111 protein-coding genes and 1 tRNA gene (2 of these 112 running past the window's edge) are annotated in these 115,343 nt (G+C 40.1%); 40 read left to right on the top strand and 72 right to left on the bottom strand.

Annotated features, from left to right (window positions below; all coding sequences use genetic code 11):
* The 8 genes from ATS72_RS15240 to ATS72_RS15205 form a co-directional block, all read right to left on the bottom strand.
* Positions 1 to 457 carry the 5' portion of a protein-L-isoaspartate(D-aspartate) O-methyltransferase gene (locus ATS72_RS15240; protein ID WP_058428485.1) on the bottom strand. It extends 182 nt beyond the left edge of the window, so 457 of the gene's 639 nt are visible here — the first part of the coding sequence; its start codon is at positions 455 to 457; its stop codon lies beyond the left edge, outside the window.
* Positions 447 to 1,211, bottom strand: a complete 765-nt coding sequence (gene surE / locus ATS72_RS15235; RefSeq protein WP_006791959.1) for a 5'/3'-nucleotidase SurE — start codon at positions 1,209 to 1,211, stop codon at positions 447 to 449. Before surE ends, ATS72_RS15240 begins: the two co-directional genes overlap by 11 nt.
* Positions 1,192 to 2,244, bottom strand: coding sequence for a tRNA pseudouridine(13) synthase TruD (gene truD / locus ATS72_RS15230; RefSeq protein WP_058428484.1), 1,053 nt, complete (start codon positions 2,242 to 2,244; stop codon positions 1,192 to 1,194). Before truD ends, surE begins: the two co-directional genes overlap by 20 nt.
* Positions 2,241 to 2,738 (bottom strand): 2-C-methyl-D-erythritol 2,4-cyclodiphosphate synthase, encoded by a 498-nt coding sequence (gene ispF, locus ATS72_RS15225; protein WP_058428483.1) that lies wholly within the window; start codon positions 2,736 to 2,738, stop codon positions 2,241 to 2,243. The genes truD and ispF overlap by 4 nt, the downstream gene beginning before the upstream one ends.
* Positions 2,735 to 3,436 (bottom strand): 2-C-methyl-D-erythritol 4-phosphate cytidylyltransferase, encoded by a 702-nt coding sequence (gene ispD, locus ATS72_RS15220; protein WP_058428482.1) that lies wholly within the window; start codon positions 3,434 to 3,436, stop codon positions 2,735 to 2,737. The genes ispF and ispD overlap by 4 nt, the downstream gene beginning before the upstream one ends.
* Positions 3,426 to 3,713: a cell division protein FtsB gene (gene ftsB / locus ATS72_RS15215; RefSeq protein WP_006791955.1), complete on the bottom strand. Its 288-nt coding sequence runs from the start codon at positions 3,711 to 3,713 to the stop codon at positions 3,426 to 3,428. The genes ispD and ftsB overlap by 11 nt, the downstream gene beginning before the upstream one ends.
* 40 nt (positions 3,714 to 3,753) lie before the next feature.
* Positions 3,754 to 4,386 (bottom strand): hypothetical protein, encoded by a 633-nt coding sequence (locus ATS72_RS15210; RefSeq protein ID WP_058428481.1) that lies wholly within the window; start codon positions 4,384 to 4,386, stop codon positions 3,754 to 3,756.
* Between the two features lie 74 nt (positions 4,387 to 4,460).
* Positions 4,461 to 4,940, bottom strand: coding sequence for a DUF2947 domain-containing protein (locus tag ATS72_RS15205; protein WP_058428480.1), 480 nt, complete (start codon positions 4,938 to 4,940; stop codon positions 4,461 to 4,463).
* Between the two features lie 60 nt (positions 4,941 to 5,000).
* Between ATS72_RS15205 and ATS72_RS15200 the strand changes: the two genes are divergently transcribed.
* Genes ATS72_RS15200 through ATS72_RS15190 form a run of 3 tightly spaced genes read left to right on the top strand, consistent with a single transcriptional unit; the run spans position 5,001 to position 7,315 of the window.
* On the top strand, positions 5,001 to 5,225 hold the full coding sequence (locus ATS72_RS15200; protein WP_006791952.1) for a DUF1653 domain-containing protein: 225 nt from the start codon (positions 5,001 to 5,003) through the stop codon (positions 5,223 to 5,225).
* A gap of 52 nt (positions 5,226 to 5,277) precedes the next feature.
* Complete coding sequence (locus ATS72_RS15195) at positions 5,278 to 6,126, top strand: AAA family ATPase (RefSeq protein ID WP_058428479.1); 849 nt, start codon at positions 5,278 to 5,280, stop codon at positions 6,124 to 6,126.
* Position 6,127: 1 nt separating this feature from the next.
* A complete protein-coding gene (locus tag ATS72_RS15190) occupies positions 6,128 to 7,315 on the top strand; it encodes a vWA domain-containing protein (protein ID WP_058428478.1) in 1,188 nt (395 codons plus the stop codon).
* 407 nt (positions 7,316 to 7,722) lie between these two features.
* On the opposite strand, the gene ATS72_RS15185 is transcribed toward ATS72_RS15190, so the two are convergent.
* The 5 genes from ATS72_RS15185 to tkt form a co-directional block, all read right to left on the bottom strand.
* Positions 7,723 to 7,923 (bottom strand): hypothetical protein, encoded by a 201-nt coding sequence (locus ATS72_RS15185; RefSeq protein ID WP_058428477.1) that lies wholly within the window; start codon positions 7,921 to 7,923, stop codon positions 7,723 to 7,725.
* Between the two features lie 518 nt (positions 7,924 to 8,441).
* Complete coding sequence (locus tag ATS72_RS15180; RefSeq protein ID WP_058428476.1) at positions 8,442 to 9,674, bottom strand: NRAMP family divalent metal transporter; 1,233 nt, start codon at positions 9,672 to 9,674, stop codon at positions 8,442 to 8,444.
* A gap of 142 nt (positions 9,675 to 9,816) precedes the next feature.
* Positions 9,817 to 10,173, bottom strand: a complete 357-nt coding sequence (hpf, locus tag ATS72_RS15175) for a ribosome hibernation-promoting factor, HPF/YfiA family (protein WP_006791946.1) — start codon at positions 10,171 to 10,173, stop codon at positions 9,817 to 9,819.
* 180 nt (positions 10,174 to 10,353) lie between these two features.
* Positions 10,354 to 10,668, bottom strand: coding sequence for a pyrimidine/purine nucleoside phosphorylase (ppnP, locus tag ATS72_RS15170; RefSeq protein ID WP_058428475.1), 315 nt, complete (start codon positions 10,666 to 10,668; stop codon positions 10,354 to 10,356).
* 347 nt (positions 10,669 to 11,015) lie between these two features.
* Positions 11,016 to 13,007 (bottom strand): transketolase, encoded by a 1,992-nt coding sequence (tkt, locus tag ATS72_RS15165; protein WP_058428474.1) that lies wholly within the window; start codon positions 13,005 to 13,007, stop codon positions 11,016 to 11,018.
* Between the two features lie 305 nt (positions 13,008 to 13,312).
* Between tkt and metK the strand changes: the two genes are divergently transcribed.
* The 5 genes from metK to serA all read left to right on the top strand — a co-directional run bounded on the left by metK (position 13,313) and on the right by serA (position 17,739).
* Positions 13,313 to 14,464, top strand: coding sequence for a methionine adenosyltransferase (gene metK / locus ATS72_RS15160; protein WP_006791943.1), 1,152 nt, complete (start codon positions 13,313 to 13,315; stop codon positions 14,462 to 14,464).
* 163 nt (positions 14,465 to 14,627) lie between these two features.
* Positions 14,628 to 15,176: a hypothetical protein gene (locus tag ATS72_RS15155; RefSeq protein ID WP_058428473.1), complete on the top strand. Its 549-nt coding sequence runs from the start codon at positions 14,628 to 14,630 to the stop codon at positions 15,174 to 15,176.
* A gap of 20 nt (positions 15,177 to 15,196) precedes the next feature.
* Positions 15,197 to 15,793, top strand: a complete 597-nt coding sequence (locus ATS72_RS15150; RefSeq protein WP_058428472.1) for a 5-formyltetrahydrofolate cyclo-ligase — start codon at positions 15,197 to 15,199, stop codon at positions 15,791 to 15,793.
* A 53-nt stretch (positions 15,794 to 15,846) separates the two neighbouring features.
* Positions 15,847 to 16,500 carry a ribose-5-phosphate isomerase RpiA gene (gene rpiA, locus ATS72_RS15145; protein ID WP_058428471.1) on the top strand — a complete coding sequence of 218 codons (654 nt, stop codon included), beginning with the start codon at positions 15,847 to 15,849 and terminating at the stop codon, positions 16,498 to 16,500.
* Between the two features lie 9 nt (positions 16,501 to 16,509).
* Positions 16,510 to 17,739, top strand: a complete 1,230-nt coding sequence (serA, locus tag ATS72_RS15140; RefSeq protein WP_006791939.1) for a phosphoglycerate dehydrogenase — start codon at positions 16,510 to 16,512, stop codon at positions 17,737 to 17,739.
* Positions 17,740 to 17,815: 76 nt separating this feature from the next.
* On the opposite strand, the gene ATS72_RS15135 is transcribed toward serA, so the two are convergent.
* On the bottom strand, positions 17,816 to 18,748 hold the full coding sequence (locus ATS72_RS15135; RefSeq protein ID WP_058428470.1) for a hypothetical protein: 933 nt from the start codon (positions 18,746 to 18,748) through the stop codon (positions 17,816 to 17,818).
* Between the two features lie 74 nt (positions 18,749 to 18,822).
* Positions 18,823 to 20,208, bottom strand: coding sequence for a DNA repair protein RadA (gene radA / locus ATS72_RS15130; RefSeq protein ID WP_058428469.1), 1,386 nt, complete (start codon positions 20,206 to 20,208; stop codon positions 18,823 to 18,825).
* Between the two features lie 359 nt (positions 20,209 to 20,567).
* On the opposite strand from radA, the gene ATS72_RS15125 reads away from it, so the two are divergent.
* On the top strand, positions 20,568 to 23,045 hold the full coding sequence (locus tag ATS72_RS15125) for a PilZ domain-containing protein (protein ID WP_058428468.1): 2,478 nt from the start codon (positions 20,568 to 20,570) through the stop codon (positions 23,043 to 23,045).
* Positions 23,046 to 23,070: 25 nt separating this feature from the next.
* Here ATS72_RS15125 and serB read toward each other — a convergent pair whose 3' ends face one another.
* Positions 23,071 to 24,090, bottom strand: coding sequence for a phosphoserine phosphatase SerB (gene serB, locus ATS72_RS15120; protein ID WP_010555822.1), 1,020 nt, complete (start codon positions 24,088 to 24,090; stop codon positions 23,071 to 23,073).
* A gap of 148 nt (positions 24,091 to 24,238) precedes the next feature.
* Here serB and ATS72_RS15115 point away from each other — a divergent pair, with 148 nt between their 5' ends.
* Positions 24,239 to 24,859: an AhpA/YtjB family protein gene (locus ATS72_RS15115; RefSeq protein WP_039036500.1), complete on the top strand. Its 621-nt coding sequence runs from the start codon at positions 24,239 to 24,241 to the stop codon at positions 24,857 to 24,859.
* On the opposite strand, the gene ATS72_RS15110 is transcribed toward ATS72_RS15115, so the two are convergent.
* From ATS72_RS15110 to prfC, 4 genes are all read right to left on the bottom strand, one after another.
* Positions 24,826 to 25,593 carry a TatD family hydrolase gene (locus ATS72_RS15110; RefSeq protein ID WP_058428467.1) on the bottom strand — a complete coding sequence of 256 codons (768 nt, stop codon included), beginning with the start codon at positions 25,591 to 25,593 and terminating at the stop codon, positions 24,826 to 24,828. The genes ATS72_RS15115 and ATS72_RS15110 overlap by 34 nt on opposite strands.
* Before the next feature lie 21 nt (positions 25,594 to 25,614).
* On the bottom strand, positions 25,615 to 26,253 hold the full coding sequence (gene pdxH / locus ATS72_RS15105; RefSeq protein ID WP_058428466.1) for a pyridoxamine 5'-phosphate oxidase: 639 nt from the start codon (positions 26,251 to 26,253) through the stop codon (positions 25,615 to 25,617).
* A 449-nt stretch (positions 26,254 to 26,702) separates the two neighbouring features.
* Positions 26,703 to 28,445: an arginine--tRNA ligase gene (argS, locus tag ATS72_RS15100; protein WP_058428465.1), complete on the bottom strand. Its 1,743-nt coding sequence runs from the start codon at positions 28,443 to 28,445 to the stop codon at positions 26,703 to 26,705.
* Between the two features lie 62 nt (positions 28,446 to 28,507).
* Complete coding sequence (prfC, locus tag ATS72_RS15095; RefSeq protein ID WP_058428464.1) at positions 28,508 to 30,097, bottom strand: peptide chain release factor 3; 1,590 nt, start codon at positions 30,095 to 30,097, stop codon at positions 28,508 to 28,510.
* A 424-nt stretch (positions 30,098 to 30,521) separates the two neighbouring features.
* Here prfC and ATS72_RS15090 point away from each other — a divergent pair, with 424 nt between their 5' ends.
* Positions 30,522 to 33,182 (top strand): hybrid sensor histidine kinase/response regulator, encoded by a 2,661-nt coding sequence (locus tag ATS72_RS15090; protein ID WP_058428463.1) that lies wholly within the window; start codon positions 30,522 to 30,524, stop codon positions 33,180 to 33,182.
* A gap of 28 nt (positions 33,183 to 33,210) precedes the next feature.
* Here ATS72_RS15090 and rimI read toward each other — a convergent pair whose 3' ends face one another.
* The 5 genes from rimI to guaB all read right to left on the bottom strand — a co-directional run bounded on the left by rimI (position 33,211) and on the right by guaB (position 37,422).
* Entirely contained in the window at positions 33,211 to 33,678 is a 468-nt protein-coding gene (gene rimI, locus ATS72_RS15085) for a ribosomal protein S18-alanine N-acetyltransferase (RefSeq protein WP_058428462.1), read from the bottom strand.
* Positions 33,665 to 33,982 (bottom strand): hypothetical protein, encoded by a 318-nt coding sequence (locus ATS72_RS15080; protein ID WP_008130376.1) that lies wholly within the window; start codon positions 33,980 to 33,982, stop codon positions 33,665 to 33,667. Before ATS72_RS15080 ends, rimI begins: the two co-directional genes overlap by 14 nt.
* Before the next feature lie 65 nt (positions 33,983 to 34,047).
* Positions 34,048 to 34,124, bottom strand: a tRNA-Trp gene (locus tag ATS72_RS15075).
* A gap of 154 nt (positions 34,125 to 34,278) precedes the next feature.
* The gene (gene guaA, locus ATS72_RS15070; protein WP_058428461.1) at positions 34,279 to 35,856 is read right to left on the bottom strand and encodes a glutamine-hydrolyzing GMP synthase; all 1,578 of its coding nucleotides are present in this window, start codon (positions 35,854 to 35,856) and stop codon (positions 34,279 to 34,281) included.
* A 96-nt stretch (positions 35,857 to 35,952) separates the two neighbouring features.
* The gene (gene guaB / locus ATS72_RS15065) at positions 35,953 to 37,422 is read right to left on the bottom strand and encodes an IMP dehydrogenase (protein WP_008130378.1); all 1,470 of its coding nucleotides are present in this window, start codon (positions 37,420 to 37,422) and stop codon (positions 35,953 to 35,955) included.
* A 147-nt stretch (positions 37,423 to 37,569) separates the two neighbouring features.
* Here guaB and xseA point away from each other — a divergent pair, with 147 nt between their 5' ends.
* Complete coding sequence (xseA, locus tag ATS72_RS15060; protein ID WP_058428460.1) at positions 37,570 to 38,901, top strand: exodeoxyribonuclease VII large subunit; 1,332 nt, start codon at positions 37,570 to 37,572, stop codon at positions 38,899 to 38,901.
* Here xseA and ATS72_RS15055 read toward each other — a convergent pair.
* The 3 genes from ATS72_RS15055 to ATS72_RS15045 all read right to left on the bottom strand — a co-directional run bounded on the left by ATS72_RS15055 (position 38,898) and on the right by ATS72_RS15045 (position 41,504).
* Positions 38,898 to 39,578, bottom strand: coding sequence for a hypothetical protein (locus ATS72_RS15055; RefSeq protein ID WP_058428459.1), 681 nt, complete (start codon positions 39,576 to 39,578; stop codon positions 38,898 to 38,900). The genes xseA and ATS72_RS15055 overlap by 4 nt on opposite strands.
* A 35-nt stretch (positions 39,579 to 39,613) precedes the next feature.
* Complete coding sequence (gene cysE, locus ATS72_RS15050; RefSeq protein WP_006791922.1) at positions 39,614 to 40,432, bottom strand: serine O-acetyltransferase; 819 nt, start codon at positions 40,430 to 40,432, stop codon at positions 39,614 to 39,616.
* 142 nt (positions 40,433 to 40,574) lie between these two features.
* The gene (locus ATS72_RS15045) at positions 40,575 to 41,504 is read right to left on the bottom strand and encodes a sensor domain-containing diguanylate cyclase (protein ID WP_058428458.1); all 930 of its coding nucleotides are present in this window, start codon (positions 41,502 to 41,504) and stop codon (positions 40,575 to 40,577) included.
* Positions 41,505 to 41,806: 302 nt separating this feature from the next.
* Here ATS72_RS15045 and ATS72_RS15040 point away from each other — a divergent pair, with 302 nt between their 5' ends.
* Entirely contained in the window at positions 41,807 to 42,214 is a 408-nt protein-coding gene (locus ATS72_RS15040; protein WP_058428457.1) for a hypothetical protein, read from the top strand.
* 1 nt (position 42,215) lies between these two features.
* Positions 42,216 to 42,536 carry a helix-turn-helix transcriptional regulator gene (locus tag ATS72_RS15035; RefSeq protein WP_010555809.1) on the top strand — a complete coding sequence of 107 codons (321 nt, stop codon included), beginning with the start codon at positions 42,216 to 42,218 and terminating at the stop codon, positions 42,534 to 42,536.
* A gap of 172 nt (positions 42,537 to 42,708) precedes the next feature.
* Here the strand turns inward: ATS72_RS15035 and ATS72_RS15030 are convergent, their stop codons facing one another.
* Positions 42,709 to 45,588, bottom strand: a complete 2,880-nt coding sequence (locus ATS72_RS15030) for a M16 family metallopeptidase (protein ID WP_058428456.1) — start codon at positions 45,586 to 45,588, stop codon at positions 42,709 to 42,711.
* A gap of 257 nt (positions 45,589 to 45,845) precedes the next feature.
* Here ATS72_RS15030 and ATS72_RS15025 point away from each other — a divergent pair, with 257 nt between their 5' ends.
* Complete coding sequence (locus tag ATS72_RS15025) at positions 45,846 to 46,802, top strand: methylenetetrahydrofolate reductase (RefSeq protein WP_006791916.1); 957 nt, start codon at positions 45,846 to 45,848, stop codon at positions 46,800 to 46,802.
* Between the two features lie 86 nt (positions 46,803 to 46,888).
* On the opposite strand, the gene ATS72_RS15020 is transcribed toward ATS72_RS15025, so the two are convergent.
* The 4 genes from ATS72_RS15020 to ATS72_RS15005 form a co-directional block, all read right to left on the bottom strand.
* On the bottom strand, positions 46,889 to 48,622 hold the full coding sequence (locus ATS72_RS15020; protein ID WP_058428455.1) for a response regulator: 1,734 nt from the start codon (positions 48,620 to 48,622) through the stop codon (positions 46,889 to 46,891).
* Between the two features lie 2 nt (positions 48,623 to 48,624).
* Positions 48,625 to 49,164: a heme NO-binding domain-containing protein gene (locus tag ATS72_RS15015; protein ID WP_058428454.1), complete on the bottom strand. Its 540-nt coding sequence runs from the start codon at positions 49,162 to 49,164 to the stop codon at positions 48,625 to 48,627.
* 241 nt (positions 49,165 to 49,405) lie between these two features.
* The gene (locus ATS72_RS15010; RefSeq protein ID WP_058429146.1) at positions 49,406 to 50,653 is read right to left on the bottom strand and encodes a DEAD/DEAH box helicase; all 1,248 of its coding nucleotides are present in this window, start codon (positions 50,651 to 50,653) and stop codon (positions 49,406 to 49,408) included.
* A gap of 93 nt (positions 50,654 to 50,746) precedes the next feature.
* Positions 50,747 to 51,448 (bottom strand): DUF3581 domain-containing protein, encoded by a 702-nt coding sequence (locus ATS72_RS15005; RefSeq protein ID WP_039036485.1) that lies wholly within the window; start codon positions 51,446 to 51,448, stop codon positions 50,747 to 50,749.
* A 171-nt stretch (positions 51,449 to 51,619) separates the two neighbouring features.
* Here ATS72_RS15005 and ATS72_RS15000 point away from each other — a divergent pair, with 171 nt between their 5' ends.
* Positions 51,620 to 52,018 (top strand): hypothetical protein, encoded by a 399-nt coding sequence (locus ATS72_RS15000; RefSeq protein WP_058428453.1) that lies wholly within the window; start codon positions 51,620 to 51,622, stop codon positions 52,016 to 52,018.
* Between the two features lie 96 nt (positions 52,019 to 52,114).
* On the opposite strand, the gene gltX is transcribed toward ATS72_RS15000, so the two are convergent.
* From gltX to proB, 5 genes are all read right to left on the bottom strand, one after another.
* Positions 52,115 to 53,599, bottom strand: a complete 1,485-nt coding sequence (gene gltX / locus ATS72_RS14995; protein WP_008130406.1) for a glutamate--tRNA ligase — start codon at positions 53,597 to 53,599, stop codon at positions 52,115 to 52,117.
* A 45-nt stretch (positions 53,600 to 53,644) separates the two neighbouring features.
* Positions 53,645 to 54,004, bottom strand: a complete 360-nt coding sequence (locus tag ATS72_RS14990) for a glutaredoxin family protein (protein ID WP_006791909.1) — start codon at positions 54,002 to 54,004, stop codon at positions 53,645 to 53,647.
* A gap of 72 nt (positions 54,005 to 54,076) precedes the next feature.
* Complete coding sequence (locus ATS72_RS18985) at positions 54,077 to 54,664, bottom strand: GGDEF domain-containing protein (protein ID WP_235591606.1); 588 nt, start codon at positions 54,662 to 54,664, stop codon at positions 54,077 to 54,079.
* A 47-nt stretch (positions 54,665 to 54,711) separates the two neighbouring features.
* Positions 54,712 to 55,035: a hypothetical protein gene (locus ATS72_RS18980; protein ID WP_235591605.1), complete on the bottom strand. Its 324-nt coding sequence runs from the start codon at positions 55,033 to 55,035 to the stop codon at positions 54,712 to 54,714.
* A gap of 102 nt (positions 55,036 to 55,137) precedes the next feature.
* Positions 55,138 to 56,241, bottom strand: coding sequence for a glutamate 5-kinase (gene proB / locus ATS72_RS14980; RefSeq protein ID WP_058428452.1), 1,104 nt, complete (start codon positions 56,239 to 56,241; stop codon positions 55,138 to 55,140).
* Positions 56,242 to 56,358: 117 nt separating this feature from the next.
* Between proB and ATS72_RS14975 the strand changes: the two genes are divergently transcribed.
* Positions 56,359 to 57,318, top strand: coding sequence for a DMT family transporter (locus tag ATS72_RS14975; RefSeq protein WP_008130411.1), 960 nt, complete (start codon positions 56,359 to 56,361; stop codon positions 57,316 to 57,318).
* Here the strand turns inward: ATS72_RS14975 and ATS72_RS14970 are convergent.
* Genes ATS72_RS14970 through pdsO form a run of 3 tightly spaced genes read right to left on the bottom strand, consistent with a single transcriptional unit; the run spans position 57,213 to position 60,557 of the window.
* Positions 57,213 to 57,806, bottom strand: coding sequence for a class GN sortase (locus ATS72_RS14970; RefSeq protein ID WP_058428451.1), 594 nt, complete (start codon positions 57,804 to 57,806; stop codon positions 57,213 to 57,215). The two genes, ATS72_RS14975 and ATS72_RS14970, sit on opposite strands and share 106 nt — an antisense overlap.
* The gene (locus ATS72_RS14965) at positions 57,803 to 59,797 is read right to left on the bottom strand and encodes a marine proteobacterial sortase target protein (protein WP_058428450.1); all 1,995 of its coding nucleotides are present in this window, start codon (positions 59,795 to 59,797) and stop codon (positions 57,803 to 57,805) included. Before ATS72_RS14965 ends, ATS72_RS14970 begins: the two co-directional genes overlap by 4 nt.
* 25 nt (positions 59,798 to 59,822) lie before the next feature.
* Positions 59,823 to 60,557: a sortase-associated OmpA-like protein PdsO gene (gene pdsO, locus ATS72_RS14960; RefSeq protein WP_058428449.1), complete on the bottom strand. Its 735-nt coding sequence runs from the start codon at positions 60,555 to 60,557 to the stop codon at positions 59,823 to 59,825.
* Between the two features lie 201 nt (positions 60,558 to 60,758).
* On the opposite strand from pdsO, the gene pdsR reads away from it, so the two are divergent.
* The gene (gene pdsR, locus ATS72_RS14955; protein WP_039036477.1) at positions 60,759 to 61,448 is read left to right on the top strand and encodes a proteobacterial dedicated sortase system response regulator; all 690 of its coding nucleotides are present in this window, start codon (positions 60,759 to 60,761) and stop codon (positions 61,446 to 61,448) included.
* The gene (pdsS, locus tag ATS72_RS14950; protein ID WP_058428448.1) at positions 61,448 to 63,583 is read left to right on the top strand and encodes a proteobacterial dedicated sortase system histidine kinase; all 2,136 of its coding nucleotides are present in this window, start codon (positions 61,448 to 61,450) and stop codon (positions 63,581 to 63,583) included. The genes pdsR and pdsS overlap by 1 nt, the downstream gene beginning before the upstream one ends.
* 188 nt (positions 63,584 to 63,771) lie before the next feature.
* On the opposite strand, the gene ATS72_RS14945 is transcribed toward pdsS, so the two are convergent.
* Complete coding sequence (locus ATS72_RS14945; RefSeq protein ID WP_058428447.1) at positions 63,772 to 64,110, bottom strand: hypothetical protein; 339 nt, start codon at positions 64,108 to 64,110, stop codon at positions 63,772 to 63,774.
* A 26-nt stretch (positions 64,111 to 64,136) separates the two neighbouring features.
* On the bottom strand, positions 64,137 to 64,544 hold the full coding sequence (locus ATS72_RS14940; protein WP_033025552.1) for a HEAT repeat domain-containing protein: 408 nt from the start codon (positions 64,542 to 64,544) through the stop codon (positions 64,137 to 64,139).
* A 389-nt stretch (positions 64,545 to 64,933) separates the two neighbouring features.
* Between ATS72_RS14940 and ATS72_RS14935 the strand changes: the two genes are divergently transcribed.
* Both ATS72_RS14935 and ATS72_RS14930 read left to right on the top strand, forming a co-directional pair.
* Positions 64,934 to 65,416 carry a hypothetical protein gene (locus tag ATS72_RS14935; protein ID WP_058428446.1) on the top strand — a complete coding sequence of 161 codons (483 nt, stop codon included), beginning with the start codon at positions 64,934 to 64,936 and terminating at the stop codon, positions 65,414 to 65,416.
* A complete protein-coding gene (locus tag ATS72_RS14930) occupies positions 65,409 to 65,612 on the top strand; it encodes a helix-turn-helix transcriptional regulator (RefSeq protein WP_008130424.1) in 204 nt (67 codons plus the stop codon). The genes ATS72_RS14935 and ATS72_RS14930 overlap by 8 nt, the downstream gene beginning before the upstream one ends.
* A gap of 392 nt (positions 65,613 to 66,004) precedes the next feature.
* Here ATS72_RS14930 and ATS72_RS14925 read toward each other — a convergent pair whose 3' ends face one another.
* From ATS72_RS14925 to ATS72_RS14900, 4 genes are all read right to left on the bottom strand, one after another.
* Positions 66,005 to 66,226, bottom strand: a complete 222-nt coding sequence (locus ATS72_RS14925) for a hypothetical protein (protein WP_058428445.1) — start codon at positions 66,224 to 66,226, stop codon at positions 66,005 to 66,007.
* A 130-nt stretch (positions 66,227 to 66,356) separates the two neighbouring features.
* Positions 66,357 to 66,794 carry a hypothetical protein gene (locus ATS72_RS14920; RefSeq protein WP_058428444.1) on the bottom strand — a complete coding sequence of 146 codons (438 nt, stop codon included), beginning with the start codon at positions 66,792 to 66,794 and terminating at the stop codon, positions 66,357 to 66,359.
* 1,011 nt (positions 66,795 to 67,805) lie between these two features.
* Positions 67,806 to 68,105: a hypothetical protein gene (locus tag ATS72_RS14905; RefSeq protein WP_058428441.1), complete on the bottom strand. Its 300-nt coding sequence runs from the start codon at positions 68,103 to 68,105 to the stop codon at positions 67,806 to 67,808.
* Positions 68,106 to 68,599: 494 nt separating this feature from the next.
* Complete coding sequence (locus tag ATS72_RS14900; RefSeq protein WP_058428440.1) at positions 68,600 to 69,853, bottom strand: multifunctional CCA addition/repair protein; 1,254 nt, start codon at positions 69,851 to 69,853, stop codon at positions 68,600 to 68,602.
* 124 nt (positions 69,854 to 69,977) lie between these two features.
* On the opposite strand from ATS72_RS14900, the gene ATS72_RS14895 reads away from it, so the two are divergent.
* Positions 69,978 to 70,205, top strand: a complete 228-nt coding sequence (locus tag ATS72_RS14895) for a hypothetical protein (protein WP_058428439.1) — start codon at positions 69,978 to 69,980, stop codon at positions 70,203 to 70,205.
* Between the two features lie 43 nt (positions 70,206 to 70,248).
* On the opposite strand, the gene ATS72_RS14890 is transcribed toward ATS72_RS14895, so the two are convergent.
* From ATS72_RS14890 to ATS72_RS14875, 4 genes are read right to left on the bottom strand one after another with little or no spacing between them, the layout of a single operon-like run.
* Positions 70,249 to 70,749, bottom strand: coding sequence for a DUF1543 domain-containing protein (locus ATS72_RS14890; RefSeq protein ID WP_058428438.1), 501 nt, complete (start codon positions 70,747 to 70,749; stop codon positions 70,249 to 70,251).
* An 18-nt stretch (positions 70,750 to 70,767) separates the two neighbouring features.
* Positions 70,768 to 72,117, bottom strand: coding sequence for a sigma 54-interacting transcriptional regulator (locus ATS72_RS14885; protein ID WP_058428437.1), 1,350 nt, complete (start codon positions 72,115 to 72,117; stop codon positions 70,768 to 70,770).
* A 2-nt stretch (positions 72,118 to 72,119) separates the two neighbouring features.
* Positions 72,120 to 72,635, bottom strand: a complete 516-nt coding sequence (locus tag ATS72_RS14880; protein WP_058428436.1) for a hypothetical protein — start codon at positions 72,633 to 72,635, stop codon at positions 72,120 to 72,122.
* A 2-nt stretch (positions 72,636 to 72,637) separates the two neighbouring features.
* Positions 72,638 to 74,095: a HAMP domain-containing sensor histidine kinase gene (locus ATS72_RS14875; protein ID WP_058428435.1), complete on the bottom strand. Its 1,458-nt coding sequence runs from the start codon at positions 74,093 to 74,095 to the stop codon at positions 72,638 to 72,640.
* A gap of 309 nt (positions 74,096 to 74,404) precedes the next feature.
* Here ATS72_RS14875 and ATS72_RS14870 point away from each other — a divergent pair, with 309 nt between their 5' ends.
* The 6 genes from ATS72_RS14870 to ATS72_RS14845 all read left to right on the top strand — a co-directional run bounded on the left by ATS72_RS14870 (position 74,405) and on the right by ATS72_RS14845 (position 78,188).
* Complete coding sequence (locus ATS72_RS14870; RefSeq protein WP_058428434.1) at positions 74,405 to 74,638, top strand: cag pathogenicity island protein Cag25; 234 nt, start codon at positions 74,405 to 74,407, stop codon at positions 74,636 to 74,638.
* 24 nt (positions 74,639 to 74,662) lie between these two features.
* Positions 74,663 to 74,890, top strand: coding sequence for a hypothetical protein (locus tag ATS72_RS14865; RefSeq protein WP_008130972.1), 228 nt, complete (start codon positions 74,663 to 74,665; stop codon positions 74,888 to 74,890).
* A gap of 180 nt (positions 74,891 to 75,070) precedes the next feature.
* The gene (locus ATS72_RS14860) at positions 75,071 to 75,307 is read left to right on the top strand and encodes an EF-hand domain-containing protein (protein ID WP_058428433.1); all 237 of its coding nucleotides are present in this window, start codon (positions 75,071 to 75,073) and stop codon (positions 75,305 to 75,307) included.
* An 8-nt stretch (positions 75,308 to 75,315) separates the two neighbouring features.
* Positions 75,316 to 75,552, top strand: coding sequence for a calcium-binding protein (locus ATS72_RS14855; protein WP_058428432.1), 237 nt, complete (start codon positions 75,316 to 75,318; stop codon positions 75,550 to 75,552).
* A gap of 167 nt (positions 75,553 to 75,719) precedes the next feature.
* Entirely contained in the window at positions 75,720 to 77,393 is a 1,674-nt protein-coding gene (locus ATS72_RS14850; RefSeq protein WP_058428431.1) for an amidohydrolase, read from the top strand.
* A 117-nt stretch (positions 77,394 to 77,510) separates the two neighbouring features.
* Entirely contained in the window at positions 77,511 to 78,188 is a 678-nt protein-coding gene (locus tag ATS72_RS14845; protein WP_010555777.1) for a FlgO family outer membrane protein, read from the top strand.
* 53 nt (positions 78,189 to 78,241) lie between these two features.
* On the opposite strand, the gene ATS72_RS14840 is transcribed toward ATS72_RS14845, so the two are convergent.
* Positions 78,242 to 78,493, bottom strand: coding sequence for a YgjV family protein (locus ATS72_RS14840; RefSeq protein WP_008130966.1), 252 nt, complete (start codon positions 78,491 to 78,493; stop codon positions 78,242 to 78,244).
* A 383-nt stretch (positions 78,494 to 78,876) separates the two neighbouring features.
* Between ATS72_RS14840 and ATS72_RS14835 the strand changes: the two genes are divergently transcribed.
* The gene (locus tag ATS72_RS14835) at positions 78,877 to 79,533 is read left to right on the top strand and encodes a Crp/Fnr family transcriptional regulator (protein ID WP_006791882.1); all 657 of its coding nucleotides are present in this window, start codon (positions 78,877 to 78,879) and stop codon (positions 79,531 to 79,533) included.
* 86 nt (positions 79,534 to 79,619) lie between these two features.
* Here the strand turns inward: ATS72_RS14835 and ATS72_RS14830 are convergent, their stop codons facing one another.
* Together ATS72_RS14830 and pepB are read right to left on the bottom strand one after the other, a co-directional pair.
* A complete protein-coding gene (locus ATS72_RS14830) occupies positions 79,620 to 80,186 on the bottom strand; it encodes a phosphoribosyltransferase (RefSeq protein ID WP_006791881.1) in 567 nt (188 codons plus the stop codon).
* Positions 80,187 to 80,368: 182 nt separating this feature from the next.
* Positions 80,369 to 81,664, bottom strand: coding sequence for an aminopeptidase PepB (gene pepB / locus ATS72_RS14825; RefSeq protein WP_058428430.1), 1,296 nt, complete (start codon positions 81,662 to 81,664; stop codon positions 80,369 to 80,371).
* A 115-nt stretch (positions 81,665 to 81,779) separates the two neighbouring features.
* On the opposite strand from pepB, the gene sfsA reads away from it, so the two are divergent.
* The 8 genes from sfsA to ATS72_RS14785 all read left to right on the top strand — a co-directional run bounded on the left by sfsA (position 81,780) and on the right by ATS72_RS14785 (position 88,215).
* The gene (gene sfsA, locus ATS72_RS14820) at positions 81,780 to 82,499 is read left to right on the top strand and encodes a DNA/RNA nuclease SfsA (RefSeq protein ID WP_058428429.1); all 720 of its coding nucleotides are present in this window, start codon (positions 81,780 to 81,782) and stop codon (positions 82,497 to 82,499) included.
* A gap of 307 nt (positions 82,500 to 82,806) precedes the next feature.
* Positions 82,807 to 83,250 carry an RNA polymerase-binding protein DksA gene (gene dksA, locus ATS72_RS14815; RefSeq protein ID WP_006791878.1) on the top strand — a complete coding sequence of 148 codons (444 nt, stop codon included), beginning with the start codon at positions 82,807 to 82,809 and terminating at the stop codon, positions 83,248 to 83,250.
* A gap of 18 nt (positions 83,251 to 83,268) precedes the next feature.
* Positions 83,269 to 84,171 carry a tRNA glutamyl-Q(34) synthetase GluQRS gene (gene gluQRS, locus ATS72_RS14810; RefSeq protein WP_006791877.1) on the top strand — a complete coding sequence of 301 codons (903 nt, stop codon included), beginning with the start codon at positions 83,269 to 83,271 and terminating at the stop codon, positions 84,169 to 84,171.
* 187 nt (positions 84,172 to 84,358) lie between these two features.
* Entirely contained in the window at positions 84,359 to 85,786 is a 1,428-nt protein-coding gene (gene pcnB / locus ATS72_RS14805) for a polynucleotide adenylyltransferase PcnB (RefSeq protein WP_006791876.1), read from the top strand.
* 4 nt (positions 85,787 to 85,790) lie between these two features.
* Complete coding sequence (gene folK, locus ATS72_RS14800; RefSeq protein WP_058428428.1) at positions 85,791 to 86,276, top strand: 2-amino-4-hydroxy-6-hydroxymethyldihydropteridine diphosphokinase; 486 nt, start codon at positions 85,791 to 85,793, stop codon at positions 86,274 to 86,276.
* A gap of 31 nt (positions 86,277 to 86,307) precedes the next feature.
* Complete coding sequence (panB, locus tag ATS72_RS14795; protein WP_058428427.1) at positions 86,308 to 87,102, top strand: 3-methyl-2-oxobutanoate hydroxymethyltransferase; 795 nt, start codon at positions 86,308 to 86,310, stop codon at positions 87,100 to 87,102.
* Complete coding sequence (gene panC / locus ATS72_RS14790) at positions 87,102 to 87,950, top strand: pantoate--beta-alanine ligase (protein ID WP_010555769.1); 849 nt, start codon at positions 87,102 to 87,104, stop codon at positions 87,948 to 87,950. The genes panB and panC overlap by 1 nt, the downstream gene beginning before the upstream one ends.
* A 28-nt stretch (positions 87,951 to 87,978) precedes the next feature.
* Positions 87,979 to 88,215 (top strand): hypothetical protein, encoded by a 237-nt coding sequence (locus ATS72_RS14785; protein WP_006791872.1) that lies wholly within the window; start codon positions 87,979 to 87,981, stop codon positions 88,213 to 88,215.
* Positions 88,216 to 88,285: 70 nt separating this feature from the next.
* Here the strand turns inward: ATS72_RS14785 and ATS72_RS14780 are convergent, their stop codons facing one another.
* From ATS72_RS14780 to ATS72_RS14720, 13 genes are all read right to left on the bottom strand, one after another.
* Positions 88,286 to 89,254 carry a PstS family phosphate ABC transporter substrate-binding protein gene (locus ATS72_RS14780; protein ID WP_006791871.1) on the bottom strand — a complete coding sequence of 323 codons (969 nt, stop codon included), beginning with the start codon at positions 89,252 to 89,254 and terminating at the stop codon, positions 88,286 to 88,288.
* Positions 89,255 to 89,344: 90 nt separating this feature from the next.
* Complete coding sequence (gene phoR / locus ATS72_RS14775; protein WP_058428426.1) at positions 89,345 to 90,676, bottom strand: phosphate regulon sensor histidine kinase PhoR; 1,332 nt, start codon at positions 90,674 to 90,676, stop codon at positions 89,345 to 89,347.
* Between the two features lie 60 nt (positions 90,677 to 90,736).
* Positions 90,737 to 91,426: a phosphate regulon transcriptional regulator PhoB gene (gene phoB, locus ATS72_RS14770; RefSeq protein ID WP_006791869.1), complete on the bottom strand. Its 690-nt coding sequence runs from the start codon at positions 91,424 to 91,426 to the stop codon at positions 90,737 to 90,739.
* A 587-nt stretch (positions 91,427 to 92,013) separates the two neighbouring features.
* Positions 92,014 to 93,078 (bottom strand): class II fructose-bisphosphate aldolase, encoded by a 1,065-nt coding sequence (gene fba, locus ATS72_RS14765; protein WP_006791868.1) that lies wholly within the window; start codon positions 93,076 to 93,078, stop codon positions 92,014 to 92,016.
* 200 nt (positions 93,079 to 93,278) lie between these two features.
* Complete coding sequence (locus tag ATS72_RS14760; RefSeq protein WP_006791867.1) at positions 93,279 to 94,454, bottom strand: phosphoglycerate kinase; 1,176 nt, start codon at positions 94,452 to 94,454, stop codon at positions 93,279 to 93,281.
* A 68-nt stretch (positions 94,455 to 94,522) separates the two neighbouring features.
* A complete protein-coding gene (epd, locus tag ATS72_RS14755; RefSeq protein WP_006791866.1) occupies positions 94,523 to 95,539 on the bottom strand; it encodes an erythrose-4-phosphate dehydrogenase in 1,017 nt (338 codons plus the stop codon).
* Between the two features lie 165 nt (positions 95,540 to 95,704).
* On the bottom strand, positions 95,705 to 95,965 hold the full coding sequence (locus ATS72_RS14750) for a hypothetical protein (protein ID WP_008128928.1): 261 nt from the start codon (positions 95,963 to 95,965) through the stop codon (positions 95,705 to 95,707).
* A 26-nt stretch (positions 95,966 to 95,991) separates the two neighbouring features.
* Entirely contained in the window at positions 95,992 to 96,717 is a 726-nt protein-coding gene (locus tag ATS72_RS14745; protein WP_058428425.1) for an SIMPL domain-containing protein, read from the bottom strand.
* A 143-nt stretch (positions 96,718 to 96,860) separates the two neighbouring features.
* On the bottom strand, positions 96,861 to 97,535 hold the full coding sequence (locus ATS72_RS14740) for a hypothetical protein (protein ID WP_010555764.1): 675 nt from the start codon (positions 97,533 to 97,535) through the stop codon (positions 96,861 to 96,863).
* 59 nt (positions 97,536 to 97,594) lie between these two features.
* A complete protein-coding gene (locus tag ATS72_RS14735; RefSeq protein WP_010555763.1) occupies positions 97,595 to 98,218 on the bottom strand; it encodes a 3'-5' exonuclease in 624 nt (207 codons plus the stop codon).
* Positions 98,219 to 98,225: 7 nt separating this feature from the next.
* A complete protein-coding gene (locus ATS72_RS14730; RefSeq protein ID WP_010555762.1) occupies positions 98,226 to 100,064 on the bottom strand; it encodes a DUF294 nucleotidyltransferase-like domain-containing protein in 1,839 nt (612 codons plus the stop codon).
* Between the two features lie 105 nt (positions 100,065 to 100,169).
* A complete protein-coding gene (locus ATS72_RS14725; RefSeq protein WP_058428424.1) occupies positions 100,170 to 101,894 on the bottom strand; it encodes a sodium:solute symporter family protein in 1,725 nt (574 codons plus the stop codon).
* Positions 101,895 to 101,904: 10 nt separating this feature from the next.
* A complete protein-coding gene (locus ATS72_RS14720; protein ID WP_004586074.1) occupies positions 101,905 to 102,168 on the bottom strand; it encodes a DUF4212 domain-containing protein in 264 nt (87 codons plus the stop codon).
* Positions 102,169 to 102,580: 412 nt separating this feature from the next.
* Here ATS72_RS14720 and ATS72_RS14715 point away from each other — a divergent pair, with 412 nt between their 5' ends.
* Positions 102,581 to 106,021: a PAS domain-containing hybrid sensor histidine kinase/response regulator gene (locus tag ATS72_RS14715; protein ID WP_058428423.1), complete on the top strand. Its 3,441-nt coding sequence runs from the start codon at positions 102,581 to 102,583 to the stop codon at positions 106,019 to 106,021.
* A 75-nt stretch (positions 106,022 to 106,096) separates the two neighbouring features.
* Here ATS72_RS14715 and ATS72_RS14710 read toward each other — a convergent pair whose 3' ends face one another.
* The 4 genes from ATS72_RS14710 to ATS72_RS14695 all read right to left on the bottom strand — a co-directional run bounded on the left by ATS72_RS14710 (position 106,097) and on the right by ATS72_RS14695 (position 111,953).
* The gene (locus tag ATS72_RS14710; RefSeq protein WP_058428422.1) at positions 106,097 to 108,763 is read right to left on the bottom strand and encodes a DUF2339 domain-containing protein; all 2,667 of its coding nucleotides are present in this window, start codon (positions 108,761 to 108,763) and stop codon (positions 106,097 to 106,099) included.
* Positions 108,764 to 108,880: 117 nt separating this feature from the next.
* Positions 108,881 to 110,242, bottom strand: a complete 1,362-nt coding sequence (locus ATS72_RS14705; RefSeq protein ID WP_058428421.1) for a hypothetical protein — start codon at positions 110,240 to 110,242, stop codon at positions 108,881 to 108,883.
* A gap of 147 nt (positions 110,243 to 110,389) precedes the next feature.
* Complete coding sequence (locus ATS72_RS14700) at positions 110,390 to 111,298, bottom strand: GGDEF domain-containing protein (RefSeq protein WP_058428420.1); 909 nt, start codon at positions 111,296 to 111,298, stop codon at positions 110,390 to 110,392.
* 70 nt (positions 111,299 to 111,368) lie between these two features.
* Positions 111,369 to 111,953 (bottom strand): YqaA family protein, encoded by a 585-nt coding sequence (locus ATS72_RS14695; protein WP_006791843.1) that lies wholly within the window; start codon positions 111,951 to 111,953, stop codon positions 111,369 to 111,371.
* A gap of 197 nt (positions 111,954 to 112,150) precedes the next feature.
* Here ATS72_RS14695 and ATS72_RS14690 point away from each other — a divergent pair, with 197 nt between their 5' ends.
* A complete protein-coding gene (locus tag ATS72_RS14690) occupies positions 112,151 to 113,386 on the top strand; it encodes a TMEM143 family protein (RefSeq protein ID WP_058428419.1) in 1,236 nt (411 codons plus the stop codon).
* A 5-nt stretch (positions 113,387 to 113,391) separates the two neighbouring features.
* Here ATS72_RS14690 and ATS72_RS14685 read toward each other — a convergent pair whose 3' ends face one another.
* Positions 113,392 to 114,219 carry a helix-turn-helix transcriptional regulator gene (locus tag ATS72_RS14685; protein ID WP_058428418.1) on the bottom strand — a complete coding sequence of 276 codons (828 nt, stop codon included), beginning with the start codon at positions 114,217 to 114,219 and terminating at the stop codon, positions 113,392 to 113,394.
* A 112-nt stretch (positions 114,220 to 114,331) separates the two neighbouring features.
* Here ATS72_RS14685 and ATS72_RS14680 point away from each other — a divergent pair, with 112 nt between their 5' ends.
* Positions 114,332 to 115,343, top strand: partial view of a beta-galactosidase gene (locus ATS72_RS14680; RefSeq protein ID WP_058428417.1) — the 5' end (the start) only. It continues 2,090 nt past the right edge of the window; 1,012 of the gene's 3,102 nt are visible here — the first part of the coding sequence; its start codon is at positions 114,332 to 114,334; the stop codon falls past the right edge of the window.

Here is a 115,343-nt window from a genome sequence, read left to right as displayed (position 1 = left end):
CGGTAACAATAATACCGTCAAATGGTGCTTGAGATTGCCAACCTTGCCAGCCATCTCCATGTTTCATTGTTACATTGTATAAATCAAGCTGCTGCAGACGCCGTTTAGCCTGCCATTGCAAAGCTTTGATCCGCTCAACAGAATAAACTTTAGTAAACGTTTTAGCCAATACCGCTGTTTGATAGCCAGAGCCCGTGCCAATTTCTAATACTTTATCGCGCACACCGGCCAACCTCAAAAGCTCCGTCATACGGGCTACAATATAAGGCTGCGAAATAGTTTGCCCTTGCCCAATAGGTAGCGCTGTATTTTCATAAGCTTTGTGCTGCAATACGTCGTCAATAAATAAATGACGAGGTATACCTGCAATGGCATCAAGTACGCCTTGATCCTCAACACCTTCACGTTTAAGTAAATCTGATAACGCTTTCGCACTTCGCGTGTAATTAGCGAGCACGATTTATCTCCAAATTAGATAACCAGTCCCCAACTGCCTTAATGCTATTGTGTGCGGTCATATCAACACTGAGTGGTGTCACCGATGCAAAGCCATTATTAATGGCGTAAAAGTCAGTTCCTTCACCTGCATCACTCTCTGTGCCAAGCGAGCCATACCAGTAAATACTTCGACCCCAAGGGTCTGTTTGCTTGGTCATAGTTTCAGCTTTATGCCGAGCGCCTAAACGCGTAACCTGCACACCTTTTAATTCACTTAGTGGAACATCTGGCACATTAACATTAATAATTTGGTCTTTTGGTAATGGGTGCGATGCAAGTTCTTTAATTATATTAACTGTTACCGCAGCCGCTGTTTCAAAGTGCTCGCCATTGTGTGAGCAAAGTGAGACTGCAATAGCAGGCAACCCCAAATGACGACCTTCGGTCGCTGCAGCAACAGTGCCTGAATAAAGCGTATCATCACCTAAATTGGCGCCATGATTAATGCCTGCCACAACTAAATCTGGTTTTTGGTCAACAAGCTGATTAACACCTAAATGAACGCAATCGGTTGGCGTACCATTAACTGACATAAACCCATTTTCAAGAGTTGTTGCACGCAATGGGTTCATTAATGTGAGTGAGTTACTTGCACCACTGCAATTGCGATCGGGTGCCACCAAAGTGACGTCTGCAATTTTTGTAAGCGCGTTATATAAGACCGCTATGCCTTTAGCATTAACGCCATCATCGTTACTTAACAGTATCTTCATTTATGCCATTATCCTTTTCTTTTCGCTCTTTTGGACTTGCATCTGTATAGTCCACCAGTTCACGTAGTAATGCGGTTGCAAAACATCCTTTAGGTAAACCAAAGCTTAGCTTAAGTGTAGTGTTATCAAGTGTTTCTACTGCCAAGTTATCAGGAATCAAACGCAACATTCTACGCTCGTTTTTAAGCCCTAATTCACCCAGGCCTTCACACCATGCCTGATAGGGTTTAAGCCATATTTTTTCTTGCTCAGTTAACCCTTTATCACTTTTGCCTGCCATTGGTGCCGACATTACAATATCGCCAGAGGCTAAACGTGCTATGTTTTCGTCGTTAATTGCATCTTCAAAAAATGCATTACTGCCGCTTAGCATAAATACTTCGCGGTGCATGGTTTTGGATAAGCCATGTTCTTTTACACGCAAGCTTACTATTTGGTTAAATACGTGCGAGCGCGCTGCAGAAATGATAATACCGCGAAGCTTTTTATCGCGAATACGTTCGCCGGCAAACATTTTTTCGGCCATAACCAAATTATGCCCATCGCGGCCAAAACGCTGCTCGCCAAAGTAATTTGGCACACCAGCACGCACAGCATTTATGCGGCATAATATATCAAGCGGCTCGGTAACATTACGAAGGGTAATGGTAAATTTGTTGCCCTTGTGGCAACCGGTGCGTAATTTACGCTCGTGGCGCTGTTGCGACACTATAAAAATGCTTTCGCTATTTAACTCTGTAAAATCTATATGCTTTTTAATGGGCACTTTTACACTAAACCATTGGCTACATACACCATGACGATCTTTCATGCCCGCGTAGCTTACATCGCGAGGCGATACACCGGCTTTTTGCGCGATAATTTTAGCCACGTATTGTGTGTTTTCGCCTTTTTTAACCACCTGCAAGCATACATGCTCACCGTTACCTGTAAACTCTATACCTAGATCTTCATCTACCATAAAGTCTTCTGCAGTGGTTTTAAAGTCAGCTTTTGAAAGCGGTGCGCCGTATAAATAATTTAAGTCGCTCATGCGTTTTTTGTACTCGCAAGCTCTTTACTCATAATAACCACGGCATGACTAGAAATACCTTCTTTACGTCCTTCAAAGCCCAATTTTTCAGTTGTCGTAGCCTTAACATTTATTTGGCTAAGATCGCAGTTTAAATCGCTGGCTAAATTTACGCGCATAGCCTGTATGTGCGGCAGCATTTTTGGTGCTTGTGCCACAATGGTGACATCGGCGTTTCCTAATACATAGCCTTGCTCTTTAGCTAACTTAACAACATGACGAAGCAAAATGCGGCTGTCTATATTTTCATATTCGCTCGCTGTATCAGGAAAGTGCTTGCCAATATCGCCCATAGCGAGCGCACCTAAAATAGCATCACATAATGCATGAATAGCTACATCGCCATCTGAGTGTGCTAAAAAGCCTTGTGGGTAATCAATTTTTTCACCACAAATAGTTAACGGGCCTTCGCCGCCAAATTTATGTACGTCAAAACCATGGCCAATTCGTATCATACTGCACTCTCGTTTTGTTGTTTATTTAATAAAAACCCTGCCAAAGCTAAATCTTCTGGCGTGGTTATTTTAATATTATCGCTACGACCCGCTATAAGTTTTACTGGTTTGTTTACCCACTCAATTGCACTGGCTTCGTCGGTAATAGGCACCCCACTTTGTAGCGCATTTTGCAGCGCATTTTTAAGGTCACTGTACTTAAAAAATTGAGGGGTAAGCGCTTGCCATAAATCATCCCTTGGTACGGTTTGCTTTGAGTGTGTACCGCCACGTTTAATGGTATCTTTTACTTTACTGGCTAAAATTCCGCCTTCATTTGCACTAAGGCACTCACTGATAAGGCGCTCTATGTCTGCTAGGTCAACCAGTGGGCGCGCTGCATCGTGCACTAATACCCAATCAGGAGGATTGGGTGCTAAAAATAACAAACTATTAAGTACTGAATCAGCACGTTCTTTGCCACCACTTGAACGAACAATGCGCGCATCGGTTAATGGTAGTTCATCAAAGTATGGGTCTGTATCGCTAAGGGCAACAACAATAGTTTGTAGTTGTGATAATTGAGATAATTTAGTTAGGGTGTGTTCTAAAATTGTTTTACCCGCTAACTGTATATATTGTTTAGGTGCATTGTGCTGCATTCTGCTGCCTACACCTGCTGCGGGTACAATCGCAACGATAGTTTGTTTATTTCTCATATTGGTTGCCCGGTAAAACACGAATAAATGTTTCGTCCGGCTTAATCATTCCTAATTCGTTTCGGGCACGTTCTTCAATGCCTTCAAGGCCAAGCTTTAAATCTTCTATGTCGGCTTTGAGCACTTTATTACGTTTTATCAACTTTTCGTTAGTGTCTTGGTGGGTTGCCACCGCCCCTTTTAAGCGCGAGTAATCTTGCACACCATTTTGACCAAACCATAACCTGTATTGAACAAACAGTGCTAAGCACAGTAAGCACACTTGAAAAACACGCATTTAACACTCCTTATTTAATAATTTAAAAGTTTTAACTTAACTAAGCTAATGGGCGTTTTATATTGCGCCAATTAATGTTACCTGCCAGTAGCATTTCACGTAATGATAATACACGTGGTGTGCAACGCTTTGAAAACTGCCACTGATGCCCACAGCACGCTGCAGCTAAATTCAACTTACTTGGCTTTAAAAGTTGTGCATATTGCTGCTCTAGGCCATTGCCTAAAAAATCAAACCACCCTAGCTCGTTGCAATGCAACTTGTTTTCAGACACCTGATCAATACTGTCTATCCTAAGGTGTAATTTGTCATACTGGTTTACTATCACCGGAACAATTAGTCCCACTTTGGCATGCGCTTGAAAAAAAAGTTCATTGGCTTGTTTATTTACATCGGGCGGCGTTGCTTTTTGTTTTTCGAGCCACGAGCCATTTTGTGCATCAAGCGTAAAAGGCGAATGCCCGTTTACTACAAGCGATGCAGCTCGTTCAATGTAATAAGGCAAACTTTTTAACTGCCTACGCAGCTTATCGGCATTAGGTTCGGCGACTAACCGCTGAACTTCTCGCTGATAAAATGCATTGCACAACTGCGCATAAAGCGCCTTTTGCGCATCAGTTTGCCAAATTTCAACTTGCTGCTGTTCACCAAGTGACTGATTTTTCGCGACCAATTGCTTTACTCAAAAACATTCAGATAACTGTTTTATAACATAGTACTGAATAGTTTTTAAGCACACATAATAAATTAAGCGCTTGGTTTTTCACCTAACTTAGCTTTACCCGACTCTAAAAATTGCACAACACTGTTGCGCTTTTTACCAACTAGTAAACTGCCATCGGCTAAAAACATAAAGTTTTGCCAATTACGTTTAAATACGTCAAACGTTGTTTCAATAACATTATCGCGCGCCATACAGAAATATACCGTGGTATTTGCTTCCCACCCTAAAAACTCTAAAATTTCTTGAGGTGGTAAATCATCGCCATTTTCCCAAGCTGCTTCCCAGTTAACTTCATCACTAAAGCTTTTATCTTGACCGCACCACATACTTTCATCAAAAAAGTCGGGGTGGTCAAACTCCCGGCTTACCATTGTGCTCCAAAGCACAGCAGCGCGCTCGTCGCTCATTGGTTTTATTTTAGCTGCGTCATCACTTGATACCGGAATGTCTTTATGGCGAAAAACCCACGCTTTTCTGTAATCATCTAACGAAATATAGTTCATAATATTGGCAAATTAGTTAGCATTAAAAGTGCAAACACAAATTATACAAGAGATTGAAGCATGACTACAGCACTAAAACTGGGTTTATACCAACACTACAAAGGCCCGCAGTACAAAGTTTTATATCAGGCAACACATAGCGAAACAGACGAACAATTGGTGATATACCAAGCCTTATATGGTGAGTTCGGTATTTGGGCACGACCACTTAGTATGTTTTTAGAAACCGTTGAAAAAGAGGGCAAAACTATACCTCGTTTTGCCTACCTTGGACCTGCAGATTAACTGTGGCATTATAACCCCATTCAATACTGCTCAGACCAGACAAGGGTACACCGTGCAATTTAATTCTACTGACAATTACATCGCAAGCAGCTCGCTAAAACAGGCTGTAAATGCTGCTATTATGCTTGAAAAACCATTACTTATTAAAGGTGAACCTGGTACAGGCAAAACTATGCTGGCCGAAGAGCTTGCGAAAAGTTTAGACACCGAGCTTATTCAGTGGCACATTAAATCGACCACCAAAGCACAGCAAGGTTTATACGAATACGATGCCGTATCGCGTTTGCGTGACAGCCAGCTAGGCGATGAGCGCGTGCATGATATTGGCAACTACATTGTTAAAGGTAAGCTGTGGCAAGCATTTACCTATGCCGAGCTTAACGGCAAACGCCCAGTTTTACTCATTGACGAAATAGACAAAGCCGACATTGAGTTTCCAAACGATTTGCTGCTCGAACTTGATAAAATGGAGTTTCACGTTTACGAAACAGGTGAGCGCATTATCGCAAAAGAGCGCCCTATTGTGATTATCACTTCAAATAACGAAAAAGAGCTGCCTGATGCCTTTTTACGCCGCTGTTTTTTTCATTATATTGACTTTCCAAGCAGCGAGGAAATGCAGCAAATTGTTGATGTACATTACCCTAACGTTAAACAAGATTTAGTACGCCAAGCATTAGAAGTATTTTTTAACTTACGTGAAGCCAACGGCCTTAAAAAGAAGCCCTCCACCAGCGAATTACTGGATTGGTTAAAACTTTTAATGGCAGAGGATATAGACGCTAAAACATTGCACGACAAAAGCCAAAAAGGCGGCTTAATGCCGATGTTTGGCGCACTGCTTAAAAATGAGCAAGACATAAGCCTCATCGAAAAACTCGCGTTTATGAGCCGCCGTTAATATGTTGATTGCGTTTTTCTTCAAATTACGTGAATACCGTTTACCGGTAAGCCTGCGCGAACTACTCGATTTAATTAACGCCTTAAAAAAAGGCGTTATATTTGCCGACGTAGACGCGTTTTACCATTTAGCGCGCACCATAATGGTAAAAGACGAAACCCATTTTGATAGGTTTGATAAAGCCTTTAGCGACTACTTTAGCGGTATTGCCGACTTAGACCTACTCGAGAGTTTAAAGCAGCAGCACAACTTACCTGAAGATTGGCTACGCAAAGAGTTTGAAAAAAACCTAAGCGATGAAGAAAAAGCCCAACTAAAAGCCATGGGTGGGCTCGACGAGCTTATGAAAACCCTGAAAGAGCGTTTAGAAGAGCAACAAAAACGCCACGCAGGCGGTAATAAATGGGTAGGCACCGGCGGTACATCTCCTTTTGGCGCGTATGGTTATAACCCTGAGGGCGTGCGTATAGGACAAGACGGCAACCGCAATCGCCAAGCGGTAAAAGTGTGGGACAAGCGCGAATACCGCAATTTAGATTCAGACCGCGAAATTGGCTCACGCACTATAAAACTCGCCCTTAAAAAGCTACGCAAATTTGCCCGCACCGGCGCAAGTGACACCCTGGATTTAAACGAGACCATTCGCGCAACCGCCAAGCAAGGCGGCATGCTAGATGTAAAAATGGCACCCGAGCGCCACAATGCGGTAAAAGTATTAATGCTGTTTGATATTGGCGGCTCAATGGATGACTACATTCATACCTGCGAAGAATTATTTAGCGCAGCCCACAGTGAATTTAAGCATTTAGAGTTTTACTACTTTCATAACTGTTTATACGAACACGTTTGGCAGGATAACCAACGCCGCCATTCAAACGTAATAGACACCATGACGCTGATTAATAAATTTACCAGCGACTACAAAGTCATATTTGTGGGTGATGCCACTATGGGCCCATACGAAATAGCCTACCCTGGCGGCTCGGTAGAACATTACAACGAAGAGCCCGGCAGTGCATGGTTACAGCGTATAACAAACCACTTTGATAAAGTCGCCTGGCTCAACCCACAACCCGTTGAACACTGGCCGTACTATCAATCAATTGGCTTTATAAAAGAGCTAATGAACAATCGCATGTACGCGCTGAGCTTGGATGGGATAAGTCGAGCGATAAAAGAACTGAGTTAACAGTGCTACAGGTAGTTATTTTTACATAAGCAAGGTTGAGCATAGTAAAACCTAAAAGCCCATTAAAAGTAGTTTCTGTTAATCGCAAGAACATATGCTACCACTGCAGAGTAGGAACGCGCGTCGATACAAGGTTAAAAAATTAAAAAACAGCAAATTGCCATTGCTAAAAGTTAGCAATATTATTCATGTAAAAAAATTTAGTTTTTTGATTTCCTTATAATGAGTGGCTTTTTGCTAAAGAGTCATATGTACAAAACGCATCGATGTTAGGAGTTTAACAGTTCATGACGAATGGAAAATTATTTACAATAATAGTACTTCTTATCTTCTATATGAAACAACGAGTAGAGTTTAGTTGTATAGGCAGCCCGCCATGAGGCTTATTTTAGATTTTACATTGGCATTTACTTAATATCAGAGTCACTCGGTGAGCCAATAGCCAAGCCAATACCGATACCAATCGCGATACCACCCGGTATACTAAAAGGTAGAAAGTCGAAAAATATACTACCTACAAAACCGATAACTGAACCGATAATTGCTCCTACAATCATATAAGGAGCCACTGCGCTTAGTGAGCTTGTATGCTCTTCATACTTTGCCATTTTAATACTCCCCTTAAAGTCATAATGTTAAAGCCACAACCTAACTACCATATCATTTATTAATTGCCAATAGGACTACTCATAGTTAAGCAGGCGTTCGTAGGTTTTCAAACTTTAGTTATTATTAAAGCGTGTTGGCCAATAGTTTTCTAACATATATAGGCGATAAAAAACTCATATCACGATTGTTATAAGCAAGGCAAAGCTGGAACGAGTTAAATGAGCATCTAGCCATTATTGTTCTTACAGCCTTAGAATAAGTTTGTGTAATCACATGAAATTACAAAAACTTATTCATTCCGCTTTAGCATGCGGCTTAATATATTGTTTAAAACAACCCAGTTTATGTGCAAAAAAACAAGAGTAATCTTGGTCGTTTTTCTCACTATGATAGAAGTTTTAAAAACTATATGTTGCTAATTAATAACTATGGAAACACCGCAGTATTTTGATGCTTCCTCCCTAAACAAATACTATGTAGATCGTTTTAATTTGCACATTTCACCTCGAACCTGAAATCACATCAACCTCCACACCACAAACGCAACAGCAAAACCAACTAAATACACTAAGCCTAACCACGTTAAGCTGCGCAATAGTACGCTGTGTTTAATGGCGGGCTCTGATCTCACAAGGCTAAAGTTAAGCCATGCAAAAACGGGGGTAGTGACAAAAGCAAGTGTCATGGCAAAAGTAAGCATTGGCCCCAGGGCCGATTTAAAAAATAAAATAACGGCCATACCGGCAAAGGCTTGCAGTACTAACCAAATATTTAAACTGTGTTTAGATTGCTTAAAACCAAGTAATTTATGTGACTCGTTAAGTGTACGTGCGTAGCCATCAAGCACGGTGAGTGTAGTGCCAAACATACATAAAAACGCAATGGCTGATACAAGCGGCCTTGCCCACTCGCCAATAGTCAGTGCATACATATCAATAAGCTGTTTAGCAAAGGCAACACCGCCAAGCTCAATACTGCTGCTTTGCCCGTATTGCACCAGCACACCTAAGCTAAAAAATACCAATGCTAAGCAGGCTGTTAGCCAATAGCCTACGTTAAAATCAAACAAGCCTTGGCTTTTAGTGACCGCTTGCTGAGTTTGTTTTTCTTTAAGCCACAGCGAACTAAGGGCTGATATTTCTATGGGTGCTGGCATCCAACCCATTAACGCGACCATAAAGCTGAGCATAGTAAGTTCGTACGGTGACGGGCCAATGTAGTCAGCTGGCGCCATTGGGCCATTACTAAATGCGATAACTAGCGCAATAACAGTAGCCAGTGTTAATAACCCCATTATGCCTTTGGCAACGCTGTCGAGCGCTTTAAAGTGCCCTAACAATAATATGGCTAAGCACACACCGAGCAATATCCAACATAGCAGGGTTACCTCTATCACTACAGGCAGTGCGTAATGCAGTAAGCTGGCGGTAAGTAGTAATACGCCTGCGGTATTAACAACTGCTGCGAGTATGTTTAGGCCTATAAAACTATAAAAATACACCGGGCCTTTGTTTTTATAGCCTTCTACTAAACTGTTTTTAGTGGCTAAGGTATATTCCATACCAAAGCGAAAAAACGGATATTTTAATACGTTAACAGCCAGTATTAACCAAAATAGTTGCCAGCCAAATAGCGCGCCAGCCTGAGTAGATGCAACTAAGTGAGACCCGCCAATTGCTGCAGTTGCCATTAAGATACCAGGGCCTAGTGCGCCTAAGTGAGATTTCCAAGAAGTGTGTGTTTGCTGCATTAATTTCTCAAATTATGTGTGTTATTCACTCTGGTTATTAATTTTCACAATTAATAACACCGAAGGCTGCATAACTTACCTAAATTAAAGGCAATAAAAAAGAGCCGTAAGGCTCTTTTTTATAGTACTTTGGGACTAAAAATTATTTTAGTTCCATCTCTTGGATGATTTCGTGCGCTATTTCTGGCGTTGTACTTACAGGCTTTTCGTGTAAATTTGCTTTTATTTGCCCTTTTCGATGTTTTAGTGCTGCATCGAGTTTTTTAGCTGCGCTTGCAATAGCTGGGTACATTACTTCGTTTTCCCCTTTTACTGATATTCGCGCACCTTCGTAATTAGTGCTAATTTCGGCTTGGATTTTATGATGCTCTTTAGACAAGATCATATCGAGAGAAATAAGTGATGGAAAGTGGCTCTCAATTTTAGAAAATTTTTCGTTGATGTGCTCTCTAATAGAGTCAGTAACTTCAACATGGTGACCAGAAAGATTAATTTTCATAGGGTATCCTTTTATTTGTTACCTCATAAATAGTATTGGGGGCTATTTAGATTAACACAAGGAAAAAAGAGAGATATTTGAGGTTTATTTGCGGTTTTTGGTGATTTAAATCATGTGTTGAGCAAAGTTTATGCAAAGCCCATAAATCATGGGCTTTCAGACGTCTAGCTGTGCTAGCTATTAATCTGTGTACGAGCAACAGTAGTCGGCAAAATCAATTACTTTTACTTTAAAGCTTACGTTAGCGTCTACATTAAACGACTCGCCCGCGTTAAATGTTTTCCACTCACTCTCGCCTGGTAATAAAATATCCCACTGGCCACCTAAAAGCTCCATGAGTTCTTTTTTACTGGTATCGAATACAAACTCACCCGGCTGCATAAAGCCTAATGTTTTGGTAGTTCCATCGCTAAATACAACCGTACGGCTTGACACTTTACCGTCAAAATACACGTTGGCCTTTTTAACTACGCTTACATTTTCAAACTGAGACATTTTAGCTCCTGCTATTAATTTAAAGATCTTTATTTATAAATTTTATCGCACTACCTTGCCTGATAGCTTACTTTCTTGCAAGAAAAGCAGTAACGCTTAATACCAATTCGCAATAATGCTTAATCATTTTTAGGGTCTAAAAGTGTCGCTATCTGCGTTAAAAAATCCTCATTTAGAACAACTAAATAACGAATTTTTTGCCTAGCTATCAACACGTTTATCTATTCTCAAAATAGATCACTTAATTAAGCGGATTGGTATAAGATGAAGTTGTTTCATATATGGGCATAAAAAAACCCGCACATTAGCGGGTTTTTAAGTTACTTAACTTATTTAATCAAAAACGATTAAAAAAGTGCGTTTGCTTTACTTACAATGTTTTCAACCGTAAAGCCAAAGTGCTCAAACAACTCGTTAGCTGGTGCAGACTCACCAAAGGTGGTCATACCGACTACGGCGCCATTTAGGCCTACATACTTGTACCAGTAATCAGCAATACCTGCCTCTACCGCTACGCGACGTGAAACGCTTGCTGGTAATACGCTTTCTTTGTACTCAGGCGATTGATCTTCAAATGCATCAGTACATGGCATAGATACAACACGTACCTTTTTACCTTGGCTGCGTAATTCAGTAGCTGAATCTTGTGCTAATTGCACCTCAGAACCGGTTGCAATAATAATTAGCTCTGGGTTGCCGTCACAGCTAAGGATGTAACCACCCTTTTTGACGTCGCTTAGCTGTTGTGCGTCACGCGCCTGTTGCTCAAGACCTTGGCGTGTGAATATTAACGATGTAGGACCGTCTTTACGTTCAATAGCTTGTTGCCATGCAATTGCTGACTCAACTTGGTCACACGGGCGCCAGTTATAAAGGTTAGGCGTTAAACGCATGCTGGCAATTTGCTCTACTGGTTGGTGAGTTGGACCATCTTCACCTAAACCAATTGAATCGTGCGTGTATACAAAAATACTTGGTTGCTTCATTAATGCAGCCATACGAACCGCGTTGCGTGCGTATTCCATAAACATTAAGAATGTTGCACCGTAAGGAATAAAGCCTTTATGAAGTGCAATACCGTTCATAATTGCCGACATACCAAACTCACGCACACCGTAGTAAACGTAGTTACCACTTGCATCGTCCGCTGTTAGGCCTTTAGAGCCTTCCCAAATTGTTAAGTTTGAACCTGCTAAATCGGCAGAGCCACCCATAAATTCTGGTAATAATGGACCAAATGCATTTAATGCATTTTGTGACGCTTTACGAGATGCTGGATTTGCCGGGTTTGCTTGTAACTGCTCAATATACGCTTGTGACTTTTCAGCCCAATCGGCAGGTAAATCTGAATTTGTACGGCGTTTGTACTCAGCTGCAAGCTCTGGGAATGCTTTTGCATAGGCTGCAAACTTTTCGTCCCAGCTTGATTCAAGCTCTTGGCCTTTAGCTTTTCCATCCCACTGTGCGTAAATGTCTTCAGGGATTTCAAATGCATCGCCCGTCCAACCTAAAAACTCACGCGATGCTTTAATTTCCTCATCGCCAAGTGGTGCACCGTGACAGTCGTGGCTACCCGATTTATTCGGTGAACCGTAACCAATAATTGTTTTACAACAAATTAGTGTTGGTTTATCAGTCACGCTTTTTGCTTCGCTAATTGCAGCACTTACTGCATCGCTGTCGTGGCCATCAACGTCACTAATTACGTGCCAGCCGTACGCTTTAAAACGTGCTGGTGTGTCATCGCTAAACCAACCTTCAACTTCACCATCAATAGAAATGCCGTTGTCATCCCAAAAAGCAACCAGCTTGCCTAGGCCTAATGTGCCGGCAAGCGAACAGGCTTCATGCGAAATGCCTTCCATTAAACAACCGTCGCCCATGAATGCATAGGTATGGTGATCAACAATGTCGTGACCTTCACGGTTAAATTGTGCCGCAAGCGCTTTTTCAGCAATTGCCATGCCTACCGCATTTGTGATCCCTTGGCCTAGTGGGCCCGTAGTGGTCTCGATACCTGGCGCATAACCGTATTCTGGGTGGCCTGGTGTTTTAGAGTGCATTTGACGGAAGTTTTTAATTTCGTCCAACGGTAAATCATAACCACTTAAGTGCAATAAAGAATAGATAAGCATTGAACCGTGGCCGTTTGACAGTATAAATCGATCTCGGTCTGCCCACTCTGGATTTGATGGATTATGTTTTAGATAATCGCGCCATAATACTTCTGCGATATCAGCCATGCCCATAGGGGCTCCAGGGTGACCAGATTTGGCCTTTTGTACTGCGTCCATTGACAAGACGCGAATAGCATTTGCAAGTTCTTTGCGAGATGGCATGAATTCTCCTACCTTATATATGTATTTGCGCGGGTATTTATGTGTTCGTTTATGTACTCAAGTTACAAGAGCACTTTTATTGCGACCATTCTTACTTATTGTGGGGGCTGTGTGCAATTAAAAACCCTATAAAAATGAGGTATTATGAATATTTTTTAAGACCATAATGTCATAACTAATTTAATTTAGACGTCTAGGCGTAAAAACACTATGCAAGGTGTTTCGTTTTAGATAAAATACGCCCCTTAATTTTTTAGCGCTAATACCGACGTTTGTGAAGCGCAATATTTGTGAGCATAATTACAATGGCAAAACATTTATTTACTTCTGAATCTGTTTCTGAAGGTCATCCGGATAAAATCGCCGACCAAATCTCTGATGCGGTTCTTGATGCTATCCTAGAGCAAGACTCTCATGCCCGCGTTGCGTGCGAAACATACGTGAAAACAGGTATGGTTATGGTTGGTGGTGAAATCACTACTAGCGCATGGGTTGATATAGAAGAGATTACGCGTAAAACAGTACGTGAAATTGGCTACACACATTCAGACATGGGTTTTGATGCTGACTCGTGTGCAATTTTAAACACCATTGGTAAACAGTCTCCAGACATTAACCAAGGTGTTGACCGTACTAGCCCAGAAGAACAAGGCGCTGGTGACCAAGGCTTAATGTTTGGTTACGCATGTAACGAAACTGAAGTGTTAATGCCTGCACCTATTACGTATTCTCACCGTTTAGTTCAACGTCAAGCACAAGTACGTAAAAGCGGCGAGCTTAACTGGTTACGTCCAGATGCAAAATCTCAAGTTACTTTTGCATACGAAAACGGTAAGCCAGTAGGTATTGATGCGGTTGTTCTGTCAACTCAGCACAGCGAAGACATCTCTCAAAACGATTTAGTAGAAGCTGTGATGGAAACCATCATCAAGCCAGTACTTCCTGCTGAACTAATCACAAGCGCAACTAAGTTTTTTATTAACCCAACAGGCCGATTTGTAATTGGTGGTCCAATGGGTGACTGTGGTTTAACAGGTCGTAAAATCATTGTTGATACATACGGCGGTATGGCACGTCACGGTGGTGGTGCTTTCTCTGGTAAAGATCCATCAAAAGTTGACCGTTCAGCTGCATACGCTGCACGTTACGTCGCTAAAAACGTAGTGGCTGCTGGCCTTGCTGATAAGTGTGAATTACAAGTATCTTACGCAATAGGTGTTGCTGAGCCAACCTCTATCAGTGTTGAAACCTTTGGTACTGGTAAATTAGAAGAAGCACGTTTAATCGAATTAATTCGTGAACATTTTGACCTACGCCCTTACGGCTTAATTCAAATGCTTGATTTAGAGCGCCCTATCTACCTTCCTACTGCAGCTTACGGCCACTTTGGCCGTGACGAATTCCCATGGGAACGCACAGATAAAGCTGACGCACTTCGCGCAGCAGCGGGTCTTTAAGACTAAAGCAAAAAAACGGCCCTTTTAAGGGCCTTTTTTATAGCTAGCAATTATGTAACGCAACGCTAATTCATAGTTTAAAAAATAACTATTAATTGGTCCTCGAACTTTTTTATACTTTAGGTATATACTCATTTAATTATAAAGCTTTAGGGATATTTAAATGACCGATCACTTTCGCGTTATGTTTGCTGGACTCGCTGATAACGTTGACTCAAAAACAGCGTGTACAACACTGGCGGCAAAACTAAAAATCTCAGAAGAAAAAGTAGCCTTATTTTTTAAAGGTAAGCCTTTATTTGCGCCTAGCGATAAAAACAAAGCATTGAAACAAGCTAAGCTACTTGTGGGAATGGGCATTAAAAGTAAGCTTCAAGCTGTATCGACAAATACTGAAAAAGCCACTCAAACGGTAAGTGATAGCCAGCGAGATGAGCGTATTTTTGACGCATTAGACTACATAACCAGCAGTTTAATCAGGCTAGAAGAAAAACTCGAAGACCTTGAGCAGCGCTTACCTGAAAACCAAACAAAAAACCCTGAAGTAGATGAAGACGAATGGCAAGACGAAGAGCTATTACTGGACGAGGAACTAATAACTCAGCCTAAAAAACGCAGTAATGCATTGCTTTATTCGTTAATAGCTACGGTTGTTACGTTGCTTATTATACTTGCGGTGTACTTGGCGTTTCCTGCTTTATTTGCTTTTTAATTAGTTGGTAAGTTTGAAAAATGAGCGATTCACGCGCCCAAATAAGAAAATCAATTCGCGAATTACGTAATAATTTGTCTAATGAACAGCAAAATTTAGCATCTCAATCTTTAAGTATGAATTTTATTCAATACTTAAAAACAAAAAAAACAGCTAAAAACCAACATATTGCCATTTATTTAAGTAACGACGGAGAGCTTGATACCTCCTTGTTAATTAAAGAATTATGGAACTTAAATCACGTTATTTACCTACCAGTAATACACCCATTTAATGGCGCCACTTTGCTGTTTCAGCGCTATGAGAAAAACTCACCCATGAAGGCAAATCGCTATGGTATCTTTGAACCTAAGCTAAATTGCAGTCAAATATGCCCTTTACCCGAGCTGGACTACTTACTTATGCCATTAGTTGCATTTGATAATCAAGGTAATCGCTTAGGAATGGGAGGTGGGTTTTACGATAGAACACTGGCTCGTTTACACGATGAAAACTGGCAAAAACCACGACTTATAGGCCTTGCACATGAGTGCCAAAAAGTTGATGTATTGCCAATAGAGTCTTGGGACGTACCGCTTAAAACCATAATAACACCGAACAAAAATTACTGCTGGTGATGTGATTATTCGCATACTTGCAGCACACGTTTGACATACATGAGCACAAAATAATGACACAAGACGAATTAAAAAAAGCAGCAGCATGGGCTGCACTCGAGTTTGTAAAAGAAAACACGATAGTAGGTGTAGGCACAGGCTCAACCGTTAATCACTTTATTGATGCCCTTGGCACAGTTAAAGACACTTTGGTAGGTGCAGTATCAAGCTCTGAAGCTTCTACAGCGCGTTTAAAAGAGCTCGGTATTGAAGTATTTGAGCTAAACGATATCGATGCACTCGATGTTTACATCGACGGCGCGGATGAAATTAACGCTCAAAACGAAATGATTAAAGGCGGTGGTGCTGCACTTACCCGTGAAAAAATTGTGGCTGCAGTTGCTAAGCAGTTTGTGTGTATTGTTGATGACACTAAACTAGTGGACACATTGGGGGAATTTCCGCTTCCAGTTGAAGTTATTCCAATGGCGCGCAGCTACGTAGCACGTGAGTTATTAAAGTTAGGCGGCGACCCAGTCTACCGCCAAGGTGTGGTTACCGATAACGGTAACGTTATTTTAGACGTATATAATTTAAATATTACCAATGCTAAGCAACTTGAGACAGATATAAATCAAATTGTTGGCGTAGTTACCAATGGCCTATTTGCGATGCGTGGTGCTGATAAAGTAATTATCGGCACTAAAAATGGGCCTCAAATTAAATAGGATGAGGTTATGAGTAAGGTATCGTTAGCAAAAGACAAAATTAAAATTCTCTTGCTTGAAGGTGTGCACCAAAGCGCAGTTGAAACGCTAAAACGAAATGGTTACAGCAATATAGACTACGTTAAAACATCGCTACCTGAAGACGAGCTTAAAGAACGTATTAAAGACGCTCACTTTGTAGGTCTGCGTTCTCGTACTCATATTAACGAAGCTGTTTTAGATGCTGCAGAAAAGCTGATTGCCATTGGTTGTTTTTGTATTGGCACAAACCAGGTTGACTTAAGTAACGCTCGCCAGCGTGGTATTGCTGTATTTAATGCGCCATTTTCAAATACACGCTCTGTTGCAGAGCTAGTACTTGGTGAAATACTGCTTTTACTTCGCGGTATACCTGAGCGAAATGCTGCGGCTCACCGTGGTGAGTGGCTAAAAACAGCAACGGGTTCATTTGAAGCCCGTGGTAAAACGCTCGGTATTATTGGTTACGGCCATATTGGTACTCAGCTAGGTATTATGGCTGAAAACATTGGTATGAACGTCGAGTTTTACGACATTGAAGATAAGCTAACACTGGGTAATGCAAAACAAGTGCATAACTTGACTCAGCTACTTCAGCGATCTGATGTAATTAGTTTGCATGTGCCAGAAACACCACAAACCAAAAACTTAATCGGTTCGGCAGAGCTTGCGGTAATGAAACAAGGCGCTATTTTAATTAACGCCTCTCGCGGCACCGTTGTTGATATTGACGCCCTTGCAGAATCACTTAGCGAGAAAAAGCTAAGTGGTGCAGCAATTGATGTGTTCCCTGTTGAACCTAAATCTAACGATGAAGAGTTTGTATCGCCACTACGCGACTTCGATAACGTTATTTTAACGCCGCATATTGGTGGTTCAACTCAAGAAGCTCAAGAAAATATTGGCATTGAAGTGGCAGGTAAATTGGCTAAATATTCAGATAACGGCTCTACAATTACCGCCGTTAACTTCCCTGAGGTATCACTGCCAGAGCTTGCTAACCGTAGTCGCTTATTGCATGTTCACCACAACCGTCCAGGTGTGTTAACGCAAATTAACCAAGCGTTTGCGCAGCACGGTATCAATATAGCGGCTCAGTACTTACAAACTGATGAAGCAATTGGTTATGTGGTTATTGACGTTGATACCGACCACTCTGAAGTAGCGCTTAAAGAGCTAAGTGCAGTTGAAGGAACAATTAGAGCGCGTATTCTTCACTAAACATTATCTATAATAAAAGCCGCATTTGATTAAACAAGTGCGGCTTTTTAAATTATGATTTAACGACTTATCGTGATTAGTCGCCTTTAACTTCTAAATTTATAAACTTTACCAGTTCTTCTGGCTTACCAGCTAGCATCATTAATTGCTGGTTAACTTCCATCATAGTTTGGCCTTCAGGCAATTTTGCTGAAACAGTTAACGAATTTAAACCGCTGGCAAAGCTGGTTAACGCATTCGCTATTTCTTCAGTTACAGGCGCTTGCTCTAACTGCTGGGCTAACATTGCTTGCATTTGCTCAATAGTCATACCTTGCTTTGAAAGCTCACTTTCTAATAACTCTTTAAGTTTACCTTGGTTATTTATAACAAAGCTTGCGTTACGGGGTTCAAGCTTGCTCATTGCTTGCATCATACGTGTTTGCTGTTGCAGTTGCTGCTCATAAGTTAGAGGGGTATCACCCGCTTGCTTTTGTTCTTTGCTCATCGCAAGCGACGTATCCATAAGCGGTTTAGAATTAGCTAGTCCTATGTCCATATTAAAACTGATCACATCTTTAGCATTGAGCTTTACAACCATATCGCTTTCACCAGACTCTTCATTATAATCTAAAGATGAATGCAGGTTGTAACTTGCTGACGCTAATATAGCATTTGTGTCAGCAGGCAGTGTGGCAATAAAGTCTTTACTGAGTGTCAGATTTTTTACATCAAGCGATGTATGCGGCGAAATTTTATCGGTTTCGTAGCCTTTAACTTCAATACTTTGAACGTTGGCTACACTCTCGCCCTCAGGGCTTATTACTTCCATACTTGTAATTTCAACACTTTTTGAAATAACACTTGCAGATAAGCCAGCATATTTAAATGTTGCACCCGTTTGCTCACTCACCATGGCCAGCTGCTTGTCTACTTCAGCACGAACCTCTTGGGTTGCAACATAGTTAGCGTAGCTAACGCCGCCAACACCTGCGGCAATAATCGCTGCGGCTATAATTAATTTTTTCATGTTATTTCCTTATTCTATTTTTATAAAAATTGTATTAACCCAAGAGTAACATTGCATACCAGTCGCTGTAAGCGTTAATTAATCAGGCTCAATAACTCATGTACCGTTTTTACTGGAATTATTTTAGCGCCTAGGCCTTCCATAGATTTATGGTAGTTACGAAACGGGATAAATATTTCTGTAAAACCATGCTGTGCAGCTTCTTTAACTCGTGGTACGCCGCTGTCTATTGGGCGCACATCACCGTTTAAACTCAACTCCCCCATAATACAAGTGGTTCGAGGCACAACAAATTCGTTCAAGCTACTTAGTAACGCAGTAACAAGTGCTAAATCTATACAGGTTTCTGATTCATCAATTTTTAAACCACCCACAATATTAAAAAAGGTATCGTGAAATATTTTTGTTTTTGTATGTTTACGTAAAATACCTGTGAGCATTTTTATGCGGTTCATATTTAAACCGACACAAACACGCTGTGGAAATTCAGCCTCGGTTTCTGTTGTTAAACATTGTATTTCAAGCAATAGATTCCGATTACCTTTACGGATACAGGTAATAGACGACCCCGGGGATTCAGTCGTCGAGCCCGATAAAAATATCTCACTCGGGTTGTCTACGCTTAACATTCCACGCTCACACATTTTAAAAATACCCACAGTATCAATGTCACCAAAGCGGTTTTTATTAGCACGTAAGGTACGAATTTGTCCATCATTGGTGTCTATGTGTAATAGCGCATCAACAATGTGCACCAAGGTTTGCGGGCCTGCAATTTCGTTATTTTTATTCACGTGAGCAATAATAAACATGGTCACGTCATTCTGCTTACAATATTGAGTTAATGCTTGAGCGGCACTTTTAACTTGCGAAGGAGAGCCTGGACTGCCATTTGCAGTGTCTGTAACAACGGCTTGAATGGAGTCGATGACTGCAAACTTTATTTTATTTTTATCAAGCTCTTCAATAATGGTCTCAACGCTGGTTTCTGAAAGCAAATAAAGCTCATTGGCGTTATAGTCTAACTTTAAGCGGTTAACACGATTTTTAAACTGCGACAAAGACTCCTCAGCGGTACAGTAAAGAGACGGCATACGCTTTGACATTCTTGCTACCAAGTCAGATAAAAGCGTTGTTTTACCCGCCCCCGGATCGCCCGAAATAATATTTACAGAACCCGTAGTAACACCCCCGCTTAAAACACGGTCAAGCTCGCCTATTTCTGTAAGTTGTTTTTCGGCTTCAACGGTCGCTATGTCATTAATTTTTTTAGAACCACCACCAATACCTCCGGCATAACCGCCAACACTTGAGCGCGCTGTTGCTTTCTTACTTTGCCCTGCTGAAGGTTTAAATTCAGCTAACGTGTTCCACGCACCGCAACGACACTGCCCCTGCCAACGTTGATAGTTCATGCCACACTCTGTACAAACAAACTCTACTTTTGCCGCTTTAGCCATTAATAACCTTATTTATTAATCATTGAATTTAAAAATGCGTACTGTTTTGTTGTTATTTTGCCATTTCATCTATTTACATAGCAACATAGCTTGCCTGTGCAAATTTCTTAAGCCACAATCATTACCTAATTAACTGTTTTACCTTTATATATCTTAGGGCACAGTTTTTGCTTTAAAATTGAATAAAAGTAACTTGCCAATAAAACGGCACATAACACATAATAACAAAAACTAAATGGTAGTTGCTCTAAAAATCGTACCTATATTAATAACATAGCACGCTTTACGTTTATTGAATTTCTAATAAATGGATTTAACAGTATACCTACTTTTTCAAAGAGACGGTGATGGTTTTATAAATGGCTGATGACATCATGCTCAAACACGAGTCCCTCGTTAATGAGCTAAAACAATATTTAGGCAACGCCAAGTTTGACCTAATTTTTAAATCAAAAACAGCAGAGCTTACGAAGCCTGAACAGTTTTTAATTAAAATGGAAATGTCGCGCCTTTCTCAGCCTGTCGAGCGCTTTATTGATCTACGCGGTTTAGTTACAGGACAAGTAAAACCTTACGAACATAATGGTAAACAGCACTTTATGGATGAAACGGCCATTGAAGTGTTTGAAAGCGCATTAAAACAGCATGGTAAATACACACTTGCTGTTTACGAAGCGGTTATGAATACGGAAAATAACCACCGCGTAATGCAAAAAGAAGCCGCCGAAAAAGGGAATAAGCAAGAGCAAGAAGATTTACTAAATACTAATGTTATTAAATTTGCATCTTACGAAAGCCGTGCAGAAGAAAGAATGAATTATTCAATAAAAGTTACTATTGAATATAACGATAAGAAAAATATTAAAGCAAGTACCTCTGATATTTCTTTGAGCGGCTGTAAAATAAAGCTGGCAAAGCGAAACATAATCAGAAAAGGCCAACTAATAGCAATGCGTTTGGTGGGTCTAGAGCAAGACTTTGAACTGGGTTTAAAAAATGGCATTCAATATGAAGTAGTTGCCGTTGAGAATATCTCACGTGAATTTAATCATATTCGTTTAAAGCGAACTTACGTTGAAAATAATGAAGCCTTTGATAACTTTTTAGAAAGCTTTATTCACGGAAATAAACGCCGCTACAAAGTTAATTTAGATAACACACTCGATGCGGTTGTATCAAAAGGTTATGAGCAATATTACATACCTCGTGTTACTTCATTGTATGTGTTTTTAAGTAAAAAAGACGATCAGTATTATCCTAGTTTAAGCCTAACAACCGAAAATAATATTTTTATTCAGCGCTACTTTACCGATGAAAGAAGTGTACCTTGCTTATACAACGTGCTTAACCATAAACGGGTCAGTGGGTTATTAACGCAACCAACAGCGGTTAAAGAAGATTACCTGTACACCTTTACACATGTGTCCTCTGGAAAGATTTATTACTATTCAGCAACCCGCACCGAATTAAACAACAATGCCAAACTACGTGATTTATTTTTAGGGTTCGGTAGTCAAAAAGAAAGCTGGCAATGCTTTAAAATTCAGATAATGCCGAGCCATCCTGATGATGCTTACATACCACTTTCACTGCCAAATTCTGCTGGTAGTAACATTGAAAAACTTAACAAACCTCCTTCGCCTCGTGTTGAAGGGTTAGTTAAAGACGTAAAATATATTGTTGTACTAACTAGTGTAGGTAATAGCGTTGAGCAATTGCGTTATAAACAAATAACTTACGATAAAGCTTTGGTCAATCAGCTTAAACTTTTTGGGCATGCCAAACATAAAACGGCTCCCTATTTAGACATTGTTGCGCTTGAGTATGTAAATTTACGCTCGCATAAACGCTATTTATACAAAACCGACGTTAAATTACACATAAATGATACGGTATTAAGTGGACATACGCGCGATTTTTCAGTCATGGGGCTACAACTAGAGTGCGATCAGCCTGTTAGCTTTAAAAAAGGCGACATTGTCTTTTTAACATTCCCTGATTTACAAAAAATAACTAAAAAGCATGCATTAAACGAACTCAAGTACGAGGTTATGGCTATCAGTAAGTCACTGACCACCGTTAACTTAAAAGCCAATAGAGTGGCTGACTTACCCCATGCTGGCGTTAGTTTTTTTACACAATTAATTGAAAATAACAAAGATAAATTAAAGGTAAGTGAAGAGGCTCCTAAAATTGAAGGACTCTCTACAGCACTTAGAAACATGGTAACAAAAAGCGTTTGCCAATTTCCGCTGTATTTACACAAAGAAGCGGCACATTTTAAAGTGGGTGCAATTGGTTATGGTTTATATTCAAGCCCGCTGCATGTACTTTTACAAAACTTTGGTCTACTTAGCAATAAAACGGACGTGTCGAGTATAATAACTAACGAGCAAATTTTAAATGTGATCACTCCAAATATAAAAGATCGCAGCAGACAAGATCCGCCACTTGCGTTTACACTGGCAATCAATTTTGACCCCCGACAAGATAAAGTCACCGAAGCTATTCAAAGCCAGTGTATATTAGGTGAAGATTACAGCAGCTTTAATGAACAAATTAGCAAGGGGATTAAGTCTCAAATTATATTTGTTATGCGACTATATATTTCACGTACTGGTCGCCCAGATACAGATTACCTATCCAACGAGCTTAGCTATGTGAGTCAATACGCGTTACATAAAGCTAAAGAGTTGGAAGAAGCTTTATGGTCGGTAACAGGTGTGGGTGATGTGGTTGATATTACAGAAGAAGCTTTAAGTCATTTTGAGTTAGATCAACAAAAGGTTGACCAAATGGGCCGTCGTAAACTGCTTTGGTTAAACCGCTCTCGCTAAGCGGTTTAACGCTAATATGCCATCGTTATTTTTTGTTTAACGGAATAGCGAGCATATAAAGTAACTGTAATAACGAGCCTTTACAAATAGCTGCTTGCGCTTGCTCAACTACTTTTGGTTTACCATGAACAGCAACCCCAAGCCCAGCCTTTGCCATCATAACGAGATCATTTGCACCATCGCCAATCGCCACTGTTTGTATTTTTTCAAGTCCGAGCTTAGCTTGCAAAGACTCTAAAATAACCGCTTTTTGCTGTGCATCCACAATCGTACCAAGTACCTTACCAGTTAATTTATCATCTTTAAATTCAAGCACATTTGCATGTACTTCATCTAAATTAATTAGCTCCTGAACACGCTCTGCAAATGGCACAAAACCGCCCGATGCAATTGCTAAATACCAATTGTGATGTTTTAGTACTTGGCACAAGGCTTTTATGCCCGGCATTAGTGGCAAGGTATTTTTTAATTCTTCAATAAGTTTTTTTTCAATGCCTTTAAGCTTACCTACGCGTTGATTTAAGCTTTCACTAAAATCGAGTTTACCTGCCATTGCGAGGGCTGTTACAGATGCCACATCATCGTACACATTTGCTAAGCGTGCTATTTCATCAATACATTCAATAGTAATCGCTGTTGAATCCATATCCATCACTAACAAACCCGGCTCGTAAAGGTTAGGCGGTGTATTAATTTGTACTAATTGGCACTCTAGTGTTTCTGAAAACGCTTTAAGCGTTAATGGATTAATAGATTGCGTTGTATTTTGAGTATAAAAACACAGTGCTGGAGATAAGCCCAAATCAGGCTGGTATTGGCATAATGCTGTGACCGTTTGCCCGTGGTGAGCTAAAAACTGAATAAACGTATCTATACTTGTCGCATTAAAGTCACCTGCAAATGCAATACTAAACAACCCTTCTTGTGTATTTGGAACACCATCAAATAGTGTAAAAATCCCGTTGTTATGAGCAAACCATTGGTTGAGCGTTAACATTGACAATGATTGCTGAGAAGTAAGCTGTGCCATGCTGATTTGCGACATAGGATCTCCGTGTTTATTTTTATTCCACTGATATAAAACGAATTGAAGCGGTAATATGAATGCTAAATTCGCCATCGGGGTTAATTTAAGGTTATAGTAGTAGTTGTAACATCAAATCAAAATTCTGTCAGTAGCATATACGGTGACTATGAAAAATAACCATCTTAAAAATCCAATATCGGCATCACAAAAGAAACGACTTTTACGGTTATTATTAGCTGCTGGCTGTTTTGTATTGCTTAGTTGGGTAGGTGTAAATAGTAGCTTTCAAAGCCATCAGTTATTATATGATAGCGCCGACAACACAGCACAAAGCTTAACTCAATTTATGGCTTTAAATGTTAAAACACCACTGATAGAAAAAAACAAACCTCAGTTAAACACTATTTGTAACGACATAGCTAAAGACGAATTTGTACTGTCGGCTACCATTTATGATCATCAGGGGATTTTAGTCGCCAGCAGTGATAATTGGCAGTCACACCATATTTTAGGTCAACTTCCAGAATCGACTCCAGGAATAAGTAAACTTAAAACACCATTTGTTGAACCCGTTGTAAGCGATGATGATCGCCCTCTAGGGTTTGTTTCGGTAACCTATTTAACACGAGCTGCTATTTCAGATAGCCACAGCCATTTTCATGATTTGGGTCGTCAGGTTTTATTAATGCTAGTTATTGCATGTATTTTTACATGGCAATTGGGCCGTGGCTTAAAGCGTTGGCAAGTAAACCGCTATATACGAAAAACCTCAGAGCAAGAGTCGTAGAGCATTTTAGCTAGCACCTCTTTATCGCTACTTTGTTTTAAACTACACAGAGCGTTGAACACATTAGGGATATGAAGCGGCGTATTAATCTCACCTTGATGACCATTTAGTGGCATTGAGGGCGAATCGGTTTCGAGCACTAAGTGCTGAGGTTCAATTTGAGTAATTACATTACGGGTTTTAGCTGCGCGCTCGTAAGTTATAACCCCACCCACGCCTAATTTAAAACCCTGTTTAATATAATACTGTGCTTGCTGTAGTGAGCCAGAAAACGCATGTATCACTCCACCATATTTTGGCTTACAGCGTTTAAACGATTGCGCAATTAAATCATGACTTTGCCGATGATGGACAATAAGCGGCAAATTTAGCTCATTAGCAATCGTTATTTGCTGCTCAAACAAACTCGTTTGTTTTGCAAGGTCTTCGATACTTCTATCAAGCCCACACTCACCTATAGCTATTAAATGATGCTTATTTGCAACCCCGAACTCAAAAAGTGCTTCTATGTGCGATTCTTGATGTTGATCTAAAAAGTAAGGATGTAACCCTGCTGCTATTTTTATACTTGGAAAAGTAGCTTTGAGTTTGATAAGAGTATGCGATTGAGCGAGCGTAATACCCGGCACAACAAACTGATTGACTCCCTTTGCTATACACTCGTTTATGAGCAATTCACGAATTGAATCAAACTCGCTAAAGTCGAGATGGCAATGAGAGTCAATAAATTGCACGGTTACTTAATCATCAATTTATTAAGGGTTTAAGCGTGTAACTTGCCAGCTGTTATCTGCTTGGCGCTGGTACATAAAACGGTCATGTAAACGGTGTGCACCACCCTGCCAAAACTCAATTTTAGTAGGCACTACACAGTAACCACCCCAAAAATCAGGCAATGGGATTTCACCTTTGGCAAACTTGCTCTTCATATTAGCAAAGGTTTCCATAAGTACTTTTCGCGACGACACTGGACGGCTTTGTTGCGACGCCCATGCTGCTAATTGACTTTCTTTAGGTCGAGATAAAAAGTACTTTGCCACGGCTGATGTAGGTAATGGTTTTGCCTCACCGTATACAATTACTTGGCGTTCCATATAGTGCCACGGAAAGTGCAGCGATATTTTGTTATTGCCTTTTAGCTCTTGCGCTTTACGTGAGCCGGTATTAGTAAAAAACACAAACCCGTTATCATCTAAATGTTTTAACAATACAATGCGCTGCGAAGGTTGGCCGGTTTCATCAACCGTTGCCACAACCATAGCCGTTGGGTCTGGAATATTACTGCCCACTGCATGCTCAAGCCAGGTTTCAAATTGTTTGAATGGATCATCTTGCAAGTTATCTTCGCTTAGCGCGTCTTGCAGGTATTCACGGCGGATGTCTTCGAGTTTCATAAACAAATCCTTCTCTGTTTATTAAAGCGTATGTGGGTAAGTAAGGTCAGGTATTTAATCGTTACAAGAGCAAAAATAAAAGTGTTTTGTTTAATGTTAGTTTAGTGTTGGGTTTCGTTTCACTCTACTCAACCTACGGTGCTATCAGCTACAAAATTGATTAACTTACAAGAGTTAATCAATTAAAGCCTAAAATCATCTGCAAGTGTAGGAGTGCTGACAAGGCGAAGTGCTTTTTTATGCCAAGGAGCATACAATTAGTATGTGACTTAGGCTAAAAAAGCACGACAACGAAGTCAAAGCGAGCTACACGAAACAGAAGGTTCACCTAAGTAGTTTAGCCTAAGACAAGGCATTCACCCCTACTTATCCCTATGAGCATACGATTTGTATGTGATTAGGGTGAGTCGGGGTGGATAACGCAGTATTAGGTTAAAATACGACGCTGATTACATTTGCTCCATGACTTCAATGCCTAACAAATCCAATCCTGTTTTTAGCGTATCTGCCACTAAATTACACAACACTAAACGGCTGTCACGTACGCTTGGCTCTACGCCTTCTTTGAGTACTGGGCAGGCTTCGTAGAACGTCATGTATAGGCTAGCAAGCTCGTACAAGTACCCACATAATACGTGTGGAGTAGCCTCTGAGATCATTAAATCAAGCACTTCTTCAAGCTGCAGTAGTTTAAGCGCTAACGCTTTTTCTTGCGGCTCGGCTATAGCTACATCAGCATTTAGCGAAGCGGCATCGACACCTGATTTACGGAAAATACTGCGTACACGGGTATAAGCATATTGTAAGTAAGGTGCTGTTGCGCCTTCAAAGCTTAACATGCTGTTCCAGTTGAATATGTAATCGCTGGTACGATGCTTAGAAAGATCAGCATATTTAACGGCGCCAATACCTACTTTACGGGCAATTTCGCTGCGATCATGATCTGATAAATCAGATTCACGCTCAGCTAGTTTTGTTGCTGCACGGCTAATTGACTCTTCAAGCAAGTCGGCAAGCTTAACAGTACCACCAGTACGGGTTTTAAATGGTTTACCATCGGCGCCCATCATGGTGCCAAACGGGCAAAACTCGTAGCTTGTTTCATCGCGTAAAAGGCCAGCTTTTCGTGCAGTAAGCTCCACTTGATTGAAGTGCAGGCTTTGGCGCGCATCAACAAATATTAAAATACGCTCAGCACCCAATTTATTTGAGCGGTAATCACACGCGGCTAAATCGGTGGTTGCATACAAAAAGCCACCACCTGATTTTTGCACGATAAACGCCGATGGCTCACCGTCTTTATTTGCAAGTTCATCTAAAAACACAACCTGTGCGCCTTGCGACTCTACCGCTATATTTTTATCTTTTAATAAGCTAATAATGTCGTTAAGCTCACTGTTATAAGCACTTTCAGCCATAATGTCAGCTTGAGTAAGCGTTACATTTAAGCGTTTGTAAACTTCTTCAGAGTGTTTAACTGAGGTCGCTATAAATAGCTTCCATAGCTTTTCACAGTGCGCGTCGCCGCCTTGTAGTTTAACTACGTAATCACGGGCTTTATCGGCAAAGCCTTCTTCATCGTCAAAACGTTTTTTAGCATCGCGGTAAAACGTTTCTAAATCAGCAAGCGCTACCGACTCTAAGTCTACGCCTTGGCTAATTTGATCTTCTAAATGCGCAATTAGCATACCAAATTGTGTGCCCCAATCGCCCATGTGGTTTTGACGAATGACTTTGTCGCCTCTAAATTCAAGCGCACGTACAATAGCATCACCAATAATGGTTGAACGCAAATGGCCTACGTGCATTTCTTTTGCAAGGTTAGGTGATGAGTAATCTACCACGACAGTTTGTGGATTAGTGTGCTCGTTTACGGCAAGCTTTGCATCGCTGTTAGCTGCTTTTACACTGTTGGCTAAAAACTCAGGCTTTAAATGAATATTAATAAAACCTGGGCCGGCAATTTCTGTTTTTTCAGCGATGTCGGTTACATCTAGGTTATCAATAATTTTTTGCGCAAGCTCACGTGGGTTGCTTTTCATTTTTTTAGCGGCGCCCATTGCACCATTAATTTGGTAATCACCAAATTGTGGGCGTGTGCTTTGTGTAACAGCTGGGTTTGTGTCTTCTGGTAGGCCTGCTGCGGTCATGGCGGCAATGGCTTTTTCTACTAAAATAGTACGAATGTTCATTATATTATTTACCTTTGTAAGCCCGCCATAGCAGGCTTTCAGTTAACTTTAGTCAGTCAATTCTAGTTTTCGCGCGTGTGGTTAAAGGTTACCTCAGGGTAACGCTCTGTCGATAAATTAAGGTTTACACGGCTCGGTGCTATGTAAGTTAAGTTATCGCCACCATCGAGTGCTAAGTTGCTTTCGCACTTACGTTTAAACTCTTCAAACTTTTTAACGTCAGCTGAGCTTACCCAGCGCGCTGTATTTACGTTTACACCTTCGTAAATTGCATCTACGTTGTACTCAGCTTTTAAGCGCGCTACAACTACGTCAAACTGTAGTACACCTACCGCGCCTACAATTAAATCGTTATTAATGAGCGGTCTAAATACTTGTACCGCACCTTCTTCAGAAAGCTGTACTAAGCCTTTTAATAGCTGCTTTTGTTTAAGCGGATCACGCAAACGAATACGACGAAATAGCTCAGGCGCAAAGTTAGGAATACCGCTAAACTTAAGTTTTTCGCCTTGCGTAAAAGTATCACCAATTTGGATTGTACCGTGGTTATGTAGGCCTATAATATCGCCTGCGAATGCATCTGCTGCACGCTCACGATCGCCTGCCATAAAGGTTACTGCATCTGAAATACTCACCTGTTTACCAAGGCGTACATGATTCATCTTCATGCCTTGACTGTATTTACCCGACACAATACGCATAAAGGCAATACGGTCACGGTGTTTTGGATCCATGTTAGCCTGTATTTTAAATACAAAACCAGTAAAGTTCTCTTCTGTTGCGATTACTTGGCGGTCTTCTGTTTCACGCGGTAGTGGCGTTGGCGCCCACTGTGTTAAACCATCAAGTACATGGTCTACACCAAAGTTACCAAGGGCGGTACCAAAGTATACTGGCGAAAGCTCACCCGCTAAAAATAGTTCAAGGTCAAACTCGTTTGAAGCCCCTATAACAAGCTCTAGTTCTTCACGTAGTTGTTCAGCGAGTTCTTCACCAATGGCAGTATCTAGCTCTGGGTTATCAAGGCCTTTAACAGTGCGAACTTCTTGAATTGTATGACCTTGGCCTGTTTTGTATAAAACCGCTTCGTCGTTATGAATGTGGTAAACACCTTTAAACTCTTTACCACAACCAATTGGCCAGGTAATAGGTGCACAGGCAATATTGAGCTCTGTTTCTACTTCATCAAGTAGCTCCATCGGGTCACGAATATCACGGTCACACTTATTCATAAAGGTCACAATAGGCGTAGTACGTAGGCGCGTAACTTCCATTAGCTTACGGGTACGTTCTTCTACACCTTTTGCGGCATCAATAACCATTAAGCACGAATCTACTGCGGTAAGAGTACGGTACGTATCTTCTGAGAAGTCTTCGTGTCCAGGGGTATCAAGTAAATTAACCAGCGCATTGTTATACGGAAATTGCATTACAGAGGTAGTAACCGATATACCACGCTCTTTTTCCATTTCCATCCAGTCAGACTTTGCATGCTGATTAGAGCCACGGCCTTTTACCGTTCCGGCTTTTTGAATCGCTTGTCCGAACAAAAGTACTTTTTCGGTGATTGTGGTTTTACCTGCATCCGGGTGAGATATAATTGCAAAAGTACGTCGTTTATTTATTTCGCTAAGGAGATTTTGGTCTGCCATTAAAAAGTTCTTATAGTTTGAATACGGATAATATCACCATAAAGTGTGCAGACGTTTAAAGGCTAAAACTGCTAAACCCCGAAACCTCAACACACCAAAACCAAGAGTAAATTAGCTCCTAGTTTGCGATCCGTTATGTTAATCGTAATTAAAGACTATTTTCGCTGATCTTGACCCTTTAAACAATCAATGGTTAGTTATTAACTGATCTTTTTTATCAATATTTAAACTCAGGCCGTTTAGTTTGTAATTTGACTCAAGCAAAATAAAAACTTTTACTTAATTAAGTAATTAAAACCTACGCATAAAGGGGAAGTTACCTCTAACTAAAGTTTATATTTTAGCGATGAGTTAAGCGCAGGCTTGTTTAATAAACTTGTAACGCATACTATAAAAAGATTGCGTCAAGGATATTAGTTAGTTAATGAAAACCAGTAAGTTAAGCATTAGATTATTATGGTATATAACTCCGCTTGTTATATTGCCCCTGCTATTTTTAGGTGGATTTACGTTAACTAATGTAACTAACTCTACGCAAAAACAAGCCGATCTAATCATGAGCCGCTTTGTTGAGCAGCAACAGCAAAAAGCGTTTAACTATATAGACTCATTCCACTCTACCACTAAGCTACTTTCTCGCTCTCCGGTACTTAACGACTTTTTGGCCAATGACGCCCTTTTAGACGGAAATTATACACGCAGGCTTGGCGCTCTAATGGATGTATTTGCCAGTTACAGCGAAGCCTACCCTGACATTATTAGTATAAATCTAGTGTCGGCTAGTGGTAAAAGTGACGCCTATCATTCAAATAATTTAACCATAGCGCCAAAAAACTACCCCTTTTTTAATCAGGTTATACAAAGCAATTTGAGCCAACAACAGTTTATGGTTCAAAAACCCGACGGCACAACCAGCCTGTATTTTGTGCAACGAATAGACAGCGTGGGTTATTACCTAAAACGTCCACAACAACTGGGGTTTATTGTTGTAAATGTTGAGCCTTCAATTTTAAATACCAGTATTTTAGAAGCGCCTTATAACAATACGCTCAATTTATTGTTGACCAAAGACGGTAAAATACTATTTAGCTCTAATTATAATTTACGAGGCCAGTACATTAGCGAATATGAACTTAATAAGGTTCGCGATTTGGCCGACATAGGCTCACTTTCTACCATTGAGTTATCGAGCATTGATAAAATCGAACGTATGATTTTTGCCGTACAAATGAGCGGCGGCTATTATTACGTATCAACAATTCCCAAAGCGGTACTTCATCAGTCGGGCAAAGCCATTAGCCTAATTACGGGTCTGATTGTTATTATTTCAGTGATCTCGTTACCTATCTTGATATTTGTTGTTGTACGTAACCTATTGTTAAATCCAATAGAGCTATTAGGTGCAGCCAGTCACCGAGTAGGTGACGGTGACTTAGCAGTAAGCTTACCCGCTCATACCGATGATGAAGTAGGCATACTGTTTAACGACTTTAACCACATGGTTAATCAAATTAGGCACTATCAACAACAACTCGAAGAATACAAACATCACCTAGAAGACAAGGTGGAAAGCCGAACTCAAGCGCTTGAGTCTATGAATAGCCAACTTGAACTCGCAATTACTCAAGCAGAGCAAGCTAACCAACTTAAAAGTCGTTTTTTAGCAAACATGAGTCATGAAATACGAACCCCTCTCACCGCTATTATGGGCTTTACAGAGCAGTTGCTACATAACGATAAAATAGTAAACGACAAACAACATTTAAGTACTATTTTACGAAACTCAAAGCACTTACTTGAACTCATTAACAATATTTTGGATTTATCTAAAATTGAAGCTGAAAAATTAGCTGTAGAGCAAGCCTCTGTGAACGTTGTGCAGTTAATCCATGATATTGAGTCAATCATAACGCCACTGGCGCAAGAAAAGCGTTTAGAACTTAATATTATTTTTGACTTACCAATACCGCAAACTATATACACGGATGTAACACGCTTAAAACAAATTTTAATTAATGTGGCCAACAACGCCGTTAAATTTACAGAGCAAGGCCATGTCTCTATTTGTGTGCATTATCATGCTCAAAGCAACCTCATTGAGTTTGTAATAACCGACACCGGTATTGGTATGTCTGAGCATCAAATTTCTCGTGTATTTAAACCGTTTGAACAAGCAGATGCGACAACTACACGTCGCTTTGGTGGTACTGGGTTAGGATTATGTATATCCAAAAACCTGGCAAATTTATTGGGTGGCGACATAAAACTAGAAAGCGAAGTGGGCGAAGGAAGTGAATTTTCAATTAGTGCTGCTTGCCACTTAAAAGGCAAAACACCCGAGCTTGAGCTGCTTGTCGATCATGCACAATTAACCCCTGAAAAAGACCCTCTATTATCATTTGCGACTAACAGCTTTGACGCAAATATTTTGGTTGCTGAAGATAACCCAGATAATCAGCTACTGATTAAGTTGCTGTTGCAAACTTGGGGGCTTGAGCCTGACATAGCTAATAATGGTGCACAAGCCGTAGAAATGGCGCTAGTAAACGACTATCAACTCATTATTATGGATATGCAAATGCCCGTCATGGGTGGGCTTGAAGCCACCAAAATGCTACGACATGCTGCTTACGACGGTCCCATTATTGCACTCACCGCAAACGTAATGAACCACGATATCGGCACCTATATAGAAGCTGGCTGCGACAAAGCGCTTGGAAAACCAATAGATAAAGATGCCCTCGAGAACGTACTTGTTAGCTACTTGCACCTTGAAAAGGATAATCAAAATAAGTGGGATGACTTGTTAAAAAGTGAAAAATTTCAACAGATATCTGATAATTACTTAGCAAACTTACCCAGTTATTTGGAACAAATAAAAACATTTCACCATGCACAAGATTGGGAAAGCCTAAAAGCAGTTGCGCATAGTGTTAAAGGCAGTGCAGGATGTTTTAACTTTGATGCTATTTACAAAAGCGCAGGTGAGCTTGAAGAAAACCTAAAAAGTAGCAATAAATCACAAAGAGATGAAATTATAAACTCAGTAATGGTGGCAATAAAGCAGGCAATTAACTCAAAATAAAACAGTTAGCTGCCTGCAACTAAAAAAATCACATAAACCCTAAGCTTAATGCCATACCCATTAAAATAGCATCTTCAAAACCGTTTTTAGTTGCATCATCACTTGGGTAATAATTCTTTCGTACCGACATCTCTATAAACCCAGCTTGCTCATAAAGCTTAATTGCACGCGTATTTGACTCCCGAACTTCTAAAAATAAATTTTCGGCATTTTTCTGTTCACCATGCTCTATAAATTTACTCAATAGCTGCTTAGCAATCCCCTTACCTTGGTGCTCAGGCGTCACGCATATATCCATAAGCGTAAAATCGGGCCCTGCTTTTTCACCAATGTAAAAACCAACGAGTATGTCACTATCAAAGGCCGCTAAATTAAAATAACGCCCACCAATACATGAACTCATCGTTTTTAAAGTCCAAGGATGACTATGGCACGCATTTTCAATAGCCATAAGCGCTTCTACGGCATCATTATTTACAGGTTTAAAGTTTATCAAGGTGTTCACTTATTAAAGCCCACAAAGCACGTTTATCGGTTGCATTTAGCTGTGGGGATGGCAACTCAAGCTGATCACCCGTTAATTGTATGTGCTTGCTTTTCACCACGCTATTTATAGCTACAGGCACTGCTGCACGATTAATATCTGCAAGTAATTGGCTAGAAAGCTCAAGGGATTCAAATGAAGCAGGCGTTAATTCTTTTTCAACATTATTTGTAAGGGGTTCAGCATTTGCTGGTCGAAAATGAGTATTTAATTCGAGATTTTCAATATCAAAAACAGCTGCGTACCGTGAATGCATAACGACTCGATGAAATGAGGAAGTAAGATAATATAAGAATTAATAAATACGATGTAAAGAAGAAATGGCAGGGGCGGAGAGATTCGAACTCCCAACCGTCGGTTTTGGAGACCGCTGTTCTACCAATTGGAACTACGCCCCTGCAATGACGACGAATTATAGAGAAGTTTCGCTAAAGGTAAAGAGAAAAATCACACATTTAGTTTAACTGCTTTTTAAATAAACAAAACGGCGAATTAGCATGCTAATTCGCCGTTTTTTATCACTTTAATTTACAAAACTAAATGCAGGGTAAATTATTCCCACTCAATGGTTGCCGGTGGCTTACCAGAAATATCGTAAACAACGCGTGAAATACCATCAATTTCGTTAATGATACGGTTAGAAACCACACCCAAAAACTCATACGGTAAATGTGACCAACGCGCCGTCATAAAGTCGATAGTTTCAACACAACGAAGTGAAACAACCCAATCGTATTTACGTGCATCACCCATAACCCCTACCGATTTAACCGGTAAGAACACAGTAAACGCTTGGCTTACTTTATGATAAAGCTCGGCTTTGTGCAGCTCTTCAATGAAAATAGCATCAGCACGGCGAAGTAAATCACAGTACTCTTTTTTAATTTCACCAAGTACACGTACACCTAAACCAGGACCAGGGAATGGGTGGCGGTAAAGCATGTCGTACGGTAAACCCAGCTCTAAACCAATTTTACGTACTTCATCTTTAAATAACTCACGAAGTGGCTCAACTAGACCCATTTTCATGTCATCTGGTAATCCGCCCACATTGTGGTGAGATTTGATAACGTGTGCTTTACCTGTAGCAGATGCTGCAGACTCAATGACGTCTGGGTAAATGGTACCTTGACCTAACCATTTAGCGTTCTTAAGTTTTTTAGCTTGCTCATCAAATACATTAATGAAAGTATGGCCAATAGCTTTACGCTTATCTTCTGGATCTGATTTACCTGCTAAGTCATTTAAAAATTGATCTTCAGCATCAACTTTAACAATGTTTAAGCCAAACTTGTTACCAAACATGTCCATTACTTGCTGACCTTCGTTTAAACGAAGTAAACCGTTATCAACAAACACACATGTTAATCTATCACCAATGGCGCGGTGAATAAGCATAGCTACAACCGATGAATCAACACCGCCTGATAGGCCTAAAATAACTTCGTCGTCGCCAACGGTTTCTTTAATGCGCTCAATGGCATCATCAATAATTTTTGCTGGAGTCCACAGTTTTTCACAACCACAAATATCAATAGCAAAACGCTCAAGTAGACGCTGACCTTGATGAGTATGCGTTACTTCTGGGTGAAACTGTACGCCGTAAAAACGTTTTTCTTCGTTAGACATAGCAGCATGCGGACACGTTGGTGTTTTAGCTGTAGTGCTAAAGCTTGCTGGTACTTCCATTACTTTATCGCCGTGGCTCATCCATACGTCTAAAACGCCATTGCCACCATCGGTAATATGATCTTCAATTGCATCAAACAATGCACAGTTGCCTACCTTTTCAACTTGCGCATAACCAAACTCTTTTTTATCAGAGCTGTGAACACTACCACCAAGTTGAGTAGCCATTGTTTGCATGCCATAACAAATGCCTAATACAGGAACGCCTGCATTAAACACATACTCAGGAGCGCGCGGGCTGTTTTCAAGTGTGGTTGACTCTGGGCCACCAGAAAGAATAATACCTTGTGGGTTAAACTCGCGAATTTGCTCTTCAGTCACATCCCATGCCCACAGCTCACAGTAAACACCAATTTCGCGTATACGGCGAGCGATTAGCTGAGTGTATTGTGAACCAAAGTCTAAAATGAGAATTCGTGAATCGTGAATATCTTTGCTCATGGAGTATCTCGTAAAGTAGATGCTAAATTCCACTAATTTGCTTAGTGGCTATTAAAGAGGGCTGGTAAAGCCAGCCCCGTAATTTCAAGTCGTTGTTTAACCTAAGCGGTAATTTGGTGCTTCTTTGGTAATTTGCACATCATGAACATGCGACTCACCCATACCTGCAGATGTAACACGCACAAACTGAGGCTTAGTGTTTAGCTCTTCAATTGTTGCACAACCCGTTAAGCCCATTGCGCTGCGAAGGCCACCTACCTGCTGGTGAATAATAGTCGCTATTGGCCCTTTATACGCTACGCGACCTTCAATACCTTCAGGGACTAACTTGTCAGCTTCGTTTGATTTTTGGAAGTAGCGATCTGATGAACCTTCTTTTTGATCCATCGCGCCTAAGCTGCCCATACCACGGTATGATTTGTAGTAACGGCCTTGATATAGTTCTACTTCGCCTGGCGCTTCTTCGGTACCTGCGAGCATTGAGCCCACCATTACACACGATGCACCCGCAACAAGCGCTTTCACAATGTCGCCTGAAAAACGAATACCACCATCGGCAATTACTGGAATGTCGCGACCTTTTAAACCATCAACTGCATCTGAAATAGCCGTGATTTGTGGAACACCACAACCGGTAACAATACGGGTTGTACAAATAGAACCAGGGCCGATCCCTACTTTTACTGCATCAACGCCTGCATCAGCAAGCGCTATTGCTCCTTCAGCAGTTGCAACATTACCCGCTACAATTTGAAGGTCTGGATAAGCCTGACGAGTTGCAGATACACGGTCAATAACACCTTGAGAGTGGCCATGAGAAGTATCGATAAGTAGAACATCAACACCCGCTTCAACTAATGCAGCAATACGCTCATCAGTACCCGCACCAACGCCTACCGCAGCACCTACACGTAAACGACCTAACTCGTCTTTACATGCATGTGGTTTATCTTGCGCTTTTTGGTAATCTTTTACGGTGATCATGCCTTTAAGTTTAAACGCATCATCAACAACTAAAATCTTCTCAATGCGGTGTTCGTGCATTAAACCTAAAATTTCTTCGCGAGCTGCGCCTTCCTTAACGGTAACTAGCTTTTCTTTTTTAGTCATAACAGTCGAAATTGGCTGTTCAAGTTTTGTCTCAAAACGCATATCGCGGCTTGTAACGATACCTACTAAAGTGTTTTCTGGGTCGGTAACAGGAAAGCCTGAGAACCCTTTTTCTTCTGCAAGGTCCATAGCATCTGCAATTGTTAAATCAGCAGTCACTGTTACAGGGTAAGACACAATACCCGCTTCGTAGGTTTTAACTTTTCGTACGTTTTTCGCTTGTTCTTCAATAGTCATGTTTTTATGAATAAAACCAAGACCACCTTCTTGCGCAAGGGCAATAGCTAAACGAGCTTCTGTAACAGTATCCATAGATGCTGAAATAAGCGGCAAGTTAAGTTTGATACCACGCGTTAAGCGAGTTGAAATATTTGCCGTGTGTGGCAAAACAGTAGAATGACCTGGTACTAAAAGTACGTCATCAAAGGTAAGAGCTTCTTTAGCAATTCTAAGCATTTTGGCAACTTCTCACATGTGGATCTAAGATAAGGAATTGCGGCCAAATTTTAACAGCGTTATAGGCATTCGTAAATAATATTTCGCAAATATTTATGATAAACTTCCCTTATAACTTGCCTCATAAATAGTTTTAGGTTGTTTTTTATGTTTTCAAAGCCTTCGCAAACGGTTTATACCGTCTCGCGCCTTAATAGAGAGATCAGAACAGTACTAGAGCAAGGCTTTGCTTCATTAGTGCTTACCGGTGAAATTTCTAATTTTATTGCGCCAGCTTCTGGGCATTGGTATTTTTCGTTAAAAGATGACAAAGCACAAATTAAAGCGGCTATGTGGCGAGGTAATAACCGAAGCCAAAGTTACCGCCCAGAAAACGGCGCACAAGTAACAGTAAAAGCACGCGTATCACTTTATGAGCCCCGCGGCGATTACCAGCTTATTGTTGAACATATGGAACCGGCAGGCGAAGGCCAACTCAAGCAAGAGTTTGATGCGCTAAAAATGCGTCTTGCTGCTGAAGGGCTATTTAGCTCTGCATACAAAAAACCACTGCCGCAAAATATAAACCGTATTGGTGTAATAACCTCTGCAACGGGCGCAGCTATAAAAGATATATTAACCGTACTTAAACGCCGGGCACCGCAATTAGAAGTCATTATTTACCCAGCCATGGTGCAAGGTAAAGAAGCCCACATACATTTGATTAACCAAATAGAGTTAGCCAATGCACGCAACGAAGTAGACATACTTATTTTAGGACGCGGCGGTGGTTCACTTGAAGATCTGTGGTGTTTTAACCACGAACAACTCGCCCGCGCTATTCATAACAGTGATTTACCTATTATAAGTGCCGTAGGCCATGAAATAGACACCACAATCAGTGATTATGTTGCCGATATGCGAGCCCCTACCCCCTCTGCGGCGGCTGAGCTTGTAAGTCCTAACACGCAAGAGTTGCATAGCAAAGTAACCCAGCTTATTAACCGCTTAAATAATGCATTTAAACATAGCATTGCAGATAAGCGTGCACTCGCAACCCAATTGCAGCATCGTTTGAATCTATGCCACCCGCGCAATCAGCTCAATCAAAAAGCGCAGCGATTAGATGAGTTAAGTATTGCCTTGCAACAAGCTATGCAAAGCCGGTTGTACCAACAAGAGCGCACGCTTAATAATTTAACGCCACGTTTAATGCGTCAATCTCCCGACAAAAAGCTAGCGCAAGCTTCTCATCAACTATCGCAGTTACAAGCAAGATTAAACCAAGCTATACAACAACAATTACAACAAGCCAATAATAGCCTGGCATTACAAGCAAGTAAGCTAGATTCGGTAAGCCCGCTTAATGTTTTAGCACGCGGTTATAGCATCACTAAAACACAACAAGGGAAGGTGGTTAAATCTGTGGGTCAAATTAAAGCCGGTGATGTTTTAGTTACAGAGCTGGTCGATGGCTCTGTAAAGTCAACAGCGCTTTAAAGCTCTGTTGCCATTAGTAACGTTAGTTCGGTGTCGCTTGAAGTCGAGGTTGTTCTTTTAAATTGCAACCAAAGCTTTTGCTTCATTAACTTATCGTTTAGCTCTCGCCATTGGGTATGATCGAATGAATCGTTATCCGTTGGCGCTGCAAGTTTAAATTTACAAACCGATGTTTTACATTCTGCGCTGACAATATCAGGCGTTGAGGCTAAATCTGCGGTAAGTAAAAAATCCTGCAAGGCGGTTTCAGTTTGATAAGCCCACTCTTCATCACGTTGTTGCTCATCAAACTGTGCCTGTAAAGCGGCTTGCGCATCAGAGGGGTCACGCAGCTGCTTCACCACACTTTCCATTAACGACTTTTGCTTAGCTAATTGCAGCTTAAGCTGTGTAACTTGCTCTTCTAGGGGAAGCTCATCAAGGAGTTGTGGATCTGATTTAGGGGAAATATCTTTTTGCTCTAAGCGAGCACTTTGCTCAGGAGCAGCTGGTGCAACACGCTTTGCTGTTGCTTCACTTATTTTAGCTGGCTGAACAAGAGGGGTTTGCTGCTTTGTATCAGCATGCTGTACCTTTGCGGGAGTTGAGTCACTTGAAGCCAAACTAAAATATCCCCAAGTTAAACCCACACCAGCAATAAACCCAATTCCAAGGATTAAAACGTTATTTTTGTTCATATTAATTCCTTTTAAGTTTTACTCTTTATTCTATGTCACAGCATAGCGCTGGTATGCGATTCGTTTTCTGGCTCTGGTGTAGCTAAAAAGTTTTGGTTCATACTTTGCGCAGGACACGGGCATTCAGGCCTGCCAATAATTTTGGCCGGTACGCCAACGGCCGTTGTATGAGGTGGCACAGCAGTTAATACCACCGACCCTGCACCAATACGTGCGCCCTCACCCACTTCAATATTACCCAGCACTTTTGCGCCTGCACCAATTAACACACCCGCTCTGATTTTAGGATGACGATCGCCCTGCTCATTACCTGTACCACCAAGCGTAACCGATTGCAGTATTGATACGTTATCTTCAATGACTGCAGTTTCACCAATAACAATACCCGTTGCGTGGTCAAACATTATGCCTTTACCAACCTGACAAGCAGGGTGAATATCTACACCAAACACTTCAGAAGTACGGCTTTGAATAAAACGCGCCAGTTCTTTACGGTTTTGTTGCCACAAGCAGTTAGCTAAACGGTGAGCCTGAATAGCATGAAACCCCTTTAAATTTAAAATAACAGTCAGGTAGGTTTCTGCGGCTGGGTCTCTATCTTTTACAGCTTTAATGTCTTCTGCGACAAAAGACAGCATGCGATCGCATTTTACAAATGATTGATCGAATAATTCACGAATAGTAAATGCAGATACAACAGCATCGGCCAATTTGTTAGCAACAATAAAGCTTAACGCCGAACCTAAACACTCATGGTTCAAAATACATGAATACACATGACTTGCTAAAAGTGGTTCGCGAGTGACGACTTCATTTGCTTCACTTCGAAGCTGTTGCCAAATTTCATGACGCATAATACTGAACTGCCTTAAATTGATATAAAAAAGAGCCTTTTGCTAAGTCTAACGGATTTAAAGCTCAAGGTGTTAACGCCTTAGTTATTTGTTCTGGTTATTAGGTATAACAAAGCACATTTAACAACTAAGTATTTAAAATTTAGTCAACCACGGTTAAATCGGCTGCACATACTAAATTTTTACCCGCAGTTTTTGCTTTGTATAATAAGTCATCGGCTTCTTTAACCATATTTCGTATTTTATAACTGTTACAAGGAATAACACTTGCCAGCCCAACACTAACAGTAAGTGTTTTACTTGGTAATGACAGCTCATTACAAATATTAAGCTGCTTTAACTGCTCTACAATAGCATTAATAATTATTGTTGCTTGCTCAGAGTTTGTGTTGCCATAAACAAGTACAAACTCCTCCCCGCCAAAACGTGCGCAAATATCACTGGGTCTTTTTGTATATTGCTTAAGGACTGCCGCAACTTGTTTTAAACACTCATCACCTTGTTGATGGCCATAAGTGTCGTTAAGTAGCTTAAAGTCATCTAAATCAATTAATGCCAATGAAAGAGGCATATTTAAACGCTTACACCTATTCCATTCTTGCTCTAAAAAGCTATCAAAATAACCACGATTAAATATATCGGTTAGTCCATCAATATTTGCCAGTTTCTGGACTTCTTCTTCAGCGAGCTTTCGCTCTGTAATATTTTGATGCGTAATTACATAATAAAAATCAGTACTGTACTTAAATGGTACTACGCGCATCATAAACCAGCGTTTTTCATCATCACTATGGCATGGGTATTCTAAATAAAACGCTTCTTGCTCTGCATTAATAACAGCATTAATTCCCTTGAATGCCCTTTCGCCTATTTCGTCACCGTTGTCTGCTGCTTTTTTACAGGTAAATAAATAATTTTCTTTTTCCCAAGCACCGCATGAGCAGTCATTTTCTTCACCAAAGTTTTGCCATCCTTTATTTATAAAAACCATTTCTCCTTCTTTATTAATTACAACAACCTGCTCTGGCATAGTGTCCAAAACTAACTTTAAAAATAATTTATCATCTAGCACGCTTACCTTCAGACTTATAAGAATAATTGTCTGAAAGTATATGTACTTAGCGTTTTTATGACAAAAATAAATGCGTACTTTTCTTTAAATTTATTATTTACCCAATCAAAGAATAAAAATGATACGACAGCAACACTCATTTTAAACCTGAACGAAAATCAAATAAAACACATTAAAATCAGTAGTTAAACACACATGACATACACAGTGTCATATGCCAAACTGCTCACTGGCATATTCATGACGGCGTAAAAAATAATAATAAACGCTAAATTAGCATCATCAACTCAACAAGGATAACGATGATGAAAAACGACATATTAAATACTAAAAAACTCGGCTATAAATTTTATTTTCAAGATGGCGACAATCAAATAGCCTGTTTTGGAAGTTACTTTACTGGTAAAGAAGAGGTGTACATAAATGATGATTTATTTAGTAAAAAGCGCAATGTAAATTGCACAAGCACCCACTCTTTTGATTTTGAGAGCTCACAGTACCAAGTAAAGTTTGACATGCTAAACATACTCACAGGGCGAATGAAGTGCACACTTTATAAAGATACAAAAGTCGTTGCCAAACAAATTCAATGCAGTCTTCCTGACGATCCTAAAAAGGCTTTCTTTTTTATTGCTGGTTGCGCATTAGGCGGTGCAGTGTTTGGCTATGCAACTGCAACCATTGTTGAACTATTTGTAGGGAAGCTTTAACGTGCAATTAAATCCTACAACTGTTAAATCACTCAGAGGCCAGTTAAATTGGACTCAGCAGCAACTTGCTGACGCCTGCGATGTTAGTTTACGAACAATTCAACGGGTAGAGAAAGAAGGTGCAGCATCAAAAGAAACAACAATGGCTTTATGTGCTGTACTGGAAGTACGCCAAGGTGAATTAATTAAACTTGAAGATAACACTAACTCTTGCGATGTTAGTCCAGCTTTAAACACGCGTAATATAACCTCAATTTTAGCACTATCGTCAGTCGTCAGCTTTATATTGGGGATGATCACTGTATTTTTTATAATGAGTTGAGGCGCTAAAAAATGTCAGAACGTAAAGAAAAAGAATTACGAGGCCATATCACATTAATAGCCATAATAAGCGCAGTAATAATTTTAGGGTTAGGGATAAACGTTGGCTCAATGCTATAAAAAAGCCCCAAACGTGGGGCTTTTCATTATCTACAAGTCGTTTTGTTTAAGGTTTATTTAAAAACACTGTCAACTTTCACTACTTCAATATTGTTAGCCGGAATAGCTAATGCGTAATCGGCAATAACTTTATCCTCTGCAACAAGCGCTGCTGGTTTTTCTGTGTTGTAAACCATTGGCGATGTTTGCTCTGACACTAAACGTTTTTTCATGTCTTCACCGTCACCGGTAATAAACACGTACTGCACGTTATCGGTTTGTAGATTATCTTTAATCACCCGATTCACATCAGCAAGCGTTAGCTTTTCAAGTTTACTTGTTACGTATTTTACAAACGATTCAGTGTTATAAAATTCGCTATCAAGTGCATAACCTAGCTGGCGGTTTTGACTTGCTACAAGCTGCGGCACGTAGTTAATTAAAAAGTTACGTGTTGCCTCAAAGTCTTTTTCGGTTAAGCCGTTTTTAATAAGCTTATCCAGCTCAAATAATGCGGTACGCGTTGCAAAGTGCGCGTCGTTGTTAGAGCGAAGTGGGCGCAACCATACTTGGAATATTTGCTCAGAACGCCCTAAATTTGCATCAGGCTTAGTTTGAAACATACCACGTGGGAAGTATTCAATATATGCGTAATCGCCGTAGTTCATACCGCGCGTTTGACGAATTCGTTCATATAAGTATGAGTTAGAACTACGATGCTCACCAAAGTACGAACGCACAAGCCAAAGGGCAGTCCAATCTTCGCTGCTGCGAATAGTATCAATCGGGAAGCCAAACGATACTGCCGTCGATTGCGCTGATTTTTCTACAATCGTTGCATGATGGCCTTTAAGCTCTGGCGCATCAGGAATACTTAAACGGCTTTGCTCGCCTTTAGGTAAGGTTGCTAAATCGCTCATAATATTTGCTTTAAGCGCTTTTGGCACGGCGCCAATTAAACCCAGTGTTAGTTTAGATTGAGTAAGCTCTGAATTGTAAAATGCTTTTACATCATCAAGCGTTAATGCTTCTAAATCAGAAATATCACCGTAGTTGTAGCTCTCAAATGGGTGGCCTTTGTAAAGCGTGCTGTAGAGTACTTCTTTACCTAGCTCTTCATCGTTAGATGCTTTTAATCCTGACTTAATACCGTCGATCATTTCTTTTTTAAGGCGTTTAAAGTCATCGTCTCTAAAGCCTGGATTAAGTAATTGTTCGCTTACAAGTGCATACCAAGTTTCAGCGTTATCTTTATGAATACGCCCTTGGAACGACAGCATTTCTTTGTCAATCTGGTAACCAAAACTACCTGCAAGCGGATAAAGCGCTTTTTGAATTTCTTTGTAGCTGGTACTTTGCGACCCACCTTGAGCAAGCATTGCGGCGGTAAGCGCAGCTACACCTTTTTTACCTTGAGGATCAGCAGCAGCCCCTGTATTAAATAAAAAGTTTACATCAATCAGCGGCGAGCTATTGGTTTTATCAAGCACTTTAAATACAGGTGCCTCTGGGGCTTGTTCAAGTTTTGCAACTACTGCACTTAAACTCGCCTCTTCTGCAAACCCCGGTGCTTTATCAAGTGCCGACATAGTTACAGTAGTACGCGTGTTATCTACAAAGTATTTATTAGCAACCGCTTTAATATCTTCTGCTGTGATGTTGTCGGCCGATTTATAAAGCTGGTTAATAACCTCAGGGTCGCGTTCAAAATGCATGTAACTTGCAAGCGTTGATGCAATTGCTTGCGAAGAATCTAAACCATTAATAAAGCCATATTTAAGGTTAGACTTTAAGTCACTTAATTTTTGTGCATCGACCAATTCTGTTCTGGCTTTTGCATAAGTGCGGTTAATTGCATCACGCGCTTTTGCTAAATCATCAGCGTTTTCTACTTTTACAAATACATGCAGTAAGCCTGGATCTTTGGTTTCTGGATTATAAGTAAACATTTGACTCGCTATTTGTTTATCAACAACGAGCTCTTGATATAAATCTGAGTTACTTGAAAAATAAAGCTGCGAGATTAAATCAAGTGCAGCTCTGTCTTTTTTAGCGGGTTCCCACGCAGCACCCTTATACGATACCAATAGCCAATGCCCCGGCAAGGCTTTATTTTGTTCATGCAAATATTTAGGAGCTTGCTGTTTTGGCTCAGCTTTAATATCGGCAACGTAATTGCCTTTTTCCCAACCACCCCAGTGTTTTTTAACCATTGCCATTGTGGCTTTTGGGTCAACATCACCCACAATAACTAGCGATACATATTCTGGCTTATAAAACTTATCAAAAAATTCTTTACCGTAAGCCATTTGGTCTGGCATGGCTTCTATATCTTCAAAAAAGCCCATTGTGGTGTGTTTGTAAGTATGCTTTTCAAAAGCCTCTGCACGCACAGCACTTAATAACTTGCGAATCGGGCTGGCGTTATTTTTTAAGTACTCACCTTTTACCGTCAATGCTTCGGTTCTAAATTGCTCTTCGGTGTAGGTTAAGTTTTGGAAAATATCAGCTTCAATCTCAAGTACTTTATCAAGGTGCTGCTTTGAAAAGTTTAAATGGTAGTTAGTGTAATCGTTGGTAGTGTATGCACGGTTATCAACCCCTGCATTTTTGAATATGGCGGTGTATTCGTCTTGCGGAAATTTTTTAGAGCCTTTAAATACCATATGTTCAAAAAAATGAGCAAAGCCGGTCTTGCCCGCTTCTACTTCATTACGCGAGCCAACAGAAACGGGTATTTGCAACGAAACGACATCAGGGTAATCCGTTTTTACAACCATTACACGTAAGCCATTCTCAAGCTCTTCAATTAGGTAATCTTGTGAAAAAACACGGTCATCAGCTTTTTTTACTTGTTCTTGTTTTGCTGTTTGCGTTGTTTCATTTTTTTGCATTGCACAGCCAGTTAAAGCGAGTGATACCGCAAGGCTTGTTGCTAATAGTTTAAATTTCATAATTGTCCTTTAGTAAATTGAGCAAAGTTGTTGTCAAAATATTTACAATTTCACTACTAATTATGCCCCAAAGCCAATGAATATAAGAGCCCTCAGTCGCTTTATTATGTAAACAACTGTGTCATGCACTTAATTTAGGAACTCCTTTGTATGAATAATCCTCACGTTGCTTGAAAAACTTTCACTTAAAAAATCTATCTAGACGTCTAAATGGCTGCTATATTTAATCCATCAACCATTGAGCTGGAATGAGGATTATGGCTTTATCACTTCAAGAGAAAATTGAGGACACTAATCAAGGTGTTTATCTTATTGGCACAACGCCACCCAAAATAGGCACTGATAAAGCGCAGTTAAAAACCATTGCAGAAAAACTATTAGGCCGCTTACACGAAATTGAATACGACGGTGTTGTAATTTACGATATTCAAGATGAGAGTAGCCGTACTAATCAGGCTCGTCCGTTTCCATTTAAACAAACGGTTGATCCGCGTGAGTACAGTAAGTTGCTAAAAGACTTATCACGCCTAGATGTAATTACCTACAAAAGCGTAGCGCAACGCGGTGAGGCTGAATTTAAAGAGTGGCTAGATGAAACTAAAAACGAGTTTGATTTAAAAAATGTCGTTTTAGTGGGTAGCCCATCGTCTGAAGGTGATATTAAACTAAGCCTACCTGACGCTTATAAAACATTAGCTGAGCAAAGTGATGACTTCTTTTTAGGAGGCGTAACCATTGCAGAGCGACATGCAAGCAAGCGCAATGAACACGAGCGCTTAATAGAAAAAACAACACAAGGTTGCCAATTTTTTATATCGCAAGCGGTTTATAATGCTCAAGCTACTATTGATTTAATAACAAGTTACGCGCGTACTTGCAAAGCACAAGGCGTTGCACCAAAACGTATTATACTCACGTTTACGCCGTGTGGCGGAGAAAAAACCTTAGAGTTCATGCAATGGCTAGGGATTTCTGTTCCTGAGGCGACCAAATGGCGCATGCTTGACGCCGACAACACCTTGAGTGAATCGGTGCGTATTTGCCGCGAAAATCTCGATTCAATTTTAAAAAGCTGTGCGCACTTAGATGTGCCACTGGGTTTAAACATTGAAAGCTTAACAAACCGTAAAGAAGAAATTGACGCATCAATTAACCTGTACCGTTTATTAAAAGCAACTATGGAGCTCAACCTAGCTGAGAAACAAATAGCGTAAAGTTAAACTAATTTATACCCTTCTTGGCAAGCTAATGCTTGCCTTTTTTATCTCACCAACTTATTTAGTAAACAACTCAAAAAAAATTAAATACACACCCACTTTGCTATTACTTCAAACATACTTTCAACCTTAATGGGTTTTGAAATATAGCCATCCATACCGCTATCTTGCGCCTTTAATAGATCCGTTTCTCTTGTATTAGCAGTCATTGCAATAATGGGTAAATTTTTAAACTTTGCTTGTTTCTTTATTTCTATGGCTGCCGTATAACCATCCATTCTAGGCATTTGGCAGTCCATTAACACACCATCGTAAGTTTTATGTTTTAGCGCATCTAATGCCTCAAGGCCATCGTTAGCAATATCAACAATTAAGCCATTTTTACGCAGTATTTGTGTAGCTACTTGTTGATTGAGCGGGTTATCTTCAACCAATAAAATATGAATACCTTGCAGTTTTTGTAGTGTGTTTTGTGTATTTAAGCTCTCTTGTGATTCTGGTTTTTTTAGTGTTTTTATATGCATAATTTGTAAAAGTACGTTATGCAAAGTACTTTTAATTATTGGTTTTATGAGTACTTTATAAGTGTTATTACCAAACCCTAGTAGGCTTTCGTTTAGCGCTTTATTTTCACAAGGCGCTATTACAATTAGCTTTTTTGCATTTAATTTAAGCTTATTGCGCAAAGACTGCGCAGCACTATCATGATTTAAATTTAAAGTTCGCCAATCTATAAATATAAAATCGTAATTATGTAGCATGCCTAGCCGGTCTAATACTTGGTTGATGTTATTTACAGTGTCAAATTTTACTTCAAAACCTAAAAGCAGCGTTTGTAATGATGTTAACTGACTATCTGAACTCTCAATAACAAGTGCTCGCTTGGCTCTAATTTGTGATATTTCAAACTCATTTTGCTTAGTCGAATAATTGAGTGGAATAGTAAAACTAAAGCAGCTTCCCTTATTTAATTTGCTGTTTACTGTAATATCGCCCTGCATTAGTTCGACCAATGTTTTGCTTATTACCAAACCAAGCCCCGTTCCACCAAACTTTCGGGTTGTCGATACGTCAGCCTGAGTAAAAGGTTTAAATAGTGAGTCAACTTGTGTTTGGGTCATCCCAATGCCGTTATCTGAAATAGAAAAAGCAACACTGCAATAACTATCTACTTTCTGAACTAGTTTTACAGCTAATATAACCTTACCCCGTGTTGAAAATTTAAGTGCATTATTTAACAGATTTAATAGTACTTGGTTGAGTCTTAATGCATCACCAATAAAAAAGTCAGGGAGTAAGGGGTCAATATCAAACACCACTTCAATTTTTCTTTGTGATGCTAGCGTGCTAATAATATTTACAAGGTTTTCTAGGAAGGTATTAAAATTAAATTCTTTTTGTTCTAGCTCTATTTTACCCGCTTCAACCTTTGAAAAGTCTAAAATATCATTAATTATCCCTAATAAAGACTCTGCCGAATAATGAATTTTTTCAACATAGTCACGCTGTTTTTCCGAAAGATCAGTATCTAAAGCCAAATAAGCCATGCCTATTATGGCGTTCATCGGGGTGCGAATCTCATGGCTCATGTTTGCTAAAAAGTCTGATTTAGCCTCATTCGCAGCTTCTGCATCTTGTTTAGCCAGTTCAAGGTCGTGAGTTCTGTTAGCAACCTCCTTCTCCAAATTTTCAGCCGCACCTTTGAGTACCTTATTGGCTTCGTAAAGCTGTAACGATTTGGCTTCAAGTAGTTTTTCAGCTTCTTTTCGTGCCAAACGCTCTCGTTCTAATCTGCGCTGTAAAAGAGCTACATCCATATTTAACCGACCAGAGTTAAGTTAAATGTAGCAACTTGATGATCGTCACTGATATCGCTGCGTATGCTGATATTTTCCTTAAAATGCTCGGCTGCACCTTCTATTAACCCCTCAGCAAGCACTGCAAAGGGATTACTCGAATGGTAAACCATCTGCATTTGGGTATCACTTAATCGCTTGGTTTGAAAACTAGGTAACTCAACGTCGGTATACAATTTTTCAACTTCTACATGCACGTGCCTATCTATGGTATCTAAAAAATCAAACGTGGTAGTAAGGTTTTCAAAAAACTGTGGATAGTAAACCAAGAAGCGCGTTAACAGATATTTTCCGTACTCTTTAACCAGTACATCTACTGAAATATCGACGATGTTGCTCAACGAAGTCACTAATTTTAAAAGCTCTTGCTTGTTATAGTTACCAACGCTGGTGTAAATCCCATTGGAATCAAGTTCGTTTTGTTCAATAATTTGATCGGCAACGGCAGGTGAAAATGTGCTTTCGACCATTTCTAAAAATTCAGTAAAAATAATACCTTTCATCGCTCTACCAACCTATTAGTCGTAGATTAAGTATAGATTTAAACTGTAATAATGCACATTTGTAAGAAGAAAAAACACTTACAAAGTATTGCGATTTAAAGGGGGGATTATTTATTTTGCCGCTTTATGTAAAAGTGACCATTAAAATAAGCGCAGCTGATGTGTATAAAATTGCTAAATACTATTTAAAACTCATTTTTTATAACTAAATGGGGCATTAACTGCCCCATGCTACTGGCTATTATTTTCGTCGTCTGCTTGGTGCCCTTTTACCTGTAATACGCTTTTTGTCACGATCTTTACGCGCTTTATTGGTGTTTTTTCGGTTATCTTTAGGGGCTTTGTTTAAGTCAGGCTCGTAACCTTCTAACCATTGTGGTGCTAAACGCGTATCAAGCAGTACTTCAATTTCTTCAAGTAACCATTGCTCGTCAATACTTACAAGCGACATTGCAAGGCCTTGCTCGCCTGCGCGACCCGTACGGCCTATGCGGTGGACATAATCTTCAGCTATGTATGGCAATTCAAAGTTAATTACGTATTTAAGCGCCGGAATATCTAAACCACGGGCAGCTACATCGGTGGCAACTAATACGCGTGTAGTGCCTTCTTTAAAGTTTTGTAGTGCACGGTCTCGCCCACCTTGCGATTTATCGCCATGAATGGATTCTGTTTTTAAACCGTCCTTACACATTTCTTTGGCAAGCTTATCGGCCATTTGTTTAGTACGCGTAAATATAAGTACTTGGCGCCAATTTTTCATGCCGATCATATGCGATACAAGTTCGCGCTTACGGTCTTCATCAACTGCGTAAATAATTTGCTCTACTTCAACGGCGGCTGAGTTACGTTTATCAACTTCAATCAGCTCGGGGTTTTTAAGTAGTTTTTTACTTAGCTCAAACACGCTGTCATCGAATGTGGCTGAAAACAATAAGGTTTGGCGATCGCCTGGAATGTGGCGCAAAATACGTTTTATTTCATCAATAAAGCCCATATCGAGCATGCGGTCGGCTTCATCAAATACTAATGAATCAACACTAGAGAGCACCACACTGCCTTTAACTATATGATCGAGCAAACGACCTGGTGTTGCCACTATCACTTGCGCCGTTTTAAGTGCTTTAATTTGCGGGCCAATACTTGCGCCGCCATACGCTAGAGCGCCCTGAATGTTAGTGCCTTTTGCGTACTTTTCAAAGCTGGCAAACACTTGCTGAGCAAGCTCTCGCGTAGGCGTTAAAATGACCACTCGGGCAATGCCTGGCTCATCTTTTTTAGGTGTATTTAAAAGCTTATGTAGTAGTGGCAATACAAAGGCAGCTGTTTTACCTGTGCCAGTTTGCGCGCTGCCCATTACATCGTTGCCAGCGAGAATTGGCGGAATAGTTTTAATCTGAATTGCGGTAGGCTGAGTGTAATTATTTTGCTCAATCGCTGTTAATAATAACGGGTCGAGATTAAGTGATGAAAATGATGTGGCAGACATAGGCTTAGCTTTAAAATAACAAAGAGCGCCATTATACCTGAGCTTTAGCAATAAAAAAGGCGCTATCAATAGCGCCTTTTTTAAATGCTGATTTTAAACCGGTTTTAAGGTCGCTTTTCGCTCATTATAAAATGCGATTAAGTCATCAACCGTTGCTTGGCAGTACTCACGAATACCCGACACCACCATGTGCTTTTCACCAAAACCAACTTTTTCGCCGTTTTCTAATAGGTTAAAGCGCAGGGTAATTTTGCCGCGTTTACCTGTATATTCAAAGCTTGGCTCAGCAAATTCAAGCGTTGGTGCTTTAATCTCAATGTTATCAAGATTAATAATCATCGATTCGTAAATAACCATAGGGCGCGCTGGGTTAATCATTACCTCTTGCTTGCCCATTAACGGAATAATGACATGCGGGAAAGCTGCACCAGAAAACTCAACATAGTTTTTTATTAAGCTATTAGTAAGTGTTGGGCATTTGCTGGTTTTACCTTCGCGTTTTACCTTTAAAATTACTTTATCGCCGTTGGTTACATCAAACTCATCATCCCCTTGTGGGAAGTTAAGTTTGGTATTTTCGTCAACCATGCCAGCAAAGGTAAACTCCATTCGCTCACTTATACCGTAGCGGTCTAACACTAAAGAAAAAAGTAAGTCTCCTGGCGCGCAAAACTTTTTGGCATCTTTATCATGAAGTGGATTGTAATCATCTGCAACGCACTTTGCGAAACGACACCCTTGCTCACGAGAGATAGAAACATAATCAGCGTGCTGCTGAAAGTAAGGACTTAACATAGTTTGTTCACTGCTTAAACTGCTTATAACTTACCCATACTACCAGAAAAAATTTAAAGAGAGGTCGAATCACTTACAAAATGATACAACTTACTTTTGTTTTTTTTTGCTTGCTTTTGTTTTTATTGATAATTTGTTCTTAAGCCAACAATAACTAAGGGATTAATCATTATGCTGCGTATTTTTGCTGTAACCTGTGTGCTAACTGCACTAACTGGGTGTTCTGGCGTTACTTACCATACCAATATAAACAACGATGTTTTAGGTGATGAAATTGGTTCTTATGTAAATAAAAGAGATCTGCATCAATTTTATAGTGACCAACAAGCCCATGAAAGCGGTGCTTCATTATTAGGCCGAATTGAAGGCGAGAGCTGTAATGGAGATGGCCGAGGTGCAAACAGTAACGTTAGTTACAATCGCGCTAAATCAAGTGCCATTGATTCACTTAAAGCGGATGCAATGCGCAGAGGCGGTAATGCCTTTACTATTAATTCTTGTAGAGAAACTCCTCAATCTTATTGCGACATTTCGGTTACTTGTAAGGGTCAAGCTTACGACTTGAAATAAATGCAGTAATACCAGAACTAATTAACACTGGCTCCCTAAAACAAAAAAGCCGAGCTTACTTAATAAGCTCGGCTTTTTATAAAGTATGACTAAAGATTATGCGCTTGGGTATGTGCGGTAAGCACGCTCAATATTTTTAGCCTGCTTTTTAGAAATACCTAAATGAGCAAGTGCTACACGTAAACGCGCACGTGATAGGTCAGAGCCTAAAATTTCCATTGCATCAAGTACCGACGTCGATGACGTTTTACCCGTGATTGCTACAAATATTGGCTCTAAAAAGTCTTTAATTTTAAGCTCGTGGAATGTGGCAACCTCTTTTGCAATGGCAAAAATAGCTGGCTTATCAAAACTACGCAAGCCTTCTAATTGCCATACAAAAAATTGTAGCGCTTGGCGTATTACATTTTCGTCGGCTTTGCCCGCCGTTAACAGTGCTGGGTCGTAAGTTGGAATACCACCTACAAAATGACCTGCTAAATCAACCATATCCGACAGCGTATTAATACGCGTTTTAGCTTCTGGTAATACTTTAGCTAGCATTTCGCCATTAAACTTCCAATCAACAAAGCGCTGCACAAGCTCTTCGTCAGTCAAGTTTTCGCGGATCCACGTCCCGTTTAACCAGCTTAACTTATCTACGTCAAATACTGGGCCACCAAGCGATACACGCTTCATGTCAAAGTGTTCAATCATTTCATCAAGTGTGAACTTTTCACGCTCGTCTGGCATTGACCAGCCCATGCGGCCTAAGTAGTTAAGTACCGCTTCTGGTAGGTAACCCATTTCTTTGTAGTAATTGATACTTGTAGGGTTTTTACGCTTAGAAAGCTTTGACTTATCTGGGTTACGTAATAATGGCAGGTGCCCAAGTACTGGCGCTTCCCAACCAAAATCCTCGTAAAGCTTTAATAGTTTAGGTGCTGAGTTAATCCACTCTTCACCACGGAAAATATGGCTAATTTGCATGTGGTGATCGTCTACCACATTTGCTAAGAAATACGTTGGGAAGCCATCGGCTTTTAATAGCACTTGCATGTCTACGTTTTCCCACGGGATCTCAATTTCGTCGCGTAGGTAGTCGTTGAACTTAAAGGTCCCTTCGCTTGGAATTTTCATACGTATAACGTAAGGCTTACCTGCAGCTAGGTTAGCTTTAATTTCGTCTTCTGTGTGGTTTAAACCACGACCGTCGTATTTAGGACGCAGACCTTCAGCCATTTGCTCTTCACGCATTTGGTCAAGCTCTTCGCTTGTTGCAAAACAATAAAATGCTTTGCCTTGCTCAACAAGTTGGTGTGCGTATTTTTTATATAAATCGCTACGTTCAGACTGACGATAAGGGCCAAATTCACCGCCTACATCAGGGCCATGATCCCACTCAAGACCTAACCAACGTAGGCTATCCATTATCGCTTGTTCCGACTCAGGTGTGCTTCGTACTTGGTCTGTATCTTCGATACGAAGAACAAATTCGCCGCCTTGCTGCTTAGCAAAACAGTAGTTAAATAATGCAATATAAGCGGTGCCAAGATGCGGGTCACCAGTAGGTGACGGGGCAACACGAGTACGGATTGTCATGATAATGTCTCTTTAAATAAGTGAGATAAAAATTAAGTGAATCGTTTAAGCAGCTACTTTATTTAAGTACGCAATAATATCGTTAGATTCGTAAAGCCATTGAGTTTGGCCATTTTGCTCTATACGTAAACAAGGCACTTTAATTTTGCCACCTTGTTCTAGTAGCTCTTGACGATATTGCTCATTGTCTTTTGCATCGCGTGTTTCTATGTTTAAGCCTTCGCGCTTAATAGCACGGCGTACTTTCACACAAAACGGGCATGCTTTAAATTGGTAAAGTTTAAAATGAGAGGTTTGCAGATCAAGCTTGGCTTGCTCTTCGCTTGCACGCTTTTTACTACGAGGAGTAAATATAAAATTAAAGAATAAAATTATACAACCTAAAAACCAACGAACGAATTTCATGCTTAATACTCTGACTACAACAATTTAAGGAGCCAGATTTTAGCACAATTTTACAATCAAAAAAGCTCAATGCTATTGAGAAATCCTGACTTCTTTACTGAGCGTAAGTTCGTGACATGATGTCACCTTATTCCGTCCTGTTTTTTTTGAGTGATATAACGCCATGTCGGCTTGGTTTACTATGCTTGAAACGGTATCAGCGCTCTGTAGCTCTAAAAAGCCAATACTGATTGTTAACTGCTGTATGTGCTCAAAATCATGACTGGCTACTCGCTGTCGTAAACGAGTGAGTGCATTAAGTGCATCTGTATTTGTTTGCGACTGAAACACTATTGCAAACTCTTCCCCTCCGTATCTAAAAGCATAATCTTCAATTCTAAAATTATTTTTTATGAGTTTAGCAACTTGTGCAATTACACCGTCGCCAACTACATGGCCAAATGTATCGTTAACATTTTTAAATAAATCAATGTCAACAATGGCTAAATACCAACAGCGTTTTGTATCTGCTTGCTCTCGGGGTAATAAAAAACCATTACCGGTGACTATTTCCATTACCTTTTTGTCAAAGGTTTGGCGATTTAAAAGCCCCGTTAAAGGATCAAGCCGCGACTTATGCAAAATCCATAATTGATTCGCATATACATTTAAAATGTACATCGCTAATGCACTTATTCTATCGGTTATTAACTGCTTGGTTTTAATAATTAAAACCCCAGAATGGTATCGCTATGATTAACCGGGATGTATGTTGTTACATCATCAGTCGTATGAATAACCCTTGCTTTACTAGGCGTTGCTTTATTAAGGATTAATTGGGCCTGACTGGGCTCTAAGTATGTTAAGTTGCTGTGTGTATTTATCAGTATAGGTGGGGCTTGCAAGGTAACGTGCTTGTTTATGTAAATCGCGAAATTATTTACGCTTAGTAAGTCACCTAGCACGTCTATTAAAGCCGAATCTAAATGGCTTTCGTCTTCCTGACAAGTTAGTTCGACTACCCACTCGTGGCCACATGAATTGGCTTGCATTGCCACACCCAATTAGAATAATTTTTAACCAGTATAGACATAATCTATAACTTTACTAAATAATTAGACAGTTAATTAAAATACATTCTTTTTAGCTAAGCATTAAAGTAGAACCAAATCATCCCTATGCAATACTTCTGCCCCAGCGTCATAACTAAGTAACTGTGCAATATTTTTTGAATGTGCGCCTTTAATTTTATTAACCTCCGAGCGACTAAAGCGGGTTAAACCTCGCGCAATTACTTGGTTATTTGTATCAACCAAATCTATTAAATCACCACGCTCAAAATCCCCAAAGGCACTGGTGACTCCTTTGGCCAGTAAACTTGCCCCATTATTTTGCAGCGCACTAATAGCGCCTGCGTCTATTGCTATTTGCCCATTACTTTTAGGCCCGGCTAACAACCATTTTTTGCGACCATCTTTAGGCGCTGTTAACTTTAAAAAGCGAGTACCCGGTAATTGCTCGCTCATGCATTTTAAAATAACGTTGCTGCCAGCGCCTTTGGCAATAATGACTTCAACGCCTGCACGCCTTGCTATATCAGCCGCTTGCAGCTTTGTTGCCATGCCTCCAGTGCCTAAGCTTGTACCGCTGCCACCAGCAAGTTGACGCAGTTCATCGTTTATGTGGGTTACTTCGTCAATAAGCTTTGCATCGGCATTGGTGCGCGGATCGCTGGTAAACAAGCCGTCTTGATCGGTAAGTAATAGTAATTTGTCTGCATTAGCTAATATAGCCACCAAGGCCGATAGGTTATCGTTATCACCCACTTTTATTTCGCTCGTCGCCACCGCATCGTTTTCATTTATAATAGGCATCACGTTGTAACTAAGTAAGGCCTTTAATGTATCGCGTGCGTTTAAGTAGCGCTCTCTGTCATCAACATCAGCGCGTGTTAGCAGCATTTGCCCTACGTTTACACCATACAAGGCAAATAAACTTTGCCATATATGAATAAGTTGGCCCTGCCCAATGGCGGCTAACATTTGTTTATCCACTAAGCTCGTACCACAGGATTTTAATAGTTGCTCACGGCCTGCAGCTACGGCGCCGCTCGATACCATAACAACCTGATGCCCCTGCTTTTTAAGCTCGCAGCATTGGCGAACTAACTCAACCATATGAGCTTTATCTAGTTTATCGGTGCCACCAGTTAGTACGCTTGTACCTAACTTTACAACTATTATCTGTTCCCTTTGCATTGTTTTTAGCTATTAAAATTTTATTATGATTTAACTTATACCAGCTCGGTATTTTTGAACAAGTTAAAAATATTCATGCTAGGATCGCGCTATATTTTATTGTTTAAATTACGTCTTATGCCTGCCAGTTTATGTTTAATTATTGCCACTTTTTTATGGGGCAGTTCGTTTATAGCGCTTAAATACGCCATTGCCATTTACGATCCAGCATTAGTGATATTTTTACGTATGCTTACTACGCTCGTTATTTCATTGTGTTTATGGCGTTATGTTATTCGCTTTGAATATCAAAAAGGTGATTGGAAGTATTTAGTGGGCATGTCACTTGCTGAGCCTTGCTTGTACTTTTTATTTGAAGGCCACGCAATGGAATATACATCGGCATCTCAGGCGGGTGTTATTGTGTCGTGCTTGCCAATAATAGTGGCGTTTTTAGCATTTTTTATGCTCAAAGAATATATAAGTAAAGCTATTGTAGTGGGCTTTACGCTATGTATTGGCGGCAGTATTTTACTTACGCTGCTCTCACCAAGTTCAGAACAAGCGCCTAATCCTATTTTGGGTAACTTTTTAGAGTTAATGGCTATGGTGTGCGCTGCATTTTATACTGTTAGTATTAAGCACTTAGCAAACCGCTATTCACCACTGACTTTAATTGCATTACAAGGCATTAGCGGGAGTTTGTTTTTTGCCCCCTTTTTATTTTTTATTGACCTACCCAGCGAAAATCAACACGACCTAACGGCACTTATGAGTATTTTATATTTAGGCTCTTGCGTTACTTTAGGCGGCTACGGTATGTACAACTATGCAATTAGCAAGGTATCGGTGCTTACTGCAGCGGCGTATTCAAATTTAATTCCTATTTTTACACTTATTTTATCGGCCATTATTTTGGGAGAAGTACTTACACTTTGGCAGTGGCTTAGTATTTTTGTGGTATTTATTGGCGTTATGGTTAGTCAGCGCCATCAAGAGCTTGTTGTTGATATACCACTTAGTGAATCTGGTGAAGATATTTCTGCCGATACCAATAACCTCAAATCGGTGCCCGATGCTAATGCATCAAAGGGATAACAGGTAAGTAAATAAAGCCCCGGTGTGCGTAAAAAGTCATGCTGCGATTGATGAATTATATCAACCGCCGTGACTTTATACTGCTGTAACTCCCCGCTTTGTAACTGCATAGTAAACTGCTCCCCTACTTTGGCGTGCTGTAAAAACGCAAAGTGGGTGTCGTTATGACCTGCTATTAGCGCTCCCTTTTGGCGATTGCCCAATTCCCCCGCGGGCAAAAAATGGCTTGGTGCAAATGCTAAATTTCGACCACTCGCACCACCGAGCACACTTAACGTTTTGTTATGCGATGGAAAGTGAAGCTGCGCGGTTACAAAACTGTCAGCATAAAACCACGGTTTTACTTTTTTACCAGGCTCTGCAAGCGCTTGCTGCCACGCATGCTCAATAAGCACTTGTGCAAGCCATGCCTTTGCTTGCATATACAAACCGTGGCCAAACAAGCTGAGCCCAGCAATTAATAGCCCTGCACTTAACCACTTTTTCATGTTTTAACGCGTCTTTTTAATTTAAGAGCACCAAACGTTATAAGTAACATACTACCCAACATTATATGCAGCCTACTTTGACCATCGGTTTGCGGCAAACGCATTTCCATTCCTTGCGGCAATTCGTTAGCGGCTTGCGCAGTTTGATCTGCAACGTCTTTAATTTGAGTGTGTTCAATGGCAATAAACGCAGTAAATGGACTTAAAAGCTGATGCGTTAAAGCTAATTTTTGCACCTCGTCTTTAACACTACTTTGCTCGTTATATAAAAGTAGTGACTTAATTTTTTGACGCGCCCACAATTTTGCTATGCCTTTGGCTTGAGAGCTATTTTGTGTGCTTAATTTAATACTTAAAGGCCCTTGTGCTGTTTGCCCTGTAAGTATCACACTTTTAGCATCATTAAGTTTTATAGCAACCATGATAGGCTCTCCAAAATATAAATCAGGCAGTGGTGACGGCCAAAAATCTAAGCTGTTACCGTTTTCATCGCTTAAAGCGAGGTCTGTAATGGCTGGGTGGGCGAGCTTATCAAATAACTGCTGCATTTTAGGCTGTACTTCTTGTGTGCTGCCAATAAAAGTAAATGTGCCTTTGCCTATATCGGCTGCACGGCGCATAAAAAAGCTATTAGGAGCGCTACCAATTCCTACCGTAAATAAACGGCTATCACCTAATTTAGCCTGAATATTTTTAAATAAAGTAGCTTCGTTACTTACACTGCCGTCTGTTAAAAACACCACTTGGCGTACAAAACCATCAAACGTACTGCCATCAAGTACCGCATCAAGCGCGCCTTGTATTTCGGTTCCACCGTCGGCTTCAAGGCTGTAAATAAAACGCTCTGCTCGGCGTAAGTTAAAATCACTGGCTATAAGAGGCCTATCACTCATGGCGGTGACATTATTATCAAAACCAATAATGTTAAAACTGTCGTCGCTTTCAAGTAACGACAGCGCATAAAATAATGCCTTTTTGGCCTGCTCAATAGACTGCCCATGCATTGAGCCCGATGTATCTACTACAAATACCATTTCTCGGGGTAAGCGCTGAGTTTGCGTAAAATAATCCCCTGGCGGCATTAACATAGCAAGGCCATAGCGGTCTGCGTTTTCAAACTGCTGGGTAAAAAAGGCAGCTTGCACGTTTTCTTTTTGAAGCGGCTTAAACGCTAAAACAAAGTCACGATTAGCCCCATTTGTATCGTTCAGTGCTATTTTATATTGCCCAAACGCGGGATTATTAACATTAATACGGTGATGTTTAGAGGTTATATCAACAAGCTCTAATCCCACATCTATGTCTATGTTTAAAGTAAACTCACTGCTAGGTGCATCATTATTTTTTTGAACGTTATAAACCGGTCTTAGCCAACCACTGGGCGCTAAGTTTTGATCCATAAGGCTTGAACTAGGCTGCTCTAATGTGCCATTTATTGCATGGTAGCGCGGCGTAATTGTGGTAGGGAAACGAATAGTAAAAGTGCCACTGCGGTAATTAATAATTTCTTGATATTCAAGCGTAATGGCCACCTGTTCACCAGGGCCAATATTTGCCACATTAGTGACAAACATATTTGCCCGTTGTTGACGCACCAATGCAGCCTGCTTTCCTGCATTTTGAGCTTGTGCGAATTTTTTTTCGGCCTCAATTTTTTTATCAATGTGCCCTTTAATAACGCGCTCACCAATACGCATTGTCATGGCGTGCACTGCACTTTCGTCAGGTAGTGGAAACACATAACGTGCATTCACCGAAAATGGGTTTTCGTTTTGATAAGTTTGCTTAACTACAACATGGTTAATTAACCCTGTTACTGTCATATGAGCGTCGCTTTTTAATATTATGGCAGGGCTAACGGGCTTACCCAAGGTATCGGTTAGTTCAAGCTTTGGCGATTGCGCATAGCTGCTATTAAATGCTAATAGCGCTATTGCCATGAATATAAAAATGCTTGCCTTAACAAGCATTTTGGTTGGGTTACTCAACATAAAATCACTCCATCGAATGCTAAAATTAGTTACTCGCCGTTTGGCCATTTACAGGCGCTAGTGAACGGGTAGTCAGCGTTACTCGACGGTCAAAAAAGTTATCTTCTGTGGTATTGCTATTTGCCAATGTGTGTTGTTCACCAAAGGCTTGCGTACTTAAACGTTTGTGGCTAACGCCGTGTTTTATTAAATAACTTTGCACTGCATTTACACGTTTTTTAGACAGTAAAAAATTAGCCTGTGCATCTCCTCGTTGGTCGGCAAAGCCACTTAAATCAAGCGCTAATTGAGGTTGGTTGTTTAAAAGTACAACTAACTGGTCGAGCTGTTTAGCAAAGTGAGGCGCTATGGTGCTTGAACCCGTTTTAAATTGAACGGTCATCGCAAGCAGGTTATTAATTTGAGATTGTGTTAACTGCTCGTTTTGCTGTGCAAGCACCTCTATTTGCTGCTCTAACAGATTGTTATGATTAAGTACGTGTTGGTAGTCGTTGGTTTTTTGTTTCATTACTGCCAAGGCGCGTTGTTGTTCATCAAGTTTGTTGTCGGCGACCTTTGCATCCCCAATTAAGCCACCAGCAAATGCGCCTATAAACGCGCCGATTGGTCCACCAACCACACCACCAATAATAGCGCCTGTACCTAAACCTATTGCGGTTTCTTGAGTTGCTTCTTTTGAGGGCGAATGTTCAGATGCCGATGAAAATGTCGGAGTAGAAAAACCAGCAACAAGCGTTAGCGCGATTAATGTCTTCTTCATAATATGATCCTTAAAATTGATTTAACTTTGTGATGTTTTGTTTCGATAGGTGCATTAAAACAACACCAAGTGGCAACAAAGGGGAGCAAAAATGGCAAACCGCTGAGCAATTGTGGCAAAAAAATGGCAATTGCCTTTTTAACCGTACATAGCTGAAAAACTTCGATATAGTGCGTTTTAAAATAAATAAGGGTGTGTAGAATGAAAAAAATAGCCATCATTGAAGATGAAACCGCCATTCGCGAAAACTACATGGAAATGTTAGGCGCACAAGGCTACCAAGTGAGTGGTTACAGCGACCGCATAACGGCAGAAAGTGCATTTAAAGACGCACTCCCCGATTTAGCCATCGTTGATATAGGCCTTGGCCACGAAATTGATGGCGGCTTTTTACTATGCCAAACCCTCCGTACCTTATCTAAAACGCTCCCTATTATTTTTTTAACCGCACGCGATAGCGAAATAGACACAGTTTGCGGCCTACGTATGGGCGCTGACGACTACTTAACAAAAGACATTAGCTTGGCACATTTAGCAGCACGAATAGGCGCATTATTTCGCAGAATGGAAGCCCTTGAACACCCCGCCGATGCCAATGCACTTATAACACGCGGGCAGTTAACGCTCGACACACAACGCATGCAAGTATTTTGGCAACAGCAATTAGTGGATTTAACCGTGACCGAATTTTGGATGCTGCATTCACTGGCGCAGCGTCCGGGCCATGTAAAAAGCCGTAACGATTTAATGAGCGATGCAAAAATATATGTGGACGACAGCACCATCACCTCTCATGTAAAACGCATTCGTAAAAAGTTTATAGCCCTCGACTCACAATTTGATTGTATCGATACCGTGTATGGTATGGGTTATAGGTGGGAGCAGCATTAATGCTTAGATTTGGCCTACGTAGTAAGTTTATTGTGCTTTCTTGTTTTTTATTTTTACTGCCGTGGCTAGGCTACGAGTACGTATGGGAAATGGAAAAGTTTTTACGCCAAGGCCAAGAAAAAACACTCGTAGGCACAACGCGTGCACTTGCCACTGCTCTGCACGAACGCCCAGCCTTATTTGACGAGCAAACCAACTTTTTAGACCAAGTAATAAAAGGCCGCGATTTATACGCCTACAACTTAAAAAACCCTATTCAGCTCGATGGCAAACTAACCGACTGGGAACCCTACAAAGCGCTATTTTGGCATTACGATAAACGCTATTTACAAAAAACCAATAAAAACCACCAAGCCAGCGATTTGTCATTCGACCACATGGTAGGCAAATTTGATAACTACTTATATGCCGTTTTTAATGTTACCGACAACACACTTATTTATCGTGCTAAAAACAGCTTAAGCATTACTAATAACGACCATTTAAAAATTGGTTTAAAAGCCCCTGATGGCCAATTTAATACCTATATCATCGCCCCTAGGCAAGACGGCTGGGTTAACGCATTTAATGCAGACACCAAAGCACCACTTACAAAAATTCAGGGCTATTTTAAACGCACCCAAACAGGCTACACCGTTGAACTGCGCTTTCCATTAGCCATGCTAGGAAACAAACTAGGTTTTGCTATTGTAGATACCGATAGCTTAAGCGAATTACCTAACGCTAACGTTATGTCGACCTCTAATTTAAACAACCCAAGCGATTTAGGCTCCGTGCTTGTGCCTTCACCAGAAATTAGCCGCATTTTAAAAGGGATGGGCCACAGTGGCAGCCGTATATGGGTTGTAGACAATCATCACCGCGTACTTGCGCAATCGGGCACGATTCAAAATGCTGATGGAGTATGGGCCGATGGTCTTAAAAATCAGCCACCAAAAAATGCCTGGCAACGCTTTGAGCAAACCTATTTGCACCCACTTTATTATAAAATTTTAACCCGACCTGAAAACGAATTTATAGATACCCTACACGACGTAGCATCTATGCAAGGCAGTCATTTAGCTAATGCATTAAAAGGCCAACCTGCATCGTCTTGGCGGCTCACCCCCGATAGCAAAGCCGTTATTTTATCTGCCGCCTACCCTATTTGGATTGAAGACAAAGTCATTGGTGCAGTAATAGCAGAAGAAACTACAAATGGTGTGCGTACGCTTCGTAATAAATCGCTCGAAAAGTTATTTAACGTTATTTTAGCCGTGATGCTGATTGGTACCGTGACTTTATTCTTTTTTGCATCACGAATATCAAGCCGTATCAGGCGCCTTCGCGATACCGCAGAGCAAGCAATAGATGCACAAGGGCGTGTTACTGGCAGTATTAGTTACAGTGATTCTAATGATGAAATTGGCGACCTGTCGCGTAGCTTTGCAAATATTGTGAGCCGATTGGGCGGCTATACCGACTATTTAGAAAACATGTCGTCGCGTTTATCTCACGAACTACGCACGCCTGTTGCCGTGGTGCGATCATCCCTTGAAAACTTACAAAGTTTGGAACAAACCGAACTTAGCCAAAAATACCTCGATCGCGCCAGTGAAGGCGTAGAGCGCCTAGGTAAAATAATTACCACCATGAGTGAGGCTACTCGCCTTGAGCAAAGTATTCAAAGTAACGAGCCTGAGCCTTTTGATTTACAAAAAGTAATAAATGGTTGCATGCAAGGCTATCAGCTTACTTACCCAAACCAGTTATTTACGCTTGATGTATGCCAAAACAAATTACCTATGCAAGGCGCACCTGAGTTTATAGCGCAGCTGCTTGATAAGCTCATTAATAACGCATTAGAGTTTAGCCAAGCTAATACCGCGATTAACGTAACGTTACAAAGCAAAGATACACAAGCAGTTCTTAGCGTAAGTAACACAGGCCCATTATTACCCGAAGGGTTAAGCGAGCACATATTTGATTCTATGGTGTCTGTGCGCAGCCAGCACATGCAGCAGCAACCGCATTTAGGCTTAGGGCTTTATATTGTAAGGCTGGTGTGCGATTACCATAAAGGCAGTGTAACTGCGCAAAATAATACACAAAATAATGGGGTCACTTTTACAGTGAGTTTGCCATTAGCAAATTAGTTGAATGAGCTTTTAATATTGATTAGTTTTAGCCTAGCCTAGCGGGGAAACTTGTAAGACTTAATTAAACCAAGGAGCTTAATACCTGCTGATTACAAACCATTAGAAAAACGGCGATTAAAGTATAAAGTAGTGGGTAAACGGGCATCAAAACGTAAACGTTATTTCACTGAAGTTTAATTACAGTACTAGTTGCTAACTTTTAAAGTTAAGTAAATATAACCAATATATAAAATTACAAACACATACCCTATAGATATCAAACTATTAATGCCCCATACACCGTACCAAAACTTACCATAAAAATAAGTGTTCGCTCTTAACTTAGCATTAAATAGTGCGATAGATGAAGGAATTAACAACAAGGCTGAAAAACCAAAAAGTGGTGCTACAAAAAACATTAAAAACAAGCCAATAGCACCTTCTACTGAAGCGCTACTGTCAGGCGAAAGCGGAGCTAAAGCCCCAAACAAACACAAAAATGACACTATTGATGTCAATAAACCTAAAAATTGAATTGAACGCATACCTTCCTTGTTAACCCCACTAAAAATTATGACTTTGTTAGAGCTAGTAGTTTTTCAGCTGCACGCTCACTTACGGTTTGCCACGAATCATTAACTAATATTTTTAAAACTCGCTCGGTAACCTTGCCATTATTTACCAGTGCGTTTCTTACTGACGGGTCACTGTCAGTCGCAAAGGCTAGCATTAAAGATTCTGTTATTTTTCTTTTTCTTGCAACCATATCTCTAACTTTTGGATCAGGGTGCTTTGATAACACTTCGAGAACTTCGATTGGAACAGCCTTATTTTGTGCCACCCAAAATGCCATATCTGGGTATTTTTCTAGCACACATTTCCATACTTGAATGTCGGCTCCTTCATGAGCAGCGCGACAATACTCCTCTGGAATATTGCTTTCTCTTAATCTTTTAAATTCCTCCGCGCTCTCGATCATAGGTAACTATAGGCCCCTTTTAGGTTAACTCGTTTAAATTTATTTTTATTAATAAAACAACCATATCTGAGTTCCTACTTTGGTTCAACTTGTTAATTAAATTTAGCAAAAACAATGTAAAGCATTGTTTTTAAATTATATTTTTAATTTATTTTCTCACTTGTTTTTTAAATTTTCTTTCTCATTTTTATCCAAGTATTAGATTAGTACAGGCTTAGTACTCACTTAACGCGAATTAAAGAATAAAAAAAGGTTGCCTTTATGTAACCTTTGGGTATCATTGATACCTAAGGGTTACATATGGTGTATTTAGGTATCACATGAAACCTTAAGTGGAGTAAACAAAACGCGACATTATTGGGTCGCCACTAAAAAGGGATATACAACAAATGGCAAAATCGATTTCAGTACTACCAGAACAAGAACAACAATATTTAACAATTACTGGAAAAGCCAGTATTGCTCTAGCGTTTTTCTTGTTAGCAGAGCTGCTTTCAACAGTAATCAGCAAAACCAATTCAGTTATATATTTACTAGTAGATTTAACTTTATTTGCGAGTTTTATCTATTTTCTTGTGTTAAGTACTAAATCGATGAAGTTTGCTAAGCACATATCAAAACTTGGTTTCTGGACATATAAATTTAACGACGAGTATGTGGATTATGTTAGTTCGCTCAGCCTTCGCGCTACTTGTCATATTATGGTAATTGGCGGAGCATTTCTCGCTTATAGTGGCGACAGTAAGTGGTTTGTGGAATTAATAGCCCCTTTCAACCCCACAGATGCACTTCAAATATTGCTTTGCTTAGCAGCTGCTACACATGGCGCATTGATTTTGTGGAAACTTGGCAAGGAAGAGCTTTATGAATGAAGATTTAGATAATCATATTCACAAACTTCGGTTACAACATAAAATATCTCAGCAAGAGTTGGCAGATGCCATAGGCGTTTCTAGAAAAACCATTAGCACAGTAGAAACCGGGCGTTTTACACCGTCGGTGGTTATTGCACTAAAAATAGCGGCTCATTTTTCTGTTTCTGTTGAGCAAGTATTTACCTTGAGGTAAACATTCTGACTCAAGAGCCGATGAAAATGCATTAAGCAAAAACTAATAGCAACAAATCAGGCGCTTTTAATATAATAAGCCTGTGCATCATAAGCCCAACAAATGTTGGGCATATTTAGTAATGCGAAGATGCAGCTATAGATTTACTTCAAATAAGTTTTAGGTTCTACGATATTACTCTAACAATGGACCTGACTGAGATGGAATCACACTATGAGATTACTATGTAGCGCACCTAAATGTTTTTGCCTTATGCAACTTGTTTAACAACCACATCGGCAAACAAAGTAAACTGAATTTTTGTTGATTTAGAATTGACCGCACTGAGTAAAGCGGTAAAAGAAATACACGTGCTTCCTAGCATAATTAAGACTGATATATTTTTATGTAAATTACACTTTAATCAATCTTATGTCTTTAATCATATTCACGGACATTTTTGCCCACAAAAGAATACCAATAAAACCTAAACCAAGTAAGAAGTAGTGCTTGATGTTGCTTAACCCATCAGCATACATAAAGATAATAAAGCTGTACCCAAATAAAAATACCGCAAATAATGGGATGGTAATTATTGCAGCAAATATTTTAAATTTACGTGATTGACGAACCATTGTAAGTACTCCTCTTTATATGTAAGACCATCAAAGTCGACTTAAAATGGTTGGCTTAAATGGAGCAAAGCGAACAGCCCGCTGATATTTAGCCCTTGTTAAATTACTCTTTATATTTTGTTATTTCAGTTCAGACGACAATATTTTTTATATTTTTGTTAAGCGAATCTGTTTCAAATGCTATAGAAACCATTGAAAGTTTCACCACCAACTTTTTTCCCTTAAATAGAGCTAAGTCGGTCCCTATTTCTGCACTATCAATGTCAGAAAGTAAAATAGTTTTATCAATTTTTTTCCAGCTCGATAACCCTTTGAGTAGGATCGATTCACTATCTATTTTGATTTCGTATTGACGAAAACTAGTTACCATCCACCAAGCAAAAATAGATGTTGTAAACAAAGCTAAAATTAACGCCGAAAGTTGTTCAATTAACGATAACGGGGTATTGCTCTCTCTAACTAACAAAAGAGCAGCTGCGTAAATCAGAAAAAATCCGATAAAGTTAAATAGTAGTAAAAATATCGATTTTAAAATAATTTGAAATACTGAACTACGAATAACAGACATAGACTCTCTATTAATTTAACGCCCGCATAAATGGCGAGCAACTTGTTGCGAGTCCAGCGCGTACCGCGAAGCGGTGTTTTTAAACGCGCGATATTTCATGCGTTTGTTAGGTGAGTATGCTGAGATTCATTATTTACCATCAACCGCATGTCTAAACATATCAGTTCGCCAGCCTTATAATCATTAAGGATTGGTACATCTCCATAATAATGAGTCGCAGAATATACTGCTAACGAAATGTAGGGTTTCTCTTGGATCGTCCTATACATTAAAGTATTGCCCGAATCTCCTTCACTCCAAGCATTTGGCCCTGACTGTATTTTACCAACGATAAAGTAGACTATACGAATAGAGCTATATTTTCCGTTTGTCTCAAATCTATATAAATCTGCTGGGTTAGGTATATCAACAAGTATACGTTTTAGCTCAGATGCAAACCAACTAGGCAAGATATTTTTAAAACTACTCTTCCATAGCGAGCACCATTTGCAGCTGCATGCATAAGCAGGTAATCCACTTTGATTCTGAATTGAACCCGTAGCTTCTAAATGAGTTGCTATTTTCCATTCCGAAATTGGAATGGTTGGCCTAAACTTCTTCATTTGCACCTAACGCCGTTTTAAGCGGCAAATTGTAGCTGGCTATAATGTGTGAGGAACGAACAACAGCCAACTGTAATTTGTCCGACTTGAAAACCCTTGTTATATGGTTTTATTAGGCCGTATCCGCTTAAAAAACATTGTATACGTGACTGTAAACCAATCGTAATTTACGCTAACTAATTCCCAGCCTTGTTTTCCCAGTTCTGTGCAGCGAGTTTGCAACCTAACAAATTTGGTAGTGCGAAATGTAAAAAGACCACCAACTTTTTCTACTTTATACTCAAATATATCCATATACTTCTATCCTGTGAACCATATAACGCCTCATTAAGAGGCAATAAAATAGTTGGTTAAAATAAGCGAGGCACGAGCAAAAACCAACTGTTTTTTGTCCTGCTTTAATGACTTGTTATGTGTTTATTGCTAGCAAAGTCCATAGACCTAAAAACAAAAAAAACCAAATAATACTGCCTGAAATATATGGCACTAGAACAGACACAATTTCTTTTTTACGATATTCAGGGAACCTATAAGCAGCAACCAACCACGAAATAGTAACTAAATGAACCAAAGAAAATGTAACCCAAAACTCGATCAAGTACTCTGGTCTGGCTGATTTATTTGCCATAAATAAAAATATTGTGGCTATTGTGATAATCCAGCCATTTAACTTTATAACTGATTTATATTTCAATAAAAGCTGGTGCAAACTCTGAATCCTAAAAACACATAACAACTTTGTATCCGACATGTGTCGCTTTATAAACCGGCATATGTCCAAATATTACAATCAATCCAATGTAGCCAGCTAATAAGCGTATGTAAACAAATAGTTATATCGCATTTAAATATTATAAATGTAGAAATACTCCAAAATGGTAGAGATCAGTAATATTAGACAGAAAAGTAATGTGCTAATAAACAGTGAGGAAATAAACAGTCACCGCCCCTTGTAACCATTCACTTTTAATTCAGTCGCGTTCACATACTCTGGGGATATATTAACGCATTAAGCAGTAGGATTTGCCGTGACCCCATCACTTGAACGAGAAGAGCTCGACTTTATTTTTAGTTTATATAAATCTGATAAAAACGCTGAGCCAGAGGCAAATAAACCACAGCATACGCAAATAAACGACCTTTAAAAAGTACCGCGCCTTGAGGTGCAAGGCGTATCTCAATACTTGACTTAATTTACACTAGTTAGCTTGTTGTACTTGGCTCATCACTTAAAAATGCTTTGATACAGTTTATTTCTGCCAGCTTTACTGCCTCGCCTATTTCTGGGCCTTTTTTGCCACTTTTAAGTGCCTCTTGCACTATGTTTTTTTTATCCATTTGCTGTAATTTACTATGAATGGCGCGCAACTTAATTGCCTGCGGGTAAGGCTTATTAACCAGTGTTTCTCCGCGGCCTTGCGCGTCACATTGGCAGGCTTGAGTAAATGCTAAAAAGCGCTCAGGGTGCACCAAACCATTTAAATTAGTGACAATTAATTTATGAATAGTTTGCGGCCTAAGCTGATCAATCGTATGGCATAAAGTGTGGTTATCGCTGGTCAATACGCCAATATCACGAAAACGATTAGGCACTTTTAAACGATTACAAAATGACTTTACCACCGCTACACCTTCGCGTTCGTGACCGCGTAAATTGCCGCGTATTTTATAGCTAAGGGCTTTACCAAAATCGTGGGTAAGCGCAGCAAAGCGGGTTTCTAAATTAAAATTTAAGTCGGCTGCACGCCTGAGCACCAACATTGTATGCACAAATACATCGCCTTCAGGGTGATGATTGGCAGGTTGTGGTACGCTTTTCATTTGTTCTATTTCAGGAAAAACACCCAGTCCATCTAATGCTTGAAAATAAAGCTCAGGGTGTTTTTCGCCAAGCGCTTTTTCGGTTTCTAACCATACCCGTTCAGGCACTAAGTGGTTAAGCTCGCCTTTATTTTTAAGCTCTCGCATTAACGCATAAGTGCTGGGGTGGATTTGCCAATCGCTGCCGTAACGCGCTAAAAATCTTGCAATACGCAGCACTCGCACAGGGTCTTCTACAAAGGCGTGTGTAGTGTGGCGCAGTATTTTGTTTTGTAAATCGTGTTGGCCATTAAAAGGGTCAATAATTTTACCGTTTTCGTCAAGCGCCATAGAGTTAATGGTTAAGTCGCGCCTTGCGAGGTCTTCTTCAAGTGTTACGCTAGGGCTAGCGTCTACTACAAAACCGGTATAACCCTTGCCGCTTTTTCGTTCGGTACGCCCTAGTGCGTATTCTTCTTTTGTTTTTGGGTGCAAATAAACAGGAAAGTCGCTACCTATTGGTAAAAAGCCAAGCGACTCCATAGAACTGGGCGTTTCGCCAATAACCACATAATCGTTATCTTTTGATGCAATGTTTAGCAGTTTATCGCGTACTGCTCCACCGACTAGGTAAACGTTTTTTAAGCTACTTTTCACGTTGTTTCCACACTAATTTACAAACTTCATTTATAGCAATCATATCATTAAAAGCGTTGTGGTTTGCCAAGCATATGTAAGCTCATTACAATAGCGCATCATTTTTTGTTTAAGCTGTTATTCAATGAAAAATCATTCATCAAAAAAAGAGCTCATGCTGCTGCCAATTTTACTCGTCGTTATTGTTATGTGTGTGGCGGGGCACTTTTTATTGCAAGCTAACTTTCAAGACAGCAACATGGTTGAGTATATGTTAGCAGTCTTGCCGTTTGCTATGTTTGGCTTAGTTATTGTGGCTTTTAAGCTGGCATCAAACAGTGAAAAAAATGAGCAAAACGAGCAAGAAAAATAGCGGCTTAAGATAGCTTTATTATTCAGTGTTCAGATTACTTAACTTATAAAACATGGTAACCAAACCAATCCGGTTTTATAGGTTGTGAAAGCCCACTTGGGCTAAGTTTTATTGTTAATTGGCTGTCGAGTAAATCAATTGCAAAGCAATCGTCTACGTCGTGTAAGTCGTCTTTATGAATATGGCTCAGGCCTGCTAATAAATCATATTTAGCTCGCTGCTTTGCCTCTTCACTACTGCTTGCTACATATAATGCAAAGTCGTGCTGCTCTGCCATTGAGTCGCTTCTGTAAGCGCCTAAGTTTACAAAATAAAGCTGTTTATTTTGTTCAACATCCCCCTCTACCACTTCTACTTTGTAACCATCAATATTGTTAACAGCCATAAAACTATCCATGTGTACGCTGTTTTTGTCGCCAACCCATTGGCTTTTTAATTTGGTGTAGGTTTGCTCTATGTTTTGCCCAACTACAAAGCGAATGTCGTGCATTTCTATGTGGCAGCCTTGAATTCGCCCGCCTAAATACACCATAAATAACTGCATGAGGATTCCTTTAATTTTTTACGCCAAAGTATCAACGTCAATATTATGTTTTTTAATGAGTTTATAAAAGTCTGAACGATTACGCTTAGCAAGCTTGGCACCTTCTGCTACGTTGCCGCCTGCCATTTTTAGCGTATTAATAACGTAATCACGTTCAAACTCTTTTTTAGCGTCGTTTAATGAGAGTGGCTCTACACTTTTTTCGTTGCTATCGAGTGCTGCTAATACTAAATGCGCTGAAATAACCTCACCGGGTGTTAAGGCTACCACTTGTTCAACAACATTTTGTAACTGACGAATATTTCCCGGCCAATCATAACGTACCAATGCGTGCATAGCATCATTGGCAAAATGTTTTTCATTTTGGTTCATTCGTTTAGCGATACTTGCGCTAAAGTACTGGGCTAGTAGGCTTATGTCTTCACGGCGTTCACACAGTGGTGGTAATTTTAAATTAACTACATTTAGGCGGTAGTACAAATCTTCTCTAAACTGCTGGTTTTTAATGGCTTCGGGCAAGTTTTTGTGAGTTGCCGATACAATACGCACATCAATTGAGATCTCCTCTTGAAAACCCACTGGGCGAATGGTTTTTTCTTGCAGTACACGCAGTAACTTTACTTGTAAGTTAAGGGGCATATCGCCAATTTCATCTAAAAATAATGTACCGCCCTGCGCTTGCTGAAATAAACCTTGATGATCTTTTACGGCACCAGTAAACGCGCCTTTTTTATGGCCAAATAATTCAGACTCTAAAAGCTCCCCTGGTACAGCACCACAATTTATAGCCACAAAAGGCCCGTTACTTACTTGGCTATGCTGATGAATAGCCTGCGCTAATAATTCCTTACCCGTTCCACTGGCCCCCGAAATAAGCACATTAACGTGAGTAGGCCCAAGTAACTTAACTTGTTCAAGCAAGTGCAACATGGCACCACTGCGCGTTACTATATTACTTTTTGATGGGGCTTCATCGGTATTTACACCGTGAATGTCTATTGCATTTGCAAGGCTATCAAATAGCTCGTCTTTATCGACCGGTTTAGTAATGAAGGCAAAAATGCCTTGCTTAGTGGCTTCAACCGCATCGGGAATAGAGCCATGCGCTGTCATCATAATTACTGGTAATGCAGGGTATCGGCTTTGCAGTTGACGATGGAGCGCCATGCCGTCCATTTCATCCATTCGTAAGTCGGTAATTACGGCATCAAACACGTGACTTTTTAAAATTTGTAGCGCTGCTAAGCCTCTTTCACAAGTTGTTACTTGATAGCCTTTTGATTCAATACGAATAGCAAGCAACTTTAATAAACTTGCATCGTCATCAACTAATAACACTTTTGCTTTGTGCGGACTATTTGTGGCCATGGTTACTGCTCCTTGGTATCTTCGCGAAGTAACAACTGCTGCTCTATATCTGCCAGCGACGACAGGGTTTTCTGCATTTGGTTATTAAGTGTTTGTTGCTCTTTTTGAGCATTTATTTGTAAGGTAATCTGCTGTTTTTGAAGCCATAAATACTGCTTTATATCGTCAGGCCAAAAATAGGCTAGGTCGAGTTTAAGTAACTTGGTCATTACTGTATTTGGGTCGGTACTTACTTTTAAGCACATAAATTTAAAAAATGCTTTTAGCTCATTTTCACCTTTAAATGATCGCTTTGTTGGTGGCAATGTAAATCCACCACATTGATTTGCATGAAGCGCTATAACCCGCTCAGCAGAGGGATAAACAGGGGCTAATTTAGGCATTGGCTTGGGGCTAGGAGATACGTTTTTAGTATTTGATGTTTTATTACCGCCCTGCGCTTGCGTGCCATTATTAAGCTCACAACCCGATACAATTAGGCTACCTGCAAGCACACATAAAATAGTGAGTATGCGCATTGTTAATTAACTCCTAAATTTTTACTGATTGGTATTTTTATTAAAAAACGGCAACCGTGTGGTTTATTCTTCTCAACACTTAATGTGCCTTGTAGCTGCTCAACCGTCTCTTTTACTATTGTTAGGCCCAAGCCACTGCCTTGTAAGGTAATGCTTTGGTCATGTTTACCTTGATAAAACGCACTAAAAATATGCTTTATTTCGTGCTCTTTAATGCCACAGCCATTATCGGCCACTACCAAACACAGCTGATGTTGCTCGCATTTTAATTTTACAGTCACACCTTGGTTATCATCAGAAAATTTTAAGCTGTTTGAAATTAACTGAATTAGCATCATTTCTATTAGTTCATTAGGAAGCGCAAGAACAGTGCTTGAAACAGAGTTTTGCCATTGAATACGTTGCTTTCGAGCCGTTAGACGATGCTCAAAATGGCCATTAATTTTTTTAATTAAATGATCAATATTAACCTCGCTTGAGTTGTTTATCGTTGCTCTAATAGCGTTATAACTCAGTAGGCTGTCTATCATCATGCGAAGGCGCACCATAGATTGAGTTATGAGGGAAAGCACTGCTTTTTGTTCGTCATTAATGGGGCCAACAATTTCATCTGTTAGTAAATCGGTTCCTTCAACCATAGAAGCAAGCGGTGTTTTAAGCTCGTGTGTTACGTGGCGTAAAAACGTATCTTTTTGTTGCTCAAGCATATGCAGCTGAGTTTGTACCCACTGTAGTTTTTCTCCAAGTTCGACTAACTCTGACGAGCCTTTTACCGCTATTTTTTGCTGCCAATCCCCTTGCCCTAGCTTATCAATAACCCTAGTTAATCCCTTTAAGCGCCCACTTATACGCCATAAAAATCCACCACCAACCAATAAAGTAAGTGGAATAAGTGCCACCAGCCAATTTATAAACGACGTTTGTAGGCTAGCTAGCTCGTTTTGATTAAGGGTTATTTGCGCTTCGTTTTTATTTTTAAGCCACACTGTTAGCGCTGTAATTAACTCGCTTACAGGTACAAATAGCGCTGCATCTTGCTTTTTTTGATCAACAAGTTGCTGGTGTGCTGTTTGTAAAACATTTAATAGCTGTGCCCATTGGCGTGTGTAATCTGGGTTTGTATTAATGTGTTTAAGGTCGTTTATGCTTTGTACTGAAGATTGCCATTTATCAACTATGAGGGTGTCGAGCGAATCACTTTTTAATACCCAGTTTTGTCTTGTTGCGCGCTCAAGACTGTTAAGGTCTTGCTTTAAGCTAGCGAACGATTTTGTAAGCTGATAATTATTACTTACAATTTGTTGAGTGGTTGCTAGCTGCTTGTTCAACGCATTTAAAAACACAATGACCACAATAGACAGTGGCAATAACGACAGCAGCATACTTAACGCAAACTGCCCTATTAAATTAGGGCGCCAATTAAGCATTGCATTGTAATGTTTAGTAAACGTTGCAGCCATTGCAGAAAACTCTATCAGTAAATAACTCGCCTATTATTATCAATACCGCCTATACACATGCTGAACCATATTAATATTCACTCGCTATAGTGTTGCTAAATAGCAACATTGCAACCTATTGATTTAGTTAACATCATAAAAAACACCTCAAACTCTGTTGCTGTACTCATACAAAATTACACACATAAAGTGTAATTTTTACCTCCCCTTTCAAGCAATAAAACGTAAATCATTGAAAATAAACAAAAACAAAACATGGCATCCTTTTTGTTAGTAGGTATGACAAATGAATTTAATAAGGAAATACTCATGAGAGCAAAAGCGTTGGTTTTTTCAACATTACTTACATTAGGTTTAGTTAATACAGACGCATATGCTATGGACGTTGAGGCTACGTTTGATGCGCTAGATAAGGATAATAACGGCTTGTTAAGCGAAGCCGAGGCCCAAATGGATGCTGTGCTTAAGGAAAACTTTGCACAAATAGACACAGACCAAAGTGGCCAACTGTCGCTAAATGAATTTAGTAAATTTATTCAATAATTCAACTTCAAAAGGAATGAAATTATGAAACAACTTATTGCCGCGTTTTTATTATTATTTTTAGCTATTAGTGCAACAGTGCTGGCATCTCCTTCGGCTGTGCGATTTGCACACTTAGATACAAACATGGACGGAAGTATCTCGTTTGTTGAAGCTAAGCAGGATAAAGAGCTACTTAGACAGTTTACCGATTTAGACGAAGACAACGACGAGATGATCTCTAAAGCAGAGTTTGAAAACTTTAAGCCGTAACAGGTTAAGTTTTGCTTAAGCTTTTAACTTGTAAAGTGTACTAAAGCATTTGCCATAATCCCTGAGGGAGTGTGTAAAAGGATTTAATGTTGGGAGTTAAATTATGGCAAGTGCTTTATCTTTTCAAGCTTTATACCTCGTTATTAAATACAACTTAATTACCCTTTTGGAAGGACTACCATGAAGATACGTTGCTTTGTAACCACCACGGCATTGCTGTTAAGTTTTAATGCCTTAGCACTTGATGTAAAACAACGCTTTGATCACCTTGATATAGATAAGAGCGGTTACCTTACCCATAACGAATTAGAGCGCCAGCCACAGTTACTTAGCACGTTTATAATGTGGGATAAAAATCAAGACAAACAAATTTCATTAATTGAATTTAAAAACTACCTTACTAACAATCTTTACTGAGTATTTTAATGAACCCCATACGCTTATTTATTTTATGCACTCTAACCGTATTTAGTGCATCCAGCTTTGCCGAAAGTGACACTATTAACAACCAGTTTAAAAAAATAGACCGAAACAAAGACGGATTTTTAACGCGTTCTGAAGCCTCAATAGACCCCGCCTTGTGGTCTAAGTTTATTCGTTACGACCAAGATAAAGACGGCCGGCTAACACTTAGCGAATACCATTTATATGCCAGTAAGTAGCCCTAACTTAAGTAACCTTTCTGATTTTAGGTTTTAGGCAATTAATTTAACAGCTAAGCAACCAGCTTAGCTTTAACTGTCTATTTTACGAGCTTATCGCATCCTGTTGGTATTCTAAAAAAGGGTTTGCTAGTGTTATTGCACTAAAAATAACAAAACAGTGTCCTATGTTACTCAAAAAATTACTTAAACCACTTGTACTTGCCAGCCTTTGTGCGGGCTCTAGCTTTGCCATTGCACAAACCAAAGTTATTTATAATGCTAATGGCTACACCCCGCTTTATAAAGGCAAAATGCAAAAAGGCGAGCTTCAACAATTTAGCACTTTAGTTATAAAAGATGGCAAAGTTGTAAAAGTAGGCGGCGACACACTAAAAGAAAGTTTTCCAGATGCAAAATTAATAAACGCAGAAGGCAACACATTACTGCCCGGCTTAATAGATGCTCACGGCCACGTTATTGGGCTAGGAGATAACTTATCGCAACTTGATGTACGCGGCGCTAAGTCGGTTGATGACGTTACAAATAAACTAAAGCAATTTGCGCAAGGCAAACAAGGTTGGATCATTGGCCGAGGATGGAACCAAGAGCTATGGCCAGATACGCGCTTTCCTACCGCTAAAGATTTAGACAAAGTAGTAAGCGATCGTCCGGTTGTTTTATCTCGTGTTGATAGCCATGCAATTTGGGTTAACTCAAAAGCACTTGAGCTTGCGGGCATTAACGCTGATACAAAATCGCCAATAGGCGGTGAAGTAATAAAAGATGAATTTGGTCACCCTACCGGTATCTTTGTTGATAAAGCGGAGTCGTTAATTGTTCAGCACATGCCAGCCCCTTCAAAACAAGAAATTAGCAACTCACTAGATGCCGCAGGAAAGCACTTATTAAGCCTAGGTATTACTTCTACTCATGACGCTGGCATAGATAAAGCCACATGGGAAGTGTACAAAGAGCGCGGCGATCAAGGTAATTTACCTCTGCGTATTGTGGCAATGCTAAGTGGTGCTAGCCCAGATTTACCAGCGATGTTAAAAGCGGGGCCATATCACGATAACTACGATTTTATGGAAATTCGTAGTGTTAAAGTGTATGCCGATGGTGCATTAGGCTCGCGTGGCGCAGCGCTTATTGAAGATTATGCCGACCGTGCTGGCCATCATGGCTTGATGCTTGAAACCCAAGAAAAACTCGAAGCTTTATTTACGCAAAGCTTTAAAAACGGTTTTACCGCCAACACCCATGCCATTGGTGACAAGGCCAATCGTGTGGTTTTAGACGCCTACGAAAATGTATTTAAAAAAACAGGCGGTATTTTACTGCGCAACCGCATAGAACACGCGCAAATAGTAACACCAGACGATATTCCTCGATTTAAAGCACTAAAAATTATTCCATCAATGCAACCTGTTCACGCTACGTCTGACATGCATATGGCAGAGCAGCGTTTAACTGAAAAGCAACTTAGCTTTGCATACGCATGGCAAACATTTTTACAACAAGGTTCAGTGGTTGCTGCGGGTTCTGACTACCCTGTAGAGCTTGCAAACCCGTTTGATGGTTTATATTCAGCAATAACGCGGATGGATCATAACAAACTGCCTGAAAACGGCTGGCGTCCAAGCGAAGTACTAAGCCGCGAAGATGCACTACGTGCGTTTACACTAGGCGGTGCTTATGCAGCGCATCAAGAGTTTAAAATAGGGAGCTTAGAGCAGGGTAAATGGGCCGACTTTATTTTAGTGGATAAAGATTACTTTAAAGTACCCGTTGAAGATATATACAAAACCCAGGTGCTACAAACATGGATTGCCGGTGTGAAGCGCTATGAAAAAGAATAACAATAAAGCATTAGTTTTAAATAGATAAATAAATTAATAAATATCACTAAAGTAATTAAAAAGCGTGTCGATAATCATAAGTACTTATAATTTCTTATTATGTTTCAGGATGAAAGCATGTTATCAAAAAAAGTAACTTTGAGTTTATCGGCACTATTTACTCTTTCACTATCAGCTTGTTCTACCCACCCTATTTATAACGGCCATGCGCCACACAATAACAAGCATCACCACAAATCATATGTTAAATACGAAGAAAACAATTACCCAAGAGTAAGCAATTGGCAATTCCCTGAGAATAACTATCGGCCAGTTAACAGCAGTAAGTTATTAAGTAATTACACTGAGCAATTAGCCATGAAGCTAATTGAAAACATGAACTACATTAATAGTAGTACGCCTATAGCAATTACATCTTTTGTTAACCTTGACGACAACTTGCAAACCACAAATATTTTTGGCAATCACTTAGCTGAAAGTTTTATTTCTGAGTTGCAAGAGTTTGGGCTATCAGTTGTAGACTATAAACATACTGGTGCCGTTCATGTTACACCTATGGGTGATTTTTCATTTAGTCGTAATGGGCAAGAAATTAAAGGCTACCCGCATATTGAATATACACTATCTGGAACCCTTACATATACGAACAGAGGCGTGATTGTTAATGCTCGCATTATAGGTGCAAAATCTAAGGTTGTAGTCTCTTCCGCTAAAGGCTTTATACCTAGCTTCATTGTTGAATCTTTATATCCAACACGTAAAACAGATGGGATAATGTTAGACGCTATTCAGTAAATACAAGAAAGGGTTAACGCACGTTAACCCTTTTTTAATACACATCATGTCATTTAGCTTTTTGGCTGCTGTGCCTCTGGCTGAACAGCTTTTGGCTGACGGTATAATTTTATAATGTGATACAAGTTAACCAATGCCAGTAACGCGTTGGTAAAAACAACGGGAACAGCACCAATGGCTACACCGTAAGCCGTAAACACAATACATCCTAACATGTTGTACCAACGAAGCTTTACTACATCGGTCATAGTGAGTGATGCAACCAATAAAGCTGACGCAATATAGCCTAAATATTCCCAACTCAATTGTTCTCTCCTAACCTTTGGGTTAGCATTACACTAATGCTAACTTATTACAGTTGTAAGTATTGCAAAGTAATAGCACTTTGCTTAATTATGAGCGTTATTTAGATTTTGAAAAATAATTGGCTAGTAAGAGAGTAGCTCTCTTATATTAATAATTAAGCGAAGTGACATACGTAAATAAAAAGCTAACTTGCTTAAAAACCTGAAAAGTTTGCCGGCAAAAAAACCAACAAATTCTTAAATCATTACACGGGAAATGAAGGTAAAATAATACCCATAGCAAAGCTAAAAGTATTAGTAGCAAGTTAGCGTAAATTCTTAATGTGTTAATGCTACCGTCATTAAAACATAATAAATAGGACAAATGTCCGAAGAGCATATTGATGTTTCAATACCATTTTTCTAGTTATCTTGTTGAACAGCTATTAACCTTTGCAGGTAGTAGTTATCAACAATCAAAAAAAGAAGTGCTGATCCATCAAGATCAGCCTTTAAGCAAGCTTGTGCTTGTGCGCAGCGGCACTGTGTCATTTAGTTATGACGTAGGAAACGGACGACGCCTGCTGCTAGGACAACTGGATTGTAATAATACCCTGATAGGTGAAATAGAAGCACTTAACAACAATCCGTGTATTTATACGGTAACGTGTTTTAGTGATGTGACTTACAACCTGATTGAATTAAGACATTGGCGTGCATTATTGCTCGAAAAACCAGAGCTAAGTTTATACACAGCACAAACTATTGCGGCTAAGTTTCAAGAAAATCAAAAAATCAACTTAGATAAGTTATTACTGCCACTTAGCTACAATATAGCTAAAGATTGCCTGCTGAGAGCCGAGAATAACAACCCTACACTACTTAGAGCCTACCCAACGGTAAACGCAGAGGCTGAACGTTTTGCAACCACTGAGCGAGCTTACAGGCGTGTTGTAACAGAGTTAGTAGAAAAAGGCCTAGTGCAAAGAAGCACTAATGGTTTACAAGCGGTCGATATTCCAATGCTTAGTGAATATGTAGATAGCTTTGCACAACTCTAAGCACACAAAAAAAGGCCAATTAAGGCCTTTTTTATTGCCCTAAAAACAAATAACACGTTCTTAAGGCTAAATATGCACTCGTTGTATTAGTCTTCTAACAAAATATCGTGAATTTTCACTAAGTCAGATTTACCTTCAATAATTTCATCCGGTGTTAAACCCGACAATTCATGCGGGAATACTAACCATTCTTCCGACTCATGAATGTAGTAATCAGGCACGGTATCTACTTTTGAATTTTTTGGTTTGTAGTATGGGCAAGCAATTCGAATATCGCGCGGTAAGTTTAAGCGCATTAGTTCTGAAAGCTTTTCTTTTAGTGCAACAATACTGCGCCCTGAGTCAAATACATCATCAACAATAAGCAAAGAATCACCCGCATTAGCGTTTTCTACAATGTAATGTAAGCCGTGTACTTTAATTTCTTTTGATTGTTGGCCAATACCGTAATAAGACGATGTACGCACTGCAATGTGGTCAGTTTCAATACCTTTGTAATCGTAATATTCTTGCACAGCAATACCAATTGGTGCACCACCTCGCCAAATACCTATAATAAAATCAGGACGAAAGCCGTCTTTGTATACTTGTGCCGCTACGCGGAATGAATCTTCAAGTAACTGTTGAGCTGTGATATAGCACTTATCTGACATAGTTAGAAACCCCAGTGGTGGATATTATATTTGAGCGTAGTTTAGAGTAAAACCAACTTAGCCACTCAAACAGGTATTGGCGATGGATTTTACCGTAAATTAAATAAAATTGCTTGCTTGTAGATCAAAAAAGGCACCAAACGGTGCCTAATTTAAATATAAAAAGCCTAACTTAGTTAATATTATGCTTTTTCTAGCAACGTACGAGCAACCGTGCGCATACCTTGTGTTGTTGCGCCTGCAGCCCATTGGCTCGTGCTACCCATGTTAAAAGCAGCAGCTAAATCAATGTGTACCCAACCTTGGCCATCGTTTGGCACAAAGCGTGATAAGAAGCCTGCAGCATTTGACGCACCACCATAGCCGCCACCTTTTTGCGCTCGGCTGTTAGCCGTATCAGCATAAGGTGATGGGCAGTTCTGTTGGTGCCACTTTTCAAGTGGTAATGGCCAAGCTGCTTCCATTTCTTGGGATGCAAAACCTTCAACCTCACGCGCTAGCTCTTTATCTAGTGCAAACAACGCATTGTATTCTTGACCAACAGCAACCAACGCTGCCCCTGTTAATGTTGCAGCGTCAATAATTAAAGGTGCGCCTGTTTCACCCGCAGCCATTAAGCCATCGGCAAGCACTAAACGCCCTTCTGCATCAGTATTTACAATTTCAACGGTTGTGCCATTTTTGTAAGTAAGAATGTCGCCTAATTTGTAAGCGTGGCCAGAAATTAAGTTCTCAGCACAACATAAGAATAATTTAATGCGCTTTTCAATCCCACGATTAATAGCAAGTGCTAAACCAGCCGTTACTGTTGCAGCACCGCCCATATCGCACTTCATTCCTAGCATGCCTTCGCTCGATTTAATTGAATAACCGCCCGAATCAAACGTAATACCTTTACCCACAAGGGCTGCACTAACGGGTGCGTTATCGTCGCCTGTTGGGTTGTAATCAAGCTCTAACAATACCGGAGGGCGAACACTTCCGCGACCAACAGCATGAATACCAATCCATTGCTGCTCTAATAACGCATCGCCTTTAATTATTTGGTAGCTTACGTGCTCTGGCGCAAGTGATTGAATAAACTCAGCTGCTTTTTCAGCAAGGCTTTCAGGGTATATATCGTCTGCGGTGCCATTAACCATTTCACGCGCCCATGTTGCTGAGCTTTTTAAATGCGCAAGTTCTTTAAGATCTGACTGTGCGTTATCAACAAATTCAACACCATTTAACATTTTTGGTGTTACAAAGCCTTGGTAAAAAGCCCATTGGCTTTCTGTGCACCACGTGTCGCCCGCAAGCTCAACATGCTTAACACCTTGATTAGCAATTGTACGCGCTGCTTTTTGAACATTTTTTAATGTTTCTTGCTCAGATAAATGAACGGTTGCGCCACGCTCGTTAAAAGACAACGTTGCGCTTTCGCCCCAATGACTCGGTGCTGCGTGTTCGCTTAGTTGAACAACAAATTTTTCACTCATGTTAGAATATCCTTGCACTTAAATGTGCTGTTGAGTTTACTATAGTGCGCCTAAGTTCCCAACAGCTTGAGATAAATAACCCCTATCACGCTATTTAACCGCATTGGACACAACCATGAAGTACACACCTGCACTGCAATCAGCCACACTATTAAAACGCTACAAGCGCTTTTTAGCTGATTTAAAATTAAACAATGGCGCTGAGTTTACCGCCCATTGTGCTAACACCGGAAAAATGACCGGCTGCGCCGAACCAGGTTTTACTGCTTTTTATTCAACCAGCGATAACGCAAAACGAAAATATCCACATTCATTAGAGCTGACCAAAAACAATTTAGGGCAATTAATATGTGTTAATACAGCGGTAGCCAATAAAGTAGTAGAAGAAGCGATAAATCATAAAGTGATTGATGAACTAACAGGCTATGAGCAACTTCAAAGTGAAGTTAAATACGGCAGTGAAAATAGCCGAATCGACTTTTTACTCACAACCCCAAACAAACCAAGCTGCTACGTTGAAGTTAAATCGGTCACTTTAATAAGCCAAGATGATCCACACAGCGGCCAAGGTTACTTTCCGGATGCACAAACACTGCGTGGACAAAAACACCTTCGCGAACTTATTGAAGTGGTCGAATTAGGCCATCGCGCCGTACTACTGTTCGCTGTTTTGCATGAAGGGATTAATATTGTCAGCACGGCGGCGCATATTGATGAAAAATACGCAGCGCTTTTACAACAAGCCATCGATGGCGGTGTTGAAGTTATCGCTTATAAAGCACTTATTTGCGCAAACGAAGTCGTTCTTCATAAAAAAATAGCATTTGTAGCTTAGTGTATAACCCAATCATTAAGCTGAGTAATTGTAATTAGAACAAACAACGCGATGAAAAGATTGAAGCAATAAAAAATCAATTCCAGAGTTAAACTTGTTTTTTAAAGTTTTGCCCCCATATAAAGGCAAGTTTTACAAACCAGTAAGTTAGTTAAATAAGCCCCCTCATTTAACGCACTTTTTACTCGCAAAGCATGGTTGAAGCTAATTCGAATAATTAAAAATAAATTTGCCTAGGGTATAAGTTTCTGTTATTTATACCGCCGGCTAATGCTGAGGCATTAAATTAAGGATTTAGGAGAGAGTTATGCCAGACCAAAAGAAACATGGTTTATTGGCTCAAGCCGGTTTAGAACCATACCAAGAAAAACCAGGCGAAGAGTATATGAATGAAGCACAACGTGCTCATTTCAAAACGATTTTAGAAACTTGGCGTAACGATTTACGTAACGAAGTTGATCGTACAAAATCGCATATGCAAGACGAAGCTGCTAACTTTCCTGACCCAGTTGACCGCGCTGCACAAGAAGAAGAGTTTTCTTTAGAACTTCGAACTCGTGACCGCGAACGTAAATTAATTAAAAAAATTGAAAAAACAATTATTTTAATTAAAGAAGATGATTTTGGCTTTTGTGAGTCTTGTGGTATTGAAATTGGTATTCGCCGCCTAGAAGCGCGACCAACTGCCGATTTATGCGTAGACTGTAAAACACTTGCAGAAATTAAAGAAAAACAAGCTGGACGCGGCTAATTAACCCTATTAATTAGCATGCCACCTGCAGCCGTTACTGCGCCTATGCGCAACTATCGCGGTCGTTTTGCACCGTCTCCTTCTGGGCCACTTCATTTTGGCTCACTTGTTGCGGCTGTGGGCAGTTACCTTGATGCAAAAGCAAATAAAGGGTCTTGGCTCGTCCGTATCGAGGATATAGACACCACTCGGGTGGTGAAAAATGCCGACACCGATATTCTAAATACCTTACAAGCCTATTGCCTCCACTGGGATGAATCAGTTGTTTATCAAACTAAGCGGCTCGATTTATACCAAGACGTAGTCAGCTCCCTTGAAAATCAACAATGTGTTTATGCTTGCCACTGTAGCCGAAAACAAATAAAAGCATTGGGTGGAATTTACCAAGGCCAGTGTAAAAACCTTGGACACCCAACCCATACAGGCGCACTTCGATTAACACAATGCCATGCAACCACACACTTTAACGATCTGATTCAAGGTGATATTTGTGTTAGTAGCGAGCTGGCACACGAAGATTATATAATAAAGCGCAGTGATGGCTTATTCGCCTACCAATTAGTGGTTGTTGTGGACGATATTGATCAAGGCATAAATAGGATTGTTAGAGGCGCCGATTTAATTGAGCCAACAGCACGGCAAATCAGTTTATTTAAACAACTTAATCACCCTATTCCTGAGTTTGCTCACTTACCTTTAGCCGTTGCCAAGCCCGGTTTTAAACTATCTAAACAAAACTATGCTCCTGCAATTAGTAAAGCAGAGCCAAAACCCGCATTGATAAGTGCCTTTGAATTTTTAGGCTTGCCAACTCATGCCAATTTAATGGATTTAACTACTGAGCAACTCATTGAGTGGGGCGTAAATACCTTTGAGTTAAAGCAAGTGCCGCAAGTCGCTGAAATACAAATTTCTCAGTAGCAAACAAGTTAAGCCAAGCAATTTACTAAACTGTGTAAATAAAATCGTTAAAAACAGCTTAATTTCAACACATCAACTTAATTTTTAAACCCTGCTGGTATATGATAGCCGCCTAAATATGTGCTATTTGAGTAAGACGGTGAGTATTGGGGTTTAACACCACTATTTGCGGTTATTTTTGATTGCGATGAAAGGCCAATCAACACCTTCTAGGAGACGGATTATTATTTCCAAGCTTTTTCAATTTTGCCGACAGATAATCGGCCCAAATACGAGTGCTGAAAATGCCTCTGCCTCTGTAAGCAGCGAACCATTAGTAATCACGCGCGGTGAGCATGGTATTTCTCGTAAACAATTTAGCCCAAATGCAATCAAAGTTTTATACCGATTAAAAGACGGTGGCTTTGATGCCTACCTCGTTGGTGGTTGTATTCGCGATATATTGTTAGGTCAACAACCTAAAGACTTTGATGTAGTCACTAACGCAACGCCCGACCAAGTTAAAAAGCTTTTTAGAAACTGTAGATTAATTGGTCGCCGTTTTCGTTTAGCGCACATTGTATTTGGCCGTGAAATTATTGAAGTGGCAACCATGCGCGGTCATCACGAAGCGCCTGAGTCTAAAAACCAAATAAGCCAATCAAGTACTGAAGGGCAATTATTACGTGACAACGTATTTGGTAGCATTGAAGAAGATGCTGAGCGCCGTGATTTTTCAATTAACGCGCTGTATTACTCAATTAACGATTTTAGCATTCATGATTACGCCAATGGTTTAGCCGCTATTAAAGCAAAACAAATAGAGCTTATTGGCGATCCTGAAACACGCTACCGTGAAGATCCAGTGCGTATGTTACGCGCAGTACGATTTGCAACAAAGCTTGATATGAGCATTGCGCCTAATAGCGAAAAGCCGATCAGCGAGCTTGCCAGCTTACTTGATAACATTCCACCGGCGCGTTTGTTTGAAGAAGTGCTTAAACTGTTTTTAAACGGTAAAGCTGAAGCTAACTTTTTAATGCTTCGCCAATACGGGCTTTTCCGTGCATTATTTCCTGCGCTAGATAAAATTTTAGAAGCCAACCCAAATGGTTTAGAACAAGCCTTTGTTCAGCAAATGTTTCAAAATACCGATAAACGCATAAATGCTGATAAAAAAGTAACGCCTGCATTTATTTTTGCCGCGCTATTATGGTTCCCACTTTTAGCAATAACCAAAAAGCTTCAAGCCGAAGAACAACTTAGCGAGTACGATGCCTTTGCACAAGCAATGAATAAAGTACTTAGCGAAAGCGCACAACATATTGCAGTTCCAAAACGCTTTACGTTGGGTGCGCGCGATATTTGGCATATCCAGCACCGTTTAGATAAACGTGCAGGCCAACGTGCTTACAGGTTAACGCAACAACCGCGCTTTAAAGCCGCTTACGACTTTTTATTATTGCGCGTTGATGCGGGTGAAACTGAGCATAAAGAACTTGCACAGTGGTGGACTCAATACCTTAGCCAAGATATTAACGGTCAAAAAGACATGGTTAAAAACTTAGGTCATCAAGGTGGTCCAAAGCCGCGTAAACGCTCTCGTCGCCGCGCACCAAGAAAGCCAGCTGAGTAGTAACATGAACTGTGTTTATTTAGGGTTAGGTGCTAACTTAAACTCGCCTAAACAACAGCTTGATAACGCGATTGCGGCACTTAAAAAACTGCCGCATAGCGAGTTTGTAAGCGTGTCTCACTATTACGCAAGTAAACCTATGGGACCGCAAGACCAACCCGACTACATTAACGCAGTTGCATGTATTAATACCCATCTTGAACCAGAACAGCTACTTGATTTAACACAAAAAATTGAACTAGAGCACGGCCGTGTTAGAAAAGCTGAACGTTGGGGTCCTCGAACGCTAGACATAGATACCCTTTTGTTTGGTAATAAAATTATTAATACTGCACGCTTAACTGTGCCCCATTATGGCTTGAACGAACGCGAGTTTGTGGTGTATCCACTGCTTGAACTTGCGCCAGAACTTATTTTACCCAGCGGCATTGCACTAAAAACCATTGCAACTAATTTACCGCTCAACGACTTACAACAATTACCTCTGTAATTAACCAAGGCTTATGCCTGCGAGGAATATTATGTCTAAAATAACCGTTTCTACTTTAAATAAAATGAAAGCAGAAAGTAACAAAATCACAGCATTAACTGCTTACGATGCAAGCTTTGCAAAGTTATTTCATGATAATGGCGTTAACGTTATTTTAGTCGGTGATTCATTAGGTATGGTGCTGCAAGGCGGTGATGATACGCTTGGCGTAACCAACCAAGATATTGCTTATCATACGCGCTGCGTTCGTGCAGGAAGCCGTGAATTATTTGTTATTGCTGACATGCCATTTATGACATATTCAAGCGTTAACGACACCTGTAAAAATGCCGCAGAACTTATGCGCGCTGGTGCAAACATGGTTAAACTTGAAGGTGGCGAATGGCTTTACGACAGTATTAAAGCGCTTACTCAACAAGGTATTCCTGTGTGTGGGCACTTAGGCCTTACACCTCAATCTGTGCACGTATTTGGCGGCTTTAAAATCCAAGGCCGCGAAGAAGACAAAGCACAAAAAATGATTGATGATGCAAAAGCACTTGAAGCCGCTGGCGCACAATTATTAGTACTTGAGTGTATCCCGAGTGCATTGGCAAAACGTATTACTGATGCGCTTAGTATTCCAACCATAGGCATTGGTGCTGGTAATGTGACCGACGGTCAAATATTAGTAATGCACGACCTAGTGGGTATTTCGGCAGGTTATATTCCAAAATTTTCAAAAAACTTTTTATTAGAAACTGGCAACATGCCAGCGGCCGTTCAAAAATATTGTACCGATGTAAAAAGTGGCGCTTTTCCAAGTGCTGAACATGAGTTTAAATAATGCAGTCAATTACTGAAATTAAATCTTTACGTAGTCAAATTAAAGCATGGCGACAAGCGGGCTTGAGTGTGGCGTTTGTACCAACAATGGGCAATTTACACCGAGGACACTTTTCACTCGTTGAAAAAGCAAAAACTTTAGCTGATAAAGTGGTTGTTAGTATTTTTGTAAATCCAATGCAATTTGGCGCTAACGAAGATTTAGATAACTACCCACGTACATTATCAGAGGACAAACAAGGCCTTGCAGAATTAGGTACTGATATTGTATTTACACCAAGTGTTAGCACAATTTATCCAAATGGGCTTGGTGAGCAAAGCTTTGTTGACGTACCAGGCGTGTCGCTTGGTTACTGTGGTGGTTCGCGCCCAGGGCACTTTAAAGGCGTTGCAACTGTTGTGACTAAGCTATTTAACCTGGTGCAACCTGACTACGCTTGCTTTGGTGAAAAAGACTTTCAGCAACTGCAAGTGATTAAAACGATGGCTCGCGACCTATCTATGCCTGTTGAAATTATTGGTGTACCCACCATGCGTGAAGTATCAGGGCTTGCTATGAGCTCACGTAATGGCTACCTATCAGCAGAGCAAAAAACAACAGCAACTGCTTTATTTAAAGCGCTAGGCCAGTGTGCCGAGCAGCTTAAGCAAGGGAATAAAGATTTCACTTCGCTTAAAGCACATGCTAAACAAAGCCTAGAGCAAGCAGGCTTAAAGCCAGACTATTTTGAGATAGCTCAACGAGATACCTTAAAAACTGCTACACTCGATGATAACCATTTTGTTATTTTAGCCGCCGCCTTTTTAGGCTCTGTGAGATTAATTGACAACATGCAGGTCGATATTTAATTTATTGAGCTTACTTTAAGGATTAAAAATGCATATATTAATAAAAACAAGCGTGGTTGCGCTCACTTTAGCTGTTTTAGCCGGTTGTCAAAACCATGTTGAAAATGCCGAGATGAACCAATGTGCTCAACAAAACTTTCGCTGCGAAAGCACCTGCGAGCAACAAACAACAGCTGAAGGGCTTAAGCAACAAGTATGTTCTGCTAAATGTGTAGAAACATACAACCAATGTAAAGCACGTGCTGAAAAGTTAGGTGGTATTTAATTCCCTAAAATGTTTAATTTTAAGCACAAAAAAACCGCTCAATGAGCGGTTTTTTTATTGCTTAGGTTTGTTATTTTAAACCTAGCTTTTTAAGCTCTACTTCAACTAGCTTTGCAGAAAGAGGAACATAACCATCTTTTTCTACAATTTGTTGACCGTCTTTTGAAAGAATCATTTTTAAGAATTCAGCTTCCATCGGAGACAAGGCTTTATTTGGGTGCTTGTTAACGTACACGTATAAAAAGCGAGAAAGTGGGTATTTACCTTGCGCAACGTTATCAAGTGTTGCATCTACAAAGTTAGTGCCTTTTTTAGATAATGGAACAGTACGTACACCTGACGTTTTGTAACCAATACCTGAGTAACCAATTGCGTTCAGTGAAGACGAAATTGACTGTACTACAGATGCAGAACCCGGCTGTTCATTTACGTTATTACGGAAGTCACCTTTACACAGTGCTTTTTTCTTAAAGTAACCGTAAGTACCTGATACAGAGTTACGTCCGTATAATTGAATGTCGCGTGCTGCCCAGCTACCTTCAAGGCCTACATCGCTCCAACGGTTAACTTGCTCTGACGCACCACACTTACGAGTTGATGAGAAAATAGCGTCAACTTGGTCAATACGAAGACCTTCAATTGGGTTATCTTTGTGTACATAAACAGCAAGTGCATCAATAGCTACGCGAACTGCTGTTGGCTTGTAACCGTAACGTTTTTCAAACGCTTCGATTTCTTTTGATTTCATTGCACGGCTCATTGGACCTAGGTTAGCAGTACCTTCGGTTAATGCTGGAGGCGCTGTAGAAGAACCTGCCGCTTGAATTTGAATGTTTACATTTGGGTAAATACGTTTGTACTCTTCAGCCCAAAACGTCATCATGTTAGCTAAAGTGTCAGAACCTACTGATGAAAAGTTGCCTGATACGCCGCTGATTTTTTGATACTCAGGAATGTCTTGATCTAAAGCCACTGCTTGAGCAGATACGAAAGTTGTAACAGCCACACCCATTGCGGCAACTAAATTTTTAAATTTCATGTGGGTTCTCCGATTTGTTCGTCCCATTTTCTAACTGCTGCCCACTCTAAAGTGAGTACATGACAATGATATGACTCTTAAATGACACTTTTATGACTTTACCAAAACTTGTTGTTTATTTTGGGGTTCAACGATCTTATCTATTGAAAAACAAAAAGAAAAACAAGAACCCTTTCCAACTTCACTGGCGATATTTAATTTACTATCGTGGCGTGTTAACACATGTTTTGTAATTGCCAAGCCTAAACCAGACCCTCCTGTGGTTCTGCTTCGTGCTTTATCTACACGATAAAACCGCTCAGTCAGTCGATTAATATGTTCTGCAGCAATGCCATCACCGTTATCAACAACAGTAAAACAAGCGGTATTATTTTTACGAAGCCAGCTAACCTGTATTTTTCCGCCAGGTTTAGTGTAATGAATAGCGTTAAAAACTAAATTAGAAAACGCACTACGCAGCTCATCTTCAGAGCCTTTTATGTCGAGTGTGTTATCTATATCAAAGAGTAATTCGTGGCCTTTGTCTTGATTAATAGACTGGGCTTCTGTTTGAATATAACCAAGTAACTGAGGTACATTAATTGCTTTATCGTTATCTTGTCGGCGTGAACCTTCTATTCGGGAAAGGGATAATAACTGGCTGACCAAACTGTCCATGCGTTTGCACTGCTCAAGCATGGTAGATTGTGCTTTATTCCACATTGCAGGAGGCGGTAAGTTGTCGCTGTCCATCATTTCAAGGTAGCCTGTAACCACCGTAAGCGGCGTACGCAGCTCATGCGATACATTGGCAACAAAATCTTTACGCATTTGTTCAAGCTGCTTTAAACGGGTTACGTCGCGCACCACAACCATTAACTGCGTAGTTGCATAGGGCATTACCCTAAACTCAAGCACTTGTTCAATAGCATGGCCATTATCAAGTTCTAGTGCTTCGTCAAAATTACCTTTGTGCATATATTTTGCAAACTTAGGTTCGCGTATTAAGTTATCTAAGCGCTGCCCATGATCGGTAGGCCACTGCAGCCCTAGTACCTTAAGCGCTAGCTGATTGCACCACACAATGCTTAAATCGGTTTGAAGCACAATAACAGCATCGGGTACCGCTTCGGCCCCATCACGAAATCGCCTAATTAAATCGGCCAATTCATTTCGTTTTTTTCGGTTACGGTGTTGTAGGTGGTAAATGCCTTCAAACACCTGCTCCCATGCACCTTCGCCTTCAGGGGGGTTAAAACTGCGCTGATTTAAAAGCCAATCGCTTAAACGGTATAATTGATGATAATGCCAAACAAGAAGTGAAAAAGAGCCTAAAAATAAAAGCAAAAAAGGTGCGCCAACTAGCACACCAATTAATAGTAAGGGTAAAAAATAGATAAACAGACGTTTTATTAACGCCTGCTTATTAACAACTCGATACATACACTCACTTTACCTTAGAGTAGTTATACACGTATAAAACTAAGCTGGTGTTTAAGTAGGTTATAGTTTACTTGAAAAACGGTACCCTGCACCACGCACGGTTTGAACCAAACGATCGTGTCCTAACGGGCCAATTGCTTTGCGTAAACGGCGAATATGAACATCAACAGTACGGTCTTCAACATACACATTGGTTCCCCACACATGATCTAACAATTGTTCACGGCTGTAAACCCGTTCAGGGTGAGTCATGAAAAAGTGAAGGAGCCTAAACTCTGTAGGGCCCATATCAAGCTCATTTCCTTCAGAAGTAACACGATGAGAAATAGGATCTAAGCGTAAGCCATGCACTTCAATTGCTTCTTCTAAAGAGGTTGGCGACACGCGACGAATAACCGCTTTAATACGCGCCATTAATTCTTTTGGCGAAAACGGTTTAGTTACGTAGTCGTCAGCGCCTACTTCTAAGCCGCGTACTTTGTCTTCTTCTTCACCGCGAGCTGTAAGCATAATAATAGGTATTTGGCGCGTGTGTTCGTTTTGCTTAAACTTTTTAGCAATTTGAATACCGCTTCCGCCAGGCAACATCCAATCAAGCAATACCATATCAGGGTAAGGCTCAACCATTGCAGCAATAGCAGAATCATAATCTTCAGCTTCAATTGCCTGAAATCCATTTTGCTCTAATACAAAAACAAGCATCTCTCTGATAGGCGCTTCGTCGTCTACGACTAGTACTTTACGTGACATTCCAATTTATCTCTTAAGCTATCGAATAAGTTTTCATTATTATGACTAAGTATTACATTTTTATGAAAGTGTAACGTGTAAATTAAAATCGGGGTAAAAAAAAGCCAAATTAATAATAAAAATCTCACTCCTGTCACAAATTTATATATTTTAAAAATTGAATAAAGACATTTTTAGTACTTACAAAAACTAAACTTTAAATATGATCGAATACTCAGATCATTGCTTTACTAAGTCTGCCTTTGTTTGTATTTACTTAGCTTTTAATAGATCTGGATTTTACTAAGCTTCACTTTAAAGATCAGATTTTTACTAAGGCGATCAATATTGAGATCAATACTCTACCTACTCAAAAAGTTAAGCTGTTGATTGTTTGTACAAATAAAAAAGATCAGATTATTTTTAATGCTAAATAAAGCTAAAAATTACGTTTACTTAGTAAAGCAATGATCCAAAACAACCTGTGTTAGTAAATGAGTGATCCCAATTAATACCGTTGGTAATTGCATGATCTGCTATTGGCAGGCAATAAAAAAGCCAGTAATAATATTACTGGCCTTTACACATTGATCTGTTTAATCGATCGATTATTTAATCTGTGGTGCTAACTCGCCGCTTAAGTACTTAAGGTGCATGTCATCAAGAGAAATTGGTTTAATTTTACCAGCCTGTCCTGCCGTTCCAAACGAGTTGTAACGTGCAACGCAAATCTCTGTCATCGCTTTTGTAGCTTCTGCTAGGTATTTACGTGGATCAAAGTTAGATGGATTAAGCGCCATATGACGACGAATAGCACCGGTAGACGCTAAACGTAAATCGGTATCAATATTTACTTTACGAACACCGTGCTTAATACCTTCAACAATTTGCTCAACTGGTACACCGTAGGTTTCAGGAATTTCGCCACCGTACTGGTTTATGATCTCTAGCCATTCTTGTGGTACCGACGACGATCCATGCATTACTAAATGCGTGTTAGGAATACGTGCGTGAATGGCTTTAATGCGATCAATTGCTAAAATATCATCTGTTGGTGGGCGCGTAAATTTGTAAGCCCCGTGCGATGTACCACATGCAATCGCAAGCGCATCAACATGGGTTTTATTTACAAAGTCAGCTGCTTCTTCAGGATCAGTTAGCATTTGATCAGTTGTTAATTTACCTTCTGCGCCTACACCGTCTTCTTCGCCCGCTTCACCCGTTTCAAGTGAACCTAATACACCTAGCTCGCCCTCAACCGATACACCGCACGCATGTGCCATAGCCACTGTTTCGCGAGTAACTTCAACGTTGTATTCATAACTTGAAGGCGTTTTACCATCGCTCATTAACGAGCCATCCATCATTACTGATGAAAAACCAAGTTGAATTGAACGCTGACAAACACCGGGCGAGGTGCCGTGATCTTGATGCATTACGACAGGGATATGTGGCCATTCTTCAACGGCTGCTAAAATCATATGGCGAATAAATGGTGCACCGGCATAAGCACGAGCGCCTGCTGATCCTTGAACGATTACTGGGCTGTTTGTTTTGTCAGCCGCTTCCATAATTGCGCGCATTTGCTCTTGGTTATTCACGTTAAAAGCGGGTACGCCGTAACCATGCTCAGCTGCATGATCTAAAAGTTGTCGCATACTGATTAAAGCCATTGGGTATTCTCCAATTTATCGATAGCATTTCACTGCTATCTAGTTTGAACGGATATGTTAGTTTGGCGTTTAAATAACACCACGAAACCCACTGCTCTGCAGTTAAGCTTCGTACACATTAATTATTAAATTAGGGTGAGAGGTATTTAATAATTAATGATTAGTGAGGGTTTCCCCTCACTTTACACGGCTAAATAACTTTATTTAGCGCGTGACTCTAGCATTTCTACTGCTGGAAGTTTTTTGCCTTCTAAAAACTCTAAGAACGCACCACCACCGGTAGAAATGTAAGAAACTTTATCGGCTATGCCGTATTTATCAATTGCAGCTAAAGTATCACCGCCACCCGCAATTGAAAATGCGTTTGAATTAGCAATTGCTTGAGCAATAGCACGTGTGCCGTTGCCAAACTGATCAAACTCAAATACACCTACAGGACCATTCCATACTACCGTGCCTGCATTTGCAATAATTTTAGCAAGTTGACTGGCGGTATCTGGGCCAATATCAAAAATCATATCGTCGCTAGTCACTTCGCTTACATCTTTAAGCGTAGCAACTGCTGACTCTGAAAACTCATTACCTACCACTACATCCGTAGGTACTGGAATTTCACCATCGTTTGCCTTCGCTGCTGCACATAAACGATTTGCTTCATCCATTAAATCAGCTTCAAAAAGTGATTTACCTACGGGATTGCCTGCAGCTGCAATAAACGTATTAGCAATACCGCCGCCAGTTACTAGCTGGTCAACAATTTTAGACAGTGAATCTAATACAGTTAGTTTAGTCGAAACTTTTGAACCACCCACAATAGCCACTAATGGGCGAGCAGGATTATCAAGTGCTTTTCCTAATGCTTCAAGTTCAGCCGATAGTAATGGGCCTGCACAGGCAACATCAGCAAATAAACCAACACCATGAGTAGACGCTTGTGCGCGGTGAGCTGTACCAAAGGCATCCATTACGTATACATCACATAAAGCTGCAAGTTGTTTTGATAACGCTTCATCGTTTTTCTTCTCGCCTTTATTAAAGCGGACGTTTTCAAATACAACCACTTCATTATCAGCTACATCTACGCCATTTAAGTAGTCTTTTTCAAGACGTACTGTTTGCGCTAGCGCATCGTTTAGGTAATCAGCTACAGGGGCAAGCGAATATTCTTCATTGTATTCCCCTTCCGTAGGACGGCCAAGGTGTGACATAACCATTACTTTAGCGCCTTTCTCAAGAGCTAATTTAATAGTAGGTAGTGCAGCACGAATACGCGCATCTGACGTCACTTTACCTGCTTTAACTGGTACATTTAAATCTTCACGAATTAATACGCGTTTGCCGTTTAAATCTAAATCTGCCATTTTTATGACCGACATGAATATCTCCTTAGTTAACGATACTGAACCTGAAAAATACGTTTAAATTATTATAGTAATATAAAAAGTTACTGAGTTACTGCAACCATCGCACGCGCGGTATCGAGCATACGATTTGCAAATCCCCACTCATTATCACACCAAACAAGTAACTTTATCAGCCGTTTGTGACTAACTCGTGTCTGTGTGCCATCAATAATACAAGAATGTGGATCGTGATTAAAATCAACTGATACAAGCGGCTCTTCGGTGTAGCTTAAAATACCTTCGAGTCTATCTTTTGCTTGTGCTTTAAGTGCATTATTAACGGCCTTTAAATCTACATCGGCATTAACCGTTACACTTAAATCCATAGCCGTTACATTAATTGTTGGAACGCGAACAGCTATGGCCTCAAAGCGACCTTCAAATTTAGGTAATATGCGGTCTATACCGCGGGCAAGTTTTGTATCTACCGGAATAATAGACTGACTCGCAGCGCGGGTACGGCGTAAATCATGATGGTACGCGTCAATCACTTGTTGATCGTTCATCGATGCATGAATAGTGGTAATAGCACCCGACTCAATACCAAAGGCATCGTCTAATACTTTTATTACTGGCACTACACAGTTTGTGGTACACGAGCCGTTAGATACAATAGTATGCTCGCTTTTAAGCTCATCGTCGTTTATGCCATAAACAATTGTGGCATCTACGTCGTTATCAGCCGGATGTGAAAACAACACCTTTTTGGCGCCCGCTGTAATGTGTAACTGTGCATGCTCACGCGAATGATAAACACCAGTACATTCAAGTACCACATCTACATCAAGGGTTTGCCAAGGTAATTCTACTGGGTTTTCTTCACAAAAAAGTGCAATAGTATCGCCTGCAACACTAATGGTGTCTTCACCAAGTTTTACAGGAAAAGAAAAACGACCGTGGGATGTGTCGTATTTTAATAAATGAGCAATAGCTTCAGGGTCAGCCAGTTCGTTAATGGCAACAATTTTAATTTCGTCGCTCAAACCTGACTCGTACAACGCGCGGACAATATTTCGACCAATACGACCAAAACCATTAATTGCAAGTTTGATTGCCATGAAATATAAAATCCACTCTTTTAGCGTGCAGATAAAGGCTATGTGCCTTTTAGATGCCTGTATTGTAATCGACCTTGCGCCTGATTATAAGAGGGAGCGATTAGAAACTTTAAATTAACGTTGAAAATCCCCACATAGCCTTAAAGTATACACGTTAAAATTTGCTTATAACCCGCTTCCATTGTGTGTGTTCGTACCAGAGGAAGTTCCTCCACCAAAGCTTTTAGGTATGCTTTTGGGCTTATCCTGTGAGCGATAAAACAACCACAAACCAACCGCAGCAAACAACGGAATTAACCAGACCAATATGACTTGCGCCACTTTTTGAAAAACCTCTAAATCATCGCGCTTTATTAAAAGAACGCTAACAATGAGATTCAGTAATGCAATGACACCAAACCCAATATAAAAATACTTTAATTCCATTTCTCTAATGCCTCATACCCTAATTGTTATTTTATCTCTAAATCAAACACCACGTTTATAGATGATTCAAATGTTATAGAAATTTCTAAATAACGCCCCGCTGCAAAAGGAGACTCACTCATTTTCGAACCAGTCACATCAATGCGCTCAACATACATTGAATGATAGCCATAATTTGAGCGATTGTTATTAGAATTAATACTATAAATATTTCCAAGAGATGCACCAAATGAACTCGCTAGTACTTTACCTTTAACTTTCGCATTTTCTACTGCATTCTGCGTAGCCTGAGCTTCCAACTCTTTGGCTTTTGAAGACAGTAACTCTATATTAGTTACTTCATTTATTTTTACACTCAATGCAAAATCAACAATTTCATTCATCTTGTTAATATCATCAATAGTAACTTTGAGTGAACGCGAAGCAATGTAACCTACCCGTTTTTCTTCACCACTTTCTAAATATTGCATATCAGCAGTAGTTAATAAATTTGAGGCTGATACTGCCGACTCTGCGACCCCATATTTATCTAAACCGTTTAAAAATAAATTAACCCTAGCATCCACATCACGTTTTGCATCAAGTGATTCTTTTTTCATACTAACCACCTCAAATGAAATTTTGGCTAGATCTGGTTTAGCTAATACCTCACCCTTCCCCTGGACAGCAATATGTCTATTCGGCGGCAAACTTGAATTTGCAAACGTAACAAGTGGAAATAAGGCAATAAAAATAGCGATGATAAGTTTCATATTCGTTCCTTGTAAAAGTGAAATTATGACTTATATACCTACACCTATAAGTAACATTTAATAATATTTCAGCTAAATATTTTATGCTTACGTGCCTGAGTATCCCCATTAAATCAGCTAATTTTTGGGTGATGTAGAGGCTATTATTTTGACTCTGAGCTAACCGTTTTTTCTTTATTTTCGTTAGGTATCAATGCTGAAATATTTTCTTGTGAAATAATAAGTAACTTATCTTGTTTATTATCATAAACAAATAAATTCCCCATTGTTGAGGCTACTATTTGAACATTTTGAAGTTGAGTTACTTTACTCTGAGCAATTGGATAATTTAATGATAAGTGATAACTCATTGTTCTTTCATTTACTATGTCTTTACTGTGTAAATACGCCAACATAGTAGGGTATGTAGATATTATAAGTGCTAAAAATAACATTACTGAGTAACTAGGTTTTAATAAATAGTACGGGTAACCAAAGCCATAATAAAGTTTTTTTAACACGGTTGTTTTACTAGGATCTGGCATGTGTCCTGAGCGCCAATTAAAATAAATAGCTGTTATAACGATGAGCGTAGTATAAATAGTAATAAGTAAAGGATTTGAAATCAGTGCCAGTAAAAAGTCACTTATTTCAATAAAGTTGAATACATCAACCGAAAAGTTATTAAGTAAAACGTAAAGATACACAACACCTGATAAACTACCCAGTAAGTAAAGAATAGTAAGAAACACACCAAAATTATTGTGAATGTACTTTTTGACTGCTTTGAGGTCATTGTTTAACTGGTTGTAATACTTACTGGCGGCTTCAATTACCATAATAAATCCTTTTAAAAAAATTGAGTTTAACAAAATTATACGTAAGTGAAATAGCTTTGTTAAACTAGTGCTCTTAACGTTAACTCTTTACCGGCGCCTATTTGGTGGCATTGGGCCAATAACAGCTCAGCAGTGGCTTGTGCATCGGTAAGCGCATGATGGCAATGATAGCTTGGTAAATCGTAGCGATTACGGCATTCATTTAAGGTTAAATCATCTAATTTTATATCGCTTGTGTGTTGCAGTAAGCGCTTTTTTTCTATTTGTAGGGTATCGATGATCAGCTTAGGCCGCTGGGTGACCCCTGCATTTTTTAGTGCTAACTTTAAAAAGCCCCAGTCAAGCATAGCATTATGAAATACTAAAATGCAGTCACTAAAGTGAGCGCTTAAAGACATTAAAATACTCTGTAGGCTTTGCCCTTGTGCCACCGAGTCAGTACTAATACCATGAAAAACCGGGCTTTGTTCAAGGCTTTTTACGTCTTTATTAATAAAATGCTGCGAATCGCTCATTTTTATACATTGGTTATCAATTACAACCCATGCAACCGACACTATTTCGTGCTGTTTTGAGTCAAGCCCAGTGAGCTCTAAATCAATCACCAAATAGCGCTGCGAGAATGCATTTTTTGCTAGTAATTGACGGCGCTTTATATACCGCGTAAGTAACATTTTTACCATGAGAGCCTCACAAACTGCCCCGTGCAAATTTAAACGCGGCGCCTTGCTGCGCTTGTTTTACTAAATAAAACGCTTCTTTTAACTGATGGCGCTCTAGTGAATTTAATTTATTAGGGTTAATACAGTTGCTTGGTAACCCCTCTTCATTAATTTGTGTGCTTAAGCGCAGCTGAGTTAAAAACCGCCAACAGTCTTTTAAGTTGTAAATATCGTCTTTGTTGATGAGGTTATACTTTAATAATGCTTCTAGGCGCTCTTGGGTGTTAGCCCGTTTAATTCCCGCTTTTAATGCGTATAAGCGCACTATGTCGTTAATGATCACCACACCGCGTTTTTTCAAATCTATGTATTTGTGGTTGTTGTCATCTTTTTGCGTTTTAAACTTGTTAAATAAACCTATGGGTACGCTGTTATTATTTATGTCGGTAGCCATGGCTGCATAAAATAAATCGTTTCGCGATATGCGCACTAATTGTTCACAAAATGCGGTATATAACGAATTTGAACCTTCTATAAAGCGTAAATCAAAAAATATTTTACAATTAAGCATGGCTTCGGGGGTTGGGCTTTTTATCCATTTAAAAAAGCGTTCAGACCAATCGTTCACGCTCATGCGGCATAAGTCACTGCTTGCCATTATGTTACCAGGGCATCGCCTAATGCCGCATTCAACGAGTTGTTCGCAAACAAACTCTCCCATTTTTTTAAAGTAAGTATGCTGCTCTTGAGTTAAATCGTTGGGGAGCAGTAGGCCGTTATCTTGATCTGAATGCAATGTTTGCTCTTCGCGCGCTTGTGAGCCAAAGCATATAAAACTAAAACTGGTTGGGGCTGCGCCGTGATCTTCTTGAAATAGTCTGATCAAGCGCGATGTTAATGCATCGGTTAACCCGCTTAGTAATTTACCAATAAGTGAAATATCGTCAATATTATGAGAGAAGCTCTTTAGTAAATCGGGCACTTCTTTGGCGTAACGTTTTAAGTCGGTCACGTTATGCGCTTTATAAATGCGGCCAATGAGCTGCACAGGATCACTTTTTTGTTGGCGCAGTAGATCAGTACTGGTGAGCATGCCTATTGGGTTATGGCTTTCATCAAGCACTGGCAAGTGGTGGATATTATATTTGAGCATTAAATGCAACGCAGAAAACACGCGGTTATTTTCAAATATAAATTTAGGGTTTGTGGTCATTATGCTGCTAACCGCTTCTTGCGGGTCTACCTCGTCGGCAAGCACCCTATTTCGCAGATCGCGGTCTGTTACCACGCCAACTAAATGGGCATGTTGAATAACCATAATTGACGACACACCGTGCTCTTTCATTTTTTTAGCGCTTTGTCGAATGCTGGCATCGGGTGAAAGCGTTATGGCTGTGCGGGTCATGAGTTCAGATATTCTGCGCTCTGACCAACTGTCGTTTTTACTTTTATAATGTGATGATAGTAATCTATTGGCGTGAGCTCTAACAAAATATTGCTCAAACGGTTTGTACTCTCGGCGTAAAAAATCAAAGTGTTCTTGGTTGAGCATATACACTATGCCCTCTTTTTGAACCGCCAATTTATTTTGAATTGCTTCGCCAGTTAAAAGCGAGGGAAAACCAAAATAATCACCTTGTGCCAAACGAGTTACTACATCACCTTTAGCATCAACTAGATCGTAAAGACCTGAGCGAATTAAAAAAAGCTTTGGATGTTCGCTCTGTAGCCACTGCGCTTGGTTTTCTCGCGTTAAATAAATAACATCAAGATGGTTTACAAAGTAGTCGCAAGCACTGTTATCGAGCATGCTGAACGGCGCTTGAAGGTAAACATATTGGGCTACTTCTTGTTGTTCTACACTCATTGTTACACTCACTAAAAAGTATACACAGCACCAATGTACTCATTATTTATACAAATAAAAAGCCCGACTAAGGTCGGGCTTTTGGTACTTTACATATAAGTTGGCTTAATGCGCGTGCGCTTCTGCCGACCCTTTAGGATTACGAATACCTTCTACCATTTCTTGTATTTCAACAGGTGTTGATTGAGTAAATTTCAGTACTACGGCAGCAACAACAAAGTTAATTACCATACCGACTAAACCTATACCTTCAGGCGAAATACCTAAGAACCAGTTCTCTGGGCTGTTAAGCTCAGGGCTCACAAATTTAAAGAAGATGATATACGCTGCAGTAAAGCCAATACCGGTGATCATGCCTGCAATAGCGCCTTCTCTGTTCATTGTTTTAGAGAATATTCCCATGATAATTGCAGGGAAGAAACTCGCAGCAGCTAAACCAAAGGCAAATGCGACCACCGACGCTACAAAGCCAGGTGGATTAATACCAAAGTAAGCAGATATAACAATGGCAATCATCGCGGCTAATCGAGCGGCCAGTAGCTCTTGTTTATCACTAATATCGGGTTTCAGAGTACGTTTGAGTAAATCGTGCGAAACAGAAGTCGAAATAACCAGTAGTAAACCCGCTGTTGTCGACAGTGCTGCAGCAATCCCCCCTGCGGCTACAAGTGCAACAACCCATGCAGGTAAATTAGCTATCTCAGGATTAGCCAATACCATAATATCGCGGTCTACTTTTACTTCGTTTGCGCTATTTGGATCTTCTATTTTACCTGCTGTGTAGAACATTTTGCCGTCACCATTTTTATCATTAAAAGTGATTAGGCCTGTACGTTCCCAGTTTTTGATCCACGCTGGTGCTTCTGCGTACGCTGTGCCGCTGCCGTCTTTACCATTGATTGTATCGATCATGTTTACACGTGCAAACGAAGCAACTGCCGGTGCGGTAGTATAAACAATAGCAATAAATACTAACGTCCATGCTGCTGAAATACGCGTATCTTTTACACGCGGTACAGTGAAGAAGCGAACAATTACATGTGGTAAACCTGCAGTACCGACCATTAATGCACCTGTAATGGCAAATACATCAATCATGCTTTTAGAGCCTTCGGTGTATTGTGCAAAACCCAGCTCTGCGCTTAACCCGTCAAGTTTATCAAGTACATACATACCTGAGCCGTCACTTAAAGTGGCACCAAAGCCTGTTTGTGGAAAGAAGTGACCCGTCATCATCATTGAGATAAAAATAGCCGGAACTAAGTATGCAAATACAAGTACACAATACTGCGCTACTTGCGTATAGGTAATGCCTTTCATGCCGCCAAGAACCGCATAGAAAAATACAATCACCATACCAATGTAAACACCGGTTTCAATTTCTACTTCTAAAAAGCGAGAAAACACAACGCCTACGCCGCGCATTTGCCCTGCAATATAAGTAAAACAAATAAATATGGCACATAAAATGGCCACTAAGCGCGCTGTGCGCGAGTAGTAACGGTCGCCAATAAAGTCAGGTACTGTGAACTTGCCGAATTTACGTAAGTAAGGCGCTAAACACATAGCGAGCAATACGTAACCGCCAGTCCACCCCATTAAGTAAACGCCGCCATCATACCCTGCGAACGAAATAATACCCGCCATTGAAATAAACGACGCGGCGCTCATCCAGTCAGCTGCAGTTGCCATACCATTAGCTAGTGGAGGTACGCCGCCGCCCGCTACGTAAAATTCGTTTGTTGAACCCGCACGGGCCCAAATTGCAATGCCGATATAAAGCGCAAAGCTTAAACCAACAATTATAAATGTGAGTGTTTGAACATCCATTGCTTAGCTCCTATTCGTCTACGCCGTATTTTTTATCTAACGTATTCATTTTGAAAACGTACACAAAAATCAAAGCCACAAAGGTGTAAATCGCGCCTTGCTGGGAGAACCAGAAGCCAAGTTTAAACCCAAAAAAACGTACTTCATTCAGTACATCTACCAGTAATATGCCAAAGCCAAATGAGACCACAAACCACACTGCTAGTAATTTAAACAGTAGTGAAATGTTTTCAGCCCAATAAGCTTTTGCTTGTTCTTCGTCTTTAAAAGCCATTTTTATTTTCCCCTTTAAGCACCGCAGTATCGCGATGGGTGGTTTTTTATCTTCGCTAATCAATTTAGCAACGCAGCTCACATATTGAATTGAGACCATAGTCGTAACACCTAGTTAACGTTTACGTAAACTGCATTTAACCTATTTAATAGAAAACGTTATTTTTATTTAATATCAGCATGTTACGTTTTTTATACTTGCTATACTTATTGCTGATTTACCACTCAGCTCACAAATGCGACATTAGTCTAATACGGAGGCTTTTTACTTTTTATTGTTATTATTCAGTAAGATATATTTTTCACTTTAATTTACTATTTAAAATCAACCCCCACACCAAAGCTCAGTTCTGGTATTGTGTAATAACCTCTGGGTTGAGGGTCATTTAAAAATAATAAGGGTTAATAACACCATGACTGCCGTTCTGATTATTGTTGCATTAGGGTATATAGGGGTACTGTTTTGGCTAGCAAACTGGGGCGATAAAACAACGCCTTTGGCAAAGCGTATTAGTCATCATCCTTTTGTGTATTCGTTTGCAATTGGTATTTACTGTACCTCTTGGACCTATTACGGCTCGGTGGGAACCGCAGCCACCAGCAGCTGGAGCTATTTACCTATTTTATTGGGTCCGGCCTTATTGTTTTTTTTCGGGCAAGGGTTTTTACGCAAACTGGTTTTGGTTAGTAAAAAACAAAACATCACTACTATTGCCGACTTTATTTCCGCCCGTTATGGCAAACGCCAAACCACCGCCATTTTGGTGACTCTTATTGCGCTGCTAGCCACTATTCCTTACATTGCGTTGCAACTTAAAGCCCTAAGCACTAGCTTTTTGCTACTGCAAAACAGCAATAAAATATCGGGTGATATGCTGGCACTTTCTGCCACACTTATCATGGCATTATTTGCAATATTTTTTGGTACCCGCAAAGTCGATGTCACCGAGTATCGCTCTGGGTTAATGCTAGCTGTAGCATTCGAATCTTTAATCAAGCTTTTTGCATTAATGGCTGTGGCAGGCCTCGCTATTTATACATTATTCAACCTACCAGAAACCTCATCAGCTCAGTTAACCGAATCTGCTTGGGCACACTGGAGTCACTTTAATTTTTTTAGTTTTAATTTTATTGGCCAATCCCTTATGGCGGCCGCGGCAATTATTTGTTTACCCCGCCAGTTTCATGTAACCGTGGTCGACAACCAAAATAAGCGCCATTTAAATACCGCTCGTTGGGCGTTCCCCTTATATTTATTACTAACCGCAGCAATGATTTTACCTATAGCGACTGCCGCTATTCACCCAAATATTGGTATTGGTTATTCGCCAGACAGCTTTGTACTGGCACTGCCGCTAATTAACAACAACGCCTTTTTAACAACCTTTGTATTTATTGGCGGCCTATCGGCTGCAACTGCCATGATTGTGGTTGCAACACTGACTCTAAGTACCATGATCTCAAACGATGTAGTGCTGCCATTAATACTGCGTCGTAAGTTTAAACGTAACCTAATTACCACCAGCTATAAGGCACAAATTTTATTAGTAAGGCGCTTTACCATTGCCGGCATTTTAATATTGGCTTATTTTTATCAACAATGGTTTGGCCATAGCAGCGCACTGGCTAGTATGGGCTTAGTTGCCTTTTCGTTAGTGACTCAGTTATTGCCCTCTATTGTTGGTGGCTTATATTGGCGAAAAGGTCATGCCTATGGCGTTTATGCTGGTCTTTTAGCTGGTATAACCTGCTGGGTGCTGTTTTTAATGTTACCCATTTTAGATGCAGGTAATACCTTAAATAGCGAGTTACAACAAACACTCATCACTCGTGGAACACTCATCGCACTCTTTGCAAATATAGGTTGTTATATTAGTTTTTCTTTAGGGGCTGAAGAGCGCCTTATTGATAAAATTCAGGCCGCTGCGTTTGTAAATCCAAAAGATCAGGCTATTTTGTCTCGCCGTTTAAATAAAGATGTTAAAGCCACGGTTTACGACTTTAAAATATTGCTGCAAACCTTTTTAGGCATCCAACGCAGTCAACAAGTACTGGCTCATTACGCACTTGCCCACCATTTAAACGACAATAACGCTCACCCAGAGCCCGAATTTATAGCTTATTGCGAACGCGCATTAACTGGTGTTTTAGGCGCGTCATCTGCACAGGCGCTTATTCATACGGTGTCATCGGGCAAACGCATGGCATTTGAAGAAGTGGTTAACTTTTTTGATGAAACCACACAAGCCCTACAATTTAACCAAAACCTATTATTTACCTCTTTAGAAAACTTAAGCCATGGTATTTCGGTTGTTGATAAAAACTTAAAGCTAGTGGCATGGAACAAGCGCTACAGTGCCATGTTTAACTACCCTGAAGGTTTTTTAGAAGTTGGCCAACCCATAGAGGATATTATTAGATACAACGCTAAACGCGGTGAATGTGGGCCTGGCGAAATAGAACGCCAAATAGAAAAACGCGTGCAACATTTAAAAAATGGTAGCTCCCATCACTTTATACGCCACCGTCGTAATGGCCAAGTGTTTGAGATGATTGGTAATCCATTGCCTGATGGCGGCTTTGTAACGAGCTTTTCTGATATCACAACTCACATAAGCACCCAAAATGCGCTTGAAGAAGTGAACATGGATCTAGAAAACCGTATTGAGGCCCGTACCCAAGAGGTACAAACCATAAATAAAGACTTACAAGCGCAAATAGACAGCCGAGTACAAACGGAGGAAGCACTTACTTTAGCAAAACGAGAGGCCGAACAAGCAAACGACAGTAAAACGCGCTTTTTAGCACTCGCTAGCCACGATATTTTACAACCCCTCAATGCAGCGCGTTTATACCTAGCTGCCATTGATGAAAAACAACTTGATGCCACTAATGCAAATAACTTTAATAAGCTTGGTGACAGCCTAGATTCGACTGTTCACTTAATGTCGGCCCTACTTGAAATAGCTAAACTAGAGCAAGGCGCAATGACCCCAACACCGCGCCACTTTTACATTGAAGATATTTTAGCGCCGCTAAAAAGTGAGTACGCTATTTTATCAAGTGATAAAGGGCTAAAGCTCACCGTGCGTTCTGGTGGCCAAGTCGTGCATAGCGATATCACCTACCTGCGCCGAATTATTCAAAATTTAGTGTCTAATGCTGTTAAATATACTGATAAAGGACGCGTGTTAGTGGCATGTAGAAACCGAAAACATAGCCTGCGCATTGAAGTATGGGACACAGGCCCTGGTATTAGCGACGTTGAACAAGCCAAAATATTTAACGATTTTTATCGCGTCGAGTCTGGCGACAACAAAGGCGTAGGGCTTGGCCTTGGCGTGGTGAAGCGTATGGCAGATTTATTGAGTTTAGAGCTTGATGTGCACTCAGAACCCGGTAAAGGCAGCCGCTTTAGTATTGACGTACCCTATGGTGACGCCCAGTTTGTTCAGCAAAAAAGTGCAGCGAGTAACCTGATAGAAAACCGCACCGCAATAAACATTATTGCCGTAGACGACGATCCAGAAAACCTCGCAGCTATGGCAAGCTTACTTAAAAAGTGGCAAGCAAATTATACCCTGTTTGATAATGTCGAAAACGTCATGTCGCATGCTAAAGCGCATAGCGCACCGGATGTTATATTAATGGATTACCAGTTAGGCAATGAGTGCGATGGCATCACTTTAATTAAAACACTCAGAGAAATATGGCAAAGCGACATCCCGGCTATTTTAATTACCGCAGTACGCGACACCGAACTTAAACAGGAAACAAAAGCAGCTAATATTCACTACTTAAGTAAGCCTATTAAGCCGGGTAAATTAAAAGCCCTGCTTAATCACAGCACTTAATTTGTAACTTAGTTAATCGCAAATAAAAAGCCCAGTACGTTTACTGGGCTTTGCTTAATAAAGTATCTATATATTTTATAGTGTTTTTGAGCGGCTTCTAAGCTTTTGAAATAACCAACTTAGCCCAACTAACGAAAGCCCTAAACCAATAAACGACAGGGCTTTTAACAGCCCCGTTAAATTAGCCATATCAATTAAAAACACTTTTACAATAACAGCCGCAAGTAATCCTAAGCCTATTTTTTGAATAAATAACTGGTTTTTAAGGTGTCCGAATATAACCGTACCAGCGCCCATTATTAGCCAAATAACAGAGTAGCTATACAACTCTTCGTTACTGGCCCCTTTTGATAGATAAATATAAGCCCCTTGCCAGTATTGACGAATAAAACTGTTAATGGCAATTAAGCCAAGTAAACCTGCAACACCAAGTACAAACGGCGCTATCTTAGCGTTTATAGGTTTAATAAGTGAGTATAACCAAATCGTTAAGCTGGCTGGTACTAACCAAAGTAAAAACAGCCAGTTAAGTACTGGGAGCTCACCAATATAAATAGAGGTTAATAACGGGTTATCGTCGAGTAGTGTTTTAAGTGACATAAAGCCAGCGCCGCCTGCTAATAAACTCCCTGCAATTTGATAAAGCTTAGCTAAGCTCCCCGCAATACGTGCACGATGCAAATAAACGCAGCCCAGCGCAAGCCAATTACAGGTAAGCAAAACTTGCTCATAAAAACTAAGCGCGTCAAATTGTGGGGAGTGCCCCACTAACTGGTAACTGGTTTCGGTTGTAATGAACAGCGCAAAGCAATGAAGCGCGGCCCCTTCTAACCACACTTTTAATTGCGATGTTTTATAGCATTTAGCTGTGGCAAAAAATAATGCGGTACACAGCGGATATACAATAATACTCCAGTGCAAGCCAAATAATGTAAGGGCGTCGTAACTTGGTGTCCATGGCGCAAACGTTAACCGAAGTAATAAAGCAGCCACTAGCGCTTTAATAGGCCAATGCGGCATAGGCACATCATAACGCTTTATGAGCACACTAATTAACAGTATTTGAATAGCTAATGCAATGGTTAAACCACTGTCGCTAAGTAGCATAGTTATAGCTAAAGTAATATTAGCATTTGCGCCTACCCAGTAAGTAAAACGCTGAAACAACGTTGTATTATGCTGCGCACACTTAATTAAAATAGCCGCAACCACACATAATACAAAAGCCCAAAGTGGATAAGCGGTGCTTAACGCATTGTTTGGAATGAGTACATACAAGGTACTTATCATTACAAAAACGCTAAATGCCGCAGTAATATGAAACGCTAATCGTTTTACCTGTTTTTTACCAAAATAAAGTCCGTACGCCATAAAGCCAAAACCAAGCAATAACCCTAAGCCGTATTCGCTTTTAAATATAAATAATCCATCATCAAAAAAAGCGGATAAAGAATTCATTTGCTCTGCGCTTATAATCATTAGTGTAGCAATAACGAGTGATAGCCCTTGCCATAGATCCCAGCGACTATTTTTAAGTGCTAAAAATAATAACAATCCAATACTTAATACACCGATAGTTTGCCATTCTAAATTGTAATAGCTTATCGACATGGTAAAAATTAGCGGAACTATAAAGGCAAGGAGTAAAAGGTGATCGGGGAATACTTTTATAAGGCGCTTTAAAGAGTGCGGACGATGTTCAATACTTTTTAATTTAAAACCCAAACGCGGCAAAGCAATCAGGCCAACAATACTCAGTAATGCAAAAGTTGCAAGTAACCAAGGTGTATTACTTTTTAACTGCATTATTATAAAACCAACTAAATACCAACCAATATGCCCTGCCCACATTAAATACCAAAGCCAAGCTCGCTGCACTTTGTGTGCAACCAAGGATGCAGATAAACTAACAAAGCCAACATACATAAATAATGCAAATACGTTGCTACTACCGGTATTAACCCAAATAGGCACGCTGTAAGCACCAATAATGCCTAACACCGCTAGCAATGGCCCAAGTGTTATTGCCATTATGCTCGCACTTATGGCAATAATAGCTAGCACTATAAAAGCAGTTGTGGGGCTAAGCATTTCATAGCTACTGTAAGCTAAAAGCGTTAATGCAAAACAAGTTATAAACCCGCCACTGGCAAGTGCTGCAGGTATGTAGTTATTAAAGCCTTCAAAAATAATACGTTTATAATGTAAATAGCTTGCAGCTATGATCAAACCTACCCCAAATAAACCTCCTAAGCTGAGCCTCATTACGGGTGATAAAAGCCCTGCTTCTAAGCTGTATTTAGCTAAAAATATGCCGCCAAAAGCAAGCGCTATTGCGCCAATCCAGGTCATCCAGTTTTGTTCAAACCCGGTGCGTAGTTTTTCAAACACGGAGGCAATAAATAAAGGGATAGCGGGGTTCGCTTTTGTTGATTTAACGTTGGGCGTTACAACCGTATTTACTGGCTCATTTTGCGCTGAATTACTTTTTGGTACTGAGGTAGGCTCTGCTTTATAAGCAGTAGATTGTGCACTTAAAGGCGCAACGTGTTTTGAGGATGAAAAAATTTTTGTATCAGAATGATCAGCACTTGGGCTTGCCTGCAGTTTGACTACTTTAGCCCTTAAAATCGCGATTTCTTGCTTTAGGCCGTTTACTTGTATTAATGCAATTAATCCACACAAAGCACCGGTTGCAATAATCAGCATGACTATCACTATTAACCCAATAAAATCATCCATGGCACACTCTTATTATTTATTATGTCATGAGTGTACCTAATTATTACTAAGCCGTTAAATTTTGTTCAATAAAAAGCCTAAATACACTCTATATTTAGGCTTTTAACTCTCATTTTATTATTCAACACTGTCTGTAATTGTGCGCTCTAAAGACATTTTATAACCCGTTGCTGTGGTTTCGTCATGCTCTAAAATTAATATGTAATTTCCCTCTTGAGTAAAATCCATATCACTTTGTTGAATAAGTACAATTTGCTGTCCGTTATCTTCGTAAACTGCGTAAACTGTATAAATTTCGTTATCAACTACTTGCTCTTCTTGATCGTAGCGGTCTATGCCATCAACTACATTACTGGTGTCGTCGACCGTTTCTCCATCAAGGGTAAAGTACACATCAATGTCGGTCACCGACTGCCCTGCGTAACTCTCAATAAGGTTAACAACCGATACGGTATGGCTATAACTGCTTGGTGTTAAATGTTCTTCTACACTCATCATTCGTAGGCCATTGTCGATATCGTTATAAAAAATGCCAACCGCGCTTTGTTCACGTTCAAGTGTCATTAAAAAGTTATCGGCTAGTTTGTTACCTTGCTCATCAAACATCGCCACGCTGTAACTGTTTGGCGAAAGCTCTATGTAATCTGTATACGCATCGCTTGATACCGTATTTGTTGGGGTTTCTGTAGTACCACGCGTTACACTGAAGCTAACTGGTGAATAGTCATCAAGGGTATTAATAAAACGTAATTGCCCTAATGCCGATTGGTGTTTAAGTTCAGTAACATAGTTATTGTCGGTTACTACATCAAGCGTAATGCCGCTTAGCTCTGTGGCATAACTTGGGCGGATAATCGCTACGTAGCTTGCCTCATCATACAAATAAACCGATGACGACTCGTAAACTACATCACTACTGCCCGCGGGGGTAATAAAAATAGTGTAATATCCTTCATCTACACTTTGTAAGTCTAATTCACTTAAGTACTGCGCAGATGCAAACAATGTCGCGCTTTCAAATACGCCATCGTCTGTTGCAAGATAAATATCGTAGCTGGTGTCTTCACCCGTAATGTTAAAAAAGCCAAGATTAAACTCACCCGTATCGCTACTAATAGGCACCGTTAACTCTGTAAAAGTGGGTTCAGCAAAATCACCACTCATGACAACTAATTGCGTTTTATCACCTTTAATTGTAATTTCTTGGTCGCTAATAGTAATGTAGCTATCGTTAGCGTCTAAATATTCAAAACTAACATCAAAAGTCCCTGTACTGTAATTATGGCGAGTGGTGACTTCTGCAAAGTCGGCGCCTGAGCGTTCTGTTTCTTCAACAAATAAGCGCGTATAAGGGCTGTTGTATGAGCCATTATACATTTGAATATAACCTGTTGAGCTTGCGCTATCATCAGAGCCACAGCCAGATAAAACACCAAGTAAAGTAAGAGGTAAAGCAACTTTTAAAAGAGGGTTGGTCATCAAGGGGATTCCTTATTATTAATATCCCCTCTACGACCTTTACATTTTAATTTAATTTCACGCTTTACAAAGTATTACCTAAGCTGACATTTACTTACGAAAACGTAAAAAAGTGTAGCAAATGTGCAAACAATAAGGACCCGCTATTTACGGCTTTGTTGCGATTACGAATCGGTTGCGACCACTATTTTTAGCTTTGTATAAAGCTTGGTCTGCGCGTTTCATTACGCTGTCAAATGATTCGTTTTTAAAACGTTTAGCTACCCCAATACTGGCACTAGTATAAAGCTCGTCGGTAACCTCAATAGTGCGAGCACTCGCTAACACCGACTCAGCAAACGCCTGCATTTGTTCTAAAGTGCAGTTTGGTAGGTAGCCTGCAAACTCCTCACCACCAATACGCGCAAAAATATTGCCGTCTTCAAATAGAGCGTCTATTTTACTAGCAAAAGCTTTAAGCACCTTGTCGCCCTTGTCGTGGCCGAAGGTATCGTTAATAGATTTAAAATGATCAATATCGATAATGATTACTGCATACGATTCGTCTGTCTCGTTTTCAACGTATTCGTAAAAACATCGGCGATTGTAAACTTGGGTAAGATCGTCAACTATAAATTCTTGGGCTAATCTATTGTGCATTTTTTGCATAAATAACATAGTTTTAAATAAGCCATAAGCAGTAATAACAACCCCTACAGAAATACATAAGTCTTTTATGTACAGCGTGACCCATTGTGGTTGAACAACAAGCTCGTCAAGCACATCGGCGGTCATTCCAACTATCCATAGCATTAATCCAATGGTGACATACTGGTATGCTTTTTTAGCTAATTTAGAACACTGCACAACCCAAAAAACCGTCATTATGACAATAAGATTTATGAACTCACTAGCAAAACCAGGCATGCTTTTTTTAGCACCTACCAGTGGGAAATAGGTGAAGTTGTAAATAGTGAAAACCACTATAAACACTAGCAGCGCAAACATAAGTAATTTGTTCAACCGCGTTATACGAGTAAAGCGGGTCAACTTAAGGCTGACAGTTTCAACATTCATCATATAAATAGATTACACTTGAGCTAATAAATCATCTTTAAGAATTATAACACAAGATAGAAATTTAGCCTTAAAGTAAGGTACTAATACCCCACCCCAGTAAAACTAAAATAGTTAAACTAATCATAGCTTTAACTTTATGTTTACTAATTATACGTTCAGCTTGGTTTCCTGCGTAATACACAACAATAGCAAGCCCAAAGTAACGAATTGAACGCGCAATTGCGCTGGCTAATAAAAATAACCCAAGAGAGTACTTGGTAGCGCCCGCAGCGAGCATCGCTATTTGAAATGGGATGGGTACTATTCCTAAAGTAATAACAAACCAAAAACCTTGGTTGTGCATTTTTTGTTTAACATTTTCGAACTGTTCTGGGCTTGAAAAAGCGCTGATCACCCAATCGCCAACAGCATCAAATAAATAATAACCAAGGGCATAGCCAAATAATGCCCCCACAACACAACCCAGCGTTGCCATTAATGCAATCAGCCACAGCTTTTCTCGCTGTGCCTGCATAAGTGGCACCATTACAGCCTCAAGTGGAATGGGAACAATAGTCGACTCTAAAAACGACGCAATCGTAATGCCGCTGAGCATATGCTTTGACTCTATAAAATTACGTGTTTTTTGTTTTAGCTTTTTTTGTAAAGCCATAAGTCGCTCCTGCTAATTGCCCATTGCCCTGTGTTTACGTACTTATATTGACACAGCTAAGTTAATACAACCTGAAACACGCTTTAAAAAGCAATAAACAATCACTTAGCAATAGCGTTAACAAAATAGCAATATTTATAAGAATATTTTATTATGTGCCAATGCAGTTAAATACCTACCAAAGCAGTTAAAAATTTATGCAAAATGCGCGTTTTATCCCCTTTCGTAAGCAAGATATTATTGAAATGTGTAGCAATGAACTTGACAGTAATACACAAAAAACCTCGTTTAAACAGTTTTGTGACCTACTTGCTAGCCTTATTCATTATGATTATCACGAAACGCTTGAGTCGCTAAAAAATAACTATGCGCCCTTTGATCCTAATAGCGATACACGCTCTTTAGCGCCTGTATCGAGCGATCAAAAAGCGCAGTGCCAACGCGCATTTGCCAAAGACTTTGCTAAGGTTTTAAATGCCGCTAATTTTGAAGTCATTACCAACGAAGATTTACAAGATGCTTTAAATGAGGAGTCATTATTTAAAGTACGTCTTGAGGTAGAGTTTGACGACTTTGAAGAAGTTGTTTTTTATCGCCGTGGCGAATCACAACTTACTGAAACAATAACCAGCTTTTGGGGCCTACGTAAAAAGCCGCTGCACTTTACCAATTACGACCGCGTTGCGGTGTTTATTCGTTTTAAAGATAAAGCCTACTTTGAGGCTAAAAATAAAGTGCTTTTAGGGTTTGAGCCAAGCTCGACCATAGTTAAGCTATTTCAAAATGTACCCAAAGCCGATCTTGAAATGCTATTTCCTAATAGCGAAGTACGCATGCGCCCTATAGACAAAGTGATTATTGGCTCATCGGCTTTAATTGGCGGTGCAGTTGTTTTAATTACAAAGCTTGGCGCATCAATTTTATTATTATTTGCTTTGTTTGCTTTTTGGGGTGGCTTTAGAAGTGAAGCCGTAGAAATGACCCAGCAACACTTTATTACCTTTGCTATTGGCATGGGAGTATTTGGTAGCTTTATTTTTAAAGAATGGAGTAAATTTAAAAACCGTAAAATTAAATTTATGAAAGCGCTAAGCGATAACCTCTACTTTAAAAACCTCGATAACAACGCCGGTGTTTTTCATACCCTTATTGACGCCGCCGAAGAAGAAGACATAAAAGAAGCCCTGCTGGCCTATACATTTTTACTAAAATCAGAAAGTGGCCTAAGCGCACAAATGCTTGATGAGCAAATAGAGGCATGGTTTAAATCAAAGTATAAATGCGAACTCGACTTTGAAATTAGCGATGCGCTTGAAAAGCTCACTCGAATGCGTTTAGTAACCTGCACTAACAATGTGTATAGCGCAATAAATTTAGATCATGCAAAAACTATTTTGGATGAGCGCTGGGATAACCTGTTTCAATATAATTAAAATATTTAAAACGACTTATTTCTAAAATCAGTAGGTGATACACCCACTGATTTTTTAAACCGTTTTGAAAAATTAAATATATTAGGGTATCCCACGTAAGCGGCAATATGGGCAACCGGCCAGCGAGTATTTAGTAACAAGTTTTTGGCCCGTTTAATTCGTAAATAAATCAGCTGCTGCATAGGACTTTTACCAAATTGCGCTTGGCATAACCTATGTAAATGCGGTGCTGAGTAATGTACTTGTTCGCACATGGCGTCTATTGTCCAATCAAACTGCAGGCGCTCTTCTACCTCTAAAAACAAACTAGTTAACCGGTTGTGCCCGCCTATTTGCGGCTCGCTTTGCAACGTAGTGTTTAAGTAGTGACTTAAAATAGGCATAACGCCTTCACGTAAAGTAGAGTTACTTTCGCTGTATAAAAACTCCATTGCAAAGTGCAGCGGCTGTAATTTTTGATCATAAAGTACCAGCACCTCAACTAAGTTTAAGTGTTTCCAACGATTAGTATTTGCAAGGTTTAACCAAATAACATCCCAATGCGCAGCATCAATTTTAACTTCAAAGCCTTGCTTGGCAGGTAACACAATGAGCGTATTCGCTGTCAATGTATATTGGTTATGTTCTGTAACCAACTTTCCTTGACCTGATAACGTATAAAACAGTGTGTGCTCCAAAGGCGATGAGCGCGCAACACAATATCGCCCAGATAAGTTAGAGCACCCTGCTAGCGTTAGTTCCAAATCTGAGGCTTGTGCTAAAGCCGCTACGTCAATAAACCGCTCTATACAAGTAGGGCCAATATCAAGTACATCTACAATGGTGTTGCGCATAATTTAAAATGATAGTTTTGGATAAATAAAAGAGAGCTTTAAGCATAACCTCAAGGCATTATTTTAGCTATATTTAAGCCACTTTAATTGCCACACATGCAATAGGACACTTATGAACTCACTACAGCACATAATTAACCGTCGCGATTGGGAAAACCCTATTTCGGTGCAAGTTAATCAAGTAAAAGCACACAGCCCACTTAATGGTTTTAAAAGCGTTGACCATGCCCGTAGCAACACACAATCACAAAAACAAAGTTTAAACGGTCAGTGGGATTTTAAATTATTTGATAAACCCGAAGCGGTTGATGAGTCATTACTAAGTGAGGCACTCGCCAGCGACTGGCAAAGTATTCCTGTGCCTTCTAACTGGCAATTACACGGCTTTGATAAACCTATTTACTGCAACGTTAAATATCCCTTTGCCGTAAACCCGCCATTTGTACCAAGCGATAACCCAACAGGTTGCTACCGCACAGAGTTTACTATTACGGCGGAGCAATTAGCTCAGCGAAACCATATTATTTTTGAAGGCGTAAACTCGGCGTTTCACCTTTGGTGTAACGGTCAATGGGTGGGCTACTCGCAGGATAGCCGCTTACCAAGCGAATTTGATTTAAGCAAACTGTTAGTGGCTGGCACCAACCGCATTGCGGTTATGGTTATTCGCTGGAGCGATGGCAGTTACTTAGAAGATCAAGACATGTGGTGGCTAAGCGGTATATTCCGCGATGTTAATTTACTTACTAAACCGCAACACCAAATACGCGATGTATTTATAACCCCAGATTTAGACGCCTGCTACCGCGATGCCACTTTGCATATAAAAACCGCAATAGATGCGCCAAATAACTACAAAGTCGCAGTACAGGTTTTTGATGGTGAACTGGCACTGTGTGAGCCACAAATACAAAGCACTAACAATAAACGTGTTGATGAAAAAGGCGGTTGGAGCGATGTCGTATTTCAAACAATTGATATACCAAACCCTAAAAAGTGGACCGCCGAAACCCCGACTCTATATCGCTGTGTTGTAAGCTTATTAGATGAGCAAGGCAACACCGTAGATGCAGAAGCCTACAACATTGGCTTTAGAAAAGTAGAAATGCTCAACGGGCAGCTTT

The sequence above is a fragment of the Pseudoalteromonas sp. 13-15 genome (assembly GCF_001468205.2).
Taxonomy (GTDB): domain Bacteria; phylum Pseudomonadota; class Gammaproteobacteria; order Enterobacterales; family Alteromonadaceae; genus Pseudoalteromonas; species Pseudoalteromonas marina.
The sequence above is the reverse complement of the archived record's forward strand: the minus strand, read 5'-3'. Positions and strand labels throughout refer to the sequence as shown.

Excerpts from the sequence above, each read along its gene's own strand:
- surE (WP_006791959.1), bottom strand. The coding sequence starts at position 1,211 with ATGAAGATACTGTTAAGTAACGATGATGGCGTTAATGCTAAAGGCATA.
- truD (WP_058428484.1), bottom strand. The coding sequence starts at position 2,244 with ATGAGCGACTTAAATTATTTATACGGCGCACCGCTTTCAAAAGCTGAC.
- ispF (WP_058428483.1), bottom strand. The coding sequence starts at position 2,738 with ATGATACGAATTGGCCATGGTTTTGACGTACATAAATTTGGCGGCGAA.
- ispD (WP_058428482.1), bottom strand. The coding sequence starts at position 3,436 with ATGAGAAATAAACAAACTATCGTTGCGATTGTACCCGCAGCAGGTGTA.
- ftsB (WP_006791955.1), bottom strand. The coding sequence starts at position 3,713 with ATGCGTGTTTTTCAAGTGTGCTTACTGTGCTTAGCACTGTTTGTTCAA.
- ATS72_RS15205 (WP_058428480.1), bottom strand. The coding sequence starts at position 4,940 with ATGAACTATATTTCGTTAGATGATTACAGAAAAGCGTGGGTTTTTCGC.
- ATS72_RS15200 (WP_006791952.1), top strand. The coding sequence starts at position 5,001 with ATGACTACAGCACTAAAACTGGGTTTATACCAACACTACAAAGGCCCG.
- ATS72_RS15190 (WP_058428478.1), top strand. The coding sequence starts at position 6,128 with ATGTTGATTGCGTTTTTCTTCAAATTACGTGAATACCGTTTACCGGTA.
- ATS72_RS15185 (WP_058428477.1), bottom strand. The coding sequence starts at position 7,923 with ATGGCAAAGTATGAAGAGCATACAAGCTCACTAAGCGCAGTGGCTCCT.
- ATS72_RS15180 (WP_058428476.1), bottom strand. The coding sequence starts at position 9,674 with ATGCAGCAAACACACACTTCTTGGAAATCTCACTTAGGCGCACTAGGC.
- hpf (WP_006791946.1), bottom strand. The coding sequence starts at position 10,173 with ATGAAAATTAATCTTTCTGGTCACCATGTTGAAGTTACTGACTCTATT.
- ppnP (WP_058428475.1), bottom strand. The coding sequence starts at position 10,668 with ATGTCTCAGTTTGAAAATGTAAGCGTAGTTAAAAAGGCCAACGTGTAT.
- tkt (WP_058428474.1), bottom strand. The coding sequence starts at position 13,007 with ATGCCATCTCGCAAAGAACTTGCAAATGCTATTCGCGTCTTGTCAATG.
- metK (WP_006791943.1), top strand. The coding sequence starts at position 13,313 with ATGGCAAAACATTTATTTACTTCTGAATCTGTTTCTGAAGGTCATCCG.
- ATS72_RS15155 (WP_058428473.1), top strand. The coding sequence starts at position 14,628 with ATGACCGATCACTTTCGCGTTATGTTTGCTGGACTCGCTGATAACGTT.
- ATS72_RS15150 (WP_058428472.1), top strand. The coding sequence starts at position 15,197 with ATGAGCGATTCACGCGCCCAAATAAGAAAATCAATTCGCGAATTACGT.
- rpiA (WP_058428471.1), top strand. The coding sequence starts at position 15,847 with ATGACACAAGACGAATTAAAAAAAGCAGCAGCATGGGCTGCACTCGAG.
- serA (WP_006791939.1), top strand. The coding sequence starts at position 16,510 with ATGAGTAAGGTATCGTTAGCAAAAGACAAAATTAAAATTCTCTTGCTT.
- ATS72_RS15135 (WP_058428470.1), bottom strand. The coding sequence starts at position 18,748 with ATGAAAAAATTAATTATAGCCGCAGCGATTATTGCCGCAGGTGTTGGC.
- radA (WP_058428469.1), bottom strand. The coding sequence starts at position 20,208 with ATGGCTAAAGCGGCAAAAGTAGAGTTTGTTTGTACAGAGTGTGGCATG.
- ATS72_RS15125 (WP_058428468.1), top strand. The coding sequence starts at position 20,568 with ATGGCTGATGACATCATGCTCAAACACGAGTCCCTCGTTAATGAGCTA.
- serB (WP_010555822.1), bottom strand. The coding sequence starts at position 24,090 with ATGTCGCAAATCAGCATGGCACAGCTTACTTCTCAGCAATCATTGTCA.
- ATS72_RS15115 (WP_039036500.1), top strand. The coding sequence starts at position 24,239 with ATGAAAAATAACCATCTTAAAAATCCAATATCGGCATCACAAAAGAAA.
- pdxH (WP_058428466.1), bottom strand. The coding sequence starts at position 26,253 with ATGAAACTCGAAGACATCCGCCGTGAATACCTGCAAGACGCGCTAAGC.
- argS (WP_058428465.1), bottom strand. The coding sequence starts at position 28,445 with ATGAACATTCGTACTATTTTAGTAGAAAAAGCCATTGCCGCCATGACC.
- prfC (WP_058428464.1), bottom strand. The coding sequence starts at position 30,097 with ATGGCAGACCAAAATCTCCTTAGCGAAATAAATAAACGACGTACTTTT.
- ATS72_RS15090 (WP_058428463.1), top strand. The coding sequence starts at position 30,522 with ATGAAAACCAGTAAGTTAAGCATTAGATTATTATGGTATATAACTCCG.
- ATS72_RS15080 (WP_008130376.1), bottom strand. The coding sequence starts at position 33,982 with ATGCATTCACGGTACGCAGCTGTTTTTGATATTGAAAATCTCGAATTA.
- guaA (WP_058428461.1), bottom strand. The coding sequence starts at position 35,856 with ATGAGCAAAGATATTCACGATTCACGAATTCTCATTTTAGACTTTGGT.
- guaB (WP_008130378.1), bottom strand. The coding sequence starts at position 37,422 with ATGCTTAGAATTGCTAAAGAAGCTCTTACCTTTGATGACGTACTTTTA.
- xseA (WP_058428460.1), top strand. The coding sequence starts at position 37,570 with ATGTTTTCAAAGCCTTCGCAAACGGTTTATACCGTCTCGCGCCTTAAT.
- ATS72_RS15055 (WP_058428459.1), bottom strand. The coding sequence starts at position 39,578 with ATGAACAAAAATAACGTTTTAATCCTTGGAATTGGGTTTATTGCTGGT.
- cysE (WP_006791922.1), bottom strand. The coding sequence starts at position 40,432 with ATGCGTCATGAAATTTGGCAACAGCTTCGAAGTGAAGCAAATGAAGTC.
- ATS72_RS15040 (WP_058428457.1), top strand. The coding sequence starts at position 41,807 with ATGATGAAAAACGACATATTAAATACTAAAAAACTCGGCTATAAATTT.
- ATS72_RS15030 (WP_058428456.1), bottom strand. The coding sequence starts at position 45,588 with ATGAAATTTAAACTATTAGCAACAAGCCTTGCGGTATCACTCGCTTTA.
- ATS72_RS15025 (WP_006791916.1), top strand. The coding sequence starts at position 45,846 with ATGGCTTTATCACTTCAAGAGAAAATTGAGGACACTAATCAAGGTGTT.
- ATS72_RS15020 (WP_058428455.1), bottom strand. The coding sequence starts at position 48,622 with ATGGATGTAGCTCTTTTACAGCGCAGATTAGAACGAGAGCGTTTGGCA.
- ATS72_RS15015 (WP_058428454.1), bottom strand. The coding sequence starts at position 49,164 with ATGAAAGGTATTATTTTTACTGAATTTTTAGAAATGGTCGAAAGCACA.
- ATS72_RS15010 (WP_058429146.1), bottom strand. The coding sequence starts at position 50,653 with ATGTCTGCCACATCATTTTCATCACTTAATCTCGACCCGTTATTATTA.
- ATS72_RS15005 (WP_039036485.1), bottom strand. The coding sequence starts at position 51,448 with ATGTTAAGTCCTTACTTTCAGCAGCACGCTGATTATGTTTCTATCTCT.
- ATS72_RS15000 (WP_058428453.1), top strand. The coding sequence starts at position 51,620 with ATGCTGCGTATTTTTGCTGTAACCTGTGTGCTAACTGCACTAACTGGG.
- gltX (WP_008130406.1), bottom strand. The coding sequence starts at position 53,599 with ATGACAATCCGTACTCGTGTTGCCCCGTCACCTACTGGTGACCCGCAT.
- ATS72_RS14990 (WP_006791909.1), bottom strand. The coding sequence starts at position 54,004 with ATGAAATTCGTTCGTTGGTTTTTAGGTTGTATAATTTTATTCTTTAAT.
- ATS72_RS18985 (WP_235591606.1), bottom strand. The coding sequence starts at position 54,664 with ATGTACATTTTAAATGTATATGCGAATCAATTATGGATTTTGCATAAG.
- ATS72_RS18980 (WP_235591605.1), bottom strand. The coding sequence starts at position 55,035 with ATGCAAGCCAATTCATGTGGCCACGAGTGGGTAGTCGAACTAACTTGT.
- proB (WP_058428452.1), bottom strand. The coding sequence starts at position 56,241 with ATGCAAAGGGAACAGATAATAGTTGTAAAGTTAGGTACAAGCGTACTA.
- ATS72_RS14975 (WP_008130411.1), top strand. The coding sequence starts at position 56,359 with ATGCCTGCCAGTTTATGTTTAATTATTGCCACTTTTTTATGGGGCAGT.
- ATS72_RS14970 (WP_058428451.1), bottom strand. The coding sequence starts at position 57,806 with ATGAAAAAGTGGTTAAGTGCAGGGCTATTAATTGCTGGGCTCAGCTTG.
- ATS72_RS14965 (WP_058428450.1), bottom strand. The coding sequence starts at position 59,797 with ATGTTGAGTAACCCAACCAAAATGCTTGTTAAGGCAAGCATTTTTATA.
- pdsO (WP_058428449.1), bottom strand. The coding sequence starts at position 60,557 with ATGAAGAAGACATTAATCGCGCTAACGCTTGTTGCTGGTTTTTCTACT.
- pdsR (WP_039036477.1), top strand. The coding sequence starts at position 60,759 with ATGAAAAAAATAGCCATCATTGAAGATGAAACCGCCATTCGCGAAAAC.
- pdsS (WP_058428448.1), top strand. The coding sequence starts at position 61,448 with ATGCTTAGATTTGGCCTACGTAGTAAGTTTATTGTGCTTTCTTGTTTT.
- ATS72_RS14945 (WP_058428447.1), bottom strand. The coding sequence starts at position 64,110 with ATGCGTTCAATTCAATTTTTAGGTTTATTGACATCAATAGTGTCATTT.
- ATS72_RS14940 (WP_033025552.1), bottom strand. The coding sequence starts at position 64,544 with ATGATCGAGAGCGCGGAGGAATTTAAAAGATTAAGAGAAAGCAATATT.
- ATS72_RS14935 (WP_058428446.1), top strand. The coding sequence starts at position 64,934 with ATGGCAAAATCGATTTCAGTACTACCAGAACAAGAACAACAATATTTA.
- ATS72_RS14930 (WP_008130424.1), top strand. The coding sequence starts at position 65,409 with ATGAATGAAGATTTAGATAATCATATTCACAAACTTCGGTTACAACAT.
- ATS72_RS14925 (WP_058428445.1), bottom strand. The coding sequence starts at position 66,226 with ATGGTTCGTCAATCACGTAAATTTAAAATATTTGCTGCAATAATTACC.
- ATS72_RS14920 (WP_058428444.1), bottom strand. The coding sequence starts at position 66,794 with ATGTCTGTTATTCGTAGTTCAGTATTTCAAATTATTTTAAAATCGATA.
- ATS72_RS14895 (WP_058428439.1), top strand. The coding sequence starts at position 69,978 with ATGAAAAATCATTCATCAAAAAAAGAGCTCATGCTGCTGCCAATTTTA.
- ATS72_RS14890 (WP_058428438.1), bottom strand. The coding sequence starts at position 70,749 with ATGCAGTTATTTATGGTGTATTTAGGCGGGCGAATTCAAGGCTGCCAC.
- ATS72_RS14885 (WP_058428437.1), bottom strand. The coding sequence starts at position 72,117 with ATGGCCACAAATAGTCCGCACAAAGCAAAAGTGTTATTAGTTGATGAC.
- ATS72_RS14880 (WP_058428436.1), bottom strand. The coding sequence starts at position 72,635 with ATGCGCATACTCACTATTTTATGTGTGCTTGCAGGTAGCCTAATTGTA.
- ATS72_RS14875 (WP_058428435.1), bottom strand. The coding sequence starts at position 74,095 with ATGGCTGCAACGTTTACTAAACATTACAATGCAATGCTTAATTGGCGC.
- ATS72_RS14870 (WP_058428434.1), top strand. The coding sequence starts at position 74,405 with ATGAGAGCAAAAGCGTTGGTTTTTTCAACATTACTTACATTAGGTTTA.
- ATS72_RS14865 (WP_008130972.1), top strand. The coding sequence starts at position 74,663 with ATGAAACAACTTATTGCCGCGTTTTTATTATTATTTTTAGCTATTAGT.
- ATS72_RS14860 (WP_058428433.1), top strand. The coding sequence starts at position 75,071 with ATGAAGATACGTTGCTTTGTAACCACCACGGCATTGCTGTTAAGTTTT.
- ATS72_RS14855 (WP_058428432.1), top strand. The coding sequence starts at position 75,316 with ATGAACCCCATACGCTTATTTATTTTATGCACTCTAACCGTATTTAGT.
- ATS72_RS14850 (WP_058428431.1), top strand. The coding sequence starts at position 75,720 with ATGTTACTCAAAAAATTACTTAAACCACTTGTACTTGCCAGCCTTTGT.
- ATS72_RS14845 (WP_010555777.1), top strand. The coding sequence starts at position 77,511 with ATGTTATCAAAAAAAGTAACTTTGAGTTTATCGGCACTATTTACTCTT.
- ATS72_RS14835 (WP_006791882.1), top strand. The coding sequence starts at position 78,877 with ATGTTTCAATACCATTTTTCTAGTTATCTTGTTGAACAGCTATTAACC.
- ATS72_RS14830 (WP_006791881.1), bottom strand. The coding sequence starts at position 80,186 with ATGTCAGATAAGTGCTATATCACAGCTCAACAGTTACTTGAAGATTCA.
- pepB (WP_058428430.1), bottom strand. The coding sequence starts at position 81,664 with ATGAGTGAAAAATTTGTTGTTCAACTAAGCGAACACGCAGCACCGAGT.
- sfsA (WP_058428429.1), top strand. The coding sequence starts at position 81,780 with ATGAAGTACACACCTGCACTGCAATCAGCCACACTATTAAAACGCTAC.
- dksA (WP_006791878.1), top strand. The coding sequence starts at position 82,807 with ATGCCAGACCAAAAGAAACATGGTTTATTGGCTCAAGCCGGTTTAGAA.
- gluQRS (WP_006791877.1), top strand. The coding sequence starts at position 83,269 with ATGCCACCTGCAGCCGTTACTGCGCCTATGCGCAACTATCGCGGTCGT.
- pcnB (WP_006791876.1), top strand. The coding sequence starts at position 84,359 with ATGAAAGGCCAATCAACACCTTCTAGGAGACGGATTATTATTTCCAAG.
- folK (WP_058428428.1), top strand. The coding sequence starts at position 85,791 with ATGAACTGTGTTTATTTAGGGTTAGGTGCTAACTTAAACTCGCCTAAA.
- panB (WP_058428427.1), top strand. The coding sequence starts at position 86,308 with ATGTCTAAAATAACCGTTTCTACTTTAAATAAAATGAAAGCAGAAAGT.
- panC (WP_010555769.1), top strand. The coding sequence starts at position 87,102 with ATGCAGTCAATTACTGAAATTAAATCTTTACGTAGTCAAATTAAAGCA.
- ATS72_RS14785 (WP_006791872.1), top strand. The coding sequence starts at position 87,979 with ATGCATATATTAATAAAAACAAGCGTGGTTGCGCTCACTTTAGCTGTT.
- ATS72_RS14780 (WP_006791871.1), bottom strand. The coding sequence starts at position 89,254 with ATGAAATTTAAAAATTTAGTTGCCGCAATGGGTGTGGCTGTTACAACT.
- phoR (WP_058428426.1), bottom strand. The coding sequence starts at position 90,676 with ATGTATCGAGTTGTTAATAAGCAGGCGTTAATAAAACGTCTGTTTATC.
- phoB (WP_006791869.1), bottom strand. The coding sequence starts at position 91,426 with ATGTCACGTAAAGTACTAGTCGTAGACGACGAAGCGCCTATCAGAGAG.
- fba (WP_006791868.1), bottom strand. The coding sequence starts at position 93,078 with ATGGCTTTAATCAGTATGCGACAACTTTTAGATCATGCAGCTGAGCAT.
- ATS72_RS14760 (WP_006791867.1), bottom strand. The coding sequence starts at position 94,454 with ATGTCGGTCATAAAAATGGCAGATTTAGATTTAAACGGCAAACGCGTA.
- epd (WP_006791866.1), bottom strand. The coding sequence starts at position 95,539 with ATGGCAATCAAACTTGCAATTAATGGTTTTGGTCGTATTGGTCGAAAT.
- ATS72_RS14750 (WP_008128928.1), bottom strand. The coding sequence starts at position 95,965 with ATGGAATTAAAGTATTTTTATATTGGGTTTGGTGTCATTGCATTACTG.
- ATS72_RS14745 (WP_058428425.1), bottom strand. The coding sequence starts at position 96,717 with ATGAAACTTATCATCGCTATTTTTATTGCCTTATTTCCACTTGTTACG.
- ATS72_RS14740 (WP_010555764.1), bottom strand. The coding sequence starts at position 97,535 with ATGGTAATTGAAGCCGCCAGTAAGTATTACAACCAGTTAAACAATGAC.
- ATS72_RS14735 (WP_010555763.1), bottom strand. The coding sequence starts at position 98,218 with ATGGTAAAAATGTTACTTACGCGGTATATAAAGCGCCGTCAATTACTA.
- ATS72_RS14730 (WP_010555762.1), bottom strand. The coding sequence starts at position 100,064 with ATGAGTGTAGAACAACAAGAAGTAGCCCAATATGTTTACCTTCAAGCG.
- ATS72_RS14725 (WP_058428424.1), bottom strand. The coding sequence starts at position 101,894 with ATGGATGTTCAAACACTCACATTTATAATTGTTGGTTTAAGCTTTGCG.
- ATS72_RS14720 (WP_004586074.1), bottom strand. The coding sequence starts at position 102,168 with ATGGCTTTTAAAGACGAAGAACAAGCAAAAGCTTATTGGGCTGAAAAC.
- ATS72_RS14715 (WP_058428423.1), top strand. The coding sequence starts at position 102,581 with ATGACTGCCGTTCTGATTATTGTTGCATTAGGGTATATAGGGGTACTG.
- ATS72_RS14710 (WP_058428422.1), bottom strand. The coding sequence starts at position 108,763 with ATGGATGATTTTATTGGGTTAATAGTGATAGTCATGCTGATTATTGCA.
- ATS72_RS14705 (WP_058428421.1), bottom strand. The coding sequence starts at position 110,242 with ATGACCAACCCTCTTTTAAAAGTTGCTTTACCTCTTACTTTACTTGGT.
- ATS72_RS14700 (WP_058428420.1), bottom strand. The coding sequence starts at position 111,298 with ATGAATGTTGAAACTGTCAGCCTTAAGTTGACCCGCTTTACTCGTATA.
- ATS72_RS14695 (WP_006791843.1), bottom strand. The coding sequence starts at position 111,953 with ATGGCTTTACAAAAAAAGCTAAAACAAAAAACACGTAATTTTATAGAG.
- ATS72_RS14690 (WP_058428419.1), top strand. The coding sequence starts at position 112,151 with ATGCAAAATGCGCGTTTTATCCCCTTTCGTAAGCAAGATATTATTGAA.
- ATS72_RS14685 (WP_058428418.1), bottom strand. The coding sequence starts at position 114,219 with ATGCGCAACACCATTGTAGATGTACTTGATATTGGCCCTACTTGTATA.